99 protein-coding genes, 1 pseudogene and 1 riboswitch are annotated in these 111,637 nt (G+C 70.8%); of the genes and pseudogenes, 60 read left to right on the top strand and 40 right to left on the bottom strand.

All coding sequences use genetic code 11. The annotated features are described in order from the left end of the window. Positions 1-230 precede the first annotated feature (230 nt). The 4 genes from rplM to ACWKZU_RS11215 all read left to right on the top strand — a co-directional run bounded on the left by rplM (position 231) and on the right by ACWKZU_RS11215 (position 3,214). Positions 231-677 carry a 50S ribosomal protein L13 gene (gene rplM, locus ACWKZU_RS11230; RefSeq protein WP_449282414.1) on the top strand — a complete coding sequence of 149 codons (447 nt, stop codon included), beginning with the start codon at positions 231-233 and terminating at the stop codon, positions 675-677. Between the two features lie 38 nt (positions 678-715). Beyond that, positions 716-1,210 carry a 30S ribosomal protein S9 gene (rpsI, locus tag ACWKZU_RS11225; protein ID WP_449282413.1) on the top strand — a complete coding sequence of 165 codons (495 nt, stop codon included), beginning with the start codon at positions 716-718 and terminating at the stop codon, positions 1,208-1,210. Between the two features lie 17 nt (positions 1,211-1,227). Then, positions 1,228-2,577 carry a phosphoglucosamine mutase gene (gene glmM, locus ACWKZU_RS11220; protein WP_449282412.1) on the top strand — a complete coding sequence of 450 codons (1,350 nt, stop codon included), beginning with the start codon at positions 1,228-1,230 and terminating at the stop codon, positions 2,575-2,577. A gap of 298 nt (positions 2,578-2,875) precedes the next feature. After that, on the top strand, positions 2,876-3,214 hold the full coding sequence (locus ACWKZU_RS11215; RefSeq protein ID WP_449282411.1) for a hypothetical protein: 339 nt from the start codon (positions 2,876-2,878) through the stop codon (positions 3,212-3,214). 145 nt (positions 3,215-3,359) lie between these two features. Here ACWKZU_RS11215 and ACWKZU_RS11210 read toward each other — a convergent pair whose 3' ends face one another. From ACWKZU_RS11210 to ACWKZU_RS11195, 4 genes are all read right to left on the bottom strand, one after another. Beyond that, complete coding sequence (locus tag ACWKZU_RS11210) at positions 3,360-4,376, bottom strand: ABC transporter permease (protein WP_449282410.1); 1,017 nt, start codon at positions 4,374-4,376, stop codon at positions 3,360-3,362. A 10-nt stretch (positions 4,377-4,386) separates the two neighbouring features. Beyond that, positions 4,387-5,877, bottom strand: a complete 1,491-nt coding sequence (locus tag ACWKZU_RS11205) for an ATP-binding cassette domain-containing protein (protein ID WP_449282409.1) — start codon at positions 5,875-5,877, stop codon at positions 4,387-4,389. Between the two features lie 98 nt (positions 5,878-5,975). Then, positions 5,976-6,947, bottom strand: a complete 972-nt coding sequence (locus ACWKZU_RS11200) for a sugar ABC transporter substrate-binding protein (RefSeq protein ID WP_449282408.1) — start codon at positions 6,945-6,947, stop codon at positions 5,976-5,978. Positions 6,948-7,431: 484 nt separating this feature from the next. Continuing rightward, positions 7,432-8,442 (bottom strand): LacI family DNA-binding transcriptional regulator, encoded by a 1,011-nt coding sequence (locus ACWKZU_RS11195; RefSeq protein ID WP_449282407.1) that lies wholly within the window; start codon positions 8,440-8,442, stop codon positions 7,432-7,434. 456 nt (positions 8,443-8,898) lie between these two features. Here ACWKZU_RS11195 and ACWKZU_RS11190 point away from each other — a divergent pair, with 456 nt between their 5' ends. Further along, positions 8,899-10,545, top strand: a complete 1,647-nt coding sequence (locus tag ACWKZU_RS11190; RefSeq protein ID WP_449282406.1) for an amidohydrolase — start codon at positions 8,899-8,901, stop codon at positions 10,543-10,545. A 110-nt stretch (positions 10,546-10,655) separates the two neighbouring features. After that, complete coding sequence (locus ACWKZU_RS11185) at positions 10,656-11,774, top strand: class II histone deacetylase (protein WP_449282405.1); 1,119 nt, start codon at positions 10,656-10,658, stop codon at positions 11,772-11,774. Positions 11,775-11,903: 129 nt separating this feature from the next. Here the strand turns inward: ACWKZU_RS11185 and coaA are convergent, their stop codons facing one another. Next, entirely contained in the window at positions 11,904-12,956 is a 1,053-nt protein-coding gene (gene coaA, locus ACWKZU_RS11180) for a type I pantothenate kinase (RefSeq protein ID WP_449282404.1), read from the bottom strand. A 32-nt stretch (positions 12,957-12,988) separates the two neighbouring features. Here coaA and glmS point away from each other — a divergent pair, with 32 nt between their 5' ends. The 8 genes from glmS to ACWKZU_RS11140 all read left to right on the top strand — a co-directional run bounded on the left by glmS (position 12,989) and on the right by ACWKZU_RS11140 (position 19,869). Further along, positions 12,989-14,839: a glutamine--fructose-6-phosphate transaminase (isomerizing) gene (glmS, locus tag ACWKZU_RS11175; RefSeq protein WP_449282403.1), complete on the top strand. Its 1,851-nt coding sequence runs from the start codon at positions 12,989-12,991 to the stop codon at positions 14,837-14,839. A 35-nt stretch (positions 14,840-14,874) separates the two neighbouring features. After that, the gene (locus ACWKZU_RS11170; protein WP_449282402.1) at positions 14,875-15,312 is read left to right on the top strand and encodes a holo-ACP synthase; all 438 of its coding nucleotides are present in this window, start codon (positions 14,875-14,877) and stop codon (positions 15,310-15,312) included. Further along, positions 15,309-16,454 carry an alanine racemase gene (alr, locus tag ACWKZU_RS11165; RefSeq protein ID WP_449282401.1) on the top strand — a complete coding sequence of 382 codons (1,146 nt, stop codon included), beginning with the start codon at positions 15,309-15,311 and terminating at the stop codon, positions 16,452-16,454. The genes ACWKZU_RS11170 and alr overlap by 4 nt, the downstream gene beginning before the upstream one ends. 38 nt (positions 16,455-16,492) lie before the next feature. Continuing rightward, positions 16,493-16,984 (top strand): tRNA (adenosine(37)-N6)-threonylcarbamoyltransferase complex ATPase subunit type 1 TsaE, encoded by a 492-nt coding sequence (tsaE, locus tag ACWKZU_RS11160; RefSeq protein WP_449282416.1) that lies wholly within the window; start codon positions 16,493-16,495, stop codon positions 16,982-16,984. Further along, on the top strand, positions 16,981-17,625 hold the full coding sequence (tsaB, locus tag ACWKZU_RS11155) for a tRNA (adenosine(37)-N6)-threonylcarbamoyltransferase complex dimerization subunit type 1 TsaB (protein ID WP_449282400.1): 645 nt from the start codon (positions 16,981-16,983) through the stop codon (positions 17,623-17,625). Before tsaE ends, tsaB begins: the two co-directional genes overlap by 4 nt. A 77-nt stretch (positions 17,626-17,702) precedes the next feature. After that, on the top strand, positions 17,703-18,155 hold the full coding sequence (gene rimI, locus ACWKZU_RS11150) for a ribosomal protein S18-alanine N-acetyltransferase (protein WP_449282415.1): 453 nt from the start codon (positions 17,703-17,705) through the stop codon (positions 18,153-18,155). Next, a complete protein-coding gene (locus ACWKZU_RS11145) occupies positions 18,152-19,321 on the top strand; it encodes a tRNA (adenosine(37)-N6)-threonylcarbamoyltransferase complex transferase subunit TsaD (protein ID WP_449282399.1) in 1,170 nt (389 codons plus the stop codon). Before rimI ends, ACWKZU_RS11145 begins: the two co-directional genes overlap by 4 nt. A 137-nt stretch (positions 19,322-19,458) precedes the next feature. Next, positions 19,459-19,869 (top strand): DUF4190 domain-containing protein, encoded by a 411-nt coding sequence (locus ACWKZU_RS11140; RefSeq protein WP_449282398.1) that lies wholly within the window; start codon positions 19,459-19,461, stop codon positions 19,867-19,869. A gap of 58 nt (positions 19,870-19,927) precedes the next feature. Here the strand turns inward: ACWKZU_RS11140 and ACWKZU_RS11135 are convergent, their stop codons facing one another. The 3 genes from ACWKZU_RS11135 to ACWKZU_RS11125 form a co-directional block, all read right to left on the bottom strand. After that, on the bottom strand, positions 19,928-21,196 hold the full coding sequence (locus ACWKZU_RS11135; RefSeq protein WP_449282397.1) for a THUMP-like domain-containing protein: 1,269 nt from the start codon (positions 21,194-21,196) through the stop codon (positions 19,928-19,930). 17 nt (positions 21,197-21,213) lie between these two features. Then, the gene (locus ACWKZU_RS11130) at positions 21,214-21,642 is read right to left on the bottom strand and encodes a DUF4190 domain-containing protein (protein WP_449282396.1); all 429 of its coding nucleotides are present in this window, start codon (positions 21,640-21,642) and stop codon (positions 21,214-21,216) included. Positions 21,643-21,748: 106 nt separating this feature from the next. Then, positions 21,749-22,255: a DUF4190 domain-containing protein gene (locus ACWKZU_RS11125; protein WP_449282395.1), complete on the bottom strand. Its 507-nt coding sequence runs from the start codon at positions 22,253-22,255 to the stop codon at positions 21,749-21,751. Positions 22,256-22,582: 327 nt separating this feature from the next. Between ACWKZU_RS11125 and groES the strand changes: the two genes are divergently transcribed. The 9 genes from groES to ACWKZU_RS11080 all read left to right on the top strand — a co-directional run bounded on the left by groES (position 22,583) and on the right by ACWKZU_RS11080 (position 34,644). Then, a complete protein-coding gene (gene groES, locus ACWKZU_RS11120) occupies positions 22,583-22,879 on the top strand; it encodes a co-chaperone GroES (protein WP_449282394.1) in 297 nt (98 codons plus the stop codon). Between the two features lie 114 nt (positions 22,880-22,993). Then, positions 22,994-23,917, top strand: a complete 924-nt coding sequence (gene rarD, locus ACWKZU_RS11115) for an EamA family transporter RarD (protein ID WP_449282393.1) — start codon at positions 22,994-22,996, stop codon at positions 23,915-23,917. A 72-nt stretch (positions 23,918-23,989) separates the two neighbouring features. Further along, positions 23,990-25,492: an IMP dehydrogenase gene (gene guaB, locus ACWKZU_RS11110; RefSeq protein ID WP_449282392.1), complete on the top strand. Its 1,503-nt coding sequence runs from the start codon at positions 23,990-23,992 to the stop codon at positions 25,490-25,492. 141 nt (positions 25,493-25,633) lie between these two features. Further along, positions 25,634-26,755 carry a GuaB3 family IMP dehydrogenase-related protein gene (locus tag ACWKZU_RS11105; protein WP_449282391.1) on the top strand — a complete coding sequence of 374 codons (1,122 nt, stop codon included), beginning with the start codon at positions 25,634-25,636 and terminating at the stop codon, positions 26,753-26,755. A gap of 13 nt (positions 26,756-26,768) precedes the next feature. Beyond that, positions 26,769-27,635 carry an SURF1 family cytochrome oxidase biogenesis protein gene (locus ACWKZU_RS11100; protein WP_449282390.1) on the top strand — a complete coding sequence of 289 codons (867 nt, stop codon included), beginning with the start codon at positions 26,769-26,771 and terminating at the stop codon, positions 27,633-27,635. 126 nt (positions 27,636-27,761) lie between these two features. Further along, positions 27,762-28,229 carry a DUF3817 domain-containing protein gene (locus tag ACWKZU_RS11095; RefSeq protein WP_449282389.1) on the top strand — a complete coding sequence of 156 codons (468 nt, stop codon included), beginning with the start codon at positions 27,762-27,764 and terminating at the stop codon, positions 28,227-28,229. 196 nt (positions 28,230-28,425) lie between these two features. After that, entirely contained in the window at positions 28,426-30,009 is a 1,584-nt protein-coding gene (gene guaA, locus ACWKZU_RS11090; RefSeq protein ID WP_449282388.1) for a glutamine-hydrolyzing GMP synthase, read from the top strand. Between the two features lie 384 nt (positions 30,010-30,393). Continuing rightward, positions 30,394-32,856 (top strand): helix-turn-helix transcriptional regulator, encoded by a 2,463-nt coding sequence (locus ACWKZU_RS11085; protein ID WP_449282387.1) that lies wholly within the window; start codon positions 30,394-30,396, stop codon positions 32,854-32,856. A 120-nt stretch (positions 32,857-32,976) separates the two neighbouring features. Then, positions 32,977-34,644 carry a GspE/PulE family protein gene (locus ACWKZU_RS11080; protein ID WP_449282386.1) on the top strand — a complete coding sequence of 556 codons (1,668 nt, stop codon included), beginning with the start codon at positions 32,977-32,979 and terminating at the stop codon, positions 34,642-34,644. Between the two features lie 168 nt (positions 34,645-34,812). Here ACWKZU_RS11080 and ACWKZU_RS11075 read toward each other — a convergent pair whose 3' ends face one another. The 11 genes from ACWKZU_RS11075 to ACWKZU_RS11025 all read right to left on the bottom strand — a co-directional run bounded on the left by ACWKZU_RS11075 (position 34,813) and on the right by ACWKZU_RS11025 (position 44,090). Then, positions 34,813-36,057, bottom strand: a complete 1,245-nt coding sequence (locus tag ACWKZU_RS11075; protein ID WP_449282385.1) for a type II secretion system F family protein — start codon at positions 36,055-36,057, stop codon at positions 34,813-34,815. Then, complete coding sequence (locus tag ACWKZU_RS11070) at positions 36,045-37,403, bottom strand: type IV pilus twitching motility protein PilT (RefSeq protein WP_449282384.1); 1,359 nt, start codon at positions 37,401-37,403, stop codon at positions 36,045-36,047. Before ACWKZU_RS11070 ends, ACWKZU_RS11075 begins: the two co-directional genes overlap by 13 nt. Then, positions 37,400-38,113, bottom strand: coding sequence for a hypothetical protein (locus ACWKZU_RS11065; RefSeq protein ID WP_449282383.1), 714 nt, complete (start codon positions 38,111-38,113; stop codon positions 37,400-37,402). The genes ACWKZU_RS11070 and ACWKZU_RS11065 overlap by 4 nt, the downstream gene beginning before the upstream one ends. Further along, a complete protein-coding gene (locus ACWKZU_RS11060) occupies positions 38,110-38,763 on the bottom strand; it encodes a hypothetical protein (RefSeq protein WP_449282382.1) in 654 nt (217 codons plus the stop codon). The genes ACWKZU_RS11065 and ACWKZU_RS11060 overlap by 4 nt, the downstream gene beginning before the upstream one ends. Then, on the bottom strand, positions 38,754-39,833 hold the full coding sequence (gene pilM, locus ACWKZU_RS11055; protein ID WP_449282381.1) for a type IV pilus biogenesis protein PilM: 1,080 nt from the start codon (positions 39,831-39,833) through the stop codon (positions 38,754-38,756). The genes ACWKZU_RS11060 and pilM overlap by 10 nt, the downstream gene beginning before the upstream one ends. Before the next feature lie 42 nt (positions 39,834-39,875). Beyond that, the gene (locus ACWKZU_RS11050) at positions 39,876-40,703 is read right to left on the bottom strand and encodes a prepilin peptidase (protein ID WP_449282380.1); all 828 of its coding nucleotides are present in this window, start codon (positions 40,701-40,703) and stop codon (positions 39,876-39,878) included. Beyond that, positions 40,700-42,307, bottom strand: a complete 1,608-nt coding sequence (locus ACWKZU_RS11045; protein WP_449282379.1) for a hypothetical protein — start codon at positions 42,305-42,307, stop codon at positions 40,700-40,702. The genes ACWKZU_RS11050 and ACWKZU_RS11045 overlap by 4 nt, the downstream gene beginning before the upstream one ends. Continuing rightward, positions 42,298-42,834, bottom strand: coding sequence for a type II secretion system protein (locus tag ACWKZU_RS11040; protein WP_449282378.1), 537 nt, complete (start codon positions 42,832-42,834; stop codon positions 42,298-42,300). Before ACWKZU_RS11040 ends, ACWKZU_RS11045 begins: the two co-directional genes overlap by 10 nt. After that, positions 42,831-43,256 (bottom strand): type IV pilus modification PilV family protein, encoded by a 426-nt coding sequence (locus ACWKZU_RS11035; RefSeq protein ID WP_449282377.1) that lies wholly within the window; start codon positions 43,254-43,256, stop codon positions 42,831-42,833. The genes ACWKZU_RS11040 and ACWKZU_RS11035 overlap by 4 nt, the downstream gene beginning before the upstream one ends. Positions 43,257-43,311: 55 nt before the next feature. Beyond that, positions 43,312-43,653 (bottom strand): prepilin-type N-terminal cleavage/methylation domain-containing protein, encoded by a 342-nt coding sequence (locus ACWKZU_RS11030; RefSeq protein WP_449282376.1) that lies wholly within the window; start codon positions 43,651-43,653, stop codon positions 43,312-43,314. 74 nt (positions 43,654-43,727) lie between these two features. Further along, positions 43,728-44,090: a prepilin-type N-terminal cleavage/methylation domain-containing protein gene (locus tag ACWKZU_RS11025; RefSeq protein WP_449282375.1), complete on the bottom strand. Its 363-nt coding sequence runs from the start codon at positions 44,088-44,090 to the stop codon at positions 43,728-43,730. A gap of 346 nt (positions 44,091-44,436) precedes the next feature. On the opposite strand from ACWKZU_RS11025, the gene ACWKZU_RS11020 reads away from it, so the two are divergent. Then, positions 44,437-45,378 carry an NYN domain-containing protein gene (locus ACWKZU_RS11020; protein ID WP_449282374.1) on the top strand — a complete coding sequence of 314 codons (942 nt, stop codon included), beginning with the start codon at positions 44,437-44,439 and terminating at the stop codon, positions 45,376-45,378. Positions 45,379-45,603: 225 nt separating this feature from the next. Here the strand turns inward: ACWKZU_RS11020 and ACWKZU_RS11015 are convergent, their stop codons facing one another. Then, a complete protein-coding gene (locus ACWKZU_RS11015; RefSeq protein ID WP_449282373.1) occupies positions 45,604-46,422 on the bottom strand; it encodes a Bax inhibitor-1/YccA family protein in 819 nt (272 codons plus the stop codon). A gap of 129 nt (positions 46,423-46,551) precedes the next feature. Between ACWKZU_RS11015 and ACWKZU_RS11010 the strand changes: the two genes are divergently transcribed. The 4 genes from ACWKZU_RS11010 (at position 46,552) to ACWKZU_RS10995 (ending at position 50,376) form a co-directional block, all read left to right on the top strand. Then, entirely contained in the window at positions 46,552-47,568 is a 1,017-nt protein-coding gene (locus ACWKZU_RS11010) for a glycerophosphodiester phosphodiesterase family protein (RefSeq protein WP_449282372.1), read from the top strand. Positions 47,569-47,692: 124 nt separating this feature from the next. After that, positions 47,693-48,418: an ABC transporter ATP-binding protein gene (locus ACWKZU_RS11005; RefSeq protein ID WP_449282371.1), complete on the top strand. Its 726-nt coding sequence runs from the start codon at positions 47,693-47,695 to the stop codon at positions 48,416-48,418. After that, a complete protein-coding gene (locus ACWKZU_RS11000) occupies positions 48,415-49,716 on the top strand; it encodes an ABC transporter permease (RefSeq protein ID WP_449282370.1) in 1,302 nt (433 codons plus the stop codon). Before ACWKZU_RS11005 ends, ACWKZU_RS11000 begins: the two co-directional genes overlap by 4 nt. A 33-nt stretch (positions 49,717-49,749) precedes the next feature. Continuing rightward, complete coding sequence (locus ACWKZU_RS10995; RefSeq protein ID WP_449282369.1) at positions 49,750-50,376, top strand: TetR/AcrR family transcriptional regulator; 627 nt, start codon at positions 49,750-49,752, stop codon at positions 50,374-50,376. Positions 50,377-50,554: 178 nt separating this feature from the next. Here ACWKZU_RS10995 and ACWKZU_RS10990 read toward each other — a convergent pair whose 3' ends face one another. Next, on the bottom strand, positions 50,555-51,544 hold the full coding sequence (locus ACWKZU_RS10990; RefSeq protein ID WP_449282368.1) for an asparaginase: 990 nt from the start codon (positions 51,542-51,544) through the stop codon (positions 50,555-50,557). A 133-nt stretch (positions 51,545-51,677) separates the two neighbouring features. On the opposite strand from ACWKZU_RS10990, the gene ACWKZU_RS10985 reads away from it, so the two are divergent. Next, positions 51,678-54,263, top strand: coding sequence for an ATP-dependent helicase (locus tag ACWKZU_RS10985; protein WP_449282367.1), 2,586 nt, complete (start codon positions 51,678-51,680; stop codon positions 54,261-54,263). 39 nt (positions 54,264-54,302) lie between these two features. Here the strand turns inward: ACWKZU_RS10985 and ACWKZU_RS10980 are convergent, their stop codons facing one another. Continuing rightward, entirely contained in the window at positions 54,303-54,932 is a 630-nt protein-coding gene (locus tag ACWKZU_RS10980) for a TetR/AcrR family transcriptional regulator (protein WP_449282366.1), read from the bottom strand. Between the two features lie 194 nt (positions 54,933-55,126). Between ACWKZU_RS10980 and ACWKZU_RS10975 the strand changes: the two genes are divergently transcribed. The 4 genes from ACWKZU_RS10975 (at position 55,127) to sucD (ending at position 59,318) form a co-directional block, all read left to right on the top strand. Beyond that, positions 55,127-56,095: a GGDEF domain-containing protein gene (locus ACWKZU_RS10975; RefSeq protein ID WP_449282365.1), complete on the top strand. Its 969-nt coding sequence runs from the start codon at positions 55,127-55,129 to the stop codon at positions 56,093-56,095. Beyond that, positions 56,088-57,113: a GGDEF domain-containing protein gene (locus tag ACWKZU_RS10970; RefSeq protein WP_449282364.1), complete on the top strand. Its 1,026-nt coding sequence runs from the start codon at positions 56,088-56,090 to the stop codon at positions 57,111-57,113. Before ACWKZU_RS10975 ends, ACWKZU_RS10970 begins: the two co-directional genes overlap by 8 nt. 105 nt (positions 57,114-57,218) lie before the next feature. Further along, positions 57,219-58,385: an ADP-forming succinate--CoA ligase subunit beta gene (sucC, locus tag ACWKZU_RS10965; RefSeq protein ID WP_449282363.1), complete on the top strand. Its 1,167-nt coding sequence runs from the start codon at positions 57,219-57,221 to the stop codon at positions 58,383-58,385. Positions 58,386-58,415: 30 nt separating this feature from the next. Next, positions 58,416-59,318 (top strand): succinate--CoA ligase subunit alpha, encoded by a 903-nt coding sequence (gene sucD / locus ACWKZU_RS10960; RefSeq protein WP_449282362.1) that lies wholly within the window; start codon positions 58,416-58,418, stop codon positions 59,316-59,318. A 1,020-nt stretch (positions 59,319-60,338) separates the two neighbouring features. Here the strand turns inward: sucD and ACWKZU_RS10955 are convergent. After that, positions 60,339-60,743: a hypothetical protein gene (locus tag ACWKZU_RS10955; protein ID WP_449282361.1), complete on the bottom strand. Its 405-nt coding sequence runs from the start codon at positions 60,741-60,743 to the stop codon at positions 60,339-60,341. Between the two features lie 7 nt (positions 60,744-60,750). On the opposite strand from ACWKZU_RS10955, the gene ACWKZU_RS10950 reads away from it, so the two are divergent. Both ACWKZU_RS10950 and ACWKZU_RS10945 read left to right on the top strand, forming a co-directional pair. Continuing rightward, positions 60,751-62,364, top strand: coding sequence for a hypothetical protein (locus ACWKZU_RS10950; RefSeq protein ID WP_449282360.1), 1,614 nt, complete (start codon positions 60,751-60,753; stop codon positions 62,362-62,364). Positions 62,365-62,531: 167 nt separating this feature from the next. Then, positions 62,532-64,175, top strand: a complete 1,644-nt coding sequence (locus ACWKZU_RS10945; RefSeq protein ID WP_449282359.1) for an Ig-like domain-containing protein — start codon at positions 62,532-62,534, stop codon at positions 64,173-64,175. An 84-nt stretch (positions 64,176-64,259) separates the two neighbouring features. Here ACWKZU_RS10945 and ACWKZU_RS10940 read toward each other — a convergent pair whose 3' ends face one another. Continuing rightward, positions 64,260-65,243 (bottom strand): epimerase, encoded by a 984-nt coding sequence (locus ACWKZU_RS10940; protein ID WP_449282358.1) that lies wholly within the window; start codon positions 65,241-65,243, stop codon positions 64,260-64,262. Positions 65,244-65,401: 158 nt separating this feature from the next. Here ACWKZU_RS10940 and ACWKZU_RS10935 point away from each other — a divergent pair, with 158 nt between their 5' ends. The 10 genes from ACWKZU_RS10935 to ACWKZU_RS10890 all read left to right on the top strand — a co-directional run bounded on the left by ACWKZU_RS10935 (position 65,402) and on the right by ACWKZU_RS10890 (position 76,656). Then, positions 65,402-66,451 (top strand): hypothetical protein, encoded by a 1,050-nt coding sequence (locus tag ACWKZU_RS10935; RefSeq protein WP_449282357.1) that lies wholly within the window; start codon positions 65,402-65,404, stop codon positions 66,449-66,451. Between the two features lie 71 nt (positions 66,452-66,522). Further along, positions 66,523-68,301 (top strand): cell division protein PerM, encoded by a 1,779-nt coding sequence (locus ACWKZU_RS10930; protein ID WP_449282356.1) that lies wholly within the window; start codon positions 66,523-66,525, stop codon positions 68,299-68,301. Between the two features lie 6 nt (positions 68,302-68,307). Next, positions 68,308-68,417, top strand: a riboswitch (TPP riboswitch). After that, positions 68,411-69,547, top strand: coding sequence for a thiamine ABC transporter substrate-binding protein (locus ACWKZU_RS10925; RefSeq protein WP_449282355.1), 1,137 nt, complete (start codon positions 68,411-68,413; stop codon positions 69,545-69,547). It overlaps the preceding riboswitch by 7 nt. Next, on the top strand, positions 69,548-71,218 hold the full coding sequence (locus ACWKZU_RS10920) for an ABC transporter permease (RefSeq protein ID WP_449282354.1): 1,671 nt from the start codon (positions 69,548-69,550) through the stop codon (positions 71,216-71,218). It abuts the gene before it with no gap. Beyond that, positions 71,218-71,760 (top strand): hypothetical protein, encoded by a 543-nt coding sequence (locus ACWKZU_RS10915; protein WP_449282353.1) that lies wholly within the window; start codon positions 71,218-71,220, stop codon positions 71,758-71,760. Before ACWKZU_RS10920 ends, ACWKZU_RS10915 begins: the two co-directional genes overlap by 1 nt. A 163-nt stretch (positions 71,761-71,923) precedes the next feature. Beyond that, positions 71,924-72,790, top strand: a complete 867-nt coding sequence (locus ACWKZU_RS10910; protein WP_449282352.1) for a DUF1266 domain-containing protein — start codon at positions 71,924-71,926, stop codon at positions 72,788-72,790. 3 nt (positions 72,791-72,793) lie between these two features. Then, complete coding sequence (locus ACWKZU_RS10905; RefSeq protein WP_449282351.1) at positions 72,794-73,909, top strand: hypothetical protein; 1,116 nt, start codon at positions 72,794-72,796, stop codon at positions 73,907-73,909. 61 nt (positions 73,910-73,970) lie between these two features. Continuing rightward, complete coding sequence (purN, locus tag ACWKZU_RS10900; RefSeq protein WP_449282350.1) at positions 73,971-74,582, top strand: phosphoribosylglycinamide formyltransferase; 612 nt, start codon at positions 73,971-73,973, stop codon at positions 74,580-74,582. 32 nt (positions 74,583-74,614) lie between these two features. Beyond that, positions 74,615-76,273 (top strand): bifunctional phosphoribosylaminoimidazolecarboxamide formyltransferase/IMP cyclohydrolase, encoded by a 1,659-nt coding sequence (purH, locus tag ACWKZU_RS10895; protein WP_449282349.1) that lies wholly within the window; start codon positions 74,615-74,617, stop codon positions 76,271-76,273. A gap of 29 nt (positions 76,274-76,302) precedes the next feature. Beyond that, positions 76,303-76,656, top strand: coding sequence for a hypothetical protein (locus ACWKZU_RS10890; RefSeq protein ID WP_449282348.1), 354 nt, complete (start codon positions 76,303-76,305; stop codon positions 76,654-76,656). A 76-nt stretch (positions 76,657-76,732) separates the two neighbouring features. Here the strand turns inward: ACWKZU_RS10890 and ACWKZU_RS10885 are convergent, their stop codons facing one another. The 3 genes from ACWKZU_RS10885 to ACWKZU_RS10875 all read right to left on the bottom strand — a co-directional run bounded on the left by ACWKZU_RS10885 (position 76,733) and on the right by ACWKZU_RS10875 (position 79,957). Further along, on the bottom strand, positions 76,733-77,119 hold the full coding sequence (locus ACWKZU_RS10885) for an META domain-containing protein (protein WP_449282347.1): 387 nt from the start codon (positions 77,117-77,119) through the stop codon (positions 76,733-76,735). A gap of 43 nt (positions 77,120-77,162) precedes the next feature. After that, the gene (locus ACWKZU_RS10880; RefSeq protein WP_449282346.1) at positions 77,163-78,683 is read right to left on the bottom strand and encodes an aldehyde dehydrogenase (NADP(+)); all 1,521 of its coding nucleotides are present in this window, start codon (positions 78,681-78,683) and stop codon (positions 77,163-77,165) included. Positions 78,684-78,931: 248 nt separating this feature from the next. Continuing rightward, positions 78,932-79,957 (bottom strand): agmatine deiminase family protein, encoded by a 1,026-nt coding sequence (locus ACWKZU_RS10875; RefSeq protein WP_449282345.1) that lies wholly within the window; start codon positions 79,955-79,957, stop codon positions 78,932-78,934. A gap of 143 nt (positions 79,958-80,100) precedes the next feature. Between ACWKZU_RS10875 and ACWKZU_RS10870 the strand changes: the two genes are divergently transcribed. The 4 genes from ACWKZU_RS10870 to ACWKZU_RS10855 all read left to right on the top strand — a co-directional run bounded on the left by ACWKZU_RS10870 (position 80,101) and on the right by ACWKZU_RS10855 (position 83,568). Further along, positions 80,101-80,451 (top strand): nuclear transport factor 2 family protein, encoded by a 351-nt coding sequence (locus ACWKZU_RS10870; protein ID WP_449282344.1) that lies wholly within the window; start codon positions 80,101-80,103, stop codon positions 80,449-80,451. A gap of 58 nt (positions 80,452-80,509) precedes the next feature. Next, positions 80,510-80,866 (top strand): cupin domain-containing protein, encoded by a 357-nt coding sequence (locus ACWKZU_RS10865; RefSeq protein ID WP_449282343.1) that lies wholly within the window; start codon positions 80,510-80,512, stop codon positions 80,864-80,866. Between the two features lie 281 nt (positions 80,867-81,147). Next, the gene (locus tag ACWKZU_RS10860; RefSeq protein ID WP_449282342.1) at positions 81,148-82,653 is read left to right on the top strand and encodes an APC family permease; all 1,506 of its coding nucleotides are present in this window, start codon (positions 81,148-81,150) and stop codon (positions 82,651-82,653) included. A gap of 132 nt (positions 82,654-82,785) precedes the next feature. Further along, complete coding sequence (locus tag ACWKZU_RS10855) at positions 82,786-83,568, top strand: gamma-glutamyl-gamma-aminobutyrate hydrolase family protein (protein WP_449282341.1); 783 nt, start codon at positions 82,786-82,788, stop codon at positions 83,566-83,568. A 306-nt stretch (positions 83,569-83,874) separates the two neighbouring features. Here ACWKZU_RS10855 and ACWKZU_RS10850 read toward each other — a convergent pair whose 3' ends face one another. Both ACWKZU_RS10850 and ACWKZU_RS10845 read right to left on the bottom strand, forming a co-directional pair. Continuing rightward, on the bottom strand, positions 83,875-84,333 hold the full coding sequence (locus ACWKZU_RS10850) for a flavodoxin domain-containing protein (protein ID WP_449282340.1): 459 nt from the start codon (positions 84,331-84,333) through the stop codon (positions 83,875-83,877). Positions 84,334-84,360: 27 nt separating this feature from the next. Further along, entirely contained in the window at positions 84,361-85,659 is a 1,299-nt protein-coding gene (locus ACWKZU_RS10845) for an FAD-dependent oxidoreductase (protein WP_449282339.1), read from the bottom strand. A gap of 351 nt (positions 85,660-86,010) precedes the next feature. On the opposite strand from ACWKZU_RS10845, the gene ACWKZU_RS10840 reads away from it, so the two are divergent. The 6 genes from ACWKZU_RS10840 to ACWKZU_RS10815 all read left to right on the top strand — a co-directional run bounded on the left by ACWKZU_RS10840 (position 86,011) and on the right by ACWKZU_RS10815 (position 91,621). Then, entirely contained in the window at positions 86,011-87,234 is a 1,224-nt protein-coding gene (locus tag ACWKZU_RS10840) for a cytochrome P450 (protein ID WP_449282338.1), read from the top strand. Between the two features lie 77 nt (positions 87,235-87,311). Further along, positions 87,312-88,748 carry a glutamine synthetase family protein gene (locus ACWKZU_RS10835; RefSeq protein WP_449282337.1) on the top strand — a complete coding sequence of 479 codons (1,437 nt, stop codon included), beginning with the start codon at positions 87,312-87,314 and terminating at the stop codon, positions 88,746-88,748. Continuing rightward, entirely contained in the window at positions 88,745-89,479 is a 735-nt protein-coding gene (locus ACWKZU_RS10830; RefSeq protein ID WP_449282336.1) for a substrate-binding periplasmic protein, read from the top strand. Before ACWKZU_RS10835 ends, ACWKZU_RS10830 begins: the two co-directional genes overlap by 4 nt. Before the next feature lie 2 nt (positions 89,480-89,481). Next, positions 89,482-90,216, top strand: a complete 735-nt coding sequence (locus tag ACWKZU_RS10825) for a gamma-glutamyl-gamma-aminobutyrate hydrolase family protein (protein ID WP_449282335.1) — start codon at positions 89,482-89,484, stop codon at positions 90,214-90,216. After that, the gene (locus ACWKZU_RS10820; protein WP_449282334.1) at positions 90,213-90,956 is read left to right on the top strand and encodes a type 1 glutamine amidotransferase; all 744 of its coding nucleotides are present in this window, start codon (positions 90,213-90,215) and stop codon (positions 90,954-90,956) included. Before ACWKZU_RS10825 ends, ACWKZU_RS10820 begins: the two co-directional genes overlap by 4 nt. Positions 90,957-91,327: 371 nt before the next feature. Continuing rightward, entirely contained in the window at positions 91,328-91,621 is a 294-nt protein-coding gene (locus tag ACWKZU_RS10815; RefSeq protein WP_449282333.1) for a GIY-YIG nuclease family protein, read from the top strand. A 313-nt stretch (positions 91,622-91,934) separates the two neighbouring features. Here ACWKZU_RS10815 and ACWKZU_RS10810 read toward each other — a convergent pair whose 3' ends face one another. The 3 genes from ACWKZU_RS10810 to ACWKZU_RS10800 are packed head-to-tail and all read right to left on the bottom strand — an operon-like array spanning position 91,935 to position 97,115. Then, entirely contained in the window at positions 91,935-92,645 is a 711-nt protein-coding gene (locus tag ACWKZU_RS10810; protein ID WP_449282332.1) for a cache domain-containing protein, read from the bottom strand. Further along, positions 92,642-93,427: a FadR/GntR family transcriptional regulator gene (locus ACWKZU_RS10805; protein ID WP_449282331.1), complete on the bottom strand. Its 786-nt coding sequence runs from the start codon at positions 93,425-93,427 to the stop codon at positions 92,642-92,644. The genes ACWKZU_RS10810 and ACWKZU_RS10805 overlap by 4 nt, the downstream gene beginning before the upstream one ends. A 10-nt stretch (positions 93,428-93,437) precedes the next feature. After that, entirely contained in the window at positions 93,438-97,115 is a 3,678-nt protein-coding gene (locus ACWKZU_RS10800) for a multifunctional oxoglutarate decarboxylase/oxoglutarate dehydrogenase thiamine pyrophosphate-binding subunit/dihydrolipoyllysine-residue succinyltransferase subunit (RefSeq protein WP_449282330.1), read from the bottom strand. A 245-nt stretch (positions 97,116-97,360) separates the two neighbouring features. Here ACWKZU_RS10800 and ACWKZU_RS10795 point away from each other — a divergent pair, with 245 nt between their 5' ends. Next, positions 97,361-98,695, top strand: a complete 1,335-nt coding sequence (locus ACWKZU_RS10795; protein ID WP_449282329.1) for a hemolysin family protein — start codon at positions 97,361-97,363, stop codon at positions 98,693-98,695. Further along, a complete protein-coding gene (locus ACWKZU_RS10790) occupies positions 98,692-99,738 on the top strand; it encodes a hemolysin family protein (protein WP_449282328.1) in 1,047 nt (348 codons plus the stop codon). The genes ACWKZU_RS10795 and ACWKZU_RS10790 overlap by 4 nt, the downstream gene beginning before the upstream one ends. A gap of 124 nt (positions 99,739-99,862) precedes the next feature. Here the strand turns inward: ACWKZU_RS10790 and ACWKZU_RS10785 are convergent, their stop codons facing one another. The 3 genes and pseudogenes from ACWKZU_RS10785 to ACWKZU_RS10775 all read right to left on the bottom strand — a co-directional run bounded on the left by ACWKZU_RS10785 (position 99,863) and on the right by ACWKZU_RS10775 (position 103,462). Continuing rightward, on the bottom strand, positions 99,863-100,435 hold the full coding sequence (locus tag ACWKZU_RS10785) for a hypothetical protein (protein ID WP_449282327.1): 573 nt from the start codon (positions 100,433-100,435) through the stop codon (positions 99,863-99,865). Between the two features lie 108 nt (positions 100,436-100,543). Then, positions 100,544-102,153 (bottom strand): annotated as a pseudogene (locus ACWKZU_RS10780) (SDR family oxidoreductase). Positions 102,154-102,223: 70 nt separating this feature from the next. Further along, positions 102,224-103,462, bottom strand: coding sequence for a ferrochelatase (locus ACWKZU_RS10775; protein ID WP_449282326.1), 1,239 nt, complete (start codon positions 103,460-103,462; stop codon positions 102,224-102,226). Positions 103,463-103,551: 89 nt separating this feature from the next. On the opposite strand from ACWKZU_RS10775, the gene ACWKZU_RS10770 reads away from it, so the two are divergent. Continuing rightward, complete coding sequence (locus tag ACWKZU_RS10770) at positions 103,552-104,115, top strand: MarR family winged helix-turn-helix transcriptional regulator (RefSeq protein ID WP_449282325.1); 564 nt, start codon at positions 103,552-103,554, stop codon at positions 104,113-104,115. A 90-nt stretch (positions 104,116-104,205) separates the two neighbouring features. On the opposite strand, the gene ACWKZU_RS10765 is transcribed toward ACWKZU_RS10770, so the two are convergent. From ACWKZU_RS10765 to ACWKZU_RS10750, 4 genes are read right to left on the bottom strand one after another with little or no spacing between them, the layout of a single operon-like run. After that, entirely contained in the window at positions 104,206-105,501 is a 1,296-nt protein-coding gene (locus ACWKZU_RS10765) for an ABC transporter permease (RefSeq protein ID WP_449282324.1), read from the bottom strand. Then, on the bottom strand, positions 105,498-106,349 hold the full coding sequence (locus ACWKZU_RS10760; RefSeq protein WP_449282323.1) for an ABC transporter ATP-binding protein: 852 nt from the start codon (positions 106,347-106,349) through the stop codon (positions 105,498-105,500). Before ACWKZU_RS10760 ends, ACWKZU_RS10765 begins: the two co-directional genes overlap by 4 nt. Beyond that, positions 106,346-107,854 (bottom strand): hypothetical protein, encoded by a 1,509-nt coding sequence (locus ACWKZU_RS10755; protein WP_449282322.1) that lies wholly within the window; start codon positions 107,852-107,854, stop codon positions 106,346-106,348. The genes ACWKZU_RS10760 and ACWKZU_RS10755 overlap by 4 nt, the downstream gene beginning before the upstream one ends. A gap of 3 nt (positions 107,855-107,857) precedes the next feature. Next, positions 107,858-108,901: a hypothetical protein gene (locus ACWKZU_RS10750; RefSeq protein ID WP_449282321.1), complete on the bottom strand. Its 1,044-nt coding sequence runs from the start codon at positions 108,899-108,901 to the stop codon at positions 107,858-107,860. Positions 108,902-109,194: 293 nt separating this feature from the next. Here ACWKZU_RS10750 and ACWKZU_RS10745 point away from each other — a divergent pair, with 293 nt between their 5' ends. Beyond that, positions 109,195-109,791: a polymorphic toxin type 35 domain-containing protein gene (locus ACWKZU_RS10745; RefSeq protein ID WP_449282320.1), complete on the top strand. Its 597-nt coding sequence runs from the start codon at positions 109,195-109,197 to the stop codon at positions 109,789-109,791. A gap of 4 nt (positions 109,792-109,795) precedes the next feature. Continuing rightward, a complete protein-coding gene (locus tag ACWKZU_RS10740) occupies positions 109,796-110,275 on the top strand; it encodes a hypothetical protein (RefSeq protein ID WP_449282319.1) in 480 nt (159 codons plus the stop codon). A 14-nt stretch (positions 110,276-110,289) separates the two neighbouring features. On the opposite strand, the gene metX is transcribed toward ACWKZU_RS10740, so the two are convergent. Next, positions 110,290-111,495, bottom strand: coding sequence for a homoserine O-acetyltransferase MetX (metX, locus tag ACWKZU_RS10735; protein ID WP_449282318.1), 1,206 nt, complete (start codon positions 111,493-111,495; stop codon positions 110,290-110,292). Between the last annotated feature and the right edge of the window lie 142 nt (positions 111,496-111,637).

Below are 111,637 nucleotides of genomic sequence, written 5' to 3'. Positions count from 1 at the left end.
GCGGCCCTGCGGCCCTGCGGCCCTGCGGCCCTGCGGCCCTGCGGCCCTGCGGCCCTGCGGCCCTGCGGCCCTGCGGCCCTGCGGCCCTGCGGCGATCCTGTGCTAAGATTGATCTTTGGTGCGCAAGCACCCGATTTGTTGAGCCCTCCACTCGCTCGCGCACCCTCAGGGGACCGGGCAACGGAGCGGGATCCACGAACACCTCCAATTCGACAGAAAGCAGCACTCCAGTGACTCGCACATACTCGCCGAAGGCCGCCGATCAGAAGCACGACTGGCTCGTCATCGACGCCACCGACGTCGTGCTCGGCCGCCTCGCCTCGCACGCCGCGGCCCTGCTCCGCGGCAAGCACAAGCCGACGTTCGCCCCCCACATGGACATGGGCGACTACGTCATCATCATCAACGCCGACAAGGTCGTGCTGACCGCCAACAAGGCGGCCAAGAAGCTCGCCTACCGTCACTCGGGCTACCCGGGCGGCCTGCGCTCGGTCAGCTACACCGAGCTGCTCGAGAAGAACCCCGAGCGCGCCGTCGAGAAGGCGATCCGCGGCATGCTGCCGAAGAACTCGCTCGGAGCCGACCTGTTCCGCAAGCTGAAGGTCTACGCGGGCGCCGAGCACCCGCACGCGGCTCAGCAGCCCACCCCCTACACCTTCGGCCAGGTCGCGCAGTAATCGCGGCGCCAACGAGACATCCAGAGAGAGACTTCACAGTGACTGAAGAGCAGACCGTGGCCGCTGAGAACATCAGCACCGAGAGCTACACCACCGAGACGCCCGCTTCGCAGGCCACCGTTTCGACCCCGCGCCCCGCGCTGACCGTCCCCGGTTCGGCCGTCGGCCGCCGCAAGCAGGCCATCGCCCGCGTGCGCCTGGTCCCCGGCTCGGGCAAGATGACCGTCAACGGCCGCGAGCTCGACGAGTACTTCCCGAACAAGCTGCACCAGCAGCTCATCACCGATCCCTTCACCGTGCTCGAGCTGAACGGCTCGTACGACGTGATCGCCCGCATCGTCGGCGGCGGCCCCTCGGGCCAGGCCGGCGCCCTGCGCCTCGCGATCGCCCGCGCGCTGAACGAGATCGACGCCGAGCACAACCGTCCGACCCTCAAGAAGGCCGGCTTCCTCAGCCGCGACGCCCGCATCAAGGAGCGCAAGAAGGCCGGTCTCAAGAAGGCCCGCAAGGCGCCTCAGTACTCGAAGCGCTAATCGGAAGCACCCTTTCCATGGGACGCCTTTTCGGCACCGATGGGGTTCGGGGCCTGGCGGGGGTCGATGTGACCGCCGACCTGGCCCTGAACCTCGCGCACGCGGCGGCTCTCGTTCTCGGGCGTTCTGCCCGGAGCGAGAGCCGTCGCGCTACCGCCGTGATCGCGCGCGACCCGCGGGTCTCCGGCGAGTTCATCTCGGCCGCCGTTTCGGCCGGGCTCGCCTCGGTCGGCGTCGACGTGCTCGACGCCGGGGTGATCCCGACCCCCGCCGCGGCCTATCTCGTCGCCGACACGGGAGCCGACTTCGGCGTGATGGTCTCGGCATCGCACAATCCGGCGCCCGACAACGGCATCAAGTTCTTCGCCGAGGGCGGCCGCAAGCTGGCCGACGAGATCGAGGACGAGATCCAGGCCGCCATGGACGGTCCCGCGATCGCGGTGACCGGTCGTGAGATCGGCCGGATCCGCCGCTTCGCGGACGCCGAGGATCGCTACCTCGTGCACCTGCTCGGCACACTCGACGGCCTGCGCCTCGACGGCCTGCACGTGGTGCTCGACTGCGCCCACGGCGCGGCGGCGGGGATCTCGCCCGACGTCTTCACCGACGCCGGCGCGAAGGTGACGGTGATCGGCAACGATCCCGACGGCTTCAACATCAACGACGGCGTGGGATCCACCCATCTCGAGCCGCTCATCGCGACCGTGAAGTCGCGCGGCGCCGATCTCGGGATCGCGCACGACGGCGACGCCGACCGCTGCCTCGCGGTCGACGCCGACGGCAACGTGGTCGACGGCGACAAGATCATGGCGATCCTGGCCCTGTCGATGTCCGCCCGCGGCCGCCTCGAGCGGAACACGCTCGTCGCCACCGTCATGTCCAACCTCGGGTTGAAGCTCGCGATGGCGGACAACGGCATCGACGTCGTCGAGACCGGCGTGGGCGACCGCTACGTGCTCGAGGCGATCAACGCGCACGGCTACTCGCTGGGCGGCGAGCAGTCGGGGCACGTGATCATGAGCGACTACGCCACCACGGGAGACGGGATCCTCACGGGGCTGCATCTCGCCGCGGAGGTGAAGCGCAGCGGCAAGACCCTCGCCGAGCTGGCGCAGTGCATGACGGTCTACCCGCAAGTGCTGGTGAACGTGCGCGGCGTCGATCGCACCGGTGTGCACGGCGACGAGGTGCTGCAGCAGGCGGTGCACCAGGCGGAGCTCGCGCTCGCCGGCAAGGGACGGGTGCTGCTGCGTCCGTCCGGCACCGAGCCCGTCGTGCGCGTGATGGTCGAGGCGGAGTACGCCGAGCAGGCCCAGGGCCTCGCCGACGATCTCGCGGCGATCGTGCAGGAGCGCCTCGCAGTCTGACGAGACGCTCGGCGCAGCCGAACAGCGTGCGAAAGGCCCGGTCCCGCGACCGGGCCTTTCGCGTGCGCCGGCGGGTGCACGCGGCGGGCATGCGCCGACGGGCACGCGTCGGCCGGGTGCGTCCCCGGGGTACGCCGCCGGGGTGCGTCGGCCGTACTCCGCCCCGTGAGCCGGGTGCGAGCCGGCATCGCGGGCCTCGTCGGCGACGCTCATCGCGTGTGTAGGATGTCTTCCTGGGAGTAGGGCTGTAACCGACTCGCGAAGATCTTGCGAGCGCGAATGAGAGAAGAGAAGAATCATGACCAGCCCTCACAACACGAACGCCTCAGCCGTGACACCGGTCCCGGGGAAGACCCTGGGCATCGTCGCCCTCGTGCTCGCGGTCATCGCGCCGCTCATCGGCGTGATCCTCGGCATCATCGCCTCCATGCAGTCGCGCCAGGCGGGTGCGAAGAACAAGCCCGCGACCGTGGCCATGATCCTCGGCCTGGTCCTGACGCTGCTCGGCATGCTGATCGCCTGGTGGGTCTTCGGGCAGGCCGCTCAGGGCATCGACGCCGCCCAGGTCTGCGCTCAGGATCCGACGGCCATCGTGGAGATCGCGGGACAGGCGATCAACTGCGCAGACGTCCAGTAGGCACTGAGCGATCAGACCCCGTGGGGCTCCGGAGGGGGAGCCCCACGGGGTCTCTGCTGTTCCGGCGCGGCGGCCGGCGACAGTGCGGCGACCTCGCGGCCCGCGATCCCGCGCCGCCGATCCCGCATCCGCACCCGCCCGTGGCCTACACCTGCGCGGGCTCCGCTCGCTGGGGTTTCTCGGTCGCGCTGCGCCCGAGCTTCGCCCAGGAGCTGCGGATCATCTTCTGGATCGAGCTGTCGAGCGCGACCGCGACGATGAGCGTGGCGCCCACGAGGATCGTCTGCAGGAACGGCGACGCCTGCAGGAAGACGAGTCCGGCGCGGAGCACCCGGAAGAAGAGCAGACCCGCGACGACGCCGCTGATGCGGCCGACTCCGCCCTCGAAGGCGACGCCGCCGAGGAGCACCACCGTGAGCGCCTCGAGTTCGAGCCCCGAGCCGATGGTCGGGTTCGCCGACTGCACCTTCGCGGACAGGAAGAGCCCCGCGAGCGCGGCGAAGGCGCCCGAGGCGACGAAGAGGAGGAAGCGCGAGCGCTTCACGTCGATGCCCATGAGACGCGCGGCGCGCTCGTTGCCGCCGATCGCGCGCACCTCGCGGCCGAACTTCGTGCGGTTCAGCACATACCAGCCGATCGCGACCACCACGGCGAGCACGACGATCTGGATCGGGATCGGTCCCAGCTTGAGCGTGCCGAGCGCGCGGAACGCATCGGGGAGCTCGGAGCGGGGGATGGTCTTGCCCGTGGAGAGCAGCAGTGCGAAGCCGCCCCACACGCTCAGCGCGCCGAGCGTCACGACGAAGGAGTTGAGCCCGAGGTAGGAGACCAGGAAGCCGTTGAGGGCGCCCGCGACCACGCCGGTGGCGAGGGCCGCGGCGAAGCCGAGGGCGGTCGACCCGGTGGAGCTCATCGTGAGGCCCCCGGTGATGGCGGCCGCGGACGCGATGGCGCCGACGGAGAGGTCGATCGTGCCCGACATGATGAGGAAGGCGACCGGGATCGCGATGAGCCCCAGCTCGCTGGCCTGCATGAGGATGTTCTGCGCGTTGCCGAGCGAGAAGAAGTTCGGTCGGAGGATCGAGAAGACGGCGATGAGGACGATCAGCGCGAGGAAGATGCCGTTCTTGGCTGCGAAGATCTTGAGGCGTTCGGTGTTCATGACGGTTCCTTCAGATGGACTGCGTGATCGAAACGGCGGCCGGCTCGGCCAGTGAGAGCAGCGAGGCGAGCAGGTCCTCGTTGAAGTGCGGGGCGCGGGGCACCTCCACCATGCGGTCGCCGAGCACCGTGTAGGCCCGGTCGCACATGCTGGCGATCTCGTCGGACTCGCTCGACGCCACGACGACCGCCGCCCCGCGGTGGGCCGCGGCCCGGGCGGCCTCGACGATGTCGAGCTTCGCCCCCACGTCGACGCCCTGGGTGGGCTGGGCCAGTACGAGGAGGACCGGTTCCTGCGGGTACAGCCAGCGGGCCAGGAGGTGCTTCTGGCGGTTGCCCCCGGAGAACTGCGACACCTCCGCGTCCCCGGACGGGCCGCGGACGTCGAGGGATCTCCGCGCGTGCTCGTACACGTCGGCGCCGGTCTTCGCCGATACCCACCAGCCGCGGGAGGCACCCGTGCCGTACCAGGGCAGCATCACGTTGTCGATGCCCGACTCGGAGGCGATGAGCCCCTCGGTGTCCCGATCCTGCGGCACGAAGAAGACGCCCCGGCGGATCGCCTGGCCCGGCGAGGAGAACCGCACCGGGCCGCCGCGCAGGGTGTATCCGTGCGCCGGGGACGCCGCACCGGCGAGCTGCGCGGCGATGTCGAACTGCTCGCCCCCGGCCATGCCGAAGAGGCCGACGACCTCGCCCTCCCGCGCTGAGATGGTGCCGCCCGGCCCCTCGAAGCGCAGCACCTCGGCGCCCGCCTCGACGTGCGTGAAGTCGAGCGAGCGGAGATCCGGCACGAGCGCCTCGGCGAGCCTCGCCGGGGTGAACTCGCCGGCGGGGCCGTCCACGACCACGCGCCCGCCGCGCAGCACCACGATACGGGTGCAGACCTCGAGGATGTCGGGGAGCCGATGCGAGACGTAGAGCACCGAGACCCCGCGGGACGCGAAATCGCGGATGAGCGCGTGCAGCGCCTCCGTCTCGGCCTTGCCGAGCGCGGCGGTCGGCTCGTCGAGCATGAGCACCTTCATCTCGCCGGCCAGCAGGCCGCGCGCCAGGTCGACGAGCTGGCGCTCCCCGAGGCCGAGCGCCTCGACCGGCATGTCGAGCGGGAGGTCGGCCCCGACCGTTGCGAGCGCCTGCTCCGCGAGCGCCGTCCGCTCGGCGGCGCGGGGCTGCTCCCGCGCGAGGAAGAGGTTGTCGAGCACGCTCATGTTCGGGGCGAGAGCGGGCTCCTGGTGGATGACGGTGATGCCGAGTCGTGCCGCGTCGCGCGGGGCGAGCCTGCGCTCGACGTCGGCGCCGTCGACGGAGAAGCTCCCCTCCGTCGCGCCGATCACTCCGGTGGCGACGTTGAGGAGGGTGCTCTTCCCCGCGCCGTTGTGTCCGAGCAGGCCGATGATCTCGCCCGGCTGCACCTCGAATCGGATGTCGTCGAGCGCTCGTGTGGCTCCGAAATCGACCGTGACGCCCGCGAATGCGAGGCGCGGCTGCGGATTCCCCATGTGTTGATCCTTAGCTGTGGTTCATGGATGTCTGGGTGCGCGGAAGCGCGGGCCGCGGGGAGCTGTTGCCGGTGGACGGCCGCTCCCCGCCCGGTGGACTACTGGTTCTCGAGGAAGAAGTCCGACGCGTTCTCGCTCGTCACCTCGGTCGCCGAGATGGAGACGTCCTCGACGGGGTCGCCGTTCGCCGCGTCGACGAGCATCCGGGCGTTCGCCTCCGCGAGCTCGCGCGCCGGGACGATGAAGGAGTAGCGCCAGAACGATCCCGGTTCGGCGATGATCTCGAGCTCGGCGTCGGTCGCATCGAGGTTGAGGAGCAGCATGCTCTCATCGGTGGGGGAGACGCCGGAGTCGATCAGGGCCTGGTAGGCGCCGAGCGCGGGATCGTTCGAGATCGCCAGGTACACCTTGGTGTTCGGCGTCGACTGCAGCTGGGTCTGCGCGGCGGCGTAGCCGTCGTCGAGGCTCAGCGTCTTGTGCTCGGTGATGTTCAGGTCGAGGCCGGACGCCTCGAGCTGGTTCATGATCCCCTCGCCTCGGAGGCGGCCGAGGTCGGTGTCGGGCCACCCGAGGAATGCGACGTCGACGCGCTCGTCGCCGTAGTGCTCCTCGATCCACTCCACGGCCCGCTCGCCCGCGGCCTCGCCGTCGGCGAGGTGATCGGAGACCACCGCGGCCTGCACGCCCTCCCAGGTCGAGCCGTAGCCGAGCACGGGGATGCCGGCGTCGTTCGCCTGGCTGGTGACCGCGACCATCGCGTCGGACTGCACCGGGTAGCCCATGATCGCCTTGATGTCGCCGCGCACGAGCCACGACTCCCAGTCCTGCACCTGGGTCTGCGCGTTCCACTTCGGGTCGTCGGTCACGAACTCGTAGCCGGCGTCGGTCACGATCTCCTCCATGAAGGGGAGCATGTCGTTCCAGATCTGGATGTCGAGGCCCGCGAAGCTCATCGCCACCGCGCCCTTGGAGTCGCCGGAGGCGCCCCCGTTGGAATCGCAGGCGCTGAGTGTGAGGGCGACTGCGGAGGCGAGTGCGACGGCGCCGATGGCTCGATTGAGGCGTTTCATGCGGGGTAGCTCCTTTGCTCGATCAGGGATCGTTCCGGGCTCCCGGCCCCGTAGCCGGGGAGCCGCACGGGGGGTCGTGCACGTAGCGGGAACGTTCCTGCAAACGAAATAGTAACCCATTCGGGGGTCATCGCGATATGCGGTACGGAATCGTTACCTGGGCGACTTCGGATCGACGCGGAGCGACGTGCCGGGCGTGCGGGCGTGTGTGCGTGTGCGCGGCGCTCCCGGTTGCGGTGGGCGCTCCCGGTTGCGGTGGGCGCTCCCGGTCGTGCTTGGGTGCCCCGGTCGCGCCTGGGCGCCCCCTACGGCCGAGATGGAGCCGATTGCGCGAGACCGCATGGATCATTCACGCTGGAGGGCTCGGGCTCGAACGATGCGGACGTTTTCGGCGGCGGAAGGCGCGCCGGTGGAAGTGGTGGGAAGGCAGAGCGCGGGGTGCGCGGGAAGGGCGAGGGCGCGCGGGAAGCGGACGGTGCCGGGACTACGCCGCGAAGAGCGGTGCCGCGGCCTCGCCCCTGGCGATCAGCGACACGTCGCTGTGGAACACCGGGGAGTCCGTGCTGGAACCGTGCTGCATCACCTCGACGAGCAGCTGCGCGGCCTTGCGGCCGTACTCGCGGGCGTGCAGATCGACGGCGATGAGGTGCTCGAGGTCGCTCTCGGAGGCCGGATCGGCGGCGAGGGCGGCCGCGAGGAGCGGCGAGCCGGTGCGTTCCCGATACTGCTTCGAGACGGGGGCGGCGAGGCCCTGCTGCACCACGAGCACCGAGTCGATGCCGGATTCCGAGACGAGCCGATCCACCGCATCGCTCGCCTCGTCTGCGCCGGGCGGGAAGTCGGAGCGGATCACCAGCGGCTCGATGGCGCGATCCGCGGTCCAGGCGAGGTAGGCGTCCACGGCCTCGGTGGCCCAGAGGCACTCGATCTCCGCGTCGAGGGAGATCACGGCGGGCCTGCGGGCGCCGGCGGTGGCGAGGCGGTCGAGCAGGATCGGGGTCATGAGGTCCTGACGGCAATAGATCTGCCCGTCGATGAGCGGCTGCTGCTCGGGGGAGACGGGGCCGACCGCCACGATGGGGATCCGCGTCTTCGCGGCGGAGGCGATGAACTGATCGTCGGCGGTCGGATCGAGCACGAGCAGACCGTCGGCGGCGAGACTGCGGCTGCGGGTCTCGCCCTCGGTCTCGGTGAGGAGGAGCAGGTCGAGGCCGTGCGCTGCCGCCACGTCGATGACGCCGAACGCGAACTCCATGTAGAAGCCGAGCGCCTGGCTGTTGGCGAAGAGATGGAGGCCGACGCTCTGGGCCTGCTTGCTGCGCAGCTTCTGGGCGGCCCGGTTCGACACGTAGCCGAGGCGCTCGGCCGCCTCGGCCACGCGCTGCTGCGTGGCCGCCGAGACGCGGCCGTTGCCGTGCAGCGCGGCCGAGACGGTGGTCTTCGACACGCCGAGCTCGGCGGCGATGTCGATGATGGTCACGGGTGCGCGGTTCACCCCTTCAGCTTAGGGGGAGCGCGGATCGGGAGCCGCCACCCGGTCAGGAGGGTTCCCGGAACCGTGCCGGAACCGTGCCGGGGCCGCGAGAGGGCGCTGCGGCTCCCGGAGATGCGCGGGGATTCCCGGACACGCGCCAGGATCAGGGGAGAAGCGCCGGGTCTCCCGGGATGCGCCGGATTTCCCGGAAGCGCGCGAAGCGCACGGGGCGTCCGGAGATGCACGGGGCTCCGGAGTCGCGCTGCGCTCCGCCGAGCGCGCGGCAGCCGGCGGAGGCTCGTCGAGATCCTCGGGCGCCCGTGGTGGCCCGACGGGAAGACGAAATGTGGCCGAAGGCGGTCGAAGGTGTTATCGTGCTGAATGCCGGAACGTTCCTGCATTCTCGCACGAAGGCGTTCGCGCCGTCGCAGGAGTCCGGATGCAATGCCGCATCAGCCGAGAAGGAGTGTCCGAACCATGGTGGAGTATCCCTCAGGAGCCCGCGCCGACCTGCTCATCGTCGCGGACCGCGTCCGCGCGTTCGACGAGAACGGAGCCGACACCGCGACCGCGATCGCCGTGCGCGACGGGGAGATCCTCGCGGTGGGCTCGGAGAGCTCGCTCGCGCAGCACGTCGGCCCGGACACCGAGATCCATCGCCACCCGGGCGCGACGGTGATGCCGGGCCTGACCGACTGCCACACGCACATCATCATGGGGCTGCCGCTCAGCCGGGGGATCCAGCTCACCGATCGTTCGCTCGACGAGGTGCGCGAGGCCGTCTCCGAGGCCGTCTCCGAGGCCGTCGGGCACGAGGAGGCCGCGGAGCGGTGGATCCTCGGGTGGGGACTCGACCCCAACGTGTTCGAGTCGTCCGGCTTCACCGGCCGAGTCTTCGACGACGTCGCCCCGGACCGCCCGATCTTCCTCCGCATGCGCGACGCCCACTCAGCGATCGTCAACTCCGCCGCGGTGCGCGAGCTCGGCCTCACCGGGCGCGAGCGCTTCGACGACGAGTCCCGGATCGACGTCGACGCGGACGGCACCCCCACCGGTTACATCGTCGAGATCGGCGCGATCGAGCGGGTGCTCGCGCAGATCCCGCCGGAGGGCTTCGAGGCCTCGGTGGACCGGGTGTCCGCGCTGCTGCGCAGCATGGCGGAGAGCGGCCTCACCGCGAATCACGTGCTCGACTTCTCCGAGGAGGGTGCGAAGCTCATCTCCGCCGTGGAGGATCGCGGAGGGCTGCCGATCCGCCTGCGCTTCTCGCCCATGATCTTCCCGGGGATGACTGACGCGGAGCTCGAGCGCATCGTGGAGCTGCAGGGGAGCGGCGGAGAGCGGTGGCGGGTCGAGGGCGTCAAGTTCTTCATCGACGGCACGGTGGACAACGGCACGGCCTGGCTCCACGAGCCGGACAGCGCCGGGCAGGGCACCCAGTCCATCTGGACCGATCCGGAGCGCTATCGGGCGGCGCAGCGCTTCTTCGCCGAGCGCGGGATCCCCACCACCACCCACGCCATCGGCGACCGGGGCGTCGACTTCGTGCTCGACTCGCTGGAGTCGCTGGGCGACGAGATCCGGGCCCGGGCGCCGCACCGCATCGAGCACATCGAGACCATCGGCGACGCGACGGTGCGCCGCTTCGCCGAGCTCGGCGTCACGGCGAGCATGCAGCCGATCCACGGCACGCACCACACCCGCGCGGACCGCAGCGACAACTGGTCGGTGCGGCTCGGCGCCGAGCGCGCCGCGCACGGCTGGCGCTGCCGCGACATCCGCGACGCCGGGGCCACGGTGGCGCTCGGCAGCGACTGGCCGGTGACCCCCTTCGACCCGCGGCGCATGATCGCCGACACGATCCTGCGCCGGCCCGTCGAACGGCCCGGGACGGCTCCGGTGCAGCCGGAGCAGGCGCTCACCCCGCGCGAGGCGTTCGAGGGGTACACGCTGCACGCCGCGCGCTCGGTGGGGCACGAGGATCGGCTCGGATCGATCGCCCCGGGCAAGCGCGCCGAACTCACCGTGTTCGGCGCCGACCCCCTCGAGACCGCCCCCGAGGAGTATCCCGGGCTGGCCGTCGTCGCGACCTACCTCGACGGCGAGCGCATCGTCGGGGCGTGAGCCCCGATCCCGCGCGAGGCCCGATCGCCAGTGGATCCCGGCGCGGATCCGGCGCGGAGCACGCACCACGTGCGAGAACCCTCGCACCGAGAGAAAGCAAGAGGAACGCAATGCAGCGCAGGACAGGGTACGTCTGGCACGAGCGGTTCGCCTGGCACGACACCGGCACGCACGCGGGGATCTTCCCCTCCGGGGGCCACGTGCAGCCGTACCGCAACTTCGAGAGCCCGGAGTCGAAGGCCCGCCTCGCGAGCCTCATCGAGGTGTCGGGGCTCGTGGACGATCTCGTACGCATCCCGGTGCGGCCGGTCGACGAGGAGGATCTCGCGCGGGTGCACACCCGAGGGCACATCGAGCGGATCCGCGCGCAGTCCGACGCCGGGGGCGGCGACGCGGGCGACGGCTTCTCGCCGTTCGGCGCCGGGAGCTACGAGATCGCGAAGCTCGCCGCGGGCGGCACCCTCGTCGCGGCGGAGGCGGTGCTCGACGGCACGGTGGACAACGCCTACGCGCTCGTGCGGCCGCCCGGGCACCACGCCGAGCCGGATCAGGGCCGCGGGTACTGCCTGTTCTCGAACGTCGGGGTGGCCATCGAGGCGCTCCGGGCGGCGGGCAGGGTGCAGCGGGTGGCGATCTTCGACTACGACGTGCACCACGGCAACGGCGCCCAGAAGATCTTCTGGGAGGATCCCGACGTGCTCGCCATCTCGGTGCACCAGGACCGGCTCTTCCCCGTCGACTCCGGCCTCGTCGACGAGCAGGGCGCGGGCCGGGGAGCGGGGACGAACATCAACGTGCCGCTGCCCGCCGGGTCGGGCGACGGGGCCTACTGGGCGGTCGTCGAGGAGGTCGCCGGGCCCGCGATCCGCGCGTTCGCGCCGGATCTCATCATGGTCTCGAGCGGCTTCGATCCCTCGGCGCTCGATCCGCTGGGCCGGATGAGCGTCACCTCGCAGGGCTTCAAAGGCATCGCCGAACGACTGCTCGCCATCGCCGACGAGGCCTGCGACGGGAGGATCGTGTTCTCGCACGAGGGCGGATACTCCCCGGTGCACGTGCCGTTCTGCGGCGTCGCCGTGCTCGAGGCGCTGACCGGGATCGACACCGGGGTGGAGGATCCGTTCGAGGTCTCCATCGGCGCGTCTCCGACCCGTGAGCTCGCAGACTGGCAGGCCGGGGTCATCGAGCGCTCGGCCGAGCTGGCCCGGGCGCTCCGCATCGTCGTGTAGTCGCCCGTCCCGATGCTGCCGTCCGTCCGGCCGGAGCAGAAAAGAGGACGCGTCTGCTGCACCATCCGTTCGATACTGCAGCAGACGCGTCCTCGAATTCGCCGGGCCGGAGGCGAAGCTGCGTCTCCTTCACATCTTGCGCAGCAGCACCTTCTGCACCCGGTGATCCCGCTCCTTGCGCAGCACGAGCGTGGCGCGCGCCCGGGTGGGCCGGATGTTCTCGACGAGGTTGGGCTCGTTGATGTTGGTCCAGTACTCGTCGGCGAGGGCGACCGCCGCGTCGTCGTCGAGGGTGGCGAAACGGCGGAAGTACGAGCTGGGGTCGGAGAACGCGCTCTGACGCAGCTGCAGGAACCGGTTGCGGTACCACCGCTGGATGTCCGAGGTGCGCGCGTCGACGTAGACCGAGAAGTCGAAGAGGTCGCTCACGGCGAGCGGGTGCTGCATCGAGGGGGGCTGCAGCACGTTGAGCCCCTCGACGATGAGGATGTCCGGGCGGCGCACGACCGTGAACTCGCCCGGCACGATGTCGTAGACGAGGTGGCTGTAGTGCGGCGCCCGCACCTCGGCGACGCCCGCCTTCACCTGCGACACGAAGCGCAGCAGGGCGCGCCGGTCGTAGGACTCGGGGAAGCCCTTGCGAGCGGTGATGCCCCGGCGCTGCAGCTCGGCGTTGGGGTAGAGGAAGCCGTCGGTCGTCACCAGCTCGACGCTCGGGGTCTCGGGCCAGCGGGCGAGCAGATCGCGCAGGATGCGGGCCACCGTCGACTTGCCCACGGCGACGGATCCGGCGATCCCGATGACGAAGGGGCTCTGGCGCTCGCCGTCGAGCTGCAGGAATCCGCGGGTGCGCCGGTGCATCTCGCGGGCGGCGATGGCGTACTGGTTGATGAGGCGGCTGAGCGGCCGGTACACCTCGGAGACCTCGGCGAGGTCGAGCGGCTCGCCGAGACCGCGGAAGGACGCGATCTCCCGCTCGGTGAGCGGCATGGGGGTCTCGCCGGCGAGGCGCGACCACTCCTCGCGGTCGATCTCGGTGAAGGGCGAGGTGTACTCGGGGCGCACGAGCGCGTGCGTGTCGGTGCTCACCTCCGGGAGCGGCGCGTTCGCGCCCTCGGCCGCTTCCGCCTGATCGGCGCGCGCGGGGGAGGAGAGGTCTGGGGCGGTGCTGTACTCGGCCATCGTTCATCCATCGTGCCACTAAACTTGTGCCCATGTGTGGAATCGTCGGATATGTCGGCCCCAATGACACGGTCGAGGTGCTCCTCAACGGGCTGCGCCGCCTGGAGTACCGCGGATACGACTCGGCGGGCATCGCCGTCGTGGACGAGGCGGATGAGATCTCCGTGCGCAAGCGCTCCGGCAAGCTCGCGCGGCTCGAGGAACTGCTCGAGGCCAACCCGGTGCAGGCCGCGGGAACGGGCATCGGGCACACCCGCTGGGCCACCCACGGCGGCCCCACCGATGCGAACGCGCACCCGCACCTGGGCGACGGCGGCAAGCTGGCGCTGATCCACAACGGCATCGTCGAGAACTTCGCCGAGCTGCGGAGCGAGCTCGAGGCCGACGGCCTCGAGCTCATCAGCGAGACCGACACCGAGGTCGTCGCTGCGCTCGTCGGCCGCGAGGTGGCCAGGCAGGGCGACCTGGAGGCCGCGTTCCGCTCCGTCGTCACGCGGCTCGAGGGCACCTTCACGCTGCTCGCGATGCACCGCGACGAGCCGGGCAAGGTCGTCGCCGCCCGCCACCACTCGCCCCTCGTGGTGGGGCTCGGCGAGGGCGAGAACTTCCTGGGCTCCGATGTGGCGGCCTTCGTGTCCTCGACCCGTCGCGCGGTCGCGGTCGAGGAGGACAACATCGCGATCATCACGCCCGACGAGGTGCGCATCACCGACTTCGCCGGCAACCCGGTGGAGTTCGGGGAGTACGAGGTGGAGTGGGACGCCGAGGCCGCCGACAAGGGCGGCTGGTCGTCGTTCATGGCGAAGGAGATCAACGATCAGCCCGACGCGGTGGAGAACACCGTGCGCGGCCGGGTCGTCGCGGACGGTGTGGAGATCCCCGAGCTGACCGCCCTCGGCGACGAGCGCCTGCTGGGCATCGACCGCATCATCATCATCGCCTGCGGCACCGCGTCGTACGCGGGCCAGGTGGGCGCCTACGCGATCGAGCAGTGGGCGAGGATCCCGGTCGAGGTGCAGCTCAGCCATGAGTTCCGCTATCGGGATCCCGTGCTCTCGGACCGCACCATGGTCATCTCGGTCAGCCAGTCGGGAGAGACCATGGACACGCTCATGGCCGTGAAGTACGCGGGCGAGCGCGGTGTGACCACCGTGTCCGTGTGCAACACGCAGAGCGCCACGATCCCGCGCGAGTCCGACGCGGCCGTCTACACCCACGCGGGTCCCGAGGTCGCGGTGGCCTCGACCAAGGCCTTCGTCGCCCAGATCACCGCGCTCTACCTCATCGGCCTGCACCTCGGCCGCGTGCGGGGCTCGCTCTCGGCCGAGGACTCGGCGCAGGCCGTGGCCCAGCTCGAGGCGCTGCCGGCGAAGGTGCGGGAGGCCGTCGACACCCACGATCAGATCGCGCAGCTCGCGCACTGGATGGCCGACACCCGCTCGGTGCTGTTCCTCGGTCGCCACGTGGGCTTCCCGATCGCGCTCGAGGGCGCGCTCAAGCTCAAGGAGATCGCGTACATCCACGCCGAGGGCTTCGCGGCGGGCGAGCTCAAGCACGGCCCCATCGCGCTCATCGACCACGGCCAGCCCGTGTTCGTGCTGGTGCCGAGCCCGCGCACCTCGCCGCTCATGCACTCGAAGGTGGTCTCCAACATCCAGGAGATCCGCGCGCGCGGCGCGCGCGTGATCGCGGTCGTCGAGAAGGGCGACACCGCGGTGCTGCCCTACGCCGACGACGTGATCCGCCTGCCGCTCGCCGACGCGTTCTTCGAGCCGCTGCTGCAGGTCGTGCCGCTGCAGTGGTTCGCGCTCGAGCTCTCGACCGTCAAGGGCCTCGACGTCGACCAGCCGCGCAACCTCGCGAAGTCGGTGACGGTGGAGTAATCCCGTCGGGCGAGCTTGTCGGAACCAGGGAATCCATGATCGTCGGGATCGGCGTCGACACCGTCGACATCGCGCGCTTCGAGCGGCAGCTCGAGCGCACCCCCAAGATGCTCGCCCGCCTGTTCACCGCGGCGGAGGCGCGGCTCGCGGTGCCCTCGCTCGCGGCGCGATTCGCGGCCAAGGAGGCGCTGATCAAGGCGCTCGGCGGCTCGGCGGAGCTGCGATGGCACGACATGGAAGTGGTGCGCGATCGGGATCGCGCCCCCTCGTTCGTCGCGACCGCCGGCCTCCAGACGGCGCTCGCCGCCCGCGGCGCCCAGCGGGTGCACCTCTCGATGACGCACGACGGGGGATCGGCGACCGCGTTCGTGGTCGTGGAGTCGCACGGCAGCGCGGCGTCGGCCCCGATGCCCGCGGCGCGCGGTACGCTCGCGACGAGGGCGGATACGCAGAACGGAACGGGGCAGGCATGAGGACAGGATCGATGCGGGTCGCCGAGATCTCGCTGCCCGCGATCCGGCACAACGTGGCCCGCGTGCGCGAGCTCACGGGCGGCGCCGTGATCGTGGTGGTCAAGGCCGACGGTTACGGCCACGGAGCGAGGATCGCGGCCGAGGCGGCGCTCGCGGGCGGCGCTGCGATGGTGGCGACGGCCGACCTCGAGGAGGCGCTCGCCCTGCGCGACGCGGGGATCGAGGCGCCGGTGCTCTGCTGGCTGCACGGGGTGCACGCCGACTTCGACCAGGCGGTGGCGGCCGACATCGAGATCGGGGTGAGCCACCTGCAGCAGCTCGAGGCGCTCGCCGCGGCGGCCGGCCGGGCGGGCAGGGTCGCCTCGATGCAGTTCAAGGTGGACACGGGCCTCAGCAGGAACGGCGCGGCGCCCGAGGAGTGGGCACCCCTCTTCTCCCGCGCGGCCGAGCTGGAGCGGGCGGGCCTGGTGCGGGTGCGGGGCGTCTTCAGCCACCTCGCCAACGCGGGCGAGGAGAACGATCGTGGGCAGGCGGCCCGTTTCGACGAGGCGATCGCGCTGCTCCGCTCCGTCGGCATCGACCCCGAGATGATCCACCTCGCCGCCAGCGCGGCCACCTTCTCCTCGCCGCACCTGCACTACAACACGGTGCGCGTGGGCGTCGTCGCCTACGGGCTCAGCCCCTTCGCCGACAAGACCTCGGCGCAGCTCGGCCTGATCCCTGCGATGACGCTGCGATCCGAGATCGTGGCGCTGCGCGGAGTGCCCGCGGGCGCGGGCGTCTCGTACGGCTTCAATCACGTCTGCGAGACGGCGACCACGCTCGCGCTGGTGCCCATGGGCTACGCCGACGGCATGCCCCGCGCCCTGAACGGGGCGGGGGCCTGGGTGACCGTGGCCGGTGAGCACCGTCCCATCATCGGCCGCATCGGCATGGACCAGTTCATCGTCGACGTCGGTCCGCTGGCGGGCCGGCTCGAGCTGGGCGACCCCGTCGTGCTCTTCGGGGATCCCGAGCGCGGGCACCCGCCCGTCGAGATCTGGGCGGGGCTCATGCGCACGATCAACTACGAGATCGTCGTCGGCGTCGGTCCGCGCGTGCTGCGCGTCCCCTCCGAGGATCCCGAGGGGAGCGGGGTGTGAGCACCGCGGTGTCGCTGCGAATCCCCGATCCCGACGCGATGCACGAGCTCGGCGTCGAGCTGGGGCGCGTGCTGCGGGCGGGGGATCTCGTGCTGCTCACGGGTCCGCTCGGCGCGGGCAAGACGACGCTCACCCGGGGCATCGGCGAGGGGCTCGGCGTGCGCGGCCCCGTGCAGAGCCCGACCTTCGTGCTGGCGCGCACGCACCCGTCGCTCGTGGGCGGTGCGCCGCTGGTGCACGTCGACGCCTATCGTCTCGCCGGCACCGGCGAGCTGGACGATCTCGATCTCGACTTCGAGGGGGCCGTCGTGGTGGCCGAGTGGGGCTCCGGGGTGGTCGAGGAGCCCGAGTCGTGGATCGACGTGGTGATCGAGCGGCCGCTCGGCGGCGAGGCCGCCGACGCGGATCAGGCCGCCGAAGCAGCGACGGCGGAGGCCGAGGAGTCCGACTGGTCGCAGGCCCCGGTCGAGAGCCGCACCGTGACCATCACCGGGCACGGGCCGAGATGGAGGACGGGAGTGCTGTCGTGACGCTCGAGGCGCCGGAACTGGGATCGCACGTGCTGCTCGCGATCGACACCGCCATCGGCACGAGCGTCGCGCTCGGTGTCGGAGGCCGCGTGCACGAGGCCTCGAGCGACGATCCGCGCGGCCACGCCGAGGCGATCGGCGGGCTGATCGAGCAGGTGTTCCGCGCGAGCGGCGCGGCGCCCGATGCGGTGACGGGGGTCGTCGCCGGCGTGGGCCCCGGGCCGTTCACCGGTCTGCGGGTCGGGATCGCCGCCGCGCACGCCTTCGCGCTGGGAAGCGGCGCACCGCTGCTGCCGCTGCAGGGGCACGAGGCGGTCGCGCTGGAGGCGCTCGAGGGCACCGCGCTGGCCGGTGTGCGAGTGGTGCAGGACGCGAAGCGGCGCGAGCTCTTCGTCACCGGGTACTCCGGCCTCGACTGGGCCGGGATCCCCGAACGCGTGGCCGATCCGGGGCTGCTGGCCCGGGCGGACTACGAGCCGCTCGCCAACGACGTCTGGCCCGAGCGCATCCCCGCAGCCTCGCTCGTGCGGCTGGCGGCGCGGCGCCTGGCGTCGGGTCGCGACTTCGAACCCGATCGCGCCGTCTACCTGCGCGCTCCCGACGTCAAGCAGCCCGGCGCGCCGAAGCGGGTGTCGACGTGAGCGACGAGCGGCGCCCCTCGGGATCCCGCGCCGAGCCCGTGGATCCTGCGGCTCCTGCGCCGCCCGGAACGACGGAGCTGCGGCTGCGCGAGGCGACCGCCGGCGATCTCGACGCGATCTGGGAGATCGAGAGCGCGGTCTTCGGGCGCGAGGCGTGGAGCCGGGAGATGATGCGCGAGGAGCTCGGTGCGGATCACCGGTGCTACCTCGCGCTCGTCGACGAGGCCGGCGCGGTGCGCGGCTACGCCGGCCTGCTCGTCGTGGGCGCGGAGGGCGACATCCAGACGATCGCCGTGGCTCCCGAGGCCCGCGGCGGCGGGCAGGGGCGGCGGCTGATGCACGCGCTGCTCGACGAGGCGGCGCGGCGCGGCGTGCGCGAGGTGTTCCTCGAGGTGCGGGCCGACAACCCCGTGGCACAGGCGCTGTACCGCTCCCTCGGCTTCGAGGAGATCGGGGCGCGTCCGCGCTACTACCAGCCCGACGGCGTCGACGCCGTCGTCATGAAGCTCGAGATGAAGGATCGCCGATGACGAGGGAGCCCCTGGTGCTGGGCATCGAGACCAGCTGCGACGAGACCGGGGTGGGCATCGTGCGCGGGCGCACGCTGCTCGCCAACGCGATCGCCTCGTCGATGGACGAGCACGCCCGCTTCGGGGGTGTGATCCCCGAGGTCGCGGCCCGCGCGCACCTCGAGGCGATGACACCCACGATCGAACGTGCGCTCGCCGATGCCGGAGTGTCGCTCGACGAGCTCGACGCGGTGGCGGTGACCTCCGGGCCCGGCCTCGCGGGCGCGCTCATGGTGGGGATCTCGGCCGCCAAGGCGCTCGCCGTGTCGCTCGGCAAGCCCCTCTACGCGGTCAACCACCTCGTCGGCCACGTCGGCGCCGATCTGCTGAAGGCAGACGACCGCCGAGACCGCGAGGTGTTCGAGGGGTCGACGGGTGCCGCCACCGCGGCAGCCCACGGAGCGAAGCGAGGGGTCGAGGGGCTTCGCGAGGCGGTCGGTCCCGTGGGCGAGCTCGAGCTGCCCACCGTCGCCCTGCTCGTCTCCGGCGGCCACACCTCCCTGCTGCTGGTGCGCGATCTGGTGAGCGATGTCGAGATGCTCGGCGAGACCATCGACGACGCCGCGGGGGAGGCCTTCGACAAGGTCGCGCGCCTGCTGGGCCTACCCTATCCCGGCGGCCCGCAGATCGACCGGGCGGCCGTCGGAGGCGATCCGAACGCGATCCGCTTCCCGCGCGGGCTCACGCTGCCGAAGGATCTCGATCGGCACCGCTACGACTTCTCGTTCTCGGGCCTGAAGACCTCGGTGGCGCGCTGGGTGGAGAAGTACGAGGCCGAGCACGCCTCGGGGGAGCCGCTGCCCGTGGCCGACATCGCGGCGAGCTTCCGCGAGGCGGTGGCCGACGTGCTGATCACGAAGGCGCTCGCCGCCTGCCGCGACCTCGGGGTGCCGCGGCTGCTGCTGGGCGGCGGCGTCGTGGCCAACGCACGGGTGCGCGAGCTGGCGCGCGAGCGGTGCGATGCCGCCGGCGTGGAGCTGCGCGTGCCGCCGCTCTCGCTGTGCACGGACAACGGCGCCATGATCGCCTCGATCGGCGCCCAGCTCGTCGCGGCGGGTCGCGAGCCCTCGGGGCTCGGCTTCGGAGCGGACTCGACGCTTCCGGTCACCGAGATCCAGGTGCGCTGACGGTCGGCGGGGCCGCGCATTCATCAGATCAACGCGCGCGACTGCGGCGGGTGCAGCAGACAACAGTGCCCGGTGAACATTATTGTGGAGGGTGCAAGTGGGGAAATCCCTCCTCCGCACACGAACGAAGGAGCATCATGTCCGAGAACCTGCCCGAAGGCCAGCCGGCCTCGAACCCCGTTCCGCCCGCCGCGCCGGCAGCACCCGCAGCCCCGGCCGGGCCCGGTTACGCGGCCGGGCCTCAGCCGGTCCCCGGCAAGACCCTCGGCATCGTCGGCCTGATCCTGGCGATCCTGCTGCCCATCATCGGCCTGGTGCTCAGCATCGTCGCCGTGGTGCAGTCGCGCAAGGCGGGTGCGAGCAACATTCCCGGTGTGATCGGCATCATCATCGGCGCGCTCGGCACGATCGGCTACATCATCCTGATCGTCTCGATCGCCAGCCTCGCGGGAGCCGGCATCGATGCAGCGCAGCAGTGCCTCGACGGCGCCTACTCGGTGACGGTCGCGGGCCAGGAGGTCCTCTGCTCCGACGTCGTGACGCAGTAAGCAGACGCCGTGAGCAGGAGGGCCCCGGAGCACGCAGCTCCGGGGCCCTTCCGCGTGCTCAGCATCGCTCGGCCAGCAGCGCGACGTGCCGGCCGGCGGAGCGGGTGAGGAACAGGGTGGCGCTGCCCCCGCCGCGCAGCTTCAGGCGGCGCCGCAGCGCTGCGGGATCCGCGTCGGCCCCGCGCTTCTTGATCTCGAGCGTGCCGATCTCTCGCGCGGCGAGCGCGCGGCGCAGGTCCTTCTCGCGCGCGGGCAGCTCCTCGAGCACGCGGAACGCGCTCGCGAACGGCGTCTCCACGAGGCGGTCGCCGGTGAGGTAGGCGATCCCGTCGCTCACCATGCCGGCATCGATGCGCTCGGCGAGAGCGCCGATGAGCCGGGCGCGGATCACCGCTCCGTCCGGCTCGTAGAGGTAGGCCCCGAGCTCGCGCACCGGCGCATCCGCCGCGTCGGCGCCGGCCGTCAGCTCGTCGGCGCCCGCGCCGCGCAGCACGAGCGCGGCGCGGCGGACACCGGCTCGGGCGGCCGCGCCGAACCACAGCCCGGTCTCCACGAGCTGCCCGTCGACCGACACCCACTGCGCCTCCGCGCGATCCGGGATCAGATCGCGGTCGAGACCCGGACCCAGCTTCACGCCGGCCGGCCGGTGCTCGGCGAGCTCGAAGGCGAAGCGCAGCGAGGGGGAGTAGTCGTCGGGCAAGGCGATGCGCCGGGTGTCGCTGTGGCCCGCGGTGCGCCGCGCGGGGTCGAGGAACACCCCGTCGGCGTCGGCCGGCCCCAGCAGCTCGGCGTCTCCCACGCGCACGGTCGGCGTCTCGGCCCCGGCGCGCCGTGCGGCCACCGCCAGGTTGTGCTGCGCGAACTGGGCCGTCAGCGGGTCGAGCTCGACGGGCAGGGGTGCGATGCCCGCGTGCAGCAGCGCGAGCGACTCGGCCCCGATCCCGCAGCCGAGATCGGCGACCGAGCGGCAGCCGGCCGCCCGGAACCGCTCCGCGTGCAGCGCGGCCACCTGCGCGCGAGTCGCCTGCTCGAGCGCCGCGCGGGTGAACAGCAGATCGTCCGCGATCCCGCCGAACTTGCCGACCGCCCTGATGCGCAACTCGGTCTGCGTCAGCGCCGCGGAGAGCAGCGCGGGGTCGGCGCCCTCGCCGCGCAGCAGGCGCGAGATCTCTTCGAGGCTGCGACCGCGACCGCGCTGCTCCGCGATCCGCTCGAGCAGCGCCCGGCCCTCGGGGGCGGCCAGCTCCCGCCAGCCGGGGGCGGGGGACGCGGAACGGGGGCCCGGGGCATCGCCCCGCGCCCCCGTGCCGTCGTGCCGGTGCGTCATTCCGTGCCGGCGCGCGATCAGTAGCTGTTGGCCGAGATCGCGAAACCGATGATGAACACGTAGAAGATGATCACGAGCACCCAGACGGCGATGCCGACATAGCCGATGATCAGGCCCGCGAGGGCCAGGCCGCGGCCGCCCTCACCGGTCCGCGCGATCTGCTTCAGGGCGATGTGCCCGCAGATGACGCCCACGAGGGAGATGAAGAACGAGCCCACGAGCGCGATGATCGCGAGCGTGTTGGTGGGCGGCGCGGGGGCGTATGCGGGCTGCTGCGCGGCGTAGGGCTGCTGGGGTGCCGAGTACTGCGGCTGCGCGTACTGCTGGGGCTGCTGCGGAGCCTGGGGAGCGGAGTACTGGGGCGCCTGCGGCGCCGGGTACTGGGGAGTCTGCGGCTGATCCCGGGGCTCCGGGGCGCCGTTCGCGGGAGGCTGGTTCTGAGACACTGCGTGGTCCTTTCGTCGTGCAGCGATCGCGGTGAGAAGCGCTGCGGTCTGAGGGCGGGACGGCGGGCTCGCCGTGCGCCGGTGGTGCGGGCCGAGAGGTCCGCGATCAGAAGGAGTCGTACCCCGAGCCGAACGAGCCGATGGCGCCGATCATCGCGAAGATGAAGCCCACGTAGAGGATCACGAACATGGCCATGAACACGAAGTAGGCGTAGCTGATGATGAGCCCCGTGAGCGCGATGCCGCGCCCCGCGTCGCCCGTGCGCTTGATCTGGCCGAGTCCGAGATGGCCGAAGATGATGCCCGCGAGGGGGACGAGGAACGCGAAGACGATCGCGAGCAGCGCGTAGGTGTTCGTCTGGCCGAGCGTGGTCGCGGTGGACGGCGTCGGCGCGGCCTGCGGGCGGTACTGGGGCGCGGCCTGCTGGGGGTAGCCCTGCTGCGCGGGCTGCTGATACGACGGGGTCGCTCCGGAGTAGGCCGGCTGGCCGCCCGGCTGCGCCGCATAGCCCGGCAGCTGCGCGTCGGGCAGCTGCGCGTCGGGCAGGGGGGTCGTGGGCTGGGTGGCGCCCTGCGGGATGCCCGGCTGCTGGGGCGTGCTGGGTGTGGACATGAACCCTCCTCGGGGCGTTGGCGGTGCGTGGGCCCCGCGGGGCCGTCGCCGCGCGGCGCGTCACCGTGCGGTGCGATGCTGTGCGGCACTTCCAATTCTAGGGGGAGGGCTCCGCGGCGGGGCCAGGATCGCGCCGCGATCCGCGCCCCCGCCGCGAGCGGGGGTCATCCGCTCGAGCGGCCCGCCGTCGTTCGCTGTGCGCGATCCCGCTCCCACCGATTGGCACTCCCCTTGCGAGAGTGCCAATCGGAGTCCTAGACTCTGCTGTAGGCGCGCTCGCACGGGGCGGGCGTGAGAACCCTTCAGACATTTGGAAAGAGGTGAACTGTGTCGGTTGCCATCAAGCCGCTCGAAGATCGTATCGTTATCAAGCAGGTCGAGGCAGAGCAGACCACCGCGTCCGGTCTGGTGATCCCCGACAGCGCGAAGGAGAAGCCGCAGGAGGGCGAGGTCGTCGCCGTGGGTCCCGGCCGCGTCTCGGACAACGGCACCCGCATCCCGCTCGACGTCGCCGTCGGCGATCTGGTGATCTACTCGAAGTTCGGCGGTACCGAGGTCAAGGTGGGCGGCGACGACTACCTGGTGCTCTCGGCTCGCGACATCCTCGCGGTGGTCGAGCGCTAAGCGCACGCACGCACGGACGGGCCCGTCGATCCTCGTGATCGGCGGGCCCGTTCTCGTGCGCGCCCGCACCTCACGACCGACCGCACTCGTCGCCGAGATCGATAGACTGAGCCGGTGAAGCGAACTCGAGCCGGGCTGGGATACGGGCTGGGTGCGTATCTGCTCTGGGGAGTGTTCCCCTTCTACTTCGGTCTCATCGCGATGGTGGGCCCCTTCGAGGTGGTGCCCTGGCGGGTCGCCGCCACCCTCGCGTTCTGCGCGATCCTCGTCACCGCGACGCGCCGCTGGCGCCAGGTCGGCGGGATCCTCCGCTCGCCCAGGCTGCTCGGCTGGTTCGCGCTGTCGTCGCTGCTGCTCTACGCGAACTGGCAGATCTTCATCATCGGCGTGATGACCGGTCACGTGCTCGAGACCTCGCTGGGCTACTTCATCAACCCGCTCTTCACGATCCTCATCGGCGTGCTGGTGCGCAAGGAGCAGCTCACCCGCCCGCAGTGGGTCGCCGTGGGCATCGCGGCCGTCGGGGTGACGATCGCGGCCGTGGCGTACGGCGCGTTCCCCTGGATCGCCCTCGGCCTCGCCGTGTCGTTCGGGCTCTACGGCGCCGTGCACAAGCACGCCGGCGGGGAGGTCGACGGCATCACCGGGCTCACGGTCGAGACCCTGGCCTCGTTGCCGGTCGCGGCGGTGCAGCTCGTCGTGGTGGTGAGCCTCGTGGGGATCAACGCGTTCTCCTTCGGATCGGGCATCGCCGTGCTCGTCCTCTTCAGCGGGATCATGACCGCGGTTCCGCTGATCCTCTTCGGGGAGGCCACGCGGCGCCTGTCGCTCTCGTACCTCGGCTTCCTGCAGTTCCTCACGCCGATCCTCGGGTTCCTCTACGGCTACTTCGTGATGCACGAGGAGATGCCGCTCAGCCGCTGGATCGGGTTCATCGCCGTGTGGATCGCGCTCATGATCCTCATCGCCGACATGATCGCCCAGCTGCGTCGTTCGCCCACGGCACAGACGAACACCGCGCCCGTTCCTTTAGACTGAGTACGGTGCGGGGGGAGTCATCAGCGACCCTCGGCACACATCAGGCTCCCACCACAATACAGATGAGGTTCCATGGAACAGCGTGACCCCTTCGCGTTCACCGGTCTGACCTACGACGATGTGCTGCTGCTGCCGGCGCACACCGACGTCATCCCCAGCGAGGCGGACACGTCCACTCAGCTCACCCGCCGCATCAGGCTGAACATCCCGCTCATCTCGGCGGCGATGGACACGGTGACCGAGACGCGCATGGCGGTCGCCATGGCGCGCAACGGCGGCCTGGGCATCCTGCACCGCAACCTCTCGATCCAGGATCAGGCCGAGATGGTGGACCGGGTCAAGCGCAGCGAGGCCGGCATGATCACGAACCCCGTGACCACCTCGGTGGACGCGACCGTGGCCGAGGTCGACGCGCTGTGCGGCGAGTACCGCGTCTCGGGGCTGCCGGTGGTCGACTCGAACGACGTGCTCCTCGGCATCATCACGAACCGCGACATGCGCTTCATCGACCCCAAGGACCGCTCCCAGGTGCGCGTGGCCGACGCGATGACCAAGATGCCGCTCATCACCGGCCCCCAGGGCATCTCGCGCGAGGATGCGGCGGCGATCTTCCGCCAGCACAAGATCGAGAAGCTGCCCCTGGTCGACGGCGAGGGCCGCCTCACGGGCCTCATCACGGTCAAGGACTTCGACAAGGAGGAGCAGTACCCGCACGCCACCAAGGACGACGCGGGCCGTCTGCGCGTGGGCGCGGCCGTCGGCTTCTTCGGCGACGCGTGGAAGCGCGCGGGCGAGCTGGTCGACGCGGGCGTCGACGTGCTCGTGGTCGACACGGCCAACGGCGACAGCAAGGGTGTGCTCGACATCATCGCCAAGATCAAGGCGGATCCGGCTTTCGCCGCGGTCGACGTGATCGGCGGCAACGTGGCGACCTTCGCGGGCGCGAAGGCGATCGCCGAGGCCGGCGCCGACGCCGTGAAGGTGGGTGTGGGCCCCGGTTCCATCTGCACCACGCGCGTGATCGCCGGCGTGGGCGTGCCCCAGGTGACCGCGGTGTACGAGGCCGCGAAGGCGGCGACGCCGCTGGGCGTGCCCGTGATCGCCGACGGCGGCCTGCAGTACTCGGGCGACATCGCGAAGGCCCTCGTGGCGGGCGCCTCCTCGGTGATGATGGGCTCGCTGCTCGCCGGCACCGACGAGAGCCCCGGCGACCTCGTCTTCGTGGGCGGCAAGCAGTACAAGAACTACCGCGGCATGGGATCGCTGGGCGCCCTGCAGACGCGCGGCGAGCGCACCTCCTACTCGAAGGACCGCTACTTCCAGGCCGATGTGCCGAGCGATGAGAAGCTGATCCCCGAGGGCATCGAGGGCCAGGTGCCATACCGCGGACCGGTCGGCGCCGTGACGCACCAGATGATCGGCGGCCTGCGCCAGTCCATGTTCTACGTGGGCGCCCGCTCGATCACCGAGCTCAAGGAGCGCGGCAACTTCGTGCGCATCACCTCGGCGGGGCTCAAGGAGTCGCACCCGCACGACGTGCAGATGGTCGTGGAGGCCCCCAACTACAAGCGCTGATCCTCCGCCGCCGCGAATCCCCGCTCATCGAGTTCGTCGAGATGAGCGGGGATTCGCGCGTTCCGGCCCGGTCGTGCACGAGCGGCGGCGCGGCTCAGGCGCGGACCGAGCGCTCAGGCGGCGGCCCGATAGACTGGTCGGGTGAGCAACGAGATCGAGATCGGCCGCGGCAAGCGCGCGAGGCGCGTCTACACCTTCGATGAGATCGGCATCGTGCCGACCCGGCGCACCCGCGATCCCGAGCTCGTCTCGACCGCGTGGACCATCGATGCCTTCCAGTTCGAGATCCCGGTGCTGGGAGCCCCCATGGACTCGGTGATGTCGCCCGAGACCGCGATCGCGCTCGGCCGACTCGGCGGCCTCGGCGTGCTCAACCTCGAGGGGCTGTGGACCCGGCACGAGGATCCCGAGCCGCTGCTCGAGGAGCTCGCCGGCATCGACGACGACATCGCCGCAGTGAAGCGCATGCGTGAGCTCTACTCCGCCCCGATCCAGCCCGAGCTGATCCGCGCCCGTCTCGGGGAGATCCGAGACGCCGGCGTCACAGTCGCCGGTGCGCTCTCGCCCCACCGCACCGCGGAGTTCACCGAGACCGTGGTGAACGCCGGCGTCGACCTGTTCGTGATCCGCGGCAACACCGTCTCGGCCGAGCACGTGGCCCAGGAGGGGCGCGAGCCGCTCAACCTGAAGCAGTTCATCTACGAGCTCGACGTGCCCGTGATCGTGGGCGGCGCCGCGACCTACCAGTCCGCCCTGCACCTCATGCGCACGGGAGCCGCCGGTGTGCTCGTCGGCTTCGGCGGCGGCGCCTCCTCGACGACGCGCGCCACGCTCGGCATCCGCGCGCCCATGGCCACGGCGATCGCCGACGTGGCGGGTGCGCGCAGCGACTACCTCGACGAGTCGGGCGGGCGCTACGTGCACGTGATCGCCGATGGCGGGCTCGGCACCTCGGGCGACCTCATCAAGGCGATGGCGTGCGGCGCCGACGCCGTGATGCTCGGCGCGGCTCTGGCCAAGGCCTCCGACGCGCCCGGCCGGGGATGGCACTGGGGCCAGGAGGCCCATCACGAGGATCTGCCCCGCGGCAAGCGCATGCCGGTCGGATCCGTCGCCCCCCTCGCCGAGATCGTGAACGGCCCCGCGCACGTCGCCGACGGCAGTGCGAACCTCATCGGCGCGCTGCGCCGCGCGATGGCCACGACCGGCTACTCGGAGCTCAAGGGCTTCCAGCGCATCGGCATCGTGCACGCCGAGCGCTGAGGGCCGCGAAGACGTGTCCGCGACCCCGCACGAGCCGTCACGGCGACCGGAGTACCTGGGCGAGCCCACCCTCGGCCAGGTGATGCGCAGACCGCGATGGATCCTCGCCCTCCTGCTCGCACTGCTCGTGGCCGCCGTGTTCGCGTGGCTCGGGCAGTGGCAGATGGACAACGCGATCCGGTCGGACGCGCAGCAGACGATCGACACCGAGACGCCTCGCGCCCTCGGCGAGGTCGCCGAGGCCGGCTCGGGGGTGACCGACGCGGCGGCCGGGATGGTCGTGCGCGTGCGCGGCGCCCTCGTACCCGGCGACACGAGGATCGTGACCCCCCGCGAGAACGCCGGGGAGACGGGCACCTGGGTGGTCGGCCACCTCGCGGTGGAGGCGGAGGCGGGCGACGAGGGCGCCGGACTGGCCGTGGCGATCGGGTGGGCGCCCGGCGTCGCAGAGGCCGAGGCGGCCGCCGCGCGCTTCGAGGCGGATCCCGCGTTCTCCGAGCCGCGCGACCTCGAGGGGCGGTTCATGCCGCCCGAGGGCCCCGTCATCCCGAAGGGGGGCGAGGATCCCCAGGTCATGCACGCCATGGTGCCGGCCCAGCTCGTCAACACCTGGCAGTCGGTCGCGGGGCCCGTGCACTCCGGATACCTGGTGCTGCATCCGGCCGGCGACGGCGCCGGGATGCTCGACGCCGCCGGGCTCGACGCCATCGACTCCGTGCCGCCCGAGCCCGCGGAGAGCGTCAACTGGCTCAACGTCTTCTACGCGATCGAGTGGATCGTGTTCGCCGGATTCGCGATCTTCCTGTGGTACCGCCTCGCGCGCGATGCGTGGGAGAAGGAGCACGAGCTGCAGCTGTTGACCGCTGCCGAGTCGGAGTGACGCGGGGTCTCGTTCGTCATCCTGCGTGCAGGCGAGGAACGGGCCGAAGTCGCAGGATCCACGGGGCTGCGGTATGGAGCCCGCGCATCGACCGGGCGCTCAGCATCCCTGAAATAGAATGGGACCATGCAGCTGCAGCCCAAGCCATCCGATTACCCGCGCATCCGCAAGGCGCTCAGCTTCTACAAGGTGACCTCGGTGATCACCGGCGTCATGCTGCTGCTGCTGTGCGCCGTGATGGTGATGAAGTACGCCTTCAACGTGCAGCTCTTCCTCTTCACCCCCGACGGCTTCGCCCGCTTCACCCCGCTCGCGCCCGAGGGCCTCGAGAGCGAGTTCGCGGCGGAGGGCTTCGACCTGTTCCGCGCGATCCTCATCGCCCACGGCTGGTTCTACGTCATCTACCTGGTCTCCGACTTCCTGCTCTGGAGCCCGATGCGCTGGCACTTCGGGCGCTTCCTGCTGATCGCGCTCGGCGGTGTCATCCCGTTCATGTCGTTCTTCCTCGAGGCGCGGATCGTGCGCGAGGTGCGAGCGTTCCTCGACTCCCGCGAGGCCGCGCCCGTCGAGGCGTCGGCGCCGTCCGCCGGGTAGGCGCGCCGCTGATCGCTCGAGGCGGAGCCGAGTCGGGGACGAGGCGCTGCTCCGCGGTTTCGACTCCGCGCTTCGCGCTCCGCCCGACCGGCGGCGGGTATCTCGCTGAACCGGCGGAGGCGTTCGAGGGCGCCCTCGAGGGCCCCCGGTCCTCGCTAGAATTGTTGCTTGAGCTTCCCGATCCGAAAGGCCCGTAATGGCAGAACAGACTGATACCGGGCATCGCCCCGTTCTCGTCGTCGACTTCGGCGCGCAGTACGCGCAGCTGATCGCCCGTCGCGTGCGCGAGGCCGGAGTGTACTCCGAGCTGGTGCCGCACACCATCACGGCGGCGGAGGTCGAGGCGAAGCAGCCGCTCGGCATCGTCCTCTCGGGCGGCCCGTCCTCGGTGTACGAGGAGGGGGCTCCGCAGTTCGACGACAGCATCTTCGCGCTCGGCATCCCCGTGCTCGGCATCTGCTACGGCTTCCAGGTCATGGCCCGCGCGCTCGGCGGCGAGGTCGGCAACACCGGCGACCGCGAGTACGGCGCCACCGAGGCCGAGGTGCTGGGCGACGGCGGGGCGATCCTCGGCGGCCAGCCCGAGAAGCAGAACGTGTGGATGAGCCACGGCGACGCGGTGCAGCAGGCGCCCGCCGGCTTCGACGTGCTCGCGCGCACCTCGGTGACGCCCGTGGCGGCCTTCGGCTCGCCCGAGAAGAAGCTTTACGGCGTGCAGTGGCACCCCGAGGTGAAGCACTCGGATCACGGTCAGCGCATCCTCGAGAACTTCCTGCACCACGTCGCGGGCATCGCCCCCGATTGGAACGCGGGCAACGTCATCGCCGAGCAGGTCGAGCGCATCCGTGCGCAGGTGGGCAGCGCCCGCGTCATCTCGGCGCTCTCGGGCGGCGTCGACTCCGCGGTCTCCACCGCGCTCGTGCACAAGGCCATCGGCGACCAGCTCACCGCGGTGTTCGTCGACCACGGCCTGCTGCGCAAGGGCGAGCGCGAGCAGGTGGAGCGCGACTACGTGGCCTCCACGGGTGTGCACCTCATCACCGTGCACGCGGCCGACACCTTCCTCGGCCACCTCGAGGGCGTCACCGACCCCGAGGAGAAGCGCAAGATCATCGGCCGCGAGTTCATCCGCGCCTTCGAGCAGGTGCAGCGGGATCTGGTCGCCGAGGCGAAGGCCGAGGGCGAGCAGGTCAAGTTCCTCGTGCAGGGCACGCTCTACCCCGACGTGGTCGAGTCCGGCGGCGGATCGGGCACCGCGAACATCAAGTCGCACCACAACGTGGGCGGTCTGCCCGACGATCTCGACTTCGAGCTCATCGAGCCGCTGCGCGCCCTCTTCAAGGACGAGGTGCGCGCGATCGGCCGTGAGCTCGGGATCCCCGAGGCCATCGTGGGCCGCCAGCCGTTCCCCGGCCCCGGGCTCGGCATCCGCATCGTCGGCGAGGTGACCCGCGAGCGCCTCGAGGTGCTGCGCGAGGCCGACGCCATCGCCCGCGAGGAGCTCACCGCCGCCGGCCTCGATCAGGAGATCTGGCAGTGCCCGGTCGTGCTGCTCGCCGATGTGCGCTCCGTGGGCGTGCAGGGCGACGGCCGCACCTACGGCCACCCGATCGTGCTGCGCCCGGTGTCCTCGGAGGACGCGATGACCGCCGACTGGACCCGCGTGCCCTACGAGGTGCTCGCCCGCATCTCGAACCGCATCACCAACCAGGTGCCCGAGGTCAATCGCGTCGTGCTCGACGTCACCTCGAAGCCCCCGGGGACCATCGAGTGGGAATGAGCCGCGCAGCGGTTCGTTCCCACTCGTGATCGGCACTGCGTGGAACGCGAACGCGTCAGCGGGCGCGTGGGAATGAGCCGCGCAGCGGTTCGTTCCCACTCGTGATCGGCACTGCGTGAGAGAGCCGGCGGAAGCCGGCTCTTCTCATTCCCGCTCCCGACCGACCCCGCGCCGCCTCGTGCCGCGCGTCGTCTCGGCATCTCCGGCCGGTCCTCCGTCTCTGCCGTCCCGCATGGGTTACGATCTCAGACAGGGATGGATACATGGGGAAGACGGCTCCAGGGGGAAAAGGTGTCGGCTCCATGAGGAGAGCGCGTCAACATCGGTTCTCGTGATGGTGCCGGCGGTGAGTCGCTCTGCGTGAGAGAGCAGGGGAGCCGGTTCGTGCTGCACACCAAGGCGATGTCCGAGTTCATCTCGACGCCTTCCTCGGGGCGTGATCCGGGTCTCGAGGAGGAGCGCACCGAGGACGAATCCTCCTGGCGGAGATATCTGCAGCGGGCGGTCTCCTCCGTGCGGGTGCAGCGGCCGCATCTCTTCCGGCGGGCCCTCGAATCGGATGCGCGGTGGATCGGCATCGCGGCGTCCCCGGGCATGGGCCGCACGACTCTGCTGCGGCAGATCGCCGCGGAGCTCGATCGCACCGGCGAGCCCCATGCCGCGCTGTGGACGCCGCGGCGCACCGAGGAGGCCTACGAGACCTTCCTGCTCGGGCACCGGGGGAGCTCCGGCCGGGCCGTCGCGCTGCTCCGTCGTGCGGCCGCAGCGGGTCCGTCCGGCAGGTTCACGCTGATCATCGACGACCTCGATCTCGTGAGCACGGAGCGTCGGACGGGCCTGCTGCGCGACCTGCTCGTGGCGGTTCCCGGCTTGCGCGTGGTGACGGCCACGCTGCTCCCCGTCGATGCGACCCCGGCGATCCGGGTTCATCTGATCGCCGAGGATCGTCTGCACCTCGACTACGAGGAGGCGCGCGACTGCGTGCTGCGGACCGTCGCGCAGCTCGGCGGCGATCCGCCTCGGGAGAGCGAGATCCGCGGCGCCTTCGAGAGCACGCGCGGCGTTCCGCTCGGGATCGGCTTCGCGATCGACCGGTTCCTCCGGCCCGGGCGCTCCACGGACATGATCTTCGCCGAGATGATCAACGCGGTGCGGGATCGCCTCTCGAGCGCCTACCCCGCGGAGGTGGTGGAGGCGAGCTACTGGCAGATGCTGGCGACGCTGTCGCTCCTGCCCCGCTTCACCGATCAGCACGTCGCGCTGCTCTTCCCGTCGGCCCCGCCCGGAGCCGCCCGTCAGCTCGGCGATTCACGGCTGATCGAGCCCGGGGACGCTCTGCGGTCTGGAGAGTACGTGTGGTGCGGCGAGTTCTGGGCGGCCGCCCTGCAGCGCAACTGCGGCGCTCGCGAGACGCGCCGCCGCCTGGCCGCGAAGCTGCGGGATTCCGGCGACGTGGGCGGGGCATTCGACCAGTGGGTCTTCGCGGGCGAACTGCCGGCCGCCGAGCGGGCGCTGCGGGATCGCTTCCTCACGATCTACGAGACGTCCGCTCCCGAGGCGCAGGAGCAGCTGCTGGCGATCCCGGCGGAGGAGCTCCGCGAGTTCCCGCTGCTGCGCACGATGAGGATCCTGCTGGACCCGGATGCCTCCCCGCATTACCTGAGCGTCTCCGCGCAGAACCTCGCGGGCCTCGCGAAGAAGGCCGGCCCGGGCCAGGCGCCGCTCGCACTCGCCGTGCGCGCTTCCGTGCTCGCCCGGCTGGGGGAGCACCAGGAGGCGGTGGCGCAGGCCGAACGGGTGATCGCGGCCGGGCAGATGCAGGCCGAGCAGGCGGCCGAGGATCGACTGACGGGCGCCGAAGCGGCGCTCGTGGCGGCGCTGACCCTGCTGGTCTGCCGCGGCTATCCGCGGGGCGGGCTCCGGCTGCCGGATTGCGCGGGATCGGCGCACCTGGTGAGTCGGCGCGCGCTGCTCCAGGCGGTGCTCGACGCTACGAGAGCCGCGGGGCCGCGATCGACGCGCGTCCCCGCGGCGGATGCGGGTGCGGGCTACCGCTCGCTGGTCTTCTCGGCCTCCCAGTGCACGCGGGAGATCCGGGCCTTCGACGGCGCCGACCGGGTGTTCGCCGACGCGCTGCGCGCAGAGCAGGGGACGGTTCCGCAGGGCGGTCCCGAAGCCCTCGTCGCCGAGGACATGCCGTCGCTGCTGCGGGTTCCGGCGGAGTGCCTGCGCAGGGTCATGACGGGCAATCTGTCGGGAGCGATGCGACTCGCCTACGAACCGGGCGTGCCGGCGCCCGTGGGGGGTGTTCTGCGCGCGATGCTGCATCTGGCGAAGGGGCAGGCGGGCGAGGCGCTCGTCGAACTCGATCGTCTCGGCCCGGTGTGGGGAGAGCGGGTCGCGGCCGTCGAAGCGGTGCTGCGCGCGTGCGCACTGCACCGGCGGGGCTTCGCGGAGGCCGCGCGGCTGGTGCTGTACGAGGCGGAGGGGGTCTCGGACGTCGCGCTCGCGCAGGCGCTGATGCTGCTGAGCCCGGCGGATGGCCGGGCGATCGCCGAGCTCGGCGACCGCTTCGACCGGCTGCACGCCGCATCGCAGTCGGTGGGCGTGCTGCGCACGGGTGCGCCGAGTTCCGGCCAGCCGCCGCTGCAGGCGCTGACGCGGAAGGAGCACGCGATCCTGCTGGAGCTGCGGCGCGGGCTGAACACCCGGGAGATCGCCGACCAGGGGCACCTGAGCGTCAACACGGTGCGCGCCCACGTGCGCTCGATCGCCAGGAAGCTGAACGCCTCCGGTCAGGCGGACATCCTGCGCCGGGCGTGGCAGCTCCGGCTCTTCGAGGAGTAGAGTCATGCGTCTACGAGATCGCAGTGCCCGGCCCCCGCACGAGAGCGCGGCAACGGAGCGAGCCGCGATCGTGCGGCCGACCGCACCCTGTCCGTCACCGTCTCGGGAGAGGAGCCTCAGATGAAGATCGCACAGAGCCTGGTGTCCGCCGGTCTGCTCAGCGCCGAGAGCCTGCAAGATCTGGTCGCGGAGTTCGGCGACGGCCCGCTGCTGCGCGCGAAGGTCGTCGCCGATGGGCTGACGACGGAGGCCGACATCGCCCAGGCGGTCGCGCAGAGCGCGAACATCCCCTTCGTCGACCTGACGCGGGAGACGCTCACCCCCGAGGTGGTCGGGATGATCCCGGCCGCGCTGTGCCGCAGGTACCAGCTGATCCCGGTGCGCCAGACCCGGCGCCGCCTCGTGGTGGGGATGGTGGATCCGAGCAACCTGATCGCGGTCGACGACGTGACGACGGCCACGGGCCTGCCGGTCTCGCCCGTCGCGGTGGCGGCCGACGCCCTCGAGCTGGCCTTCGGGCGGTACCTGCGTCTCGACGAGGAGCTCAACGAGCTCTCCGTGCAGATGGACGAGAGCTCGGGCGCCGATTCCTCCGCGCCGGCGTCCGAGTCGCTCGAGAGCACTCCGGACGACGCGCCGGTGGTGCGCTTCGTGAGCCTGCTGATCTCGCAGGCGATCGACGACCGCGCGAGCGACATCCACATCGAACCGGGCGAGCGGTATCTCACCGTGCGGTACCGCATCGACGGGGTGCTGCATGAGACCCAGCAGGCCAGCCGCTCGATCCAGGACGGGGTGATCTCCCGGCTGAAGATCATGGCGGCGGTCGATATCTCGGAGCGGCGCAAGCCGCAGGACGGCCGCCTCTCCGTGCAGCACGGCGGGCGGAAGGTGGATCTGCGTCTCGCCACGCTGCCGACGGTCTGGGGCGAGAAGATCGTGATGCGCATCCTCGACAGCCCGGCCGCCGAGCTGTCGCTGAGGGATCTGCGGTTCTCCCCGGGCAACGAGCAGAGCTTCACCGAGGCCATCATGAAGCCCTACGGCATGGTGCTGGTGACGGGGCCCACGGGGTCGGGCAAATCGACGACGCTGTACACGGCGCTCAGCGCGATCGCGACGCCGCAGGTGAACGCGATCACCGTCGAGGACCCGGTCGAGTACCGGGTGCCCGGCATCAACCAGATGCAGGTGAACCCCCGGGCGGGGCTGACGTTCAACACGGCGCTGCGCTCGATCCTGCGATCGGATCCCGACATCGTGCTCGTGGGGGAGATCCGCGACCAGGAGACCGCGACCATGTCGATCGAGGCGGCGCTCACGGGGCACCTCGTGCTCTCGACCCTGCACACGAACGATGCTCCGAGCGCGCTGACGCGCCTCACCAACATCGGCTGCGAACCGTTCCTGGTGGGCACCGCGATCAACGCCGTCGTGGCGCAGCGTCTCGCGCGGCGCCTGTGCCTGAAGTGCCGCGAGGCCTACGTCGAGTCTCCCGAGCGGCTCGAGGCGCTGCGCATCCCGCACGATCCGTCGCGGCCCGCGACGTTCTATCAGCCGACGGGATGCCCGGAGTGCTCGGGCACCGGCTTCCGCAGCCGCGTCGCACTGCACGAGGTGATGACGATGACGGAGGAGCTCGAGCATCTCGTCACCGCGCAGGCCACCGGTACCGAGATGCGCGCGGCGGCGCTGCGCTCCGGCATGGTCACGCTGCGGGAGGACGGGTTCGAGAAGGCGCGGCAGGGCCTCACGACCATCGCCGAGGTGCTGCGGGTGTCGGCGTAGACGGCGTCCGCCTTCCCGTCATTCTGCGCGAGGAACGAGTCGCAGAATCCGGAGTGCGGATCCTGCGTACTGCGACTCGCTTCGCTCGCGCAGCATGACCGGCTTCGCCGCGCGCAGGATGACGGGGTACCGCTCCGAGGATGACGGGTACCGCTCCGAGGACGGCCCCTACGCGTTCGCGATCTCGCCGTAGATGGAGAAGATGGGCAGGTACAGCGACACCACCATGCCGCCGATGAGCACGCCGATGCCGACGATGAGGATCGGCTCGATCGACGAGGTGAGCTGGTCGGTGGCCGTCTTCACCTCGTCGTCGTAGAACTCGGCGATGCTCTCGAGCATGTCGGGCAGGCTGCCCGACTCCTCGCCGACCGCCGTCATCTGCACGACGATCGGCGGGAACACCCCGGATTCCCCGAGCGGCTTCGAGAAGGACTTGCCCTGCTTGACCGAGTTCTGCACGGCGCGCACGGCCTCTTCGATGCGGTAGTTGTTCGAGGCCTCTCCGACGATCTCGAGGGCCTGCACGAGCGGCACGCCGGCCTTGAGCATCATCGCGAGGCCGCGGCTGAACCGGGCGACGGCGACCTTGGTGGCGAGCGGGCCGAACACCGGCATCTTGAGCCGGATCGGGTCGACCACACGGCGCACGCGATCGTCGTACTTCTGGGTCTGCCACCAGAAGAAGCCCGCGATCGTCAGCACCAGCAGCAGCGGGAAGATCCAGATCATGTTCTCGGAGAGCGTCACGAGGATCTGGGTCGGCGCGGGAAGATCCGACCCCATGCTGTCGAACATCTTGGCGAAGATCGGCACGATGAACATGACCATGCCGAGCGCGCCGAGCAGCGCGATGATGAGCACGATCACCGGGTAGGTCGTGGCCGACCTGATCTTGTTCTTGAGCTCGGCCTCGTTCTTGTAGGTCTCCGCCGCGCTCGTCATGGTCTCCGAGAGGAAGCCGCCCATCTCGCCCACGCGCACCAGATTGACCATGAGCGGGGGGAACACCTTCGGGTGCCGGCCCATGGCCGCCGAGAGCGTCTGGCCCTGCTCGATGCCGCTCTTGACCTGGCCCAGGGCCGCCTTCAGCTTCTTGTCCTCGGCCTGCTCCTGCAGCACGGTGAGCGCCCGCAGCAGGGGGAGGCCGGCGTTGAGCAGGCCCGACATCTGCTTCGCGAACACGGCGAGCACATCGGACTTGACGTTCTTCTCGAGCCACGGAATGCTGATCTCGGTGTTGAGCCCGGTCTTCGAGATGACGGACACCTCGAGCGGGGTGAGGCCCCGGCTGCGCAGCAGGTTCGCCGCCGTCTCCCGGCCGCCGGCCTCGAGCTTGCCGCTGACGGTCCGCCCGGTCGCGTCGACCGCGCGGTAGCTGAATTCCTCGACGCCGGCCATCAGCTCAGCCATCCGCTGTTCGGCTTCGCACCCATGGAACCGCTCCAGTCGTCATCGGCCAGACCCGAGCGCACCGCGACGCCCTCGATCACCGACTTGGGATCCTGCGCGCGGGCCTGCGCGGTCTCGACCGAGATCCGTCCCTGCTCGACGAGGCGTCTGAGATCCTGATCGAGCGTGTGCATGCCGAGGCTGCGGCCGGCCTGCATCATGGAGTAGATCTGGCTGATCTCGCCCTCGCGGATGAGGTTGGCGATGGCGGGCGTGTTCACGAGCACCTCGGTGGCGATCACCCGCCCGGGCTGCCCGGCCCGCGGCAGCAGCGTCTGGGTGATGATCCCCTGCAGGGTGTCTCCCAGCTGGGAGCGCACCTGCTGCTGCTGATCGGGCGGGAAGGCGTCGACGATGCGGTTGATCGACTTCGCGGCGGATTGGGTGTGCAGGGTGGACACCACGAGGTGGCCGGTCTCGGCCGCCGTGAGGGCGGTGCCGATCGACTCGGGATCGCGCAGCTCGCCGATCAGGATGATGTCGGGGTCCTGGCGCAGCACGCGGCGCATGGCCTCCGAGAACGAGCGGGTGTCGCTGCCGATCTCGCGCTGGTGCACGAGCGCCCGCTTGCTGCGGTGACGGAACTCGACGGGATCCTCGATGGTGACGACGTGCGCGGGCAGTCTGCGGTTGACGAGGTCGATCATCGAGGCGAGCGTCGTCGACTTGCCCGAACCGGTGGGGCCGGTCACCAGCACGAGGCCGCGCGGACGCACCACGAGGTCCGCCGCGATGGGCGGCACTCCGAGTTCCTCCAGCGGCCTCGTCTCGTCGGGGATGAAGCGCATCGCCACCGCGAGCGATCCCAGCTGCCGGAACACGTTGACGCGGAACCGGGCGAGGCCGTGCATGGCGACCGAGAAATCGAGCTCGTCGGAGCTCTGCAGCTCCTCGAGCTGCCGCTGCGACATCATCTCGGCCAGCGCGGTCTGGAACCAGTCGGTGGAGAGGCGGGCCTCGGCGCCCGGGATCGGAGCCAGGTCGCCGTCGACGCGCATCTGCGGGGGCAGCCCCTCGGTGAGGTGCACATCGGAGGCGCGGGACTGCGCGGCCACCGTGAGCAGCTCGCGCAGCGGCAGCACGCCCGCCCCTCCGGACGCGATCGGCGCGGCGAGCGGCCCGGGCTCTTCGGGTCGACGGGAAGCGGGGAGGGGGGCGGTGCTCCCGAGGTCAGGGTCGGCTGCGGCCGGTGCGGGACCGTCGCCGTCGCGCCGCCGCTCGCGCCGCAGCGGCGCCCGTTCGAACAGGCCCGAGAGCGGGGGGTCGCCGGCCTCGGGCTGCGCGCCGCGCGGGTCATGGTTCGTCATTGCGCATCGTCCGTTCTGTAGAAGGAGAGCATGGTCACGGTGATCTTGCCCTGCATCCCGGTCTCCTGGTCCTCTTCGCGCTCGAGTGTCGCTCCGGTGACGAGCAGCAGCCGCGAGCCCGATCGCAGGCTGTCGAGGAACGCGGTAGCCGTGGGTTCATCGGGCACCGCCACCTCGAGCGTGATCTCGATCTGCTGCTGCGGATCGGCCGGGGGCTCGGCCGGGGCCTCGGCCGCCGGGGCCGCGTCTTCGGCGGCGTTCCCGTCCGCGGAGTCCTCTACCGCTGTTTCTTCGGTGGCCTCCGGCGCGGGCGCGGGCGTCTCCGCGACCGCCTCGCCGTCCGGCGCCCAGCCGGTCTGCGCGGCGTACGCCACCGAGTCGCCGAAGCGGTCCGCCTTCGGGAACACCTCGTGGGCGGTCAGGGCGTCGGAGATCACCTGCAGCACGGTGTCCGACTCCGGCCGGGCGGGCAGCTGCTCGCGCAGCGTCTCGATGCCGGCCTCGATGTCGGCGCGGCGCTCCTTGGCGCGGGAGAGCTCGGCGAGCCGCCCCTCCAGCGTCGCGTTCGTGGCCTGGGTCTGGACGATCTCCTGCTGCGCCGCCTGCACGCGCGCGTACATCGGCAGGCCGGCCAGCACGGTGCCGAGCCCCAGCACCGCCACGATCACCAGCACGCCGAGCAGGGTCAGGAGCCTGCTGTCGATCCTCATTCGGCGACCTCCTCGGCGTAGCGGCCGCTGTACACGGTCTGGTCGAACTCCACGTCGATCACGTGCACGTAGGCATCGATCTCGTCGTCCCACTCGCCCTCGCGTACGGTGGCGCTCCGGAGGCCCGAGACGGACTCGAAATCGCGCAGGAACGGGATCGCGGAGGGGAAGGAACCGACGATCGAGATCGTGCCCGAGAGTCCGGTCTGCTCCTCCGGCGCGCCGCTCGGCGCCGCCCCCGAGTGGAGGTCGTAGGCCCCCACGCTCGCGTCCTCGGGGAAGGTGGCCTTCACGCCCTCCAGCACGGGCACCCACGCGAGGTCGGTCGACATCGCCTCCGTGCGGAAGCGGTCGAGCTCCGTCTCCTGCTGCACCAGCTGCTGGATCTCGGACTCGGCTGCGATCCGCGCCAGCAGCTCCTCGCCCTGCTGCTGCGCCCCGAGCAGCTGCAGGGCCGTGACGCTCTGCCAGGCGAAGAGGGCGGCGCAGGCGATGACGACGAGCACGACCGCGCCGGCGATGCGGACGCCCCACTCCTTGAGCGTGCGGTTCTGAGCGCGGCGGGTGATCACCGCCTGCGGCAGCAGGTTGACCCGGGGAGTGCCCCCGGCCACCGGCGAGGCCGCCTTCTTCGGCCGGGTCAGCTCCATGATCGCGTCTCCTGCATCGCGAGCCCGACGGTGGTGAGGAGTTCGAGATCCTCCTGGCCGTGCCGGGCCCGCGCGTCGGTCTGGGAGAGGTGGTGCGCCCCCACGAGCTTCACGGGCAGTCGGAGCCGGTTCCTGAAGGCCGTGTAGACGCCGGGGATGCCCGCACCGGCGCCGGTGAGGATCACCCGGTCGATGCCGCGGTTCTGGGAGCGGTCGACGTGGAAGCGCATCGTGTCGACGACCTGCGAGACGAGGTCGTCGATCCGCTCCTGCGCGAGTGGTTCCGGTTCCGGCTCCCGGTCGCCGAAGAGGAGGGTCATCGGGTCCCTCGGGGTCTCGGCGGTGCCGGGGGCGGGCTGTTCCGCCCGCGCCGGCTCGGGCTGCGGCTGCTGCGGCGGCTGCCCGTCCTGCGCCGCCTGCGGCCCCTCGGTCTCGGGGGAAGCGGGGGCGAGCTCGATCGGGATGATGCGCACGAAGTGCGGCACCCCCTGCGCGGCGACGACCACGTACCCCGTGTGCAGGCCGAGGTGCACGAGCGCGACCGTCTCGGCGGAGTCGGTCAGCATGCCGATGGCGCGCAGCAGCCCGAAGGGCGCGAGATCGACGCGCTCCACGTGCAGGCGGGCGCGGGCGACCGTGTCGACCATCTCGGTGACGGTCTCGGCCACCGCGGCGACGAGCAGCCCGGAGAGCTGATCCTGCTCCTGCGAGACGGGGTAGAAGTCGATCACCGCCTGGTCCACCGGCACGGGGAGCAGATCGGCGACCTGGAACGGGAGCGCCTGCTTGAGCTGTTCGGGGGCCATGACCTGCGTGCGGTAGTCGCGCACCAGCACTCTGCGGCTGCAGATGCCGAGCACCACCCGGCGGCTCCTGAAGCCGGCCTGCTTCCACAGCTGCTGCAGCGCGGTCGCCACGGCGGCGCGGTCGAGCACCTCGGAGTCCTTCGCCGCGCCCCGGGGCAGACGCACCGCGCCGTGCCCCAGGATCTTCAGGGTCCTCCCGGTACTCACCTCGGCGGCACGCACCTCCTCCTCGGTGATCTCGAGGCCCACACAGCTGCTGGCCATGCTCCCGTCCTTCCTATGAATGCTTCGCGTCGGCTCGCCGGATCAGGCGAGGAATGTCGAGACGTACCAGTCGGCGAGCCGCTGTCCGGCCAGCACGCCGACCCACGCGCCGAGGATCATCCAGGGACCGAAGGGGATCCTGCTGCGCCGCCCCGCGCGACCGGCGACCATCAGCAGCACGCCGAACACACCGCCGAGCAGGAACGCCGCGAAGCCGCCCACCACCAGCGCGCCCCAGCCCAGCCAGGCCATGGCGACTCCCAGCAGCGCAGCGAGCTTGACGTCGCCCATGCCCATGCCGCCCCGCCAGAGCAGCCTGAGCGCACCGTAGAACAGCGCGAGCGCCGCGCCCCCGGCCAGGCCGCGGACGAGCGGCCACGGCTCCCCGTCGAGCAGCGCGGCCGCCCCGGCGAGCGCCGAGAACACCGGGATGGACGGCAGCACGATCGCGTTGGGCAACCGGGACACGTCGAGGTCGATCAGGGCGAGCGCGATCGACACGGCCGCGAGGTACAGATAGGCGAGCAGCATCGAGGCGGACGACCAGGTGCCGAGCCCAGCGTCGGCGCCGCTGCGGAGCCACCACCAGGTCACCCCCGCGAAGGCGATCGCGGTACCGGCCTCGACGAGCGGGTAGCGCGCGGAGATGCGGCTGCCGCACGACGCGCAGCGGCCGCGGAGCGCGATCCAGGACAGCACGGGCACGTTCTGCCACGCGGTGATCGGGGCGTCGCACCGGGGACAGCGGCTGCGGGGCACGAGCGAGAGGCCGGCGGGGACCCGGTGGATCACCACGTTGAGGAAGGAGCCGATCACCAGACCGAGCAGAGCCGCCGACGCGATGAGAACCGGGGTGCATGACGCGCTCACGAGAGGTTCTGCCAGTCGATGGCACGGGTCGTGCTGAGGGAGAAGACCGCGGGGCTCCCGGAACCGCTGCCGCTGCCGCCGCTCCCGGCGCTGCTCATACCGGGAAGTCCGATCACATCTGGAGTGTAGTTGATGCCCGCTCCGTGGCCGGTCCAGTTGCCGCCGTAGAGCACCCCGTTGTAGACGGAGTTGGTGCCGGAGAAGCCGATGCCGCAGGCGGAGTAGACCATGGTCTTGATGCTCTGCTCCGACTTGAAGAGGTTCAGCGACGTCGAGCTCTGCCCCGAGCCGCACGTGGGCGCGTGGTCGGCGGGGGTGCGGTCCTCGGTGATGAACCACAGGCTCGGCTTGTCCTCGCCGGTCGGGGCGCCGGCCGCGGCCTTGAACGTGAGGTTGGTCACGTCGAAGGAGTTGGCGAGGAGCACCAGATTGTGCTTCAGCTCGACGACGGGGCTCATGCCCGCGTTGGCCGACAGGTTGCCGCAGGCGCGGGCGTCGATCACGGTGTCGTTCGTGATCGCGTTCAGGTAGACGGCCCAGCCGTTGCTCGGCCACGAGTTGAAGTACGAGCAGGTGCCGGGCGTCGAGTTGCTGCCGCCGCTCGTCAGGGTCACGATGTTGTACCCCGACCAGTCGGAGGCCTGGTACTTGTACTCGAACCAGTCGATGAGCGAGGGGAGCGTGGGCGCCGGGACCGTGGCGGGCTGCGACAGGGCGCCGACCCAGCCGCCCTGCACGTTGTAGGCCTCGCCCGCGGGCTTCGTGAGACTCGGCAGTCGCATGCTGCCGAGCGAGACGGGGCCGTTCACGATGGCGGGACCGCCGTAGGTGTGCCCCGACCAGCCGAAGTTGACGCCGTGGTTCGTGTGCAGCGAGCCGTCGACCCGGCCCTGCACGCTGGTCGCCGCCCCCGAGCCGCCGGCCATCACGTTGCCGGTGACGAGATCGGGGGAGTTCGACATGCTGAACCGGCCGTTGGTGGTGGTGAGGTCGCCGTGCACCGTGCAGCCGCCGTTGGTGCGCACGTCGTGCTTGGCGATGACGGTGCCCCAGATCGTGTTCTGACAGGTGAACGAACCGTTGGGGATCAGGATCTCGACCGGGCGCGTAGCGGTGCCGACGTTGACCTGCGTGGTGAAGGTGATGTCGCCGCCGTACATGACGATGTCGCCGTCGGCGCCGGGCGTCGCCGACACCGTGTAGGTGAAGGTGGCCTGCCGGCCGGCCTTCGCGCCCCGGACCTCGGAGAACACCTCGAGCGTGGCGACCCCGGCCGCGCACTCGAGCCGGAAATCGTAGCCCGGGTCGCTCGCCGAGTTCACCAGCACGTCGGTGTCAGAATAGGTGTTCGAGCCGGCGCCGCACACGTGCGTGCCGTTCTCGAGCTTGGCGGTCTCGGTCGCGATGCCGGCGTCCACCGCCGCCTGGGCCTGGGCGCGGCTGTTCGAGGTCGCCAGCGAGCCCGTGGTGCTCGTGACGATGCCGGCGAGGGCCAGCCCGCCGATGCTCAGCACGAGCATCACCACCAGCACCGTCACCATCGTGGATCCGGCGTCGTCGCGCAAGCGGGCTCGCGCGTCTCCGCGTCGTCGATTCACCAGCATGCGGGGCCTCCTGACTGCACGACCTGCGCGACGGCGCCGTCGTTGACGATGATCGAGGTCTCTCCGCGCACGAGTTCGATGCCGACCGTCACGCGTTTGCCCGCGCCCTGCTCGAACGCGGCGCCGGCGGAGAGCGCGCCGCTCACGCCGGAGGCGAGCGATTTCCACGAGGTCGAGACGGCGGGTCTCGCGGTGGACCCCGCGCTGTAGCGGAGCTCGGTGCCCTGCACCTGCCAGGCGCGGCACTCCCAGCTCGTGCCGTCGGCGCGCAGCACCTTGGCGTCCAGCCGCTGGCCCGAGGCGGTCACGCGGGTGCCGGCGGAGGCGCGCACGGACTCCACGACGGAGGCCGTGAGGGCGTTGAGCTGCGCGGTCGCCGCGTCGCGCTCCGTGGCGCGCTGCTGCGCGGCGAGCCCGTTGCCGAAGATCATCGCGAGCACCGAGAGGAAGAGACCGGAGATGAGCACGACCACGATCAGCTCGACGAGCGACATCCCGGTGTCGGAGCCCGTTGCGGGGGTGCTCATGCGGACCCCACCCGAACGCGGCTCGTCACGGAGGTGACGGTGTCGCCGCCGTCGACGACGCTGATCTTCACCGGCACCGAGCCGGGATAGACGCCCGGACACGAACCGACCGTGAGCACGGCCTCCGTGCCGTTCTCGGGGTGGACCGCCGGAGGGTTCGCCGCGCGGGCCGTCAGCACGGCGCAGCTGGTGGCCACCGTTCCCGGGGTCGCGGGGTAGTCGGCCTCGATCCTCGCCAGCTCGTCCTTGGCGAACGCCGTCGCCTCGAGCAGGCCGCGGTTCTCGACGCTGTGCTGCGTCACGCGCATCACGAGGGGGAGCACCGCGAGCGAGAGGATGCCGAGCAGGAACATGGAGATCACGATCTCGACCATGCTGAAGCCGCGGTCGCGAACGACCCGCTGCGCTTCCTGATCGGGCATCGTGTGCTCCCTCGAACGGGTCCTGGGGTGAAGGGCTCGAACGGCCCTGCCGGCGCTAGGTGCAGCCGGGGCCGGAGACGGCGGATTCGCCGGTGTCGAGCCGGGTGGCCCGCACGCAGACCTGGTCGACCTGCGTGGGTTCGTCGCCCTCCCACGCGAGCGCGTAGCCCGTGTCGGGGAGGAGGCGGGGGGTCTGATCGTTGGAGAGATCCGCTGCGACTCCGGTGGCGGCTTCCGCAGCGATCGCTCGAAGAGCGTTGGTCTTGGCGGCGTCTTCGATGCCGCTGAGGATCGGGATCGCCACTGCGGCGAGAATGCCCAGGATCACCACGACGACGATGAGCTCGACGAGCGAGAACCCCTCGTCTGAGACTCCGTCATGCGCAGTCAGCTTCATTCCTGCTCCCGGGTTCGAGCACCCCGGTGTGGTGCACGTGGGTGACGCATCACACCGGGGTTCCGCGTCGTCTGCTAGCAGCCGGGACCCTTGCCGCTGCTCGAAGAACTGCCCTTCGTCGCCGTGACGCAAATCGCATCGACGGTAGCAGGGGTGCCACCCACGAAGGCGTAGGTGTAGTCGCCGCCCGTGGGGAGCGAAGCTGCGTCGCCGTTTGCGATGTCGGCAGCAACCTGCGAGGCCATGTTGGCGGCTGCAGCTTCTGCTGCGTTGTCCTCAGCGGTCTGCTGAATCCCGTTGAAGATCGGAATGGCCACGGCGGCGAGCACGCCGAGGATCACGACGACGACGATGAGCTCGACGAGCGAGAAGCCCTCTTCGCCGTTCTCCTTGCGGGCCTTGGCGGCCTCGATGTAGGCCTTGATGGTGGTACGCATATCTATCTCCCTGCTTTTCATGCGCCTGTTGGCGGGTGGGTGCACAAGCGTGAGGAGAACCGCTCATCAGCCGCTCGCGCGCACGCGCGAGGCGTTCCCCGATTCCCCTTGTTCTCGCCTTCGGGCGACCCCCGTGATAGCACCGCGAGACGAAGAACACTTGTGGACCAAAGTCAATCTCAGTTCCACCCCGGCCTTTCGGCCCGATGTCAACTTCCGCCGCAAAAATCACCGACCAAAATCACCCACTTCGACGCGCGCCGCTCCGACGGGAGCGCGGAGTCGGGAACGGCGCCCACGGGGCGGCGATGTGGCCCGATGCTCCGCACCCTGGCAGACTGGGAGCGTGCCGGATACTCAGAACGGCCGCGTAGCGGTCTACCTCGACTTCGATAACATCGTGCTCTCCTGGTACGACCGGGTGCACGGGCGCAACTCCTTCGCCCGCGACCGGCAGCGGATCGCCGAGAACCCCGGCGATCCGGAGACGGCGGCACGGCTGCGCGCGGCGATCGTCGACGTCGGCGCGATCATCGACTACGCGTCGTCGTTCGGCACCCTCGTGCTCACGCGCGCCTACGCCGACTGGTCGGCGCCCATCAACTCGGAGTACCGCTCGCAGCTGGTCGCCCGCGCGGTCGACCTCGTGCAGCTCTTCCCGGCGGCGGCCTACGCCAAGAACGGCGCCGACATCCGCCTCGCCGTCGACGCCGTGGAGGACATGTTCCGCCTCGACGACCTCACCCACGTCGTGATCGTGGCGGGCGACTCCGACTACGTGCCGCTGGCCCAGCGCTGCAAACGACTCGGGCGCTACGTGGTGGGGATCGGCGTGGCCGGTTCGACCGCGAAGGCGCTCACGGCCGCCTGCGACGAGTTCGCCTCCTACGACGCGCTTCCCGGCGTCGAGGCGATCGAGCGCGAGCAGCCCGCGAAGCGGCAGCGGAAGGGGAGCGGGGCGGCCGCGCCGAAGGAGGCCGAGCAGGTGGCGGCGCAGTCCTCGACGGACGCGGACGACGACGGCGAGCTCCTCGACAGCGCCGACGATCCCGAGATCGCCGTGACCGGTCTGCTGATCCGCGCGCTCTGGCTGAGCCAGGACAAGGACGACTCGGGCTGGCTCTACAGCTCCGCGGTGAAGCAGCAGATGCGGCGCATGGATCCCTCGTTCAGCGAGAAGGCCCTCGGTTTCCGCTCGTTCTCCGACTTCCTGCGGTCGCGCTCGGACGTCGTCGAGCTCGAGGAGTCGGGGCATGAGCGCCTCGTGCGCCTCAAGGACCAGTCCTAGGAGTCCGCCCAGCGCGCGGAAAGAGCCAGGATCCTCAGCCGAGGCATCCGCACGTATGGATTCTGCGTACTGCGTCTGTCTTCTGTCATCCTGCGCGAGCGGAGCGAGTCGCAGGATCCACACGCCTGGATCCTGCGATTGCGCGCAGCAAGACGGGCGCCGGTCCGGAGACGACGGAAGGGACCCGGCAGAGCCGGACCCCTTCGATCTGCGTTCGAGCGGGTGTCAGTCGCCGCGCAGGATCGCGAGGATGCGCAGGATCTCGACGTACAGCCAGATCAGCGTGACCATGAGGCCGAAGGCGGCCGACCACGCCCACTTCTCGGGCACGCGGTTCTTGACGCCGTTCTGGATGAGCTCGAAGTCCATGACGAGCGAGTAGGCGGCGAGCAGCACGGCGAGCACGCCGATCGCCACGCCGAGCCAGCCCGAGCGCATGCCCCAGGGGCTGTCGGTGAGGTTGAACATCACCATCACGAAGTTGATCAGCGAGAACACCGCGTAGCCGATGATCGCGACCATGAAGATCTTGGTCATGCGCGGGCTGGTGCGCACCTTGCCGCTGCGGAAGAGCAGCAGCGTCACGCCGAACACCGACAGCGTGCCGATGATCGCCTGCGAGACGATACCCGCCCACTGGGCCTCGAAGATGCCCGAGATCCCGCCCAGGAACACACCCTGGAACACGGCGTAGAGCACGATGAGCGGAACGCTCGGCTCCTTCTTGAAGGCGTTGACGAGGCCGAGCACGAGGCCGATGATGGCCGCGGGCAGGGCCAGGACCGGCATGAACCAGCCCACCGCGCCGAAGGCGAGCACGATGAGGAACAGCATCACCGTCTTGGAGATGGTGTTCTCGTAGGTCATCGGCTTGTCGGACGGAGTGATCACGGGAGGCTGCTCGAAGCCGCCCTCCGTCGCCGGGGTGTCGATTCCGGGTCGCTGCGTCTGAGCCGCGGGCTGGTCGTAGATGCGGCGCAGCTCGTCGGCGGTGAGGGTCTTGCCGTTGAGAGCCGGGTTGTTGCTGAGTGCCGGATTGCTCATGCGTCGGAATCCTTTCCTGGCGTATGGGTCTGCATCAGAGCCTATCGGCTCCCCGCTTCGTCCTGGCTGTGACTTCGCCGCCGGTGAACGCGGAACCGCGCTCCGAACCGCGCCTCTAAGCTGGAGGACATGCCAGACCAGCCCGCGACGCTCGTCATCGGTCACCGCGGGGCGCCGGGGTACCGCCCGGAGCACAGCGCCTCCTCGTACCGCCTCGCGTGCGAGCTGGGCGCCGACGCCGTCGAGCCGGACATCGTCGTCACGAGCGACGGCGTGCTCGTGGTGCGGCACGAGAACGAGATCTCGGGCACCACGGACGTCGCGAAGCGGCCCGAGTTCGCGAACCGGCGCACCACGAAGACGGTCGACGGCAAGCGCCACACGGGCTGGTTCACCGAGGACTTCACCTGGGCCGAGCTCTCGACGCTGCGATGCCGGGAGCGCCTGGGGCGGGTTCGGCCCGAGAACCGCGACCACGACGGCCGGGAGCCGATCCTGCGCCTGCGCGACGTGCTGGCGATCGTCGACGAGCAGAGCGCGCGCCTCGGCCGCGAGGTGCGGGCGGTGATCGAGGTGAAGCACGCGGCCTACTATCTGGGGCTCGGGTGGGACATCGGGGCGCTGCTGCTCGAGGAGCTCGCCGCCACCGGGTGGGATGCGCGGCCGGACCGCCTGGTGATCGAGTGCTTCGAGCTGGGTGTGCTGGATCGCCTGCGCGCCGCCGGGGTGCGGGGGAGTCTCGTGTTCCTCGCGGAGCGCTTCGGCTCCCCGGCCGACGAGCCGGTCGCCGGGGCGCCGGCGCGCAGCTACGCCTGGTACCGCGGCGACGCCGGGCTCGACCTGCTCGCCTCGCGCGTCGACGGCATCAGCGTGGCCAAGGCCAACCTGCTGCGCACGAACGCGCTCGGCCGGGCGGTCGGCCCCGCCTCGCTGGTGCGGCGCGCGCACGAGCGCGGACTGCGGGTGTTCACCTGGACGCTCCGCCCCGAGAACCGCTACCTCAACATCCGGTTCCAGACCTCGCTGCGCGGTGCCGAGTGGGGCGACTGGCAGGGCGAGTTCGGCATGGTGCTGAGCTCCGGGGTCGACGGGATCTTCGTGGATCACCCGGATCTGGGGGTCGCGATCCGCGAGGCGCAGGCGTAGCGGCCTCCGTCGCAGGACCCGTATCCGGGCGAGGTCACAGTCCGTACTCAGCCGGCGAGCCGGCCCACGAGGTATTTTTGCAGTAGTGCTAAATTGCATGACTGCAAGAATGAGCGGAGCCCGTATGCCCACCACCGTCCTCGATGCCGTGGATATCGAGAAGTCCTACGGGAACGGCGCGAGTCGATTCCACGCCCTCAAGGGGGTCTCGCTCGCCGTGCGCGAGGGCGAATCCGTCGCGATCGTCGGCAAGAGCGGATCGGGGAAGTCCACGCTGATGCACATCCTCGCCCTGCTGGACGAGCCGGATCGAGGGGCGGTGCTGGTGGAGGGGACGGACGCCGCAGGACTGCGCGGTCGCGAGGTCAACCGCCTGCGCAACCGCGACTTCGGGTTCGTCTTCCAGCAGTTCTTCCTGATCCCGAACGCGACCGTGCTCGACAACGTCGTGCTCCCGCTGAAGATCGCCGGCGTCGGCGCCCGGGAGCGGACGGAGCGCGGCATGGCCGCTCTGCGGGCGCTGGAGCTCGACGACAAGGCGAAGAACCGGGCGACGGCCCTGTCGGGCGGGCAGAAGCAGCGCGTCGTGATCGCCCGGGCCCTCGTGAACAACCCGAAGGTCATCTTCGCCGACGAGCCGACGGGCAACCTCGACACCGCGACGGGCGAGATCGTGGAGGACATCCTCTTCGCCCTCAACCGCGAGCAGGGGATCACACTCGTGATCGTGACCCACGATCCCGAGCTGGCGGCGCGCTGCGACCGGCAGATCTACCTGCGCGACGGGCTGGAGATCGATGCCCCGCCGCCTCCGAACGCGCACGGTCGCGGCGAGGAGGTGTCCGCATGAGGCTCGGAGACGTCCTCGGGAGCGCGGTGCAGAACACGTTCCGCAGCAAGCTGCGCACGTCGCTGACGGTGATCGCGATCTTCATCGGCGCGTTCACGCTGACCATCACCAGCGCCATCGGCGCCGGCATCTCCAGCTACATCGACAGCCAGCTCGGCGCGATCGGCGCCGAGGGCGTGCTGAGCGTCACGAGCGCGCCCGATGAGGACGCGCTCGCCGCCGACGACGGGCCGACGCCCTACGATCCCGAGAAGGCGACCGCCGGCAGCGGGTTCCCTGGCGGCGCGGCGACGGGCTTCGGCGACCCCCTCACCGCCGATGACATCGCCGCGATCGAAGCCGTGGACGGGGTGCTCCGCGTCGATCCGACCGTGTTCGTGAGCGCCGACTTCATCGCCGTCGACGACGGCGACCGCTTCGAGATCTCGCTGAACCCGATGTCGGCGGCGACGGTGCCCGATCTGGCGGCCGGGGATCCGCTGACCCCCGACGCCCGCAGCGAGATCCTGCTCCCGGACGGCTTCCTCGAGGCGCTCGGCTTCGCCGACGCCGAGGCCGCCGTCGGCGCGGAGGTCGTGCTCGGCGTCACGGACGCCGTGGGCGAGCAGCACGAGGTGCCCGCCACGGTCGCGGGTGTGCAGAACGCCTCCCTGCTCAGCGTGGGGGCGAGCGTCAACGCGCACCTGACGGACGAGCTCGTCTCGGCGCAGGAGATCGGGCGCGTCGTGGATGCGCCCGTCGGATACGTGGCCGCTGCGGCCTTCTTCGACGCGGACGCCGACGACGAAGAGATCGCCGCGATCAAGGCGGATCTCGCCGACGAGGGCTTCCTCGCGCAGACGACGGCGGATCAGATCGGCCAGTTCCAGACCGTGATCGCCGGCATCATCGGAGTGCTGAACGCGTTCGCGGTGATCGCGCTGATCGCCGCCGGGTTCGGCATCGTCAACACGCTGCTGATGAGCGTGCAGGAGCGCACGCGCGAGATCGGCCTGATGAAGGCGATGGGCATGGGCAGCGGCAGGGTGTTCGCACTGTTCAGCGGCGAGGCGGTGTTCATCGGGTTCCTCGGCAGCGCGCTCGGGGCCGGGATCGCGATCCTCGCGGGATCCGCGATCAGCTCCGCCCTCGCGAACTCGGTGCTCTCGGGGCTCCCCGGCCTGCAGATCATGCTGTTCGAGCCCGCTTCGATCGTCACGGTGATCCTCGTGGTGATGGCGATCGCCTTCCTCGCGGGGACGCTTCCGGCTCGCCGGGCGGCCAGGCAGCACCCCATCGACGCGCTGCGGTACGAGTGACCGACGCGCCGGGGCATGAGTGACAATGGATCGATGAGCGAGCGGGAGACCGGGGGACTGCGGGAGCGCAAGCGCCGTGCGACGCAGGCGGCGATCGAGCGGGGCGCGCTGGAGCTCGCCCTCGAGCACGGCTACGAGCACGTGACCGTGGAGATGATCTGCGAATACGCGATGATCTCGCCGCGCACCTTCTTCAACTACGCGGGCTCCAAGGAGCGCGCGGTGCTCGGGATCGATCCGCCGCTTCCCGGAGCCGAGCGCCGGGAGGCCTACGCGCGGGGCCTCGGCGGGTCGCCGCTGGAGGATCTCATCGGCACCCTCGTCGAGGGCTTGGCCGACCTCGGCGGGGCCGGCCCGGACACGCTCCGCAAGCGGCACCGGATCCTGCGGGAGAACCCGTCGCTCGCGATGAAGGAGTTCGCCCGGATGGAGGAGGCGCAGAACTCCATCGTCGACCTCGTCCGCGCCCGGCTCATCGGCGACGGACCCTCGCGCGCCGCCGACCCGGAGCTCGACGACGAGGCCCGGATGATCGTCTCGCTCGCCATGGGGGTCGTGCACTACCTCATGCGGGACTGGATCGCCGGCGGGACCGCCGCGGGCGACGGCGACGCGGTGCGCCGGGCGGCCGCCCTCGCGCGTCGCGTCGCCGGAGGGTGAGGGACGCCGCCGCCCTCGCCGCGCGCCCGCATCCCGTCCCGACCTCGATCCAGATCCCGCGTTCCCGAGATCCTGCGTTCGCGAGATCCTGCGCTCGCGAGATCCCGATTTCCGTCGCGAATCCCGCCGGGATGCGGCGGAAATCGGGATCTCGGGCGGAACGGGGCGCGCGGGCGGCTCAGGCGCGCTCGCCGACCAGGTTGCGCTCCATGGCGTCGCGCAGATCCTCGCCCCCGTGCCCGCGATCGAGCAGGAAGCCGAGCTTCGCGGTCGCGGCCTCGACCGTGAGGTCCGATCCGTCGATCACGCCGGCGGCCGCCAGTTCCCGGCCCACGGCGTAGCGCGTCAGGTCGACGCCGCCGGTGGCGCACTGCGTGACCGCGACCACCGGGAGGGTCGCGCAGAGCTCTCGCAGCGTGCCGAGCATGCCCGGCCGCGTCACCGGCGCGTTGCCGCTGCCGTAGCACTCGAGCACCAGTCCGTCGGGGCGCGCGCCGACCGCGGCCCGGAGGTCCTCCGCGGTGACCGCGGGCGTGAAGCGGAAGGAGAGCACGCGGGCGGGTGCGGCGGGGGAGTCCTGCGCGACCGGGGGTGCGGGGACACCCATCGGCCGCGGGGCCAGGGAGCGCTCGGCGCGGAACGCGGCGAGCGAGACGGTGTCGTGCTTCGTCGCCCGCACGGCGGGCAGGATGGAGCCCCCGAACGCGATCGACACGGGCGCCCCGGGAGCCGCCCTGACCGACGCGCGGATGGCGAGGCTCAGGTTGTCGACGGCGTCGGTGCCCGGGGCGCCGTGCGGCAGCTGGCTGCCGGTGACGATCACCGGGCTGCCGATGCCGGACAGCTCGAAGGCGAGCCTGGCTGCGGAGTAGGCGAGGGTGTCGGTGCCGTGCAGGATCACCACGCCGCGCGGGCGGTGCGTGCGCACGCGGGCGCTGATGGCGCGGGCGATGCGCGGGGCCGTCTCGGCGTCGGCGTTGGCGCTGTCGATGGCGGGCAGCAGATGGTTGATGCGCGCCTCGATGCCGAGCGGGTCGCAGATTCCGGCGACCATGCGCTCGAGCACCTCGGGGAAGTCGGGATCCGGTGCCAGGCCGCCGTCGGTCTCGTGCATGCCGATGGTGCCGCCCGTCGCGAAGACGAGCACGGTGGGGCGCTGAGCAGACATTCCTCCATTCTTCCGCATAGCGGTGCTCGTCGTGCGAGCCCCGGCGGCCCCGGTCCTGCCGATCCCCGGTGCGCGTCGCGGGATCGCCGCCGGCTCCGCGAATGTCAGGGGCGCCGCCTAGACTTGAGGGACGATGAGCGATTTTGAACTTCTGGAGCCCGGAGCTCCGATCGGCGGCTTCGACACGGGCCTGGGCGGCGGTTCCGGCGGCGCCGATCCGCTGCTCGACGGGCTGAACCCGGCGCAGGAGCGCGCGGTGATCGCGCGCGGCCCCGCGCTGCTGATCGTGGCGGGTGCGGGATCGGGCAAGACGCGCGTGCTCACCCATCGCATCGCGCAGCTGATCCGCAACCGCGAGGCCTGGCCCAGCCAGATCCTCGCCATCACCTTCACGAACAAGGCCGCGGCCGAGATGCGGGAGCGCCTCGAGGGGCTGCTGGGCGCCGGCATCGAGGGCATGTGGGTCTCGACCTTCCACTCGGCGTGCGTGCGCATCCTGCGCCGCGAGGCCGAGAGGTTCGGGTACGTCTCGGGCTTCACCATCTACGACTCGGCCGATTCGCGCGCCCTGCTCAAGCGCATCATCAAGGAGCTCGACGCCGACACCTACGGGTTCACCCCGGCGAACGCCGGCTCCAAGATCTCGCGGCTCAAGAACGAGCTCTCCGACGCCGACGCCTACGCGGCGACCATGAACGAGAGCGACCCGCGGGAGCGGCTGTTCGTCGAGATCTTCAAGACGTACGAGCAGGAGCTGCGGCGCGCCAACGCCTTCGACTTCGACGACCTCATCGGGCAGACCGTGCACCTCTTCCGGGCGCACCCCGATGTCGCCGCGGTGTATCAGCGCCGCTTCCGCCACATCCTCGTCGACGAGTACCAGGACACCAATCACGCGCAGTACTCGCTCATCCGCGAGCTGACCCGGCCGATCGAGCCCGAGCAGGTCGAGCGCCTCGTGCCCCCGGCGCGCGAGCGGGAGCTCGACGAGAGCGGGCGCATCCCCGCGTCGAGCCTCACCGTCGTGGGCGACTCGGATCAGTCGATCTACGCCTTCCGCGGCGCCGACATCCGCAACATCGTCGAGTTCGAGCGCGACTTCCGCGGCGCCGAGGTCGTGAAGCTCGAGCAGAACTACCGCTCCACGCAGAACATCCTCTCCGCCGCCAACGCCGTCATCGGCAACAACTTCGACCGGCAGGAGAAGAACCTCTTCACCACCGAGGGCGACGGCGAGAGGATCGTCGGCTTCACGGGCTACTCGCAGCACGACGAGGCGCGCTTCGTGGCCGAAGAGATCGAGGATCTGCACCGAGCGGGCGTGGCCTACAGCGATGTCGCGGTGTTCTACCGCACCAACTCGCAGACGCGCGCGCTGGAGGAGCTGCTGATCCGGTCCGCGATCCCGTACCGCGTGCTCGGCGGCACCAAGTTCTACGAGCGCGCCGAGATCAAGGACGCGATGGCGTACCTCACGAGCATCGCGAACCCCTACGACCCGATCGCGTGGTCGCGCATGCTCGGTACGCCCAAGCGCGGCATCGGCCCGATGGCCGAGGCGCACCTCGCCAACTTCCAGGAGACGCACGCCATCTCGTTCCACGACGCGATGCTGCGCGCCGACGAGGTGGCCCAGCTCGGCCCCAAGCTGCGCGTCACGGTGCGGGAGCTCGGCGAGCTGCTGATGCGCGCCGCGCGCATGGCGGCGGGCGGGGGTGCGACCGACGTGCCCGGCGAGGAGGCGAAACCCGCGCCGGTGGGCGACGTGCTCAAGCTGATCCTCGACGAGACCGAGATGATCGAGAAGCTGCGGGCCAAGCGCGACCCGCAGGACGACGCGCGCGCCGAGAACCTCGAGGAGCTGCTCGCCGTGGCCCGCGAGTTCGACGTCAAGCAGCCCGGCGCCGGGCTGCTGGCGTTCCTCACCGAGGTCAGCCTCGTCGCGGCCGCGGACGATCTCGACGACACCAGCGGCACCGTCTCGCTCATGACCATGCACACGGCCAAGGGCCTCGAGTTCAAGGCGGTGTTCATCACGGGCGTCGAGGAGGGGCTGCTGCCGCACCAGATGTCCGTCGACGAGGTCGGCGGGATCAGCGAGGAGCGCCGCCTCATGTACGTGGGCATCACCCGGGCGCGCGAGCGGCTCTACCTCACGCTCGCCTCGACCCGCGCCACCTTCGGCGACATCTCGGTCGCCATGCCCTCGCGGTTCCTGCAGGAGATCCCCGAGGGGCTCATCGACTGGCGGCAGTCGCCGGGCGAGGTCACGGGCCGAGGGGGCACGGCGTCGCGGGCGCTCAACGCGCCGCGCAACGCGGCTTCGGGTTTCGGGGGTGCGGGATCGCGCTCGCGCGGGGTCGACTCGTCCGTGTCGTTCTCGGGCGGCGCCGGCCGATCGAGCGGCTCAGCGGCCGTCAGCGAGCCCGCGAGCGGCAACATGCAGTCGGCGCTCGACAAGTGGCGCGAGCGCAAGCGGCTCGCGAAGGAGGCCCAGGCGGCCGGCGGCGGGTTCCCGAACATGATCGGCGGCGCGGCACGCGACAACGGCGACCTCGAGCTCGGCCCGGGCGACCGCATCCGGCACGACGAGTACGGGGACGGGCGGGTGACCGGCGTCACCGGAACCGGTTCGAAGCGCATCGCCCACGTCGTCTTCGACTCCGTGGGGGAGCGGAAGCTGCTGGTGAAGCTGTCGCCCATCACCAAGATCGACTGATCGCTGTGCTCCGCCGCCCGATCGGCGGCCGTGCGCGGCTCAGCCGAGGATCGAGCGGTAGTCCTCCATCATCCGGCGCACCCCGTCCTCGGTGGCGGAGGTGTCGCCGCTGCCGGCGGACCACTCGTTCATCTGCGCGGCGATGATCCCGTTCACCATGGTGACGGCGAGCGTCGCCTCGCGCAGCGGATCGCCCAGCTTCGCGTGCTCCGGATGCGCCGTCAGCCACGCCGTAGCCGTCGCCGTGAGCTGATAGGAGGACTCGAGGAAGGTCGTCAGGGAGAGGCGGGCGGCCTCCGGCTGTTCGGAGATGAGCTGCATGCGCAGACGCGCCACATCTGAGTTCACGTGGTTGTGGCCGATCGCGGCGAAGTACAGGCGGAAGATGCCGAGCACGAGATCCTCGGGAGCGCTGTCGAGCACCGCGAACGCCTCGCTGCCCTCCGGAATGTTCACGGCCCGCCCCACGATCGCGTAGTCGCGCGATGAGAAGTAGTTGAAGAAGGTGCTGCGGGAGATGTCCGCCATCTCGCAGATCGCCTCCACCGTGACGTTCTCGACGCCGAGTTCGAGGGCGAGCGTGACGGCCGACAGCTCGATCGCGTTCTCCGTGGCCCGGCGCTTGCGCGCCCTGAGGCCCTCCGGTTTCGGTTCTTCAGTGCGGTTCACCAGTTGCTCGATTCCCGTCACCGCCTGGCGGGAAGCTCCCGGGCGGCGACGGCTCAAGAGTACCCGCCGAGTCTGAGAATCTGGACAGCGCCCGGGTTTGGCGGAGAGGCCGTGAGCCTCTTATTCCACGGATTGTGTACGCTAAGGATACGAACAGCCGGAGGGGGCGGATCCGGCACGAGGGGAAGTGCGCGATGGCCTGGCTGTCTCTTCAGCTCCGACGCCAGAATCCGCATTCCCTGTACCTCATCTTCGGAGCATTGCTGCTCGCGCTCACACTCGTCGTCGATCTCGTCTTCCATCAGGACATGGTCAACCCCTGGGTCGCCTGGGTCCTGCTGCTCGCGTGCGTCGTCGCCGGTGTCATCACCTTTGCCTTCGGCAGCGGTGTGCCGGGGTGGATCGGGATCAGCGCCGTGTTGATCTCCATCGCCGCCCAGTCCTACTTCCTGAGCCTCGCCGACGACCCGCAGTCGGTCATCTCGTCGCTGCAGCAGATGCCGGTGATCGCGTTCTATCTCGGCTGGTTCGTGCCCCCGCGGCTTGCCGTGCCGCTGGTCGTCGCGAGCCTGGCGGCGTTCGGAACGGTCATGGTGAACAATCCTCTGCTGGGGCCCGCGGGGGCCATCGGCGCGCCGGTGTCGGTGCACGGGATCCTCAGCCTGCTGTTCTGCTACTCGGTGGGCTTCTACCTGTGGTGGCGCCAGCAGCGGGTCTCCGCGACCGATCCGCTCACCGGCGTCTGCAATCGGCGGGGCTTCATGGAGCGCCTGGAGTCGCAGCTGCGGCGGCTGACTCCCCAGCGCGGTGGCTTCTGCGTGGTGGCCGTCGACTTCGACGACTTCAAACGGCTGAACGACGCGCAGGGCCACGCCGCGGGCGATGCCGCGCTGATCGCGACCGTCGAGTCCTGGCGCGACGAGGTGCGCTCGGGCGATGCCGTGGGGCGGATCGGCGGCGACGAGTTCGTGCTGCTGCTGCTCGGCGTCGACGCCGAGGAGTGCGGCGTCGTGGTGGACCGGCTGCAGCAGGGTTCGGCGAACGCCTGGTCGTGGGGGATCGCCGAGGCCGTGCCGGGCGACACCGTGGACGAACTGCTCGCGCGCGCCGACCGCGCGCTGTACGAGCAGAAGCACCTGAAGCGGGGTGAGCTGCGTGAATAGGAGACGCTCCGCCGATGTGGACGCCCGGCCGGGCGGTCTCGAGCTCGTCCGCGAGCTCGGCGCGCGCTTCGTGCGCTGGCAGACCCCGTTCTCGTTCGTGAGCTCGATGATCTCCCTGCTGCTGGCGCTGGTCTTCGCCGTCGACCTGGTGGTGGGGCACCCGCACATCCAGCGCGGCATGGTGTCGCTGTGGCTCGCGCTCTACACGCTGGGAACGGCGATACCCCTCGCCTTCGGACGGGCGTACACGCTGCGGCTCGGTCTGCTCATGGCGGTGGTGATCGAGGCGTGGTCGACCTACTTCCTCGTGTTCTCCCAGCACACGCACGCCGAGATCAACGCGCTGCTCGCCCTGCCCTTCTCCGCGCTCTACATCGGATGGTTCTTCCCGACGCACATCGCGATCCCCTTCATGGTGCTGAGCGCGCTGCGCGTCTGCGCGACGCTGATCTGGAACCCGGCGCTCGGAGAGGGGGTCGGATCGCCGCTCACGCTGATCACCTACGCGGTGCTGATCTCGGTCTTCACCTTCGGGGGTGCCCGTGCCGTGCGCAAGCAGATGCGCGTGCAGGCCGCGACCGATCCGCTGACCGGGGTGCTCAACCGCCGCGGGCTGCGCGGCGCGGCGAGGCGGCTGCGGCAGCGCGCTGCCCGGCGGGGCGTGCCGGTCACCATCGCGATCATCGACTTCGACGACTTCAGGCGGGTGAACGAGGAGGGCGGGCACTCGTCGGGCGACCTCGCGCTCAGCGAGTCCGCGCGCTCGTGGCGCGAACTGGTGGGGATGCGCGGGGTCTGGGATCACTCGAACGGCATCGTGGCGCGCATCGGGGGAGACGAGTTCGTGCTGCTGCTGCCGACCGGACTCGACGAGGCGGAGGCGCTGCTGCGGCGCTCGCGGCGCGAGGCGCGCCACTCCTGGTCGTGGGGTGCTGCCGAGACGGATCCGGACGAGACGCTCGAGGTCGCGATGGGTCGAGCCGATGCCGAGCTCTACCGCAGCAAGCAGCGCCGCTGAACGCTGCGCCACATCCTGCGGTGATAGAATCTCCGACTGGTCGACTTATCTCGACATCGAGACACTTTTCTGCCTCGGATCACCCCGACAAGCGAAGGACAGTACGTGGATCTGTACGAGTACCAGGCACGAGACATCTTTGAGCGATACGGAGTGCCGGTACTTGCCGGTCTCATCGCCGACACGCCTGAGGAGGCGCGCGCCGCGGCGGAGAAGATCGGCGGCGTGGTCGTCGTCAAGGCTCAGGTGAAGACCGGCGGCCGCGGCAAGGCCGGCGGCGTGAAGGTCGCCAAGAGCCCCGAGGAGGCGTACGAGGCCGCGCAGGCGATCCTCGGTCTCGACATCAAGGGCCACGTCGTGAAGCGCGTGATGGTGGCGGCCGGCGCCGACATCGCGCAGGAGTTCTACTTCTCGGTGCTGCTCGACCGCGCCAACCGCTCGTACCTGTCGCTCTGCTCGGTCGAGGGCGGCATGGAGATCGAGCAGCTGGCCGTGGAGAAGCCCGAGGCGCTCGCGCGCATCGAGGTCGATCCGCTCGTGGGCATCGACGCGGCCAAGGCCGAGGAGATCGCGCGGGCCGCGCGATTCCCGGAGGAGCTCGTCGCGAAGGTCGTGCCGGTCTTCCAGAAGCTCTACGAGGTCTACACGGGTGAGGACGCGACGCTCGTCGAGGTGAATCCGCTCGTGCTCACCGGCGCCGGCGACATCATCGCGCTCGACGGCAAGGTGTCGCTCGACGCCAACGCCGACTTCCGTCATCCGGAGCACGAGGCTCTCGAGGACAAGGCCGCCGAGGATCCGCTGGAGGCCAAGGCCAAGGCGCAGGATCTCAACTACGTGAAGCTCGACGGCGAGGTGGGCGTGATCGGCAACGGCGCGGGCCTCGTGATGTCCACGCTCGACGTCGTCGCCTACGCGGGAGAGAATCACGGCGGCGTGAAGCCCGCCAACTTCCTCGACATCGGCGGCGGCGCCTCGGCGGAGGTCATGGCCGCGGGCCTCGACGTGATCCTCGGCGATCCGCAGGTGAAGTCGGTGTTCGTCAACGTCTTCGGCGGCATCACCGCCTGCGACGCGGTCGCCAACGGCATCGTGGGTGCGCTCGCCAAGCTCGGCGACGCGGCGAACAAGCCGCTCGTCGTGCGCCTCGACGGCAACAACGTCGAGGAGGGGCGCCGCATCCTCGACGAGGCCGCGCACCCGCTCGTGACGCAGGCCGCCACCATGGACGAGGGCGCCGACAAGGCCGCCGAGCTGGCGAACGCCCGCTGATCCCGAGACGAAGGACGTAGGAGAAGAAACATGTCGATCTTCCTGAACAAGGATTCCAAGGTCATCGTCCAGGGCATCACCGGCGGCGAGGGCACCAAGCACACCGCGCGCATGCTCGCGGCGGGCACCGATATCGTCGGCGGTGTGAACGCGCGCAAGGCCGGCACGACCGTGACGCACACCGACGCCTCCGGCGCCCAGGTGGAGCTGCCCGTCTTCGCCTCGGTCGCCGAGGCGATGGCCGAGACCGGCGCCGATGTGTCGGTCGCGTTCGTGCCCCCGGCCTTCACCAAGGACGCCGCGATCGAGGCCATCGACGCCGGTATCGGCCTGCTCGTCATCATCACCGAGGGCGTGCCCGTGAAGGACTCGGCCGAGCTCTGGGCCCACGCGAAGGCGACCGGCGGGAAGACCCGCATCATCGGCCCGAACTGCCCGGGCATCATCACCCCCGGCGAGGCGCTCGCGGGCATCACCCCCGCCACGATCACGGGCAAGGGGCCGATCGGCCTCGTCTCGAAGTCGGGCACCCTGACCTACCAGATGATGTACGAGCTGCGCGATCTCGGCTTCTCGACCGCCATCGGCATCGGCGGCGACCCGATCATCGGCACCACGCACATCGACGCGCTCGCCGCGTTCGAGGCGGATCCCGAGACGAAGGCGATCGTGATGATCGGCGAGATCGGCGGCGACGCCGAGGAGCGTGCGGCCGACTACATCCGGGCGAACGTGACCAAGCCGGTCGTGGGCTACGTCGCGGGCTTCACCGCACCCGAGGGCAAGACGATGGGCCACGCCGGCGCGATCGTCTCGGGCTCGGCGGGCACCGCGCAGGCCAAGAAGGAGGCCCTCGAGGCCGCCGGCGTCAAGGTGGGCAAGACCCCCACCGAGACCGCCGAGCTGTTGCGCGCAGCATTCTCAGAGCTGTAAACGCGCCTCAGATTCAGGGCGAAACGCGCCAGCGTTTCGCATCTGAGGCGCTGCGGCTACTGCTGCAGGCGTTTACAGGCGAATGCTGCGCTGCCGCCACTGCGGCAGGCATTCGCTCAGCTGTACACGCGCCGCCGGTCATCGGGGCCGATCGCTTTCGGGCGATCGGCCCCGATGCGCGTCCACGGACCTGCACGAGGCCCGGCCGCCGGGCGCGCGCCCGCTGTTGCCAAGCGATGGACTCGGGCCTATATTTGTGCCTAAGCCGCGCCACAGAGCCGTGACGCGGACCAGTTGCGGTGCGACTGCGAGAGGCCGACTATGCCGGATGGAACGCATAGGGGGATTGCCGTCGCCGCTGCGCTCCCGCCACCGCCTCCAGCGCCCGCCTTCGGCCTGCCGGGTCCCGTCCTGCCCGTCGGTGCGCGGGCGGGGCCGCGGATCGCGACCCGCACGGTGTCGGTGAGGGCCATCGGGCCTCGGCGTCGCCGTGCTCCCGCAGATGCGCGGGCCGTGCATCGTTGGGAGCGAGGAATCGGCCGATTGCGCTCCGCAGTGCGATCTATCAGGGGAACCGAGAACGGGTGAGGCGCCCGCTCTCCGGAAGGCGTGTGCATCGCGCGAGGCGATGGCCGCTTTCTCCGACCGGATAGAGAGGCTGGGCTCATGCCTGCTGGAGCGAGCAAGATCGTCATGGGGCTGGGGGCATTCGTGCTGGGGATCTCCCTGGTATCGGCGGCGGCGATCCCGGCGGGAGCCGAACCATGGATCACCGTCGGGGGTCCGCCCGGAGAGGAAGCCGGACACGAAGACGGAATCGTGACCGGACCCGACGAGGGGGCGGACGACCCGCCCCCGCAGCCTCGAACGGTCGAGGGGAGTGAGTCCGGCGAACCCGCGGGCCCCGGGCCCGCCGAGGGGGATGAGCCGCCTCCGGTCGCCGAGGAGTCCCCGCCCGCCGTGGAGGAACCCGCGCCCGCCCCGGAGGATCCGCCGCTCGAGCCGGGTGAGGGCGACGGGTCACCGGCGGGGCCGGAGGGCGAGGTTCCGCGCGACGCGGGGCAACCGCACGAAGGCGGCGAGGGGAACGCCGGCGCCGCGTCGCGCAACGCGGTCACCGTCGAGGTCAGCGGTGTCGTGCAGACGATGATCGCGGAGCCGGCGCAGGACGCGCAGGTGCGCGAACCGGAGGAGTTCCAGGTGCTCGTGCTCGACGACGGCACGCTGCTCACCCTCGTCACCGACTTCGACTCCCCGCCCCCGAGAGAGGCGGCGCTGGTCGGAGAGGTCGTGCTGCCCGCCCCCGTGGTCGAAGCGGTGGAGGAATCGGGCGTCGACGTCGAGCCGGGCGAGACCATCGCGGCCGAGACGCCGGGTGCGGCACGGGCGCTCGAGCTGCTGCTGGAGATGGGCGGAGACGTGCAACTCGCAGATGCGACGATCACCCCGCCCGACGTCGTGGCGGCCGCCCCCCACGCATCACCGCCTGTATGTCGCCCAGATCGCGAACCGGGGCGCCCACCCCGCCGCCGACGTCGTCTCGAAGGCCGTCGTCGACGCGATGAACTACTGGGCGGAGCAGTCCGAGGGCAACGCGACGATGTCGTGGGAGGCCTGGTACACCTACAACTCGGCGAGCGCGACCGTCGAGAACAAGTGCGGCCTGAGCGTCGATATGGCGGCGTTCAACGCGGTCGTCACCGAGGCGCAGACCGTCGTCTATCCGAGCGTCGACTTCACCACGAGCGCCAACCACCTGATCGTGCTGGTGCCCGAGGCCTGCATGTCCGGAGGTCGCGTCGGCGTCGCGTCGTCGGGGCTGAACTTCAGCTCCGGGGGTCGGCTCGCCGCCTACACCGGCGCGTCGGGGCCCGGCGCGCTCGCGCACGAGATCGGGCACAATCTCGGGTTCGGGCACGAGTACGGCTGGTACTGCGGCAATCCCTGTCAGGCGGTCGTCTACGGCGACGTGTACGGCGTCATGGGGAGCAACGTCATCGGCGGACTGCCGGCGATGAGCACGCCCTTCCGCGAGCATCACGGCATACTCGGTGCCGGAGAGATGCAGACCGTGCGGAGCGACACCACGCTCACCCTGCAGCCGCGCTCGGCGAGATCCGGATTGCGCAGCCTGAAGGTCCCCGACGCGCAGAACGTGGTGTTCTACATCGACTACCGATCCGGCACCGGCCGCGACGCCAACACCTACAGCGGGACCCAGGTGTGGCCGATGAGCGGGTTCAACTCCGTGTATCCGCCGGGGGTGACGATCCTCTATCGGATCGACAGCCAGCAGGGCATGCCGGAGACCTATCTGCAGACCTATCCGCGCCAGAGCGTCTACTCCGGATCGCTGGCGCAGGGGCAGTCCTTCAAGAGCCCCGTGTCGGATCTGCGGATCAGCGTGGGGCCCATGACCTCGAGCGGCGCGCAGGTGAGTCTGCGCTTCGGCGGGCAGAGCCCATCGCCGCCCAGGAACCCGGGCCCGTTCGCCGACGTCCCGAACACCCACAAGTTCGCCACCGAGATCAACTGGATGCATGCAACGGGCCTGTCGACCGGTGTGCGGCAGGCCGGCGGGAAGCCGAAGTACCTCCCGAAGTCGAGTGTGTCCCGCGAGGCGATGGCGGCGTTCCTGTACCGGCTCGACGGCGCGAGGTTCACGGGGCCGAAGCAGTCGCCGTTCGCTGACGTGCCTCCGAGCCACAAGTTCTACGACGAGATCTCCTGGATGTACTTCGAGGGCCTGTCGACGGGGGTGCAGCAGCGCAGCGGGAAGCCGAAGTACCTGCCGAAGTCGAGTGTGTCCCGCGAGGCGATGGCGGCGTTCCTGTACCGGCTCGACGGCGCGAGGTACGGCGGACCGCGCACGTCGCCGTTCGCGGACGTGGCGACGAGCCATCGGTTCTACGACGAGATCGCCTGGATGCGCGCGACCGGGCTCTCGACGGGGGTGCAGCAGGTCGCCGGGAAGCCGAAGTACCTGCCGAAGTCGAGTGTGTCCCGCGAGGCGATGGCCGCGTTCCTCTACCGGCACGAGCACTAGGGGACGCGGGCGCGGGGAGCGTCCCGGCACCCGGATCCGGGCCGCGCCTCCCGTGTTGGATCGAGTCCACATTCTTGTCGTATGATGAGCTGTCGCGACTCGGCGCGCAGGGGCATCGGGAGCGGGGACTGAATGGGGATCCTATGAAGCGCGTACTCGGAGCCGGTGTGCTCGGAACCGTTCTGCTGGCGGGAGCGCTCGTCGCCGCGCCCACCGCGGCGTATGCGGCGCTGCCGGACGGCTGCGACGAGAGCGGCGCCTGCTCCGTCGTCTTCGAGTTCACCGGCGAGGTGGAATCGTGGACGGTGCCGGCCGGGGCCACTCAGCTGAGCTTCGAGGTGCAGGGCGCCTCGGGATACGGGCACTGGTTCATCGGCGGGCTCGGAGGGGCGTTCACGACCGACCCCGCAGACATCGCACCGGGCACGCAGTTCGCGATCGCCGTCGGGCAGGGCGGGCAGAACACCCGGGGAGGCTGGGGCGGCGGCGGCGACGGCGGCCCGGTGATCGGCGGCGGAGAACCGCTCTACGCGGGCCTCGGCGGCGGTGGCGGGTCCTACGTGTTCTTCGCGGGAGACGACACTCCGTGGAGCCCGTTCGCCGTGGCGGGCGGTGGATCCGGCGGCGCAGGTGGCGGCAACGGGAGTGCCGGCGGCGGAGCGAATCAGGCCGGTCAGGGGTCCCTCGGCGGCACCCATGGCGGTGGAGGAACGCTCGGCGGTCCCGGCGCGGGCGGCATCGGGACCGATGGCGTCTACGCTCCGGGCGCGAACGGCACGGGGCCGGCCTCGTACGCCCCGCTCGACGGCTTCCTCCCGGGCGCGGGCGGCGACGGCGGCTCAGCGGAGAACGCCCCCGGCGGCTCCGGCAGCGGTGCGGGCGGCGGCTACCACGGCGGCGGCGGCGGATCCGGCGGGATCAGCGGCTCCGGCTTCAACGGCGTCGCGGGCGGCGGCGGATCCGGGTTCCTGGCGAGCGGATACTCGGCGCAGGCTCTCTCGCAGGCTCCGCTGGGCCAGAACGCGAGCCGGGACGGCCGGGTGAGCATCACGTGGCAGCTCGCGCAGGACACGACCGGCATCCAGGCGGGTGCGACCGCCGCGACCGTGGGCCAGCCGGTGACGCTCACCGCCGCGCTCGACTGCGCGTTCGGCGCCGAGGGCGGCACGGTGACGTTCACCTCGGGCGGGTCCGTGCTGGGCTCGGCCGCGGTCGACGCGGGCTCGCAGGAGGCCTCGATCGAGTTCACCCCCGCTACCGCAGGGACGCTGCCGATCGAGATCGACTACGACGGCCGAGGCGGGGTGTGCTCCGCCGCGGCGGTCGATCACACCCTCGTCGTGTCGCCCGCCGCGAGCACCATCGTCTCTGCGGCGGCGAGCCCCGCCCGGCTGCTGGTGGGCGAGTCGACCGAGCTGAGCGCGAGCGTCGAGTGCGATACGGCCCTCGCCGGGGAACTGGTGTTCAGCCGGTCCGGCGTCGAGGTCGGGCGCACGGCGGTGGACCCCGCCACCGGCGCCGGAACGATCGAGTACGAGCCGCAGGCGGCCGGCGACGATCCCGTCGTCGTCGACTTCGTCAGCAGCGACGGCAACTGCGCCCCCGCTGCCGCGAGCATCCAGCTGACCGTGACCGCGGCCTCCCCGGCTCCCGGCGACGACGATGACCCCGTCGTGCCGAGCGCCCCGGCCGAGCCGAAGCCGGCGCTGGCGAGCACGGGCGCCGAGCCCGGCGCGATGCTGATCGCCGCCGCAGCGGGGCTGCTGACGATGGGCGGGATCCTGCTCGCGGCCGCGCGACGGCGGGCCTGACCCGCGCGGGCGGCACGCGGCGAGAGTCGCGGGGCGCCCGCGCTGCCGGGAGCGGACGCCGTCTCCGGCGGATGAGACGTGCCGCTACACGCGGTCGAACGCCTCGCGCAGCGCGGGCTCGAGTTCCGGATAGGCGAACTCGAACCCGGCCGCCTCGAGCCGCTCGGGCAGCACCCAGCGGCTCTTGAGCACGAGCTCGGTCTCGGTGCGGATGCCGATGGCTCCGATCTCCAGCGCCCAACGCGGAGTGGGCGGCCCGAAGCGCACGCCGAGCACGCGGCGCACCGTCGCCATGAACTCGCGGTTGTCCACGGGGCGCGGCGAGCCCGCGTTCACGGGACCCTCGATCTCGGGATGCTCCTCGAGGAAGTCGATGATCCGCGCCGCATCGTCGATGTGGATCCAGCTGAACCGCTGCCGCCCCCGTCCCGCTCCCCGCAGATGCAGGGTGCCCGCCTCGCGCCGAGTGCGGGTCGCGGGCCACCAGCCGTCGTACTGCGGTCCGCCGAGTCCCAGGCGGGCGAGCCGGCGGATCGGGGCCAGTACGCCGCCGTGCCCCAGCACGATGGCGGTCCGCAGCGCCACACGTCGTGTCGCGGGCAGCTCCTCGGCGAACAGCGCGCGCTCCCAGGCCTTCGCGACCTCCACGGAGAAGCCGGTGCCGATCTCGCCGTCGCGCTCCGTCATCGGCCGATCCTCGGCGTGCCGGTAGATGGTCGCGGTGGCGGCGTTGACCCACAGCGCCGGCGGTGCCGCGGCGCTAGCGATCGCGCGGGACAGCGCCGCGGTGGTGTCGAGACGGGAGCGGAAGATCTCGGCCCGGTTCGCCGGGGTGTAGCGGCAGTTCACGCTCTTGCCCGCGAGACCGACGACCAGTGCCGCACCGTCGACCGCGGCGGCGATCCCGGCATCGTCGCCCCAGCGCAGATCGGCGCCGGATCGCCCGATCGTCACCACCTCGCGCCCGGCCGCCCGGGAGCGCTCGACGAGGTGCCTGCCCATGAATCCGCCGGCGCCGCCGACCACGACACGGCCTCGATCCGATGATCCGTTCTCCCAGCTCGTCATACCCCTCAGCCTAGAGGTGCCCCGGGCGGCGGATCCGGCCGGGGGATGAACCGCTCCGTCTGAGGTTCGCAGAACGCCCAATGGGCGGCAGAGTTCGGGCGATTCGCGAACTACGGATGCTGGTCGGGGCGAGGCCGCGCGGCTCCTAGACTGGGGGCATGACAGAACCACAGGGCGCGCACCTCGTCGGCAGCATCAACTTCGACGACGCCGAGACCACGATGCGCACGGCGGCCGAGCACCTCGGCGATCGCCTGAAGCGCATCCCCGACGGCGAGGTGGGGGAGCGCTTCCACTGGATCGTGTTCCAGGCCGACCGACTGGGACGGGCCGAGGGCATCGAGCGCGTGGGCGACACCCCGATCCCGCTGCGCACGCTCGACATGCGGCCGGTGCGCATCGCGGAGGGGGTGCGGGCCGAGGATCTCGAGCTGCCGCCGCTGGGCTACGCCGGTGCGGCGCTCGAGTCCTGGGAGGTGTTCTCCCGGCTCAAGCGCGAAGGGGCCGTCGCCGCGCAGACGCGCTTCCAGGTCTCGCTGCCGACCCCGCTCGGTGTGGTCGGCAGCTTCGTGGCCGCCGCGGATCGCGAAGCCTTCGAGCCGGTCTACGAGGCGGCGCTCGCCGCCGAGCTGGACCGGATCCTCGCGGAGATCCCGCACGACGAGCTCGCGATCCAGTGGGATGCCGCGCTGGAGTTCGCGATGCTCGAGGGTCTGCGGGGGTACACGGGCGAGGCCTACGAGTGGTTCGACGACGTCTGGGCCGGCACGAGCGAGCGGCTCGCCCGGCAGATCGGCCGGGTGCCCGACGACGTCGAGGTCGGCGTGCACCTGTGCTACGGCGACGTGGCCGAGAAGCACTTCGTCGAGCCGAGCGACACCGCCCATCTCGTGCGCTTCGCGAACCTGGCCGTCGCGGCCTCCCGGCGCCCGCTCACCTGGCTGCATCTGCCCGTGCCGATCGAGCGCGACGACGACGCCTACTTCGCGCCGCTGCAGGCGCTCGATGTTCCGGAGGGGACGGAGCTCTACCTCGGCCTCGTGCACCGCGAGGACGGCCCCGAGGGGGCGCGTCGCAGGATCGCGGCCGCCCAGCGGCACGTGGCACGCGCCTTCGGCGTCGCGACGGAGTGCGGCTTCGGCCGTGCGCCGGAGGGCACGGCCGTCCCGCTCTTCGAAACGCACCGCGCGGTCGCCGCCGCCTGGTAACCGGCCGCGGATTCTGCGACAACGCGCAGAATGACGGGCCGCTCTCGGCGGACGCACTAAGCTTCTGGTCGATGAGATCCTTAGTGACGGCGGCGATCGCTGCGATCGAGGCGGCCGCCGTGGCGCTGGCCGGCCTCGTGGTCATCGCGATCCCGGCACTGCTGCTGTGGGTCGTCACCTTCGACCTCGCCGCCGAACCGGCGACCGTGCTCTCGGTCATCGGCGGGATCTGGCTGCTCGCGCACTGGGTGCCGATGGGCTTCCAGCTCGACCCGGAGACGGCGCTGGGACTCGGGCAGGCCCCGGAGGAGCTGAGTTTCACGCTGTCGCTGGCTCCGCTCGGGATCACGCTCATCACCGTGCTCCTCGCCGCGCGCGCCGGGTGGCGCTTCGGAGGCCGGGGCGGCACCGGCGCCGCCGGGGTGCTCGGCGGCGCACTGGGCTTCGGCGGCGTCGCGCTCGTCGTGATGTCGGCGGCCTCGCCGAGCACCCCCTGGCCGGCCTGGCTGGTCGTGCTCGTGCTCGCGTCGAGCTACGCCGTCGTCGCCGCGGCCGCCTTTGCGGTGCGCGCGGCCCGGGACGCGCATCCGTGGTGGACGACCGCGCTGCGCGGGGTGCAGCGCGGCTTCGAGTATCTCGGGCTGCGGGGAGCCGCGGCCTTCCCCGCTCGGGCGGCCCAGACCGTGCTGCTCGCGACCGCCGCCTTCGCCGCGGTCGTCGGGCTCGCCGCGCTCGCGCTCGCCGTGGCCCTCGTCGTCGGCTACCCCGAGGTCATCGGCCTCACCCAGAACCTGCAGCTCGATCCGCTGGGGTCGGTGCTGCTCTTCCTCGCCCAGCTCGCCCTGCTGCCCGTCGCCGTCGTCTGGACCGGGGCCTGGCTCAGCGGAGCCGGCTTCTCGGCGGGCGCGGGCACCTCGGTCACCCCCTTCGAAACCCTGCTCGGCCCGCTGCCGGCACTGCCGATCTTCGGAGCGATTCCGCAGGGGTGGGGCGGCCTCGGGGCTCTCGCTCCCGCACTGCTCGTGCTGGCCGGCCTGGGGCTCGGGCTGCTCTTCGCGCTTCGTCCGGAGCTGCGCCGCGCGCGGTGGGGCGTCGCCCTGGCGATCCCCGTCGTTTCGGCCGCCCTCGCGGGGCTGGCGATCGCGGGCGTCTGCGCGCTGGCGGGCGGATCGCTGGGACCCGAGCGGCTCGCGGAGACCGGGGCGCACCCCTGGCTCGCCGGCGGGCTCGTCGCCGCCGAGCTCGCGGTCGGGCTGCTGCTCGGGGTGACCGCCGGGCGGACCGACTACTCGCGGTTGCGCGACGCGCTTCCCGACACCGTGCCCGGCGCCGATGCGCTGAACCGGTTGCGGAGCGGCCGCGGCGCCGACCCGAGCGGCGCCGAGCCGAGGGGCGCCGACGAGCAGGAGACCGTGCCGCTCGACGACACCGTCGGCGGCCTCCGAGGACTCTCGTACCTCCCGGTCGCACAGGAGACGACGCAGGAGACGGATCAGCCGACGACCGAGGTCCGGCCCGTGCACGAGGCGGCATCGCCGGAGGACCTGGAGCACCCGGATGCTCGGGAGGCCTCGGAATCCGGGGGCGCCGCGGCGAAGCGACCCGTCCGGGAGACGGGGATCGACGCCGAACCCGAGGTCGGAACAGGCTGGGCCGATCCGGCGACCGGAGCTGACGGCGACCGGGAGACCGGGGCCGAAGGCACCGCGGGGGGATCCGCCGCCGACGAGGAGTCCGAGACGGACGCGCTGCTGCGGGCCTACGCCTGGGATGGTGGCGGCGAAGCGGGCGAGCAGTCCGCCGACGAGGCCCGCCGGACCGGTTGGCGCTGGCCGCGCCGGAAGGGCTAGTGTAGAGGGGCAATCCACGGGAGTCCGCGCGCGGCGGGCTGAGAGGGAGCACGCGAGCTCCGACCGTTCAACCTGATCTGGTTCATGCCAGCGGAGGAAGGAAGCCTCGATGAAGTCTGCACTCCCGTCGAATCACCACCCGCGCGCGCGTCGCGCAGCACTGCCTGCCGTCGCGCTCGTCGCCATCGGCGGTCTCGCGCTCGCGGGCTGCTCCCCGGCGCCGTTCGACGGCCCCGGCCAGGCCGGCGGCGACGCCGGCGAGAAGGTCACCCTCGTCGTGCACGATTCGTTCCCCAACGAGGCGTTCGCCGAGGCCGCGAGCGCCGCCACCGGCTACGACGTCGAGGTGGTCTCGGCCGGCGACGGCGGGGAGCTGACCAACAAGCTGGTGCTCACGAAGGGCGCGCCCATCGCCGACGCCTTCTTCGGGGTCGACACCATCTTCGCCTCGCGCATCGTCGAGAACGACGTCGTCGCTCCGCATCGCCCCGAGGGCTTCCCCGAGAGCGGGAGCGACTACGCGATCCTCGCGGAGGGCGAGGAGGGCGCTGCTGGCGACGCGCCGTTCGCCCTCGTGCCGGTCGATCACGGCGCGACCTGCATCAACGTCGACACGGACTGGTTCGCCTCGGAGGGGATCGCCGAGCCCGAGAGCTACGAGGATCTCGCCGATCCCGCCTACCGTGATCTCACGGTGCTGCTGGATCCGACCGCGTCGTCGACGGGCGCCTCGTTCCTCGTCGGCACGGTCGCGAGGTTCGGCGAGGACGGCTTCGCCGACTACTGGCAGAGCCTCGTCGACAACGGGGCCCGCATCGAGCAGGGCTGGAGCGACGCGTACTACGGGCAGTTCACCCAGGGCGGCGACGGCGGTACGCGGCCGATCGTGCTCTCGTACGCCTCGTCCCCGGCGTTCACCGTGGCCGAGGACGGATCCGCGTCCTCGACGAGGGCACTGCTCGACACGTGCACCCGTCAGGTGGAGTACGCGGGGGTGCTCGCCGGCGCGGCCAACGAGGCCGGCGCGCAGGCGGTGGTCGACTACCTCGTCTCTCCCGAGTTCCAGCAGACGATCCCGGACGCCATGTACATGACCCCCGTCGACGCCTCGGTCGAGATGCCCGAGGACTGGGCGCGGTTCGCCCCGGAGCCCGCAGCCGGGCAGACGCACGATCTCCCCGCCGCCGAGATCGAGCGCGGCCGCGAGGACTGGCTGAAGACTCTGAGCGAGCAGATCGGCCTCTAGTTGCACCGAGGGAGCGCGTGGGGCGTCGCAGCCTGGACACTGGCCGCGGCGATCCCGCTCGCCTTCCTCGCGATCTTCTTCCTGTGGCCGGTCGCATCGCTCGTGGCCACGGGCTTCATCGGGGACGGGCGCTTCGACCCGGGCGGGATCCCCGAGGTCTTCGGGGCGTCGCGCACCTGGAGCGTCATCGGGCAGACGCTCGCGCAGGCGGGCCTCGCGACCCTGCTCTCCGTGGGGCTCGGCCTGCCGGCCGCCTACGTGCTGTACCGGCTCGACTTCCCGGGACGGACGATGCTGCAGGGGCTGCTCACCGTTCCGTTCGTGCTGCCGACTGTGGTGGTGGGCGTCGCCTTCTCCGCGCTGCTGGGGCCGGGCGGGCCGCTCGAGCCGCTGGGGCTCGAGCGCAGCCTGGCCGCCATCGTGGCCGCGCTCGCGTTCTTCAACGTGACCGTCGTCGCCCGCACGGTCGGGAGCTTCTGGGCGCGGCTCGACCGCAGCTCGGAGCTCGCCGCCCGCGTGCTCGGCGCGGGCCGGGTGCGCGCCTGGACCACCGCGACCCTGCCGGCTCTGACGCCGGCGATCGCCTCGGCCGCGTCGCTCGTGTTCCTGTTCAGCTCCACCTCCTTCGGCATCGTGCTGATCCTCGGCGGACGGGAGTTCTCGAACGTCGAGACCGAGATCTACCGCCTGACGGTGCAGTTCCTCGACCTGCGGGGCGCCGCGGTGCTCTCCCTCGCGCAGTTCGCCATCGTCGGCGCCAGCCTCTTCGTGTCGGCGCGGCTGCGCCGATCGGGGGAGCGGGCGGTCGAGCTGCGGGAGGAGGCCGACCGCACGACGCGGCCCGGTCGCGGGGACATCCCGGCGCTGGCCGTGTTCGGGGCGACCACGCTGCTGCTGCACGCGGCGCCGATCCTCACCCTCGTCGTCCGCTCGCTGCGCGACCGCGAGGGCGCGTGGACGCTCGCCAACTACGTCGCCCTGGTCGATCCTCCGGACGAACTGCCGCTCGACGGCTCGGCGCTCGACGCCATCGGCCTGTCGCTCCGCATCGCGCTCGTCGCCGCGACCATCGCGATGGTCCTCGGGATCCTGATCGCCCTCGTGCTCTCACGCCGCCCCGCCTCGGCGGCCCTGCGGCGGAGCATGGCGGTCTTCGACGGGCTCGTGATGCTGCCCCTCGGCGTCTCGGCGGTGACACTCGGCTTCGGCCTGCTGCTGACGATGCACCGGCCGCTGGGCATCGGCTTCGATCTGCGCACCTCGATCGTGCTGATCCCGATCGCACAGGCGCTCGTGTCGCTGCCGCTCGTGGTGCGCACGCTGCTCCCGGTGCTGCGCGGCATCGATCAGCAGCTGCGCTTCGCGGCGGGCTCGCTCGGAGCGAGCCCGCCGGCGGTGCTGCGCACGATCGACCTGGCCCTGCTGGGCCGCTCGGCCGGGCTCGCGCTGGGGTTCGCCTTCGCGGTGTCGCTCGGCGAGTTCGGCGCGACGTCGTTCCTGGTGCGGCCCGGTGCGCAGACGCTGCCGGTGGCGGTCGCGGAGCTGATCGGGCACCAGGCTCCGGGGAGCTACGGAGCCGGGCTCGCCGGCGCCGTGGTGCTCGCCGTGCTCACGGCTGGGATAATGCTGCTTGCGGAACGGATGCGCACCGACGGTAAAGTTGATCTCTGATGCCTGGTTACGACCTCGAAGTCCTCGATGCGATGCTGATCGACGGCCGCTCCGGCGCGGGCAAGACCGATCTGGCCGCGCGGATCGCCAATCGTCTGCGCGAGCTCGGACGCGAGCCCCAGCTGCTGCACGTCGAGCACCTCTATCCGGGGTGGGACGGGCTCGCCGAGGGATCCCGCTCCCTCGCCGACGCGCTCGACGACGGCGGATACCTGCGCTACAACTGGTGGGCCGAGGCGTTCGCCGAGCGGGTGCCCGTGACGCCGGATCGTCCGCTGCTCATCGAGGGCTGCGGGTCGATCACCGCGGGCAACCTGGCGGCCGCGAGGCGCTGGGCGGAGCGGGTGGTGGAGCCGGGCCGGCCCGCGAGCGTGTGGAGCGTCTGGATCGAGTGCCCCGCCGAGCTGCGGCGATCCCGCGCCTTCGCCCGGGACGGGGAGACCTACGCCCCGCACTGGGACCGCTGGGCGGCCCAGGAGGACCTGCTCTTCGAGGAGCACCGCCCGTGGCTGCTCGCCGATGAGCTGCTGCACTGCTCCTGAAGACCGCCGCGGGCGGGCCTGGCGCGCGGGAGCGCGGCCGTCGAGCTCCCGGGATGCGAGGAGGATCGACCGGTGCGTCGTCCGCGCCGGTGCACGGGCGACGGCGCCCCTGTGATACGGTGACGCGGGGAGTAGGGATTCGCAACACGAGAAGGATCCCGAAATGGAATTACTCAAGGACGCCCTCGACTGGCTCCTGCTCCCCGAGAACAAGCTCTTCTTCTGGCTGGCGGTCGGCGTCGCCGTGGTGCTGCTGCTGTTCGTGCTGCTCGCGGTCTTCGCCAAGTTCGCGAAGCAGGGCTACCACAAGGGCTTCCCCACCGACTCGCGCGAGGCGAATCTGCTCGCCCTCGGGTTCCAGCAGATCACGAACTCGGGAAACTACTGGAACGATCCGACCGCGAGCAACAACGGCGAGGGCGAAGAGGGGACGCTGCGCGAGATGTGGGGGCTGAACAGCACCCAGGACGTGATCGATACGGTCGAACGGCTCGTCGTGCAGCGCCGCCGTCGCGAGGTGTGGCAGCAGCTGCTCGAGATCCGTGCCGCGGCCGCCCGCGAGAACGACGGCAGGAAGCCGAGCACGCGCCAGTGGCTCGCCGCGATCAAGCAGGCGGGAGGCACGGGCAAGGGCGAGGAACGGGATTTCGTCGGTGCGGTCGCCTACTACGAGAAGGAACTCGGCAAGAAGCACTATCCGGCGGGCGAACCCGTGGTGAGCCTCGACGCCTATGCCTTCGGACAGGCCGTCGCAGTCTGCACCTGGGCGGTGGGCATGGGGCTCATCTCGCAGACGGACGCGATGAGGCTGATCGGGCAGGTGAACGAGATCGCCCGCCCCGAGTTCGACTCGTGGGCCGCGTTCGGGCGCAGCTACGCGCTCGGCCGCGCCATGCACTGGAGCGACGGTGTCGCCGACGAGAAGCGCGCCCGTCAGTCCGGTGAGGCGATCAGCGCGATGGAGAGCGCCCTCGACGGCAAGCGTCGCGGGCCCTGGGGGCTGCTGCCCTGGCAGCTGCCCGCCGCGTAGACGATGCCCGAGAACGAGGCGATGGGCGAGCGGGATCGACGCGGCGACGCCGCTCCCGCGCCCCTGCTCGGCGACCCGTCGGTGATGCGCCGCGCGCCGTCGCTCGGCGAACTGCGCTGGTACCGCCGTGCGGCCGGCGTGCCCTGGTATCGCGGAGCCGCGGTGCTGAGCGCGTTCGCGGCAGTGGCGGTGGCTGCGATCGTCTGTGCCGTGATCCTCGCGCCCCGATTCATCGACACCGGTCGCTTCCCGCCGGCGGTGCACCTCGTCATCTCCCTCGTGCCGCTCGCCTGGGCGCTGCTCGTGGTGGCCGGCTTCGCGAACTGGCTGAAGTGGCGTCTGCGCGATGTGCGCCTCGCGCGTTTCGCGAGGGCGAACGGGTTGTCGTTCCGCGATCGGCTCGACTCGGGCAGCGCGACCTGGCGCACCGCGCGCGCGGGCACCGGCTTCCCGAAGAACATGCGCAATGTCGAGCGGGCGATGCTCGGGGGAGACGGGGTCGCGGTCGCGCGCCACACGGCACTGCAAAGCACGCAGCAGGAGCGCGCGAATCTGCGACGCCCGTTCGCCTTCGCGCTGCTGCATCTGCCCCGTGCGGTGCCGCACATCATTCTGAAGAACAAGCGCTCGCGCGTGCTCTCGCTCGTGGGCCAGGGGCTCGGCAATCGCACGCGACTGAGTCTCGAGGGCGACTTCGACCGGCACTTCACGCTGCTGTGCCCCGCAGGCTACGAGCGCGATGCGCTCGAGGTGTTCACGCCCGACGTGATGGCCGCCGTCATCGACGTCGCGGGATCGTGCGAGGTCGAGCTGATCGACGACGAGCTGTACCTGTACTTCCGGTACGGCACCCCGCTCTGGAGACCGGAGACGCTCGAGAGACTCCAGCGAGCGCTCTGGCTGCTGCGGGAGCGCTTCGAGCGGCAGGCCTCGCGGTACAGCGACTTCCGCTCCGGGTCGCCGGCCGCGAGGGCCGGTGCGGGCGGCGTCTCGCTCGCGGGGCGCCGCATGACCGGGAAGGACGGGATCTCGGCGATGACCGTGCTCGCGACGGGCGGAGTGATCCTCGTGAGCGCGGTCATCACCGCGCTCACGCTCTTCGTCTGGCCGAATCCGTAGCCGCGCTTCGGCGGCGCCGGCGTGGAGGGACCGGAGACCGTGCAACCGGTAGACTGGGGCGGTGCTGAAAATCGCGGTTCTCATCTCCGGCGGCGGCAGCAACCTCAAAGCGCTGCTCGAGGCCGCCGCCGATCCCGAGTTCCCCGCGCGCATCGTCTGCGTCGGCTCGGACACCGATGCTCCGGGGCTCGCCCACGCGGAGGCCGCCGGCGTGCCCGCCTTCGTCGTGCGCCCGGGCGACTACGATTCCCGGGAGGAGTGGGGGCAGGTACTCGCCGCCGCCATCCAGGAGCACGGCGTGGGCACCGGCCCGCAGCCGGGGCTCGTGGTGAGCGCCGGGCTCATGCGGATCCTGCCGGCCGGCTTCGTGCGCGAGTTCTCGCCGCACCTCATCAACACCCACCCCGCGCTGCTGCCGCTCCACCCCGGCGCGCACGCCGTGCGCGACGCGCTCGCCGCCGGCGCGACCGAGACCGGCGTCACGGTGCACATCATCGACGAAGGCGTCGACACGGGGCCCGTGCTGCGCCAGGCCCGCGTCGAGGTGCGCCCCGGCGAGACCGAGGACGAGCTGCACGAGCGCATCAAGCAGATCGAGCGCCCGCTGCTCGTGCAGACCGTGCGCGAGATCGCTCTCGGCGAGCTCGACCTCGCCGCCGGCGCCGCGCGCTGACACAGACCACCCTCCACGAACCAAGGAGCCCGATGGCAGTCCAGAGCCACGACCCCAGTCTCTACGAGCACCGCGACGTCGTCCCCGTGCGGCGCGCGCTCATCTCGGTGAGCGACAAGACCCGTCTGCTCGACCTCGCGGCCGCGCTCGCCGAGGCCGGCGTCGAGATCGTCTCGACCGGGTCCACCGCTGCCACCATCCGCGAGGCCGGGCACCCGGTCACCGACGTCTCCGAGGTCACCGGCTTCGCCGAGGCCCTCGACGGCCGTGTGAAGACCCTGCACCCGGCCGTCCACTCGGGACTGCTCGCCGACCTGCGCCTCGCCGATCACCGCGCCCAGCTCGAGCAGCTCGGCTTCGCCCCCTTCGAGCTCGTGGTGGTGAACCTCTACCCCTTCGAGCAGACCGTCGCCTCGGGCAAGCCCGCCGCCGACGTCATCGAGAACGTCGACATCGGCGGGCCCGCCATGGTGCGCGCCACCGCCAAGAACCACGCCAACGCCGCGATCGTGGTCTCGCCGCTGCGCTACGACGAGGTCATCGACGCGGTGCGCTCCGGCGGCACGACGCTGGCGCAGCGCCGCTCGCTGGCCACCGAGGCCTTCGTGCACACCGCGCAGTACGACGCCTCCGTGGCGAACTGGTTCCTGGATCAGGAGGATCGCGCCTGGGGCGAGGCCCCGATCGACGAGGACGTGGCGGCCGAGGCGTCGGTCGACAGCATCTTCGAGAGCTCGGAGGGGTACGTCGGCTACGAGATCTTCGGCCTGCGCGAGTCGGTGCTGCGCTACGGCGAGAACAGCCACCAGCGGGCAGCGCTCTTCACCGAGAACGAGGGCACGGGCATCGCCCAGGCGACGCAGCTGCACGGCAAGGAGATGTCGTACAACAACTACGTCGATGCCGACGCCGCGCTGCGCGCCGCCTTCGACCACGAGCGGCCGGCCGTCGCGATCATCAAGCACGCCAATCCCTGCGGCATCGCCGTGGCGCCCGAGGGCACCGACGACCCCATCGCCGCCGCCCACGAGCTCGCCCACGCGTGCGACCCGCTGTCGGCGTTCGGCGGAGTGATCGCCGCGAACCGCGAGGTCACCGCGAAGATGGCCGAGACGGTGGCGGGGATCTTCACCGAGGTCATCGTGGCACCCGGCTTCGAGCCCGAGGCCCTCGCGATCCTCACGCAGAAGAAGAACGTGCGCCTGCTCGTGCTGCCGGCGGACTTCGAGCCGAACCCGGTCGAGCTGCGCCAGGTGTCGGGGGGCTTCCTGCTGCAGGACGCCGACCGCTCCTTCACGCCGGCCTCGGAGTGGGAACTCGCCACGGGCGAGCCCGCGGACGCCGCGACGCTCGCCGAGCTCGAGTTCGCGTGGCGCGCCTGCCGCGCCGTGAAGTCGAACGCCATCCTGCTGGCGGCGGGGGGATCCTCGGTCGGCGTCGGCATGGGCCAGGTCAACCGCGTCGACTCGTGCCGCCTCGCCGTCGAGCGCGCCGGTGACCGCGCGCGCGGTGCGGTCGCCGCCTCCGACGCCTTCTTCCCGTTCGCCGACGGCCTGCAGGTGCTGCTGGACGCGGGGGTGCGCGCCGTCGTGCAGCCCGGCGGGTCGGTGCGCGACGCCGAGGTGATCGAGGCCGCCCGGGCAGCGGGCGTCACCATGTACTTCACCGGAGAGCGGCACTTCTTCCACTGAGCGTGGGTGCCTGAAAGAGAGACAGGGATATGGAAATCGTCAAGGGCATTCTGGTCGTCCTGCACCTCGTCGGGTTCGGCGCGGTGTTCGGCAGCACGCTCGCGCAGCTGCCCGCCGTGAAGGAGGCGAAGGCGCGCATCACGCCCGGGATCCTGCACGGGGCCTCGCTGCTGTTCGCGACCGGGCTGCTGCTGGTCGCCTCGATCTACATGCTGGGCGGTCAGCCGAACAACGCGAAGATCGGCGTGAAGACGCTGGTGCTCATCGCGATGATCGTGGTCATCCTCGTGAACCGCAAGAAGAACAGCGTGTCGGGAGGCGTGCTCGGCGCGATCGCGGGTCTCTCGCTGCTCAACGTGGCGCTGGCGGTGCTCTGGCACTGAGCCGGCGATACGGCCGAGGGGCGGGATCCGCGATGGATCCCGCCCCTCGGTCGTATACGCGATGCGCAGCCGCGCCCTAGTAGCCGCCCTGGCGCTCGAGAGAGCCGATCTGCTGCCCGCCCTCGTCGAGGAACGTGAGCACGTCGCCCTCGAGCTGAGCGGTGCGGGCCTGGGAGAGCCAGGTGTCGACGCCCTCGCAGAACATGAGCGTCGAGCGCATCATGCCGAGGTCGACGGCGCGGTCGTTCACCGTGTAGGCGCCGCCGACGCGATTGCAGCCGTCGGTGCCGCTGTACTCCCCGGCGGAGTCGTCGGCTCCCGCCGTGAACTCCAGCGACGGTCGCCCCTGGGCGTCCGGGTCTCCCCAGACGCCGACGACACCGGCGGCGGGGGAGGCGGCGCACGCGGAAAGGGCGAGGAGCGCGGCCGCCAGCAGGCCGGTGACCGCCAGAGTCTTCTTCATGGCTTCAGCATAGAGCCGCTGCGGCGATTCCCGTAGAAAAAGGTCAGCGCCAGCGATCCCCCCAGCTCTTGGACTCTCCGGCGGGCGCGACGGCCTGCGGAACGCCGAGGGGGTTGTCGTCGCGGAGCGCCGCGGGCAAGAAGGCGGCGGGGGCGTTCTGGAAGGCGACGGGGCGCAGGAAGCGCTTGATGGCGGAGGTGCCGACCGAGGTGCTGGCATCGTTCGTGGTGGCGGGCCAGGGGCCGCCGTGCTGCTGCGCGGGGGTCACCGCGACGCCGGTCGACCAGCCGTTGAAGAGCACGCGCCCCACCTGCTGGCTGAGCGCGGCCACCAGGGCGTGCAGCTCCGCGGCGTTGCCGGTCTCGCCGCTGGCCTCGGCCGCGCCGAGGTGCAGCGTGCCGGTGAGGTTGCCCTCGTAGAACTCGGGCATGAGCGCTGCGAGATCGGTGCCCTCGGGGGTCTCGACGAGGATCGAGAGCGGGCCGAAGGCCTCCTCGACCAGCGCCTCCTTGCCGACGCGGAAGTCGTCGAGCGACACGGCGACGACGGTCGGGGTGGCCCAGCCGTGTCCGTGCGCGTCGAAGCGGATGCCGCCCTCGATGACGGGGCGCACGCCGGGGGAGGCGAGGATCGCGTCGCGTCGCTCCGCGAAGCTCTTCGCGATACGCGGATCGAGCAGACGGTGCTCGGGGAGCTCTCCGGCGGCGGCGCGGATCGCCTCGGGCAGCGCGGATCCCGCGGGGATGAAGACGAAGCCGGGCTTGGTGCAGAGCTGGCCGGCGGATCCCGAGACGCTCGTGAGGTAGCCGCTCGCGATCTCCGCGGCGCGCTCCGCGATCGCGTCGGCGGTGACGAAGACGGGGTTGACGCTGCCGAGCTCGCCGTAGAAGGGGATCGGCGCGGGGCGGGTCGCGGCGATGTCGGCCAGGAGGCGGCCCACGCCGATGGAGCCGGTGAAGGCCCCGGCCTTGATCCGCGGATCCTTGAGCACGGCGACACCGGCCTCGCGGCCGTGGATGAGCTGGAAGACGCCCTCGGGCATGCCGGCGGCGGCGAGGGCGGCGGCGGCGACCTCGGCGGTCGCGTCGGACAGCTCGGGGTGACCCGAGTGCGCCTTGACGATGAGCGGGCAGCCCGCGGCGAGGATCGACGCCGAGTCGCCGCCCATGACCGAGAAGGCGAACGGGAAGTTGGAGGCGGAGAAGTTGATGACCGGGCCCAGGGGCAGGTGCGTGCGGCGCACGTCGGGGCGCACACCGAGCGCGAAGTCGTCGTCGGCGGGATCGATGCGGGCGTCGAGATAGCCGCCGTCGACGAGCGTGTCGGCGAAGAGGCGCAGCTGCACCGCGGTGCGGGTGACCTCGCCCGAGAGGCGCGCCTCGGTGAGGCCCGTCTCGCGCATGGCGATCGCGACGAGGTCGCTCTTCGCGTTCTCGAGCGCGTCGGCGACGGCGACGATGGCGCGGGCGCGGTGCTCGGGGGTGGTCGCGGCGAAGGCGGGAGCGGCCGCGGCGGCGCGCGCGACGACGGCCTCGAGCTCGGGGGAGAGGGTGTCGGAAGACATGCGGGTTCCTTCGGTGTCCGGGTGCCGGGGTCGCCGTCCCGTCGGGGGAGCGGCGTGTGAGACCATCCTGGCACGAAGCCACAGCCGCATCCGGAGCAGAAACGCACACTCCCGCACGTGCGAACCGTGCGGGAGTGTGCGTGGCGCCGGCGGCGCGGGTCGTTCATCGAGCTCGTCGCGATGACCGGTGCGCACCCCTCGGCGAGCCCCGGGTGCGCGCCTCGCCGGGGCCGGTCATCGCCGAGGGATCAGCCGACCTTGGGCTGCTGCTGCGTGATGCAGTGGATGCCGCCGCCGCGGGCGAAGAGCGGGCGCGCGTCGATGCCGATCACCTGGCGTCCCGGGTAGACCTCGCGCAGCGTCGCGAGGGCCTGATCATCGGCCGGATCCTCGAATGCGCAGGCGAGCACCGCGCCGTTGAGCACCACGTGGTTGATGTAGCTGTAGTCGACGTAGCCCTCCTCGTCGCGCAGCGCCTCGGGAGCGGGGAGATCGAGGATCTCGAAGTTCGAGGAGGTGTCGGTGCGGTACTGCTCGGCCACCGCGCGGTTGGTCTTCGCGATCACGTGGTCGGGGTGCGACGCGGCCTCCTGCCGGTGCATGAGCAGCACCTCGGGCGAGGCGAACGCGGCGAGGATGTCGGAGTGGCCGCGGGTGCCGAAGGTGTCGTGGTCGCGGGTGAGACCGCGGGGGAGCCACATCGCGCTCGTGGTGCCGATGGTGCGCGCGAGCTCCGCCTCCACCCGCTCCTGCGTCCATCCCGGGTTGCGACCCGGATCGAGCTGCACGGTCTTCGTGAGGATCACGTGCCCCGTGCCGTCGACCTGGATGCCGCCGCCCTCGTTGGTCATCTCCGAGTCGATCAGTTCGGCGCCGGCCGCCTCGGCGACGATGCGGCCGATGTGCCGGTCGTGGTCCCACCTGGCCCAGCCCTGGGCGCCCCAGCCGTTGAAGACGAAGTTCACGGCGCCGAGCCGGCCGTCGTCGCCGACCACGAAGCTCGGTCCGATGTCGCGCATCCAGGCGTCGTTGAGGGGGGCGGTGATGCGGTCGATCTGCGCCGAGAGGTACTTGGCGGCGATCTCCTCGTCTCCCGGGTTGACGACCACGGTGACGGGCTCGAACTCGCTGGCCGCATTGGCGACGGCCGCCCACGTGGTGCGGGCCTCCTCGACCTCGGCCTCGGTGTCGCCGAGGGTGTAACCGCTCGTCGGCCACGCGAGCCAGAGTCGCTCCTGCTCGTGTCCCTCGATGGGCATGCGCCACGTCGTCATCGGTGCTCCTTATGATCCTGCCTGGGTAGGGGGGTGAGCGCCAGTCTACTGGCAGCTTGACCAATAAGCACGCCGGTCGCGATCGGGCGCGGCACTCGCATATATTTCTCCATATGTAGAAGTTCCAGGGGTAGGATGACCGCATGCATGAAGCAGTGAGAGCAGCGGTCCAGCAGTACGTCGACGGGTGTGCGGCGGCCGATCCGGAGCGGGTGCGCGACGCCTTCGACGAGCACGCGGTCATGTGGGGGTATCTCGGTGCCGACTACGTGACGATGAGCGGCGCCGACTTCGCGGCGAATGTCGTGGCGACGGCGCAGCCGGCGGGATCCGGCTACTCCTCCGATATCCACAGCATCGAGGTCGTGGGCGACGTGGCCAGCGCGGTGCTCGACGAGAAGGGCTTCCTCGGCGCCGATTTCCGCAACTTCTTCGGCCTGATCCGCCGGAACGGGGAGTGGCGCATCACCAGCAAGGTGTTCACCACCGTGTGAGCGGCGATATGGTCGACTCGTGCGAGGCGACGGTCGGCTCGCGCAGGAGGAGGTTGCAGTGACGCAACATGCAGTGGTGGCCGAGGTCTTCGACCGCATTCCGGAGTCCGGGGAACTGGGAGCGCCGCTCGGCATCTCGACCACCGGACCGACGCGCACCTGGCTCGAGGAGTTCACCTCGGACGGCGAGAAGGGCGTGCACACCGGTTTCTGGCGCTGCGAGCCCGGTGTGTCCGAGTGGGATTTCGTCGATATGGGCGAGGTGATCCACGTGCTCAAGGGGCGACTGGTCGCGACGGAGCGCGGCGGTGAGCCGGTGGAGCTGCTTCCCGGGAGCGTCGCCTCGTTCCCCGCAGGGTGGAAGGGCACCTGGGAGATCACGGAGACGCTCGAGAAGTTCTACGTGATGCTCTGATCGCAGGGTGTCTCGGTGAAGCGGGGCCGGGGGCCGGACGGCGCCCGGCCCCGTCGTGTCGCGACCGCACCACGGCCCGGTCGCCCGGTTCCGCGTCGCCCGGTAACACTCGCGGAATAATTCATTCACATTTGCATGAATTTTTATCCCAATTCACGCTTTTGTGATGGGAAATCGCGTATCTACTTGCCTCAGAAAAACATCTACATGTAGGTTGTATGTGCGGTGCTCGGTCCGAGCGCTCGTTCCATTGGTGGATGTACAAGGGAGTACCAGCGACCATGTCACACAACAACGACGTCGTGGAGCACGACGAGGACGCCGCCCACCTCGCGTCACTCGGCTACTCGTACGACACGACCTTCAAACGCGAGATGAGCTTCTGGGGCAACGTCTCGCTCGGCTTCACCTATCTGTCACCCATCGCGGGCGTCTACTCGATGTTCGCGATCTCGCTCGGCCAGGCGGGACCCCCGATGGCCTGGGCGCTCGTGATCGCCCTGGTCGGGCAGTTCCTGGTCGCGCTGATCTTCGGCGAGGTGGTCTCGAACTACCCGGTCGCCGGCGGCGTGTACCCCTGGTCGCGGCGTCTGTGGGGCCGAAAGTGGGCCTGGATGAACGGCTGGATCTACGTCGTGGCGCTCGTCGGCACCCTCGCCGCGGTGGCCTATGGCGCCGCGCCCTTCGTCGCGTCCATCTTCGGAGGCAGCGTCGACGCGGGCGGCACGGTGCTCATCGCCCTCGGCACGCTCGTCATCGCCACGATCCTGAACTTCTCGGGCACTCGCGTGCTGAGCCTCGCGGCGACCATCGGCCTCACCGCCGAGATGATCGGCGCGGTGGGCATCAGCGTGTACCTGCTGCTCTTCCACCGCAAGCAGGACTGGTCGGTCGTCTTCGACAACCAGGGCATCGGCGACGACGCCCCCGGCGGCTACCTCGGCGCCTTCGCGGCTGCGGCCCTCATCGGTATGTTCGCCTACTACGGCTTCGAGGCGAACGGCGACGTCGCGGAGGAGATCAAGGACCCGAGCGCACGCGTGCCGAAGGCCATGCGGATGACGCTCTACATCGGCGGCTTCGCCGCCAACGTGCTGGTGTTCTCGCTGGTGTTCGCGGTGCCGGACTTCGCGGCCGTCGCGAGCGGCGATGTCGCCGACCCGATCGGCGAGGCGCTCCACAGCGCGTTCGGCCCGGTGTTCCCGCTCGTCATGCTCATCGTGGTGATCGCCTTCATCTCGTGCATCACGAGCCTGCAGGCCGCGGCGAGCCGCCTCGTCTACTCGATGGCGCGCGACGGCTTCCTCCCCGCGTCGAAGTTCCTCGCCCACTTCAACGAGAAGCGTCACGTGCCCAGCAATGCGCTGCTCACGGCGGCGTTCTTCCCGGCCGCAGTGGTCGTGCTCTCGCTGATGCTCGAGGACGCCCTGACCGCGATGGTCGGCTTCGGCACCGTCGGCATCTACATCGGCTTCCAGATGGTGGTGCTCGCCGCGCTGCGGGCCCGCATCCTCGGCTGGAAGCCCGCGGGCAAGTTCCGTCTCGGCGCCTGGGCCTACCCGGTCAACATCCTCGCGCTGATCTGGGGCGTCGCCGCGGTGGCGAACATCCTCTGGCCGCGTGAGACCGGCGGCGGCTGGGCCGAGGACTACCTGCTGATCATGACGACCGTCGGCGTGATCGCCGTCGGCTGGATCTACATGCTCGTCTCGAAGGCCTACCAGCGCGGCGACGCGCCGGCCGGCGATGCGAGCGGCCCGATCAAGACCACGACGGCCGTGGGCTGATCCACACGGGCTCGTCCCTGTAGCGGCGGACAGGAGTCCCGCTGCGCCGCTGCGCCTCTCGCGCAGCAGTGCAGCGGGACTCCTGCGCCGTCACCCCCCCTGAACACCGCACCGCACCCGAAAGGACCTCCGATGACCGACCTCGCCGTGGATCCCGCACCCTTCCTGACACCGGGAGCCGAGGATCCGGACGGGCCCCTGATCCCGATGGTGGTGTCGCTCACCTTTCCCGGGATGGATCGCGGCGCGCACGATCTGCAGGACGAGTTCACGAGGATCGCCTTCGACGCGGTGCGCGAGGCGGGCGGGCGGCCCCGGCTGGTCGATTCCGCGGCGGGGGAGCTGATCGCGGCGGACGAGGTGTTCGACGGCGCGCAGGGGATCGTCTTCCTCGGCGGCGGCGACGTGGATATCGCCTGCTACGCCTACGAGGGCCCGGTGCCCGAGAACCTGTACGGCGTCGACCGGAGGGGGGACGACTACTGCATCTCCCTGATCCGGGAGTCGGTGCGGCGGGATCTGCCCACGCTGGCGATCTGCCGCGGCTCGCAACTGCTCAACGTCGCCTTCGGGGGAACGCTCATCCCCGATATCGCGGACTGGGAGATGCACCACGGCGCGAGCGGCGAGCCGCTGTTCATCGATGAGCGGGTGGTGCTGGAGCCGGACTCGGAGATCGCCCGGATCCTCGGCCGCACGGATGTCACGGTGCGCAACGGGCACCACCAGGCGGTCGCCGACGTGGCCCCCGAACTGCGCGCGACCGCTCGGGCGCACGACGGCATCGTCGAGGGCACCGAGCATCGCGACGCGAGCTGGGTGCTGGGCGTGCAGTGGCATCCGGAGGAGCCGCAGGCGGACGCTCGGGATCGTGCGCGCATCTTCGAGGCGCTCGTCGAGCGCTCGCGCCCCTGAGCGGGTCGCCGGGGTCCTCGCGATGGATCCTGGGACCGCGCGCAGGATGACGGACCGAGAGCTCCGCGGCTGCGAGCGGCAGCTGGGTCCTGGTCATCCTGCGCGGAGCGAGCGCGGCGAACGCAGTCGCAGGATCCGCACGCGTGACGGGCTGTTCCGTCATTCTGCGCGGAGTCGCAGAATCCGCACGTGTGATGGATCCTGCGACTCGCCTGGCGCGGTGGCGCCACCGCGGAATGCGCGGAACGCCGGCACGTCCCGCCTCAGCATTCCGCGCTCGCGGGTGACGATAGCGCCGCGAGGATCTCAGACCCGTTCGGAGGAGGCCTCGAGCGCTCCGGGCAGCCACTCGAGCGCGGCGTCGCTGCCGAGCGCCCAGGAGGAGGCGTCGTGGCGACCGTACTCGCCGACCCGCTCGGCGCCCTGCGCGGCGAAGCGGCGGTCGATGTGCTCGCTGCCCTGGCTGTAGGTCTCCTCGTAGAAGGTGTCGCCCAGGCCGAACATGGCGTAGCGCACTCCCGTGAGGTCGGGAGGGGTGGCGTCGAAGGCCTCGGCGAACGGGATCGCCGAGTTCGGCAGATCGCCCTCGCCGTGCGTCGAGCAGACGACCAGATAGAAGCGGTCGGGCGTGATCGAGGCGGGGTCGGTGTTCTGCAGATCGTGCACCTCGACGTCGTCGTGCTGCTCGCTCAGAGCCGCGCCGAGATCCTCGGCGATGAGCTCCGCATTACCCGATTCGGTGCCGTACAGAATGGTGAACTTCACAGCGGTGGTTCCTCTCGTTGAGTCTGGTTATCGTTCGGTCCTGGCCGCCCCGCGCGCGACGGCGGCCATTCGGTCGTGGTCCGGAAGCTTGCGGCGAACCCGCCCCTCCGGTGCGAGCTCCCGCTCGTGCGCGTCGAGCGCGAGCCATTGATCGTAGCCGACCGCGCGCTCGCGCACCGCGTCCGGCAGCCCGGCGAAGCCGCGCCGACCGGGGTTCACGGGAAGGGTCCCGTCGGCGAGATCCGCGGTGATCTCGTCGGCGACGAGCTTCGCGTAGCTGCGGTTCTCCGGAATCGCCCCGCGCGGTCCGCGCTGGGCCCAGCCCGCGCGGTAGAGGCCGACCTCGATGCGCCCGGTCTCCGGGGTGGCGTCCAGGTCGGCGATCAGGCGTGCGAGTTCGTCGCCGCCGGTCGAGGCGAAGCCGATCGCCGTCACGACGGCGGTCGCGGGGACCACGACGAGCTCGTCTCCGCGTGCGAGTTCGACGCCCTCCACGCGGTCGGCACCGATCACCCGCACCGGCGACCAGCCGAAGCGCAAGGTGACCTCGGGGCCGGGGTGCGCGGGGCGGTCGGCCGAGATCATCTCGCCGATGGCGGCCACTCGTCCCTGCGCCGCGCGGTCGAGCTCGGCCTCCGCCGGCGGCTCGACCTCGCCGACGGCCGTGTAGCTCGCGCGGGGGAGCTGCGCGAGCTCGCGCAGCATCTGCGGGTCCCCCTTCGAGTCGGCCGCGCCGGAGCGGCTCACGAGGGTCACCCGCTCGGCGGCCGCGGCGAGGTAGGTCTCGAGTGCGGGATCGGCTACGTCGCTGTCCGCGTAGTCGTCGGCCCCCTTCACCAAGAAGCGGAGCACGTCGAGCGCGACGTTCCCCGCTCCGATGATCACGACGTCGCTGCCCAGCTCGGGCAGCCGATCGCCCTCGTCGGGGTGGGCGTTGAGCACCCGCGTCAGCACGCCCGAGCCGATCACGCCCGGCAGGTCGCCGCCGGGGAGCCCGAGCCCGCGGTCGGCCGACAGGCCGGTCGCGAGCACCACGGCGTCGAAGTGCTCGCGCAGATCGTCGAGGCTCAGATCGCGCCCGATCTCCATGTCGCCGGCGAAGCGCACGGACTCGCTCTGGAAGAGCCGGTCGAACTGCCGGGTGATCGCCTTCGTGTGCTGGTGGTCGGCGGCGACGCCGTAGCGGACGAGGCCGAACGGCGAGACCAGGCGGTCGAGGATCGTGAGCTCGCAGCCCGGCGCGGCGCGCAGCAGGGACTGCGCGAGATAGCACCCGGACGGTCCGCTGCCGACGATGGCGATCTTCGGGCTCGGGGGAGTCGGCATCACAGCTCCTTCGCGTGTTCCTGCTGCTCCGGGGTTCGGGATTTCCGGAGATGGACCCATTGTAGCGATAAATATTCCACGAGTGAATGTTTTATTCCAATTGCTGGGAGTTCAAGGTTCTGCCGATGGGTTCGCCGTCGTCCTGCGCGAGCGTGCGAGTCGCAAGGATCCACGCGCGCGGGTCCTTGCGACTGGGCCCAGAATGACGGGTTTCGGCGCGAGTCTGCGGTGGGAGGGCCTGTGATTGCAAAACCTCGGAAAGACTTGCGCTGTAAAACATTCACCGATAACTTATTTGTTAACCGGCCGCTCGCAGACCGGAGCGGGAGCGAATTCGACGAAGGAGTACGAATGACCGGACAGGTGGCATCGGAGGCGGTGCCGTATCTCGACATCACGTCGCCGGAGTTCGCGATGAACTCGGAGGCGGTGCGCGACGCGCGCAGCAAGAGCTGGTACGCGCGGACCAACTACGGCATCGGCGTGCTGCGCTACAAGGAAGTGACCGAGCTGCTGAAGCACGCGAGCCTGAACCAGGGCAGCGCCAAGTGGCCCGATCACCACGGCGTGCACTCCGGCGTGTTCTACGACTGGTGGGCGAAGAACCTGCTGGTGCTCGAGGGCGATGAGCACGACCGCATCCGCCGGCTGCTCAACCCCGCCTTCTCGCCGGGTGTCGCCCGCCGGCTCGAGCCCGAGTTCGCGGAGATCTCGGCCGAGCTCATCGAGGACATGAAGGCGAAGCAGGCGCGGGGCGAGCAGGTGGAGTTCGTCGCCGACTTCTCCGAGCCCTTCGCCACCCGCGCGCTGTGCGCGATGATGGGCCTGCCGCACGAGCACTGGCCGTTCATCGCCTCCCGCGCGAACACGGTCGGGTACGCGCTGAGCGTGACGATCAAGGAGGACATCGAGCGCGTCGACGTCGCCGTGCAGGAGCTCTACGACTTCGTCGAGCGCCTCATCGAGGAGCGCAGGGAGCAGCCCGGGGAAGACATGGTGTCCACGCTGCTCCAGGTGTCCTCGCAGGACGGTGACACCCTCAGCGGCGAGGAGCTGCGCAACGCGCTCGTGCTCATGCTCTTCGGCGGCATGGACACGACCCGCAACCAGCTCGGCCTGATCCTGCAGACCTTCATGCGCAATCCGGAGCAGTGGGAGATCCTGGCGGAGCGGCCGAAGGAGCTCACCCGTCCCGCACTGGAGGAGGCGCTGCGCGTCAACCCCACCACGCGCTGGGTGACCCGCGAGGCGAACGAGGACTTCGAGTTCAACGGCCTCGAGATCGCGAAGGGCACGACCGTGCACCTCTTCACGATGTCGAGCGGCACCGATCCCGAGGCCTACCCGGATCCCGAGATCGACATCCAGATCCCGAGCCGCAAGCAGCACCACACCTTCGGCGGCGGCATGCACAAGTGCCTCGGGCACTACATCGCCCGCGCCGACATGAGCGTGGCGCTGCCGATGCTCGCGGAGGCCTTCACCGACGTGACCTGCCCCGGCGGAGACGAGTGGCTCCCGGACTCCGGCAACCACGGCCCCGTCAAGCTCCCCATCGACTTCACCGTGCGCTGAGGCGTCGCGCCGCTTCCCGGTTCGTCCGGGCGCGGCGCGCGCCGCACGACAGACCTTCCAACGACGAAAGGAACCCCATGTCCGACCTCAAGACCGGCGGGAGCTTCGGCGCCTCGCTGCGCGAGATCCTCGCCGACAAGACCGCGTTCGCGCGGCACCAGGAGGCGAATCTCGAGCCCGAGACGGTCGCCGCGCTCGGCGCCAGGATCCGCGAGACCGGCGTCAAGTACATCTACTACATGATCCCGACGCTCGGCGCCCGGACGGTGGCGAAGGTGGTTCCGGCGGAGCACTACGAGCGCATGCTCCGCAAGGGCATCGCGTTCCACCGCACGGCCCTCACCGATCTCCAGACCAGCCGCGAGGGCGAGCTCATCGGCGGCGGCGTCGCGGCCCACGAGTTCTGGGGGCTGCCCGAGCCGGAGACCTTCCAGGTGCTGCCCTGGGACACCGAGGTCGGCCGCATCTTCTGCACCGCCTACGATCCGCCGCACCTCGGCGAGGACGGCGGTCGGCTGATCCCGCTCGACACGCGCGCGCTCTTCACGGCCGCGCACCGCGGATTCATCGAGCGCACCGGCCTCGAACTGCGCAGCGGCCTCGAGCCCGAGATGACGTGGGTCGGGCCGGGGATCGAGGTCGTCTCGAAGGACGACCAGAGCCCCGCCTATCAGGTCGAGAACCTCGAGAAGATGCGCCCCGTGTTCAAGAAGGTCATCAGCTACGGACAGGCGCTGGACTTCGACATGATCCAGGGCGACTACGAGGACGACGGCCAGATCGAGCTGAACTGGAACTACGATCGCGCCGAGCTCACCTCCGAGCGCATGACCACGTACCGCCAGATCTGCAAGCAGGTGGCGCGCGAGCTCGGTCTGCAGGCGAGCTTCATGCCGAAGCCGTACAACGGCAAGATGGGCAACGGCTGCCATCACAACCTGAGCCTGTGGCGCGTCGCCGAGGACGGCTCGGCCGAGAACGTGATCGAGGACGGGCGGGTGGAGCTCCACGCCACGGAGACCGCGCGCCAGGCGATCGCCGGCATGCTGCTGCACGCACCGGGATCGATGCTCGTCATGGGGTCGACGGTGAACTCCTACAAGCGCTACTGGGACGCCGGCCAGTTCGCGCCCTCCGGGGCCGACTGGGGCCTCGACACCCGAGGCGTCGCGATCCGGATCTCGGCCAACGGCCGCATGGAGTACCGCCTCCCCGACGCGAGCGTGAACCCCTATCTCTCGCACCTCTACCTGCTCGCCGCGATCGAGCACGGCCTCGAGTCGCAGATGGACCCGGGCGACCCCGGGCAGCCGAGCGAGGAGATCGCGAAGGTCGCGGTGCCGAACACCCTCGGCAGTGCGATCGAGGCCTTCGAGGCCGACGAGTACCTCATGGCCGCGATGCCCGAGGAGCTCACCAGGATCTTCCTGCAGCTGAAGCGGGACGAGTGGGCGCGCTACTGCGGCCAGATCACACAGTGGGAATTCGATCAGTACTGGGAGGCGATTCCGTGACCGGGACCGAAACCGCGGGGCAGGACACCCGCATCATCCGTCTGGCCTGCATCGACTCCGAGGCCCTGCCGCTCTTCGCGAAGAGCCCCGACGGCAGGGTCCGGAGCGGCTACGAGCCCGAAGCCGCCGCGCTCGTCGCGGAGCGGCTCGGCGCCGAGATCGAGTGGGTCATGGTGCCGTGGGAGGAGATGATCCCGGCCGTGCGGCGCGGCGAGGCCGACGCCGTGTGGTGCGGCCAGGGCATGACCGAGGAGCGCGCCGCGCTCGTCGACTTCACCCGGCCCTACGCGGTGTTCAACGAGACGCTCGTCGTGCGCGCCGACGACCCCGCGCGCTCCGCCGACGAGCTCGATGGATACCGCATCGGAGCGATCGCGAACTCCACGAACATGAAGCTCGCGGAGACCTTCCCCGGGGTGGAGCTCGTGAGCTTCGGAGCGAGCGACGACGTCTTCGGCGACATGATCGAGGCCACCCGGTCGGGTGAGATCGACGGATTCGTCGACGACGACGTCGTCATGATCCCGCTGGGGCAGGAGGATCCCGACTTCGTCGAGGCGTTCACGGTGCTCACGGGCAACCGCTGGGGCATCGGCGTCGCGCCCGGCAACGACGCGCTGCGGGAGGAGATCGACGCGGCGATCGAGGCGATCATCGCGGACGGCTCCCTGGAGCGCGTCTGGAGCAAGTGGATGCCGCTGCTGCCCTTCCCGCTGAGGAACGGGCGATAGCGATGCCCGAGCCTCGGGGCGGCGGGCGGATCCCGCGCATCGGCGTGACCGGCATGTGGTCGAATCAGATCCACGGCCTGCGCTTCGACGGGAGCGCGGTCGCCGCGGCGGTGCTGCGCTCGGTCGTGCGCGCCGGAGGCGAGCCCCTCGCGCTCTTCGCGGAGGGGCCGTCTCCGGCCGAGGAGCGGCTGCGCGGCCTCGACGGCCTGCTGGTGCCCGGCGGCGCCGACGTGGATCCGCGGCGTTACGGCGAGGAGCCGCTCGAGACCACGGCCCCCGCCGACTTCGCGGCGCAGGACCAGTTCGAGGCCGACATGATGGCCGCGGCGATGCGGCTCGGGATCCCGGTGCTCGCCATCTGCCGCGGTTTCCAGCTGCTGAACGTCGAGCACGGCGGCACCCTGGTGCAGGACCTGCCCGCGGACAGTCCGCACCGCAACGACGTGCACGAGGTGGCACTCGAGCCCGAGTCGGCGCTCGCCGAGGCGCTCGGCGTCTCGGCGCTGCCGGTCTCCTCCTACCATCACCAGGCCGTGGACCGGGTGGGGAACGGGCTGCGCGTCGTGGGGCGCGCCCCCGACGGCGTGGTCGAGGCAATCGAGCACGAGAGCGCCGAGCTCATCGCGGTACAGTGGCATCCGGAGGACAACGCCGCGACGGACGCGCGGCAGCACGCCCTCTTCGCCTGGCTCATCGAGCGGGCGCGCGCCCGGACGAACGTGGAGGAGACGGTATGAGCGACGCACGAGTGCTCGTAGTGGAGCACCAGGGCAACGCCGGGTCGGGGCTCTTCGGAGTGCGGATCGCCGAGAGCGGCGTCGCGCTCGAGATCGTGGGACCCGACGCGGGGGCCGAGGTGCCCGAGTCGCTCGACGGCTTCGACGGGCTGATCGTGCTCGGCGGCACGATGGGCCCGACCGACGACGTCGAGGCCCCGTGGCTGCCCGCGACCCGGCGCCTGCTGGCGGAGGGCGTGGCCCGCGGTGTACCGACGCTCGGCATCTGCCCCGGTGCGCAGCTGCTCGTCACCGCGACGGGCGGGCGGGTGCGCACGGCGGTCGACGGCCCCGAGGTCGGCCTGCACACCGTGAGCTTCGACGCGAGCGCCGCCGGCGACCCGCTCTTCGACGGCCTCGCAGGGGCCGACGTGCCGACCGTGCAGTGGCACTACCTCGAAGCCGGCGAGCTGCCCGAGGACGCGAATCTGCTCGCCTCGAGTTCGATGTGCCGCAACCAGGCGTTCCGCGTCGGAGAGGCCGCGTGGGGCGTGCAGTTCCACCCCGAGGCCCTCGGCGCCACCGCCCTGGACTGGGTGGAGGAGGACCGACAGGGGCTCGCCGACCTCGGTCTCACCGAGGAGACGGTCGTGGGCCAGGTGCGGGCCGCCGAACCCGAGCTGAACCGGGTCTGGGGTTCGGTCGCGGAGCGCTTCGCCGCGCTCGCCGCCGACCGAGTCCGGGTGCGGGCCTCGGCGTAGACGCCCCGTCACCCCGCGGGCGGCCTGCCCCGGTCATCCTGCGTGCGGCCTGCCCCGGTCATCCTGCGTGCGGCCTGCCTCCGGTCATCCTGCGTGCGGCCTGCCTCCGGTCATCCTGCGTGCGGCCTGCCTCCGGTCATCCTGCGCGAGCGGAGCGAGTCGCAGGATCCACAGTGCCGGAGTGTCGCTCGGTGGATCCTGCGACTGCGGTCGCTGCGCGACCTCCGCGCAGAATGACGGGGGAGGGTCATCTTGCGCGCGCGGAATGCTCGGGCGAAACGCGCCAGCGTTCCGCGCATTCCGCGGTGGTGCCACCGCGCCGGGCGAGTCGCAGGATCCACAGTGTCACAGGCGCTTGGCATGATGCTCCCATGTGCAAGCGCGCCTTCGTCTACCTGCTCGCGAGTCGTCCCGGTGGCACGCTCTACGTCGGAGTGACCTCGGACCTCGCGCGGCGCGTGTACGAGCACAAGCGCCACCTGGTCGAAGGGTTCACCGCGCAGTACGGGGTGACGAGGCTGGTCTGGTTCATCGAGGGGGCGAGCATCGTCGACGCGATCTCGTTGGAGAAGAAGATCAAGAACCGCTCTCGGAGGTGGAAGATCGATCTGATCGAGCGGGAGAACCCGGAGTGGAGAGATCTTGCGGCCGACTGGTTCTCGTGAGGGCCTCGGCGGTGGATCCTGCGACTGCGGTCGCTGCGCGACCTCCGCGCAGGATGACGGGGGGCGTCGACCCTGGGCCTCTGCGCAGGATGACGGGGGTGCGGGCTCGTTTCGGTCATCCTGTGCGAGCGGCCTATGTCCGGTCATCCTGCGCGAGCGGAGCGAGTCGCAGGATCCACAGTGCCGGAGTGTCGCTCGGTGGATCCTGCGACTGCGGTCGCTGCGCGACCTCCGCGCAGGATGACGTGAGAGTGGGGGGGCCGGCGTGATCCTCCGCGCAGGACGATGGGGAGGGTGGCGGCGGAGCGCGGGCTCAGGAGTCGGCGTAGAGCAGCTGCACACCCGCCTGCGCGGGATCGATCCGCGCCCGTCGGAAGCCGGGCAGCGATTCGGGCACGTAGTCTCCCGGCAGGAAACGGGAGGAGTTGCTGAAGATCACGTTGCCGTGGCGGCCGATCAGGGCCATCGCGGAGGGATGATCCAGCAGCACGGGCAGCAGCGCGGCCTCCAGGTCCGCGACCTGGATGTCGTTGCCGACCGCGCCCACGCGGGTGCCGCGGATCTCCGCGGGCACGGTGAGCGTGAGCACGTAGGCCTCCACGCCGAGATAGTCGATGTACGGCCCCACGAGGGCCGGCGTGCCCTCGTGGAAGGAGCGGATGAACCACTCGTGGTGCTCGTAGTCGTAGTAGCGGTCGGCCCCCGGCACCACGCCGAACGAATAGCGGGCGAAGCGCGACTCGTCCTCGCGCACCCACCATTCGAGGTGCCCGTTCTCGGTGCCCAGCGCGGAGTGAGCGAAGATCAGGCCGCAGCCGTCGATCGTCTCATCCTCGGCGAGGAAGCGCACCGCGGCCGACTTGAGGCGGCGACGCGTCGAATCGCTGATCTCGATCAGCCCGTCTTCGCTGAAGCGCAGGGTGGAGATGAGCTCGTCGGCGAGCGACTGGAGACGCTCGAAGTGCTGGGTGAACCAGCTGCTCAGGCGATCGAGCGTCTCCCGCACCGATTCCGGGGCGCTCATCGGAAACCCCCGAGATCCCCGGCCGGCTCGGAGGCCCCGTAGGCGCGGCCGAGCGCGATCTTGCCGTCGATGATCAGCCGCATATTGCCCTTGACGTGGTCGACGGCCAGCTGCTGCGCCTCCTCGGCGCGCTGCTGCTCGATCGCGGTGGTGATGGCGAGGTGCTCGGTGAAGGCGAGCTGGCCCGACGCGCGGCACACCCCGTCGCACCAGAGGAAGGGCGAGAGCTCGGACTGCAGGCGCTGTTCGGCCGTGAGCAGACGCTGCGAGTGGCTGAGCACCGCCACCTCGAAGTGGAAGCGGCTGTCGGCCATCGAGCGATCCCGCCCGCTGCGCGCCTCGCGCGCCTGGAACGCGAACTCGGCGAGGCGCGTGCGGCGGCCCGGCTCCGTGCGCTCGGCGGCGAGCCGCGCCGCCATCCCGGACACGGCCGCGTGCTCGTCGAAGAAGTCGCGCAGCGCCACGAGGCTCGTGGCGCGCAGCGAGGCCTGCAGCGCCTCGGAGGAGGGGAACGGCGCCTGCACGACGAACGTGCCGCCGTTGCGGCCGCGCCGCGTCTCCACCACGCCCTGCGCGCGCAGCCGCGCCAGCGCCTTGCGCAGCGTGGCCACCGCGATCCCGAACTGGCTCGCGAGCTCGGCCTCGGGCGGCAGCCGCTCGCCCACGCTGAGCATCCCCATCGAGATCGCCGAGGCGATGCGCTGGGCGATCCCGCCGACGTTCGGGCCGGAGGGCGTACCCTCGCCCTGCGACGGGGTCTGTCCGAGGAGCGGCTGCTGCACCTGATCCCGCCTACGCGTCGAACTGCAGCGCGCGGGCGAGGAGCGCCTCCTGCTCGACCGCGTGCACCTTCGCCGAACCCGTCGAGGGAGCGGCCGAGGCGGATCGGGAGATCACGCGGATGCGGTCGTTGGCCAGGTGCTTCGACAGCTCGAGCGAGATGAACGGCCAAGCGCCCTGGTTCTCGGGCTCGTCCTGCACCCACACCAGCTCCGCGCCGCTGTACTGCGTCAGCACGCGGCCCAGCTGCGGGCCGGGGATCGGGTAGTACTGCTCGACGCGCACGAGCGCGACGCGCGGATCCGGGCGCTTCTCGAGGGCCGTGCGCAGATCGTAGTAGATCTTGCCCGACACGAGGAGCACCCGCTCCACGGCCTGCTGATCCTCGATCCGCGGGTCGTCGAGCACCGGCTGGAAGGTGCCGCTCGTGAACTCCTCGACCGAGGAGGTCGCTCCGCGCAGGCGCAGCATCGACTTCGGGGTGAAGACGATGAGCGGCTTGCGGGGGCGGGCGTACGCCTGGCGGCGCAGCAGGTGGAAGTAGTTGGCCGGGGTCGACGGACGGGCGACGATCATGTTGTCCTCGGCGCACAGCTGCAGGTAGCGCTCGATGCGGGCGGAGGAGTGATCCGGGCCCTGGCCCTCGTAGCCGTGCGGCAGCAGCAGCACGACCGAGGACCGCTGGCCCCACTTCTGCTCGGCCGCGGCGATGTACTCGTCGATCACGGCCTGCGCGGTGTTCGCGAAGTCGCCGAACTGCGCCTCCCACAGCACGAGGGCGTCCTCGCGCTGCAGCGAGTAGCCGTACTCGAAGGCGAGGGCGGCGTACTCGGAGAGCAGCGAGTCGTAGATCCAGAACCGGGCCTGCTCGTCGGAGAGGTTGAGCAGCGGGATCCACTCCTGCCCGTTCTTGCGGTCGTGGAAGACCGCGTGGCGCTGCGCGAACGTTCCCCGGCGGGCGTCCTGCCCCACGAAGCGCACCGCGGTGCCCTCGATGAGCAGCGAGCCGAGTGCGAGCAGCTCGCCGAAGCCCCAGTCGATGCCGCCCTCGCGGCTCATCTCGACGCGCTTGTTGAGCAGCTGCTGCAGCTTCTGGTGCACGGTGAAGCCCTCGGGCTTGTTGCCGAAGGCGTCGCCGATGCGCTCGACCACGCTGCGGTCGACGGCGGTCTCGAGCGGGGCGGGGCCGGGGCCGCCCACCTCGCCGAGCTCGGCGATGCCGCTCGCGCCGACGATGGGGATCGAACCGGTCTGGGCGGCGTGCGTCTCCTGGAAGGCGAGCTCGAGGCGATCCTGGAAGTCCTGCTTCGCCTTCTCGTACTCCGCCTCGGTGATGTCGCCGCGGCCGACGAGCGCGCTCGTGTAGAGGCGGCGGGTGGAGCGCTTGGCCTCGATGAGGTCGGTCATGAGCGGCTGGGTCATCGAGGGATCGTCGCCCTCGTTGTGGCCGCGGCGGCGGTAGCAGACGAGGTCGATGATGACGTCGATGTGGAAGCGCTGGCGGAACTCGTAGGCGAGCTTGGCCACGCGCACCACCGATTCGGGATCGTCGCCGTTCACGTGGAAGATGGGCGCCTGCACCACCTTGCCGACCTCGGAGGAGTAGATGCCCGAGCGGGAATCCGTGGGGAGGGTGGTGAAGCCGACCTGGTTGTTGATGATGATGTGGATCGTGCCGCCCGTGCGGTAGCCGCGCAGCTGCGACATCTGCAGCGTCTCGTAGACGACGCCCTGGCCGGCCATCGCCGCGTCGCCGTGGACGAGGATCGGCAGGGTGGTGAAGGAGCCGATCGGCTTCAGGTCCTGCTTGGCGCGCACGATGCCCTCGAGCACGCCGTCGACGGTCTCGAGGTGCGAGGGGTTGGCGGCGAGGTGGATCGGCACCTGGGTGCCGTTGGGGGCGGTGAAGACGCCGGAGGTGCCGAGGTGGTACTTGACGTCGCCCGAACCGCCCTTCTGCGCCTGGGCGCCCTCGAACTCGCGGAAGATCTGGCCGTAGGTCTTGCCCGCGATGTTGGAGAGCACGTTGAGGCGGCCGCGGTGCGCCATGCCGATGTCGACGCTGTCCACCCCGTCCTCGGCCGCGTCGATGAGCATCGCGTCGAGCAGAGGGATGACCGACTCGCTGCCCTCGAGGCTGAAGCGCTTCTGCCCCACGTACTTGGTCTGCAGGAAGGTCTCGAAGGCCTCGGCCTCGTTGAGCTTCTCGAGGATGCGCATCTGGTCGTCGTGGCTCGGCTTGGCGTAGGGCACCTCGAGCTGCTCGCGCAGCCAGAGGCGCTGCGCCGGATCCTGGATGTGCATGTACTCGATGCCGATCTTGCGGCAGTACGAGTCGCGCAGCACGCCGAGGATGTCGCGCAGCTTCATCGTGCGCTTGCCCCCGATGCCGCCGGTCACGAACTCCCGGTCGAGGTCCCAGAAGGTGAGGCCGTGCGACTCGATCTCGAGGTCGGGGTGGGTGCGCTGGCGGTACTCGAGCGGGTCGACGTCGGCCATCATGTGGCCGCGCACGCGGAACGAGTTGATGAGCTCCTGCACGCGGGCCGTCTTGTCGACCGCGCCGGAGATGTCGACGTGGATGTCGGAGGCCCACTGCACGGGCTTGTAGGGGATGCGCAGCGCGGCGAAGATCTCCTCGTAGAAGCGGTGGCCGCCGGTCAGCCGCTCGTGCACGAGCTTCAGGAACTCGCCGGATCCGGCGCCCTGGATCACGCGGTGGTCGTAGGTGCTCGTGAGCGTGATGGTCTTGCCGATGCCCAGATTGGTGAGGACCTCCTGGGAGGCGCCCTGGAACTCCGCGGGGTACTCGAGCGCGCCCGCTCCGATGATGCAGCCCTGTCCCTGCATGAGGCGCGGCACCGAGTGCTCGGTGCCGATGCCGCCCGGGTTCGTGAGCGACAGCGTGGTTCCCTGGAAGTCGGCCGCGGAGAGCTTGTTGTCGCGGGTGCGCTTCACCAGGTCCTCGTAGGCCGCGAGGTACTCGTTGAAGTCGAGCGTCTCGGCGCGCTTGATCGAGGGGACCATGAGCGAGCGGGTGCCGTCGGGCTTGGGCACGTCGATCGCGATCCCGAGGCCGATGTGGGCGGGCGCGACGATCGAGGGCTTGCCGTCGACCTCGGCGTAGGCCACGTTCTGGCTGGGGAACTCCTTGAGCGACTGGATCAGCGCCCAGCCGATGAGGTGGGTGAACGAGACCTTGCCGCCGCGACTGCGGCGCAGGTGGTTGTTGATGACGATGCGGTTGTCGATCAGGAGCTTCGCCGGCACGGTGCGCACGCTGGTGGCGGTGGGGACAGTGAGGCTCTGGTCCATGTTCTTGGAGAGGGTGCGGGCCATGCCCTTGAGCGGGGTGACCGCGTCCTCCTGCGTCTCCGCGGCTTCGGCGCGGGGAGCGGTGCGCGGGGCGTCGGCGGGGATCGGCGTCTCGCGGGGGGCCGCGTTGGTGGTGCGGGCGGGCTGCGCCGGCGTGGTGATCGGGGTGGTGGAGGGTCCGGTGTTGACCGGGGGCTGCGGCGCGGCGGGGGGCTGGGCGGTGGTGCCGTACTTCTCCAGTACCGGCCACCAGGAGCGGTCCACCGAATTCCTGTCGACCTGGTACTGCTTCCACAGCTCGTCGACGAGCCACTCATTTGCACCGAAATCTTCTGCGGGACCAGCCTGTCCGGTGGTCTCCGTGCGCTCCGCCAAAGCGACGTCCTCTCGTTGTCATGCCGGGTGAGGCAAGGTGTAGTAGCCGAGGGTGAGGCTCCATAGCCGTACCGCAATCAAGCCTACGCCTTTCGGCCCGATCGTGCGGCCATACTCTCAGCAGAATCCGCAGTCTCTCCTGGTACAGTCTGTAAGCCTATGGACGCAGACTCTCGAAGACCGGCGGAGCCCCCGAGTACCGGCCGCGCTGAAGCGCGGCATCACGCATCCACCGGGAGTCGCCGGTGAACGACTGGATACTCCTGCTCATCGGCATCCTGCTGACGGCGGGCACCGGCATCTTCGTCGCCGCCGAGTTCTCGCTCGTGGCGCTCGACCGCCAGGATCTCGAGCGGCGCAGAGCCGCCGGCGAGCGCGGCCTCGACCGCGTGATCCGCGGTCTGTCGATCACCTCGACGCACCTGTCGAGCGCCCAGCTGGGCATCACGCTCACCACGCTGCTCGCGGGCTACACCCTCGAGCCCGCCATCAGCGGCTTCCTCGACGGCCCGCTCGGGGCGCTGGGCGTGCCCGAGGGGCTGCGTCGCGCCGTCAGCGCACCCGTCGCGGTCGCGCTCGCGACCGTCTTCTCCATGATCGTGGGCGAGCTCGTGCCCAAGAACTTCGCGCTCGCCAGGCCGCTCGCGACGGCGCGCCTGGTGATGCCGGCGCAGGGCGCGTTCACCGCGACGTTCAAGCCGGCGATCCTCGTGCTCAACGGCAGCGCCAACGGCATCCTGCGCGGGATCGGCATCGAGCCGAAGGAGGAGCTCTCGGGGGCCAGATCGGCCGAGGAGCTCTCCTCGCTCGTGCGGCACTCCGCGAGCGCCGGCCTGCTCGAGGCCGACACGGCGACGCTGCTCGACCGCACGCTGCGCTTCTCGGAGCTGACCGCGGCCGACGTGATGACGCCGCGCCTCAAGGTGGAGAGCCTGCAGCGGCTCGAACCCGCCACGGCCGTGCTCGAGCTGTCCGGCCGCACCGGATTCTCGCGCTTCCCCGTGATCGACGAGGATCGCGACGACGTGGTGGGGGTCGTGCACGTGAAGCAGGCGGTCGCCGTGCCCCGGGCCAGGCGCCCGGAGGTGCCGGTCGCCGCGCTCGCGGAGGAGCCGGTGCGCGTACCGGAGACCATGCGGCTCGACCAGCTGCTCGAGGAGCTGCGCTCCACCGGCTTCCAGCTGGCCATCGTGGTGGACGAGTACGGCGGCACCGCCGGCATCGTCACCCTCGAGGACCTCGTCGAGGAGATCGTGGGCGAGGTCGCCGACGAGCACGATCGCGCCGCGGCCGGCGTGGTCGGCACGGCCGACGAGATGACCTTCCCCGCCGACCTGCGACCCGACGAGGTGCTCGACCAGACCGGCATCGGCATCCCCGACAGCGACGAGTACGACACGGTCGCCGGCTTCGTGCTGCGCGAGCTCGGGCGCATCCCCGAGCCGGGCGACGAGGTGACGCTCCCCGACGGCGGCACCCTGCGCGTCGAGCGCATGGACGGGCGCCGCATCGCGCGGCTGCGCTACACGAGCGTGCCGCTGCCGGAGGGTGCGGGCGACGACGGGGAGGACGGACGATGAACGACTGGATGGGCATCGTCTGGCTCGTGGTGCTGCTCGTGATCAACGCGTTCTTCGTGGGCGCGGAGTTCGCGGTGATCTCCGCCCGGCGCTCCCAGATCGAGCCGAGGGCCGAGGCCGGGTCGAAGCGCGCGAAGACCGCGCTCTACGCGATGGAGCACGCCACGCTCATGCTCGCGACCAGCCAGCTGGGCATCACCGTGTGCTCGCTGCTGATCCTCAACGTCTCGGAGCCCGCGATCCACCACCTGCTGGAGGGACCGCTCGCCTGGACGGGGCTCGCGCCCGAGGCGGTGAGCATCACCGCCTTCGTGCTGACCCTGCTGGGCGTCTCCTACCTCCACGTGGTGTTCGGCGAGATGGTGCCGAAGAACGCCGCGTTCTCGATGCCGGATCAGGCCGTGCTGCTGCTCGCGCCCCCGCTCGTCGCGGTGTCGCGCCTGCTGCGCCACGTGATCGCCGCGCTCAACGCCACCGCGAACGGGGTGCTGCGCCTCTTCGGCGTCGAGCCGAAGTCGGAGACGAACAGCACGTACACGCTCGAGGAGGTCGCGAGCATCGTGAGCCACTCGACGCGCGAGGGCGTGCTCGAGGATCGCAGCGGCGCGCTCACCGCGGCGTTCGAGTTCACCACGAAGCGGGCCGAGGATCTGCTCGTGCCGCTCGACCGGCTCGTGGTGCTGCCCGCGGGATCGACTCCGGGCGACGTGGAGGCCGCGGTCGCGCGTCACGGGTTCTCCCGGTACCCGATCGCCGGGGCCGACGGCGAGCTCGACGGCTACGTGCACATCAAGGATCTCGTGCGGCTGGGGGAGGACCGGATCGCCGAGCCCATCCCGCCGAAGCGCATCCGCGAGATGGTGTCGGTCCACGCCGCCACCGAGCTGGAGGACGTGCTCGCGCGCATGCAGGCGCGCGGGATCCACCTCGCCCGCATCCACGACTCGGAGGGCGCAGAGCTGGGTGTCGTGTTCCTCGAGGACGTGATCGAGGAGCTCGTCGGCGAGATCCACGACGCGACGAAGCGGCAGCGCTACGAGTAGGCGGCCGCCCTCCCGCTGATCGCGCGGAGCGCAGCGAGATCGAAATCGAGGATCTCGGGTTCCGCCTCGCTCCGCCTCGCTCCGCTCGCTCAATCGGCGGGTCGGAGACGGCGCAGGTTCGCCGTCAGCGGGCGACGAGCACGAGGTGCGCCGAGATCTCGTCGATCGGGAGCTCGCCGCTGGCGATGAGCGGGTTGTCCGGGATGCTGAGGGTGACGTCGAACTCGGCGGCGTCCTTGCTCAGCGCCGTCGGGGTGAGGCGCACGCTCGTGCCGTTGCGCACCGAACCGTTCACGGAGAGCGTGCCGGTCACCGTCACGGTGCCGACCTCGCTGTTCGCGCGGCGCAGCGCCGTCGGCTCGGTGAGGACGAATTCGGCTTCGGGCAGGCCCTCGGCGCTCACCTCGTACTGCGCCTCGGTGATCACGCCGTCGCTGAGCACGATGTAGCCGGAGGAGGAGACCCGGTCGTCGAGCAGGGTCTGCAGCACCGGGTTGTCGGCCGGAGTCAGCAGCCGGGTGTCGGCGATGTCGTAGATGCGGGTCGCCGGCACCTCGAGCAGGTCGGAATCGACGGCCGCGCGCAGTTCGGCGGCCTGCACGCCCGCACTCGGAACGGCTGCGCAGCCGATAAGGCACAGCGGCAGCGCGGCCGATACGGTCGCGACGAACCCGATGGTTCGCGCGGAGCGACTCACCCGCACCACTGTCACAGTCCTGATCCCGATCCTTCGCATTCGATGTACCCGCTGAGACTACGCCCCGAAGGTGAGAGGCGGCCCAACGTCCCGATGCGTCCGCTCGTATCAGGACGCGGTCGGCGGCGGCGCCTCGGGATCCTCCCGGGATCCGCGCGCCGAGCGCGCCTCCGAGGTCGTGACGATGCGGTTGACCATGCCGCTGAAGATCAGGCCGTGGAAGGGCAGCATCGAGAGCCAGTACAGCCGTCCTCCGAGCCCGCGGGGGAAGAACACGGCTCGCTGCCGGTAGGTGGAGCCCGAGCCCGCCGGATCGACGCCCAGTTCGAGCCACGCCTCCCCGGGGACGCGCATCTCGGCGCGCAGTCTCAGCAGGCGCCCCGGCACGAGCAGCTCGACCCGCCACACATCGAGCGCGTCGCCCTCGGCCAATCGCTCCCGCGAGCGTCTGCCGCGCTGCAGTCCCACTCCGCCGAGCACGCGATCGAGGAGGCCGCGCAGCGCCCAGAGCGCCGGGGCGGAGTACCATCCGGTCGCGCCGCCGATCTGCGAGATCGACCTCCAGACGTCGGCCGGATCCGCCGCGGAGGTCTTCTGCCGCGCATCGACGAACACGGTTCTGCCCGCCCACTCGGGGTCGCTCGGCATCGGATCGCTCGGTGCGCTCGGCATCCGGGTGTCCACCCAGCTGGTCTCGACCTCGTCCAGCTCGATGCGCCCCAGCGCGAGGCGCACCGCGCGACGATACCCGGTGAGCCCGTCGGGCGGCGGGGGGATCCAGTCGTCGATATCGCGGCTGATCATCACGCAGTCGTGCTGCAGCGACTCCACCAGCGGACGCGCGATCTGGCGCGGCACGGGCGTCACGAGGCCCACCCAGTGCGAGGCGAGCTTCGGCGTCAGCACGGGCAGTGCACTGATCCGCCGCTGCGGGAGCCCGGCTTCGACCGCATAGCCGTTCATCATCTGCCCGTATCGCAGCACGTCGGGACCCCCGATGTCCAGTGCGGCGTTCAGCTCGGCGTCGACGCGCGGCGCGGCGAGCAGATAGTGCAGCACATCTCGGATCGCGATCGGCTGGATGAAGTTGCGCACCCATCGCGGGGCGGGCATGACCGGCAGCACCTCGGTCAGGTGGCGCACCATCTCGAACGATGCCGAGCCGGACCCGATGATCACCCCCGCCTGCAGCACCAGGGCCGGGGTGCGGGCGCGCAGGAGGATCTCGCCGACCTCCTGCCGGGAGGCGAGATGGGCCGACAGCCGCTCGCCCTCGGGATGCAGGCCGCCGAGGTAGACGATCCTCCTCGCACCGTGCGCATCCGCGGCGCTCGCCACGTTTCCGGCGATCCGGCGATCGGCCTCCGCGAAGCGCTTGCCCGCCGACATCGAATGCAGCAGGTGATACACGAAGTCGGCCCCCGAGACCGCGGCGTCCACCACCTCACGATCCGTCGCGTCGCCGACGACGAGGTCGACCTGCTCCGCCCAGGGAGCCGACGACACCCGTGCCGGGGAGCGCGCGAGCACTCGCAGCCGATAGCCGCCCGCGAGGAGTCTCGGGATCAACCGGCCCCGACATACCCCGTTCCTCCGAGCACCAGCGCCAGCGGTGCCTCCCCGTCGGGGTTCGGCCGGGCGCGGAGGGAGTCCTCGGAACCCGCGGGGGTCCCGATGGCCGCGGAACCCGCGTGCGATGCTCCATCTCGATCGATCATGCGATGCACCGCCTCTCATTCGCGTTTGTACTCGAGCGCCGCGCAGGATCCCCCGCCTGCGCGAACGCCGCTAGGGGGCGATTCCCGCGATGGCCGGGCGGGGGATGGCGCCGCCCTTCGCGCAGCATCCGGGCCGGCACACGTCGAACCAGGGGCCGATCCCGGTGACGTTCGCGCGTCGCCCCACGGGCCTGCCGACGACGCGTTCCTCGACCAGGTCGACGAGCGCGTCGACGAATACCGGGTCCGTGCCGGGGGTGGGGATGCGGCGCACCCACAGACCCGCTCGCTCGGCGGTCTCGCGCGCCTCGCGATCGAGGTCCCACAGCACCTCGAGGTGGTCGCTCACGAAGCCGACCGGAACGATCAGCACCGCGGTGCGATCCTCCAGCGCCTCGACGGCGTCGTTGATGTCGGGCTCCAACCACGGCGTCGTGGGCGCGCCCGAGCGCGACTGGTAGACGAGCTGCCAGGCCACGCCGGGGGCCGCTTCCGACATCACCCGTTCGGCGACGGCGCGGTGCTGGGCGGCATAGGCGCCGCCGTCGACCCCGTCGAAGAGTCCGGCCCCCGAGAGCCGCGCATCGGCCGTGGGGATGCTGTGGGTCGAGAAGAGGACCTCGATCCGCGAACGCTCGTGCCCCGCGCGCTCCGCGGCGCGCAGCGCATCGGCGAGCCCGTCGACGAACGGCTGCACGAATCCAGGATGCGAGAAGAACTGGCGCACCTTGTCGATCTGCAGGGTGCCCTGCAGCCCGGCGGACTCGAGGGCGTCCGCCCAGTCCTCGCGATACTGGCGGCACGACGAGTACGAGGAGTAGGCGCTCGTCGGAATCGCGAGCATGCGGCGCACCCCGTCCTGGGCGGCCTGCGCCAGCACGTCGTCGAGGTAGGGCGCCCAGTTGCGGTTCCCCCAGTAGACGGGCACATCGATCCCCGCTGCGGCGAGGGCCTCCTCGAGCGCGGCGCGCAGCCGCCGGTTCTGCTCGTTGATCGGGCTCACGCCTCCGAAGGCGCGATAGTGGTGGGCGACGTCCTCCAACCGCTCGTCCGGTATCCCGCGTCCGCGAGTGACGTTGCGCAGGAAGGGCATGACGTCGTCGGGACCCTCGGGCCCGCCGAAACCCGACAGGAGGACCGCGTCGTAGGAGACGGGCTGCTCCACGTGGGGCGGGCCCGCCTGCGCGGCGGGTGTCGCGGAGGCCACCAGCGCACCGGGAGCGAGGTGGACGCCCGTCGCCTGGTCCGGCTTGGTCTCGCGCCGCGCGGCTGCGGCGGTCGTGGGCTTCATCGAGGTCGAAGGGGTCATCGTCATCTCCAGTCGTGCGGGCCGTGCGGAGTGTTATTTCTTTAGCCAAGCTAAAAGTAAACCTAGCATAAGACATATATACTGGAGACATGAGCATTCGCAGCGAATCCGACGCGGCCGCTCGGCGCGACTCGCTCGACCCGTCTCTCCTCGACACCGACCGGCTGCACCCCAGCGATGCGGCGCAGTCGTTCGCGGTGATGGAAGCGCTCGGCGAGTGGCAGGAGGCCTGGCGCGCGCTGGCGAAGCTCTCCGCCCAGTACATGCGCTTGAACGAGACCGACATGCGGGCGATCCGCATGATCATGGGCGCTCAGCGCCGGGGCGAGGCGGTGACGCCCAAGGACATCGCCCGCGCCGTCGACATCTCGCCGGCGTCGACCACCAAGCTCATCGACCGTCTGGTCGCAGCGGGGCATCTCACCCGCTCCGCCCATCCGACCGACCGGCGCACGACGCTCATCAGAGTCACCGAGTCGACGCGCAGAACGGCCCGCGACACGATCGGCCGCCAGCATGCGCGACGCTTCGCCGTGGCGGCGGCGATGACCCCCGAGGAGCGGGAGACGGTGATCGGGTTCTTCAAGGAGCTCGTCGTCGCCGATCAGCCCCAGGCGGACCTCCTGGAGGCCGAAGCGGCGACTCGCGAGTAGCCGCGAGTCGCCGACGCGGGTCACGAGCAGTCCGGCCGGCGGGGCGGCGCCTCCCGCGCTTCGCCCGGGACGGCCGGGCAGCCGGACTCCTCAGGCGTCGCGCAGCGCGTCGACCGGCTCGATCCGGGCCGCCTTCACGGCGGGATAGCCTCCCGCGGCCAGGCCCACCACCGCGCCGACCACCACGCCGAGCGGCGCGGCCCAGGGGGCGATCACGGGGGTCCACTGCTGGACCAGGCACACCGCGATCAGCGCGAAGAGCCCCACGGCCACCCCGATGAGGCCGCCCAGCACGCCCGTCGTGAGCGATTCGAGGATGAACTGGCGTGCGATGTCCCGGGTGCGGGCGCCCAGGGCGCGCCTCAGCCCGATCTCGCCGCGTCGCTCGGACACGGAGAGCAGGGTGACGTTGGCGATGCCGATGCCGCCGCCGATCAGCGCCACGACGCCGATCGCGAGGAAGAGCACGTTGATGTCGGCCTCCACGTTCGACTGCAGCTCGTTCGTGCTGCTGGGCGCCGCCACCTTGAAGGAGTCGGGGTCGTTCGGGTCGAGTGCGAGCGGGGCCTGCCGCGCGACCACCGAGCCCGCGCCGATGTCGATGCGCAGGTCGAGGCTGTCGGCCGCGGTGAGCCCGAGACCGGCGCGAGCCGTGCTCACGGGCACGATCACGGAGTCGAGCAGCCCGCTGCGCGTGCCCACCTCCCCGAGAATGCCGATGACCGTGTACGCGCGGTCTCCGATGAACACCGCGGGCTGTCCCGTGACCCGGTTGATCCCGAGCTGCTCGGCGGCGGCCGCTCCGAGCACCGCCACACGATCCCGCCGCTCCTCGTGCCCCGCGTCGTAGAAGCGGCCCGTCTGCACCGAACCGCGCACCACGTCCAGCAGCTCCGGCGAGGCGGCGATCACGGGCGGCGAGCTCCGCTGCGCGGCCGAGGGATCCTGCACCTGCACGGCGTCCACCCGCGGAGCGCTCGGCACCTTCGCGTAGAGCGCCGCCCGCTCCACCCCGGCGAGGGTCTCCGTGCGCTCCACCGCGTCCCACGGGATGCGGGAGGTGGCGCGGTCCTTGCCGCCCGGCGTGCTCGTGGAGCCCGGCTCGACGGTGACCCGGGTCGCCGCGAGCACGTCGAACTGCTGGGCGATCTGGCCCGCCGCGGTCTGGGCGAATCCGATCGTCGCGACCAGCGAGGCGATCCCGAGCACGGTGCCGATCAGGGTGATCACGAGCCGCGACGGCCGCGCACCGACCCCCTCCAGCGACTCGTGCACCAGATCGCGCAGGGAGATCGCGAGCTGCCGAGGGCGGCCGAGGCCGCGCAGTCGCCCGCGGTGCACCCGCGCCTCCGACGTCCCCTCCCGGTCGCGGAGCCCGCGCTTCACGCCAGCTCCGAGAGTTCGCCGTCGTGCATGCGCACGCGCCGTCCGGCCGACGCCGCGACGGCCTCGTCGTGTGTGATCATCACGATCGTGAGTCCGTCGGCGCCCAGCTCGTCGAAGAGGCGCATGATCGAAGCGGAGTTCTCGCGGTCGAGATTGCCGGTGGGCTCGTCGGCCAGCAGCAGTCTCGGCGACGTGCAGACCGCGCGTGCGATGGCGACGCGCTGGCGCTCGCCGCCGGAGAGCGTCGCGGGGGAGAAGTCGACGCGGTGCGAGAGGCCGACCCGCTCGAGCGCCGCGCGAGCCAGCGGTTCCCGCTGCTCATGCCCCAGGCCGGCGTAGGTGCCCGCGAGCATCACGTTCTCGAGCACGGTGCGCGTGGGGAGCAGATGGAACGACTGGAACACGAAGCCGATCGCCCGGCTGCGCAGGGCGGCGCGCTCGTCGTCGCCGAGGCGCGAGACGTCGACGCCCTCGAAGAGGAAGCGCCCCGTGCTGGGCCGATCGAGCAGGCCGAGGGTGTTGAGCATGGTCGATTTGCCCGAACCCGAGGGGCCGACGATGGCCAGGTAGTCGCCGCGCTCGACCGTGAGGTCGACCCCGCGCAGCGCGTTGACCGGCGGCGGCCCCGGGAAGAACCGGGTGACGTCGTCGAGCCGGATGACGGGGCCGGAGTAGTCGGGATCACCGGCGGGAGCCGAGCCTCCCGCGCGCGCGGCTCGCGCACGGGCGCGAGCCCGGCGCCGCGCCTCGCGCACCACCCGGCGGTCCGCGGCGCGCGGCCGGGGCTCGGCCTCGGTGTCCGGGAAGGGATCCTCGGCACCCGCCAGCAGCTCGTCGATACCGCTCACCGGCCGACCACGACTTTCGCTCCCGCGGCGACCCGCGGATCCTCGGAGGTGATCTCCACGAAGCCGTCTGCGGCGAGCCCGGCCTCGACCGGGACGATCTCGGTCTCGGCGTCCGCGCCGTTCTTGACGTCGATCAGCAGTTCCACACGATCCTCGCCACCGGACCCGGCGGACAGTGCGGCGATGGGCACCGCGAGCACCTCGCCGTCGGTCGATGCGATGGGGATGCGCAGGCGCACGTTCGTGCCGCGGAGCACGTCGATCTGCTCGGGGGTGAGCTCCCCCGGGGAGAGCGTCACGGTGTAGCGGTCTCCACCGCCCTGACCGCCGCCCTCACCGCTCTCGTCGTTCTCCCCGTCGGAGCCGCCGCCGGATCGGGGCGCGGTGATCTTCTCCACGGTGGCGCTGAGCTCGTCGCCGTCGGGTCCGGGGTAGAACGCCTCGTCCCCCTCGCTCAGCAGATCGGCGTCCTGCTTCGAGAAGGTGCCGGTGATGGTGAGGGCCGCCCCGGAGACGCTCATGGGCGAGCCCGAGAGGATGTCGCCGCGGGTCACCGAGACGTCGTCGACACGGCGCGGCAGATCGCTGAGGAAGAGCACCTCGCTCGACGGGAGCCGCGGCAGCACGCCCTCCTGAGCGGTGACGAGCGTCTCCTGCGCGTCCGAGAGCGCCTCCCACGCCGAGTTCACCGCGGCCTGCTCGCCGATCACGTTCCTGGCCCCGCCGTCCACGGCCTCCTGCAGCTCGGCCTGCGCCTGCGCGACCGAGGTGTTGGCGTCGCGCACCGCCCGTTCGGCGTCGCGCAGTGCGAGCTGAGCCTCGGCGCCGCCGTTCGCCGCCTCGTACCCGGTCTGCTCGTAGAGCGCGCCGAGGGCGGTGGCGGTGTCGTACTCGAACAGATCCGATCCCGGGTCCCCGGCCGCATAACCCATGGCGTTCAGCGCCTCTTTGAGCTGCACCACGTCGGGACCGCGCATGCCCACGTTCAGCGAGCGATACGCGGGAAGCGTGCCCGGCAGCACGATGACGGGACGTCCGGCCAGTTCGAGCGCGACGTTCCCGGCCTTGAACACCGTGCCGATCTCGGGCACGTGCCCCGTGACGACGGGACGGTCCTCGCCGCCCGCGGCGTCGATCTCCACGTCGACCGCGTCGGCGTAGGTGACCTCGCCGCGCGCCACGATGGTGTTCTCGATCACGCGCTCCTCGACGGGGGCGGTGACCGGGCCGGGTTCCGGCGGTGCGGTGCGCGCCGCGATCTCGGCCGGCGACACCACGAACTGCATCACCGCGATGCCGGCGAGCAGCGACACCACGGCCACGCCCGCGATCAGGGCCACGAGGCGGGTGCCCGACCAACTGCGCTTCGCCTTCCGGATCCCGGGATCGGCGGTCGCCGTCCCGGGCGCTCCGAGTTCGGCCGGCGCCGGTTCCTGCGCCGCGGGATCCTGCCCTGCCGGGTCCTGCTCCGCGTTCCCTCGGCGCCCTCGCCTCAGCGACGCCACCGGCTACTGCTTCTTCTCGACGCCGTGCTTGGCGACCAGGGCGTCCAGCTCGGCCCGGTGCTCGTCGACGAACTTCTGCTCGAGGTCGAACTGGATCTCGAGGAGCTCGTCCTCGTAGGCGAGCTTCTTCTTGCAGTCTCGATCGGTCAGCGCCACCTCGATCTCGCGCTCCTGGAACTTCTTCTTGTCGGCCGCGCTCGGCTCCTGCCACTCGCCCTCTTCGCCGTCGGGCATCTGCAGTTCGTAGTACTCGTCGCTCAGCGTCTGCTGCGCCAGCATGGGGGAGGAGAAGCCGTCGTAGCCGGCATCGGCCATGCATTCCGCCCACTCGCGGTTGAGCGCGATCACGTCGTCGTTCTGGCTCTCGTCGCTCCAGGTGGCCTCGTAGAGCTCATTGGTGGCCTCGAAGAGCTCCGCGAACTCGGGATCCTCGTACGCGGCCATGCCGCCGTTGCTCTCGGTCTGCACCTGGTGCTGCGCCGAGCCGTAGCAGCCGCTCGTCGTCCAGTCCCACTCGTAGCCGCCGTCCTCGTCCTCCATCGCGGCGATCTCCTCGTCGGTGGGGCCCGGGCCGTTCAGCGCCTCGTAGTAGGCCTGCTGCTCCGACTCGCTGAGCGACTCGACGTAGTCCTGGTTGGGGTCGACGTACTCTTCGCCGGTGTCCTCGGGCATGTCGTCCATGCCCGGCCAGTTCACGATTCCGTAGCCGTACTGCTCGACGAACTCCTCCGAGTTCCAGTCGATCTCGTCGCTCTCGGAGCTGTAGACGGTCCCGCCGTTCTGCACGTCCGGAACGTACTCGAAGCCCTCCTCGCTCATGCACTCGGCGACGAGCTCCTCGGTCTGCTTCGTCTCGGCGTCCAGCTTCTCCTGCGTGTACTCCTCGCCGTCCCAGAGCGCCGACAGGTACTTCCCGAGCGGCCCGTCCTCCGCGGTGGCCTCGGCTCCGGTCTTGCCGTCGCCCGAGCATCCGGTCAGCGCCAGCGTCGCGGTGGCGAGCAGGGCCAGTGCGGTGGTGGAAGCGCGCAGCGGGATCGAACGGGGCATGGGCGGAACCTCGATTCTGGGGTGGGTACGGGGCCGGTCCATGGCACCTCTGGGCAAGTTATCACATAGGTGTCGATTAGGGAGGCTGATCTTGGACAGTTTGCTGAATTCTCCGCGATATGTCCCCTGTTTGGGGGACATATCGCTTGGTGATGTTGTTGCTTCGGGAGAGTGACTAGTACATCTGGTGATGTTGTTCATTGAGATTGCTTTATGCAGTTTTGAGCCCCTCCTCAGCTTGGAAATCATTTCTTGTTATGTTCTCAAAACCTGTAAATATGCGAAGCCTTCAGGTGACTCTCGCCGTGCTCTTGGCATCGTTGCTTGTGCTGTCTGGCGGATCGCCGCTAGCGGTGGAGTTCGTGTCCGCTGAAGCGAGTCAGGAACGAGGGCCGCTAGGGCTCTCAGCGACGCGAGGAGGTGAGCTTCCTGAGGCGGATGAGGGAAGGTCTACGCTTGTCTATCTGGAGCGCGAGAGTGCTGATGGTGCGTCCGATAGCTCTGCGATGCCTCTGCTCGCGATCCGTCCTACTGCGCCGCTGGCCTTCTGGGTGATTATCAGAGAGCTGGTCAAAAAGGGCATTAAATATGTCTCAACTAAGGTTAAGCAAACGAAAGTGCACTCGGAGGCGAAAACATACTTAACTAAGAAACTCGACGTAAATAAGTGGAACCATATTCTCAACCCCAAACACAAATGGCCTTCGGTTGGAGCGACCTCCAAAGGTAAGGTGGCCGATCTGATGGCGCGGGCTATGGCCTATGGGAAACACCTTCCATATAAGAATGGCAAGAGTGCGTGGCAAGCTCAGTGGATATATCGGGGGAAGACCATTGTCGTGACGTATTCGAAGACGACGGGAAAAATCAGCAATGGATGGGTCAGGTAGGGCAGTGCTTCCACCAGCGATCACGGGTGGTCGTCTCGAGGAAGCGATCGGGATCGCATCGCATCTTTCGATCTCCGATGTGGTGGTGATGCTCCGCGAAGATGTGATGCCGGTGGATGAGCGAGCGTGTGATGCCTTCATCGAGCGCTGGCTCGAGACCCTGCCTCCTATCGAACGACTCTCGGCGGCGATCGAGACTTCGGAGTTCTATCTGCTGGATCTGGTCTGGTTGCCGCATGCCGAGGACCGGAGCGTCGAGCGCGTGTTGAGCGCAGCTGCCGAAGCGCTCGGGCAACTCGGGAAGGAGTTCGGCTCGTATCCTCTGATCGCGGAGAGCCCGGACGCGAGCTTCGATGGCGCATTCGCTGAGAACTACAGGAGGATCGCGGAGGACGACCTCGTCGGACTGGTGCGAACGCTCGCGCGAGATGCGTCCGCGCTGCGGCACTCGATCGAGAGCGAGAGCAGCTCAGGCCCGGGTTGAGCGGATGGACCCGATCAGACCGCCAGCAGCCGGGTGAGCTGTGCGCCGACCTTCTCGAACTCGATGAGGAAGGCGTCGTGCCCGAAGGGGGAGTCGATGCGGGTGGCGCGATCCCCGTCGAGACTGCCCGGGGTGTGGCGGGCGATCTCGTCCTGCCCCTCGAGGGTGAAGAGGCGATCGCTCGGGATGCCGAGCACCAGCGTGGGCAGTTCGAGGGTCGAGAGCGCGGCGCGCACCCCGCCTCGCCCCCGGCCGACGTCGTGGGAGTTCATCGCCTGCACCAGCGTCACGTAGCTGCCCGCGTCGAAGCGGCGCGTGAACTTGTTGCCGTGGAAGTCGAGGTACGACTCCACGGCGAAGCGTCCGCCGCCGCCGAGCGGGCTGACCGCCGACTGCCAGGAGCGGCCGAAGCGGTCGTCGAGCTCGGTGTTGCTGCGGTAGTTGAGCAGGGCGAGGCGCCGGGCCGTCGCGAGACCGTGGTGCGGGCCGATGCCGTCGGGCGCGTCGTAGTAGTTGCCGCCCCGGTACGAGGGGTCGGAGCGGATCGCCTCCAACTGCACGAGGTTGAGCCCGATCTGGTCCGCCGTCGTCACCGGAGGCGCGGCGATCACCGCGAGGCGGGCCGCGCGGTCCTGGTGCGAGATGCTCCACTCGAGGGCGTGCATGCCCCCCATCGATCCGCCGATCACCGCCTGGAAGCGCTCGATCCCGATCTCATCGGCGAAGCGCGCCGTCGCGGCCACCTGATCGCGGATCGTGAGGTACGGGAAGCGGCCTCCCCATTCCCGGCCCGTCGGGTCGAGGGAGCCCGGTCCGGTCGACCCCTGACAGCCGCCCAGCACGTTGGGCGCGACGATGCAGTAGCGGTCCGTGTCGAGCGGCCGCCCCGGGCCGACGATCTCCGACCACCATCCGTCGGTGGGGTGCCCGGGCCCCGCGGAGCCGACGAGGTGGCTGTCGCCGGTGAGCGCGTGGAAGACGAGGATCGCGTTGTCCCGGCGCTCGTTCAGCTCCCCGAAGGTCTCGTAGGCGATGCGCGCGTTCGGGATCTCGACGCCCGCCTCGGTGGTGACCGCGCCGATCGAGACGAACTCGCGCTCGCCCACCGGGTCTCCGTCGCGCCAGCCGCCCGAGATCGGCGGCCGCCCCATGAGCGCGCGCAGCTGCGCATCCGTGATGAAGTCGGTGGGGAACGAGTCCTCGGGGGTCTGCCAGTCCATAGCTCTCCATTCTGCCCGGGCTGCGAGCGGCGCGGGTGAATGTTACGGGTGTCTCGGAACCGGGGTGCATCCTGCCGAGGGGTCCTCGCGCACGAGGCGACGCCGACCCCGGAGTTCCGTGGCCCACGGGCGAGTGGGTAGG

The sequence above is a fragment of the Leucobacter sp. genome (assembly GCF_053528595.1).
Note: the sequence above shows the minus strand (reverse complement) of the source record. Positions and strands in the feature narration are given on the sequence as shown.

Coding starts and splice junctions, on each gene's coding strand:
- coaA (WP_449282404.1), bottom strand. CDS start 12,956: ATGGCCGAGTACAGCACCGCCCCAGACCTCTCCTCCCCCGCGCGCGCC.
- alr (WP_449282401.1), top strand. CDS start 15,309: ATGAGGACAGGATCGATGCGGGTCGCCGAGATCTCGCTGCCCGCGATC.
- ACWKZU_RS10925 (WP_449282355.1), top strand. CDS start 68,411: ATGAAGTCTGCACTCCCGTCGAATCACCACCCGCGCGCGCGTCGCGCA.
- ACWKZU_RS11215 (WP_449282411.1), top strand. CDS start 2,876: ATGACCAGCCCTCACAACACGAACGCCTCAGCCGTGACACCGGTCCCG.
- ACWKZU_RS10870 (WP_449282344.1), top strand. CDS start 80,101: ATGCATGAAGCAGTGAGAGCAGCGGTCCAGCAGTACGTCGACGGGTGT.
- ACWKZU_RS11070 (WP_449282384.1), bottom strand. CDS start 37,403: ATGACGAACCATGACCCGCGCGGCGCGCAGCCCGAGGCCGGCGACCCC.
- ACWKZU_RS11135 (WP_449282397.1), bottom strand. CDS start 21,196: ATGACGCACCGGCACGACGGCACGGGGGCGCGGGGCGATGCCCCGGGC.
- ACWKZU_RS10835 (WP_449282337.1), top strand. CDS start 87,312: ATGTCCGACCTCAAGACCGGCGGGAGCTTCGGCGCCTCGCTGCGCGAG.
- glmS (WP_449282403.1), top strand. CDS start 12,989: ATGTGTGGAATCGTCGGATATGTCGGCCCCAATGACACGGTCGAGGTG.
- sucD (WP_449282362.1), top strand. CDS start 58,416: ATGTCGATCTTCCTGAACAAGGATTCCAAGGTCATCGTCCAGGGCATC.
- ACWKZU_RS10880 (WP_449282346.1), bottom strand. CDS start 78,683: ATGTCTTCCGACACCCTCTCCCCCGAGCTCGAGGCCGTCGTCGCGCGC.
- ACWKZU_RS10845 (WP_449282339.1), bottom strand. CDS start 85,659: ATGCCGACTCCCCCGAGCCCGAAGATCGCCATCGTCGGCAGCGGACCG.
- ACWKZU_RS10860 (WP_449282342.1), top strand. CDS start 81,148: ATGTCACACAACAACGACGTCGTGGAGCACGACGAGGACGCCGCCCAC.
- ACWKZU_RS11095 (WP_449282389.1), top strand. CDS start 27,762: ATGCAGCTGCAGCCCAAGCCATCCGATTACCCGCGCATCCGCAAGGCG.
- ACWKZU_RS11030 (WP_449282376.1), bottom strand. CDS start 43,653: ATGAAGCTGACTGCGCATGACGGAGTCTCAGACGAGGGGTTCTCGCTC.
- pilM (WP_449282381.1), bottom strand. CDS start 39,833: ATGGCCAGCAGCTGTGTGGGCCTCGAGATCACCGAGGAGGAGGTGCGT.
- ACWKZU_RS11000 (WP_449282370.1), top strand. CDS start 48,415: ATGAGGCTCGGAGACGTCCTCGGGAGCGCGGTGCAGAACACGTTCCGC.
- ACWKZU_RS10940 (WP_449282358.1), bottom strand. CDS start 65,243: ATGACGAGCTGGGAGAACGGATCATCGGATCGAGGCCGTGTCGTGGTC.
- ACWKZU_RS10890 (WP_449282348.1), top strand. CDS start 76,303: ATGGAAATCGTCAAGGGCATTCTGGTCGTCCTGCACCTCGTCGGGTTC.
- ACWKZU_RS10770 (WP_449282325.1), top strand. CDS start 103,552: ATGAGCATTCGCAGCGAATCCGACGCGGCCGCTCGGCGCGACTCGCTC.
- ACWKZU_RS11145 (WP_449282399.1), top strand. CDS start 18,152: ATGACGAGGGAGCCCCTGGTGCTGGGCATCGAGACCAGCTGCGACGAG.
- ACWKZU_RS11080 (WP_449282386.1), top strand. CDS start 32,977: ATGAAGATCGCACAGAGCCTGGTGTCCGCCGGTCTGCTCAGCGCCGAG.
- ACWKZU_RS10775 (WP_449282326.1), bottom strand. CDS start 103,462: ATGACCCCTTCGACCTCGATGAAGCCCACGACCGCCGCAGCCGCGCGG.
- ACWKZU_RS11065 (WP_449282383.1), bottom strand. CDS start 38,113: ATGAGGATCGACAGCAGGCTCCTGACCCTGCTCGGCGTGCTGGTGATC.
- ACWKZU_RS10810 (WP_449282332.1), bottom strand. CDS start 92,645: ATGAGCGCCCCGGAATCGGTGCGGGAGACGCTCGATCGCCTGAGCAGC.
- ACWKZU_RS11015 (WP_449282373.1), bottom strand. CDS start 46,422: ATGAGCAATCCGGCACTCAGCAACAACCCGGCTCTCAACGGCAAGACC.
- ACWKZU_RS11035 (WP_449282377.1), bottom strand. CDS start 43,256: ATGCCCGATCAGGAAGCGCAGCGGGTCGTTCGCGACCGCGGCTTCAGC.
- ACWKZU_RS11005 (WP_449282371.1), top strand. CDS start 47,693: ATGCCCACCACCGTCCTCGATGCCGTGGATATCGAGAAGTCCTACGGG.
- ACWKZU_RS11025 (WP_449282375.1), bottom strand. CDS start 44,090: ATGCGTACCACCATCAAGGCCTACATCGAGGCCGCCAAGGCCCGCAAG.
- ACWKZU_RS10975 (WP_449282365.1), top strand. CDS start 55,127: ATGGCCTGGCTGTCTCTTCAGCTCCGACGCCAGAATCCGCATTCCCTG.
- ACWKZU_RS10915 (WP_449282353.1), top strand. CDS start 71,218: ATGCCTGGTTACGACCTCGAAGTCCTCGATGCGATGCTGATCGACGGC.
- ACWKZU_RS10905 (WP_449282351.1), top strand. CDS start 72,794: ATGCCCGAGAACGAGGCGATGGGCGAGCGGGATCGACGCGGCGACGCC.
- ACWKZU_RS11190 (WP_449282406.1), top strand. CDS start 8,899: ATGGTGGAGTATCCCTCAGGAGCCCGCGCCGACCTGCTCATCGTCGCG.
- ACWKZU_RS10910 (WP_449282352.1), top strand. CDS start 71,924: ATGGAATTACTCAAGGACGCCCTCGACTGGCTCCTGCTCCCCGAGAAC.
- ACWKZU_RS11125 (WP_449282395.1), bottom strand. CDS start 22,255: ATGTCCACACCCAGCACGCCCCAGCAGCCGGGCATCCCGCAGGGCGCC.
- ACWKZU_RS11185 (WP_449282405.1), top strand. CDS start 10,656: ATGCAGCGCAGGACAGGGTACGTCTGGCACGAGCGGTTCGCCTGGCAC.
- ACWKZU_RS11010 (WP_449282372.1), top strand. CDS start 46,552: ATGCCAGACCAGCCCGCGACGCTCGTCATCGGTCACCGCGGGGCGCCG.
- purH (WP_449282349.1), top strand. CDS start 74,615: ATGGCAGTCCAGAGCCACGACCCCAGTCTCTACGAGCACCGCGACGTC.
- ACWKZU_RS11140 (WP_449282398.1), top strand. CDS start 19,459: ATGTCCGAGAACCTGCCCGAAGGCCAGCCGGCCTCGAACCCCGTTCCG.
- ACWKZU_RS11040 (WP_449282378.1), bottom strand. CDS start 42,834: ATGAGCACCCCCGCAACGGGCTCCGACACCGGGATGTCGCTCGTCGAG.
- glmM (WP_449282412.1), top strand. CDS start 1,228: ATGGGACGCCTTTTCGGCACCGATGGGGTTCGGGGCCTGGCGGGGGTC.
- ACWKZU_RS11045 (WP_449282379.1), bottom strand. CDS start 42,307: ATGCTGGTGAATCGACGACGCGGAGACGCGCGAGCCCGCTTGCGCGAC.
- ACWKZU_RS10820 (WP_449282334.1), top strand. CDS start 90,213: ATGAGCGACGCACGAGTGCTCGTAGTGGAGCACCAGGGCAACGCCGGG.
- guaA (WP_449282388.1), top strand. CDS start 28,426: ATGGCAGAACAGACTGATACCGGGCATCGCCCCGTTCTCGTCGTCGAC.
- ACWKZU_RS10790 (WP_449282328.1), top strand. CDS start 98,692: ATGAACGACTGGATGGGCATCGTCTGGCTCGTGGTGCTGCTCGTGATC.
- ACWKZU_RS11200 (WP_449282408.1), bottom strand. CDS start 6,947: ATGAAACGCCTCAATCGAGCCATCGGCGCCGTCGCACTCGCCTCCGCA.
- ACWKZU_RS10985 (WP_449282367.1), top strand. CDS start 51,678: ATGAGCGATTTTGAACTTCTGGAGCCCGGAGCTCCGATCGGCGGCTTC.
- metX (WP_449282318.1), bottom strand. CDS start 111,495: ATGGACTGGCAGACCCCCGAGGACTCGTTCCCCACCGACTTCATCACG.
- ACWKZU_RS11060 (WP_449282382.1), bottom strand. CDS start 38,763: ATGGAGCTGACCCGGCCGAAGAAGGCGGCCTCGCCGGTGGCCGGGGGC.
- ACWKZU_RS10990 (WP_449282368.1), bottom strand. CDS start 51,544: ATGTCTGCTCAGCGCCCCACCGTGCTCGTCTTCGCGACGGGCGGCACC.
- ACWKZU_RS11205 (WP_449282409.1), bottom strand. CDS start 5,877: ATGGGGAATCCGCAGCCGCGCCTCGCATTCGCGGGCGTCACGGTCGAT.
- ACWKZU_RS11170 (WP_449282402.1), top strand. CDS start 14,875: ATGATCGTCGGGATCGGCGTCGACACCGTCGACATCGCGCGCTTCGAG.
- ACWKZU_RS10885 (WP_449282347.1), bottom strand. CDS start 77,119: ATGAAGAAGACTCTGGCGGTCACCGGCCTGCTGGCGGCCGCGCTCCTC.
- ACWKZU_RS10930 (WP_449282356.1), top strand. CDS start 66,523: ATGAGATCCTTAGTGACGGCGGCGATCGCTGCGATCGAGGCGGCCGCC.
- tsaE (WP_449282416.1), top strand. CDS start 16,493: ATGCACGAGCTCGGCGTCGAGCTGGGGCGCGTGCTGCGGGCGGGGGAT.
- ACWKZU_RS10825 (WP_449282335.1), top strand. CDS start 89,482: ATGCCCGAGCCTCGGGGCGGCGGGCGGATCCCGCGCATCGGCGTGACC.
- ACWKZU_RS11210 (WP_449282410.1), bottom strand. CDS start 4,376: ATGAACACCGAACGCCTCAAGATCTTCGCAGCCAAGAACGGCATCTTC.
- ACWKZU_RS10840 (WP_449282338.1), top strand. CDS start 86,011: ATGACCGGACAGGTGGCATCGGAGGCGGTGCCGTATCTCGACATCACG.
- ACWKZU_RS10995 (WP_449282369.1), top strand. CDS start 49,750: ATGAGCGAGCGGGAGACCGGGGGACTGCGGGAGCGCAAGCGCCGTGCG.
- guaB (WP_449282392.1), top strand. CDS start 23,990: ATGGAACAGCGTGACCCCTTCGCGTTCACCGGTCTGACCTACGACGAT.
- ACWKZU_RS10935 (WP_449282357.1), top strand. CDS start 65,402: ATGACAGAACCACAGGGCGCGCACCTCGTCGGCAGCATCAACTTCGAC.
- ACWKZU_RS10875 (WP_449282345.1), bottom strand. CDS start 79,957: ATGACGACGTGGCGCATGCCCATCGAGGGACACGAGCAGGAGCGACTC.
- ACWKZU_RS10815 (WP_449282333.1), top strand. CDS start 91,328: ATGTGCAAGCGCGCCTTCGTCTACCTGCTCGCGAGTCGTCCCGGTGGC.
- ACWKZU_RS11075 (WP_449282385.1), bottom strand. CDS start 36,057: ATGGCTGAGCTGATGGCCGGCGTCGAGGAATTCAGCTACCGCGCGGTC.
- ACWKZU_RS10950 (WP_449282360.1), top strand. CDS start 60,751: ATGCGACGATCACCCCGCCCGACGTCGTGGCGGCCGCCCCCCACGCAT.
- ACWKZU_RS10855 (WP_449282341.1), top strand. CDS start 82,786: ATGACCGACCTCGCCGTGGATCCCGCACCCTTCCTGACACCGGGAGCC.
- ACWKZU_RS10750 (WP_449282321.1), bottom strand. CDS start 108,901: ATGCCCCGTTCGATCCCGCTGCGCGCTTCCACCACCGCACTGGCCCTG.